Annotated in this window: 100 protein-coding genes, 2 tRNA genes, 1 pseudogene and 1 riboswitch (2 of these 104 running past the window's edge); of the genes and pseudogenes, 44 read left to right on the top strand and 59 right to left on the bottom strand. The window is 60.4% G+C overall.

Annotated elements, in window-relative coordinates; all coding sequences use genetic code 11:
* The 8 genes from urtE to BLU25_RS12125 form a co-directional block, all read left to right on the top strand.
* Positions 1-442: the 3' portion of an urea ABC transporter ATP-binding subunit UrtE gene (gene urtE, locus BLU25_RS12090; RefSeq protein ID WP_016783357.1), read on the top strand. The gene continues 257 nt to the left of window position 1, outside the view; only the last 442 of its 699 coding nucleotides appear in the window; the start codon falls outside the window, past its left edge; its stop codon occupies positions 440-442.
* A 32-nt stretch (positions 443-474) separates the two neighbouring features.
* Positions 475-1,314 (top strand): urease accessory protein UreD, encoded by an 840-nt coding sequence (locus tag BLU25_RS12095; protein WP_016783356.1) that lies wholly within the window; start codon positions 475-477, stop codon positions 1,312-1,314.
* 169 nt (positions 1,315-1,483) lie between these two features.
* Positions 1,484-1,786: an urease subunit gamma gene (gene ureA, locus BLU25_RS12100; protein ID WP_016783355.1), complete on the top strand. Its 303-nt coding sequence runs from the start codon at positions 1,484-1,486 to the stop codon at positions 1,784-1,786.
* 8 nt (positions 1,787-1,794) lie between these two features.
* Entirely contained in the window at positions 1,795-2,328 is a 534-nt protein-coding gene (locus BLU25_RS12105; RefSeq protein WP_016783354.1) for a GNAT family N-acetyltransferase, read from the top strand.
* Positions 2,325-2,858 carry a GNAT family N-acetyltransferase gene (locus BLU25_RS12110; RefSeq protein WP_016783353.1) on the top strand — a complete coding sequence of 178 codons (534 nt, stop codon included), beginning with the start codon at positions 2,325-2,327 and terminating at the stop codon, positions 2,856-2,858. The genes BLU25_RS12105 and BLU25_RS12110 overlap by 4 nt, the downstream gene beginning before the upstream one ends.
* Entirely contained in the window at positions 2,855-3,163 is a 309-nt protein-coding gene (locus BLU25_RS12115; protein WP_016783352.1) for an urease subunit beta, read from the top strand. The genes BLU25_RS12110 and BLU25_RS12115 overlap by 4 nt, the downstream gene beginning before the upstream one ends.
* A 136-nt stretch (positions 3,164-3,299) precedes the next feature.
* Positions 3,300-5,000 (top strand): urease subunit alpha, encoded by a 1,701-nt coding sequence (ureC, locus tag BLU25_RS12120; protein ID WP_016783351.1) that lies wholly within the window; start codon positions 3,300-3,302, stop codon positions 4,998-5,000.
* Between the two features lie 106 nt (positions 5,001-5,106).
* Positions 5,107-6,240 carry a sensor histidine kinase gene (locus BLU25_RS12125; RefSeq protein WP_016783350.1) on the top strand — a complete coding sequence of 378 codons (1,134 nt, stop codon included), beginning with the start codon at positions 5,107-5,109 and terminating at the stop codon, positions 6,238-6,240.
* 127 nt (positions 6,241-6,367) lie between these two features.
* Here the strand turns inward: BLU25_RS12125 and BLU25_RS12130 are convergent, their stop codons facing one another.
* Positions 6,368-6,673, bottom strand: a complete 306-nt coding sequence (locus tag BLU25_RS12130) for a chaperone modulator CbpM (protein WP_016783349.1) — start codon at positions 6,671-6,673, stop codon at positions 6,368-6,370.
* Between the two features lie 2 nt (positions 6,674-6,675).
* A complete protein-coding gene (cbpA, locus tag BLU25_RS12135) occupies positions 6,676-7,587 on the bottom strand; it encodes a curved DNA-binding protein (RefSeq protein WP_016783348.1) in 912 nt (303 codons plus the stop codon).
* A gap of 291 nt (positions 7,588-7,878) precedes the next feature.
* On the opposite strand from cbpA, the gene BLU25_RS12140 reads away from it, so the two are divergent.
* Positions 7,879-9,144, top strand: coding sequence for an Hsp70 family protein (locus BLU25_RS12140; protein ID WP_016783347.1), 1,266 nt, complete (start codon positions 7,879-7,881; stop codon positions 9,142-9,144).
* A 126-nt stretch (positions 9,145-9,270) separates the two neighbouring features.
* On the opposite strand, the gene BLU25_RS12145 is transcribed toward BLU25_RS12140, so the two are convergent.
* From BLU25_RS12145 to BLU25_RS12155, 3 genes are all read right to left on the bottom strand, one after another.
* Positions 9,271-10,281, bottom strand: coding sequence for an AI-2E family transporter (locus BLU25_RS12145; protein ID WP_016783346.1), 1,011 nt, complete (start codon positions 10,279-10,281; stop codon positions 9,271-9,273).
* Positions 10,282-10,469: 188 nt separating this feature from the next.
* Positions 10,470-10,751 (bottom strand): PsiF family protein, encoded by a 282-nt coding sequence (locus BLU25_RS12150; RefSeq protein WP_016783345.1) that lies wholly within the window; start codon positions 10,749-10,751, stop codon positions 10,470-10,472.
* A 63-nt stretch (positions 10,752-10,814) separates the two neighbouring features.
* Positions 10,815-11,600, bottom strand: coding sequence for an AraC family transcriptional regulator (locus tag BLU25_RS12155; protein WP_016783344.1), 786 nt, complete (start codon positions 11,598-11,600; stop codon positions 10,815-10,817).
* Positions 11,601-11,697: 97 nt separating this feature from the next.
* Here BLU25_RS12155 and BLU25_RS12160 point away from each other — a divergent pair, with 97 nt between their 5' ends.
* Positions 11,698-12,582 (top strand): DMT family transporter, encoded by an 885-nt coding sequence (locus BLU25_RS12160; protein WP_016783343.1) that lies wholly within the window; start codon positions 11,698-11,700, stop codon positions 12,580-12,582.
* Positions 12,583-12,736: 154 nt separating this feature from the next.
* On the opposite strand, the gene BLU25_RS12165 is transcribed toward BLU25_RS12160, so the two are convergent.
* Positions 12,737-14,803, bottom strand: coding sequence for an AsmA family protein (locus BLU25_RS12165; RefSeq protein WP_016783342.1), 2,067 nt, complete (start codon positions 14,801-14,803; stop codon positions 12,737-12,739).
* 252 nt (positions 14,804-15,055) lie between these two features.
* Here BLU25_RS12165 and BLU25_RS12170 point away from each other — a divergent pair, with 252 nt between their 5' ends.
* The 6 genes from BLU25_RS12170 (at position 15,056) to BLU25_RS12195 (ending at position 19,389) form a co-directional block, all read left to right on the top strand.
* Positions 15,056-15,328 carry a hypothetical protein gene (locus BLU25_RS12170; RefSeq protein ID WP_016783341.1) on the top strand — a complete coding sequence of 91 codons (273 nt, stop codon included), beginning with the start codon at positions 15,056-15,058 and terminating at the stop codon, positions 15,326-15,328.
* Between the two features lie 179 nt (positions 15,329-15,507).
* Complete coding sequence (locus tag BLU25_RS12175) at positions 15,508-16,140, top strand: TetR family transcriptional regulator (RefSeq protein ID WP_016783340.1); 633 nt, start codon at positions 15,508-15,510, stop codon at positions 16,138-16,140.
* 161 nt (positions 16,141-16,301) lie between these two features.
* Positions 16,302-16,802, top strand: a complete 501-nt coding sequence (gene ureE / locus BLU25_RS12180) for an urease accessory protein UreE (RefSeq protein WP_016783339.1) — start codon at positions 16,302-16,304, stop codon at positions 16,800-16,802.
* Complete coding sequence (locus BLU25_RS12185; RefSeq protein WP_016783338.1) at positions 16,799-17,473, top strand: urease accessory protein UreF; 675 nt, start codon at positions 16,799-16,801, stop codon at positions 17,471-17,473. The genes ureE and BLU25_RS12185 overlap by 4 nt, the downstream gene beginning before the upstream one ends.
* 9 nt (positions 17,474-17,482) lie before the next feature.
* Positions 17,483-18,091: an urease accessory protein UreG gene (ureG, locus tag BLU25_RS12190; RefSeq protein WP_016783337.1), complete on the top strand. Its 609-nt coding sequence runs from the start codon at positions 17,483-17,485 to the stop codon at positions 18,089-18,091.
* A gap of 164 nt (positions 18,092-18,255) precedes the next feature.
* Positions 18,256-19,389 (top strand): AGE family epimerase/isomerase, encoded by a 1,134-nt coding sequence (locus BLU25_RS12195; RefSeq protein ID WP_016783336.1) that lies wholly within the window; start codon positions 18,256-18,258, stop codon positions 19,387-19,389.
* 127 nt (positions 19,390-19,516) lie between these two features.
* On the opposite strand, the gene BLU25_RS12200 is transcribed toward BLU25_RS12195, so the two are convergent.
* From BLU25_RS12200 to amaB, 10 genes are all read right to left on the bottom strand, one after another.
* Positions 19,517-20,422: a cation diffusion facilitator family transporter gene (locus BLU25_RS12200; protein WP_016783335.1), complete on the bottom strand. Its 906-nt coding sequence runs from the start codon at positions 20,420-20,422 to the stop codon at positions 19,517-19,519.
* 69 nt (positions 20,423-20,491) lie between these two features.
* Positions 20,492-21,259, bottom strand: a complete 768-nt coding sequence (locus BLU25_RS12205; RefSeq protein ID WP_016783334.1) for an SDR family oxidoreductase — start codon at positions 21,257-21,259, stop codon at positions 20,492-20,494.
* Between the two features lie 826 nt (positions 21,260-22,085).
* Positions 22,086-22,802, bottom strand: coding sequence for an ABC transporter ATP-binding protein (locus tag BLU25_RS12215; RefSeq protein WP_016783333.1), 717 nt, complete (start codon positions 22,800-22,802; stop codon positions 22,086-22,088).
* Positions 22,799-23,686 carry an ABC transporter ATP-binding protein gene (locus tag BLU25_RS12220; RefSeq protein WP_016783332.1) on the bottom strand — a complete coding sequence of 296 codons (888 nt, stop codon included), beginning with the start codon at positions 23,684-23,686 and terminating at the stop codon, positions 22,799-22,801. Before BLU25_RS12220 ends, BLU25_RS12215 begins: the two co-directional genes overlap by 4 nt.
* Positions 23,683-24,966 (bottom strand): high-affinity branched-chain amino acid ABC transporter permease LivM, encoded by a 1,284-nt coding sequence (livM, locus tag BLU25_RS12225; RefSeq protein ID WP_016783331.1) that lies wholly within the window; start codon positions 24,964-24,966, stop codon positions 23,683-23,685. The genes BLU25_RS12220 and livM overlap by 4 nt, the downstream gene beginning before the upstream one ends.
* Positions 24,967-24,968: 2 nt before the next feature.
* Positions 24,969-25,883 (bottom strand): ABC transporter permease subunit, encoded by a 915-nt coding sequence (locus BLU25_RS12230; RefSeq protein ID WP_016783330.1) that lies wholly within the window; start codon positions 25,881-25,883, stop codon positions 24,969-24,971.
* Positions 25,884-25,892: 9 nt separating this feature from the next.
* The gene (locus BLU25_RS23425; RefSeq protein WP_156883333.1) at positions 25,893-26,048 is read right to left on the bottom strand and encodes a hypothetical protein; all 156 of its coding nucleotides are present in this window, start codon (positions 26,046-26,048) and stop codon (positions 25,893-25,895) included.
* Between the two features lies 1 nt (position 26,049).
* Positions 26,050-27,186 carry a branched-chain amino acid ABC transporter substrate-binding protein gene (locus tag BLU25_RS12235; protein WP_016783329.1) on the bottom strand — a complete coding sequence of 379 codons (1,137 nt, stop codon included), beginning with the start codon at positions 27,184-27,186 and terminating at the stop codon, positions 26,050-26,052.
* Between the two features lie 363 nt (positions 27,187-27,549).
* Positions 27,550-28,833 (bottom strand): L-pipecolate oxidase, encoded by a 1,284-nt coding sequence (gene amaA / locus BLU25_RS12240; RefSeq protein ID WP_016783328.1) that lies wholly within the window; start codon positions 28,831-28,833, stop codon positions 27,550-27,552.
* Between the two features lie 159 nt (positions 28,834-28,992).
* Entirely contained in the window at positions 28,993-30,483 is a 1,491-nt protein-coding gene (amaB, locus tag BLU25_RS12245; RefSeq protein WP_016783327.1) for an L-piperidine-6-carboxylate dehydrogenase, read from the bottom strand.
* A gap of 153 nt (positions 30,484-30,636) precedes the next feature.
* Between amaB and BLU25_RS12250 the strand changes: the two genes are divergently transcribed.
* From BLU25_RS12250 to BLU25_RS12265, 4 genes are all read left to right on the top strand, one after another.
* A complete protein-coding gene (locus BLU25_RS12250) occupies positions 30,637-31,533 on the top strand; it encodes a LysR family transcriptional regulator (protein ID WP_016783326.1) in 897 nt (298 codons plus the stop codon).
* A gap of 219 nt (positions 31,534-31,752) precedes the next feature.
* Positions 31,753-32,967 carry a nicotinate phosphoribosyltransferase gene (gene pncB / locus BLU25_RS12255; protein ID WP_016783325.1) on the top strand — a complete coding sequence of 405 codons (1,215 nt, stop codon included), beginning with the start codon at positions 31,753-31,755 and terminating at the stop codon, positions 32,965-32,967.
* A 3-nt stretch (positions 32,968-32,970) separates the two neighbouring features.
* Positions 32,971-33,798 (top strand): ammonia-dependent NAD(+) synthetase, encoded by an 828-nt coding sequence (nadE, locus tag BLU25_RS12260; protein ID WP_016783324.1) that lies wholly within the window; start codon positions 32,971-32,973, stop codon positions 33,796-33,798.
* A gap of 241 nt (positions 33,799-34,039) precedes the next feature.
* Positions 34,040-35,062 carry a DUF1338 domain-containing protein gene (locus tag BLU25_RS12265; protein WP_083369655.1) on the top strand — a complete coding sequence of 341 codons (1,023 nt, stop codon included), beginning with the start codon at positions 34,040-34,042 and terminating at the stop codon, positions 35,060-35,062.
* Positions 35,063-35,121: 59 nt separating this feature from the next.
* Here the strand turns inward: BLU25_RS12265 and azu are convergent, their stop codons facing one another.
* A complete protein-coding gene (azu, locus tag BLU25_RS12270) occupies positions 35,122-35,568 on the bottom strand; it encodes an azurin (RefSeq protein WP_016783322.1) in 447 nt (148 codons plus the stop codon).
* A gap of 333 nt (positions 35,569-35,901) precedes the next feature.
* On the opposite strand from azu, the gene BLU25_RS12275 reads away from it, so the two are divergent.
* Positions 35,902-36,102 carry a hypothetical protein gene (locus tag BLU25_RS12275; protein ID WP_016783321.1) on the top strand — a complete coding sequence of 67 codons (201 nt, stop codon included), beginning with the start codon at positions 35,902-35,904 and terminating at the stop codon, positions 36,100-36,102.
* 313 nt (positions 36,103-36,415) lie between these two features.
* Here the strand turns inward: BLU25_RS12275 and BLU25_RS12280 are convergent, their stop codons facing one another.
* The 8 genes from BLU25_RS12280 to rnr all read right to left on the bottom strand — a co-directional run bounded on the left by BLU25_RS12280 (position 36,416) and on the right by rnr (position 46,277).
* Positions 36,416-38,722 carry a YgiQ family radical SAM protein gene (locus BLU25_RS12280; RefSeq protein WP_029611709.1) on the bottom strand — a complete coding sequence of 769 codons (2,307 nt, stop codon included), beginning with the start codon at positions 38,720-38,722 and terminating at the stop codon, positions 36,416-36,418.
* A 225-nt stretch (positions 38,723-38,947) separates the two neighbouring features.
* Complete coding sequence (dnaB, locus tag BLU25_RS12285; protein WP_016783319.1) at positions 38,948-40,342, bottom strand: replicative DNA helicase; 1,395 nt, start codon at positions 40,340-40,342, stop codon at positions 38,948-38,950.
* A 120-nt stretch (positions 40,343-40,462) separates the two neighbouring features.
* A complete protein-coding gene (gene rplI, locus BLU25_RS12290) occupies positions 40,463-40,909 on the bottom strand; it encodes a 50S ribosomal protein L9 (RefSeq protein ID WP_003439047.1) in 447 nt (148 codons plus the stop codon).
* Between the two features lie 19 nt (positions 40,910-40,928).
* A complete protein-coding gene (locus BLU25_RS12295; protein WP_029611708.1) occupies positions 40,929-41,825 on the bottom strand; it encodes a YybS family protein in 897 nt (298 codons plus the stop codon).
* Between the two features lie 36 nt (positions 41,826-41,861).
* Complete coding sequence (gene rpsR / locus BLU25_RS12300; protein ID WP_003171373.1) at positions 41,862-42,092, bottom strand: 30S ribosomal protein S18; 231 nt, start codon at positions 42,090-42,092, stop codon at positions 41,862-41,864.
* A 28-nt stretch (positions 42,093-42,120) separates the two neighbouring features.
* Positions 42,121-42,546 (bottom strand): 30S ribosomal protein S6, encoded by a 426-nt coding sequence (rpsF, locus tag BLU25_RS12305; RefSeq protein WP_003439045.1) that lies wholly within the window; start codon positions 42,544-42,546, stop codon positions 42,121-42,123.
* 306 nt (positions 42,547-42,852) lie between these two features.
* Positions 42,853-43,617, bottom strand: coding sequence for a 23S rRNA (guanosine(2251)-2'-O)-methyltransferase RlmB (rlmB, locus tag BLU25_RS12310; protein ID WP_016783317.1), 765 nt, complete (start codon positions 43,615-43,617; stop codon positions 42,853-42,855).
* Positions 43,614-46,277: a ribonuclease R gene (gene rnr, locus BLU25_RS12315; protein WP_083369656.1), complete on the bottom strand. Its 2,664-nt coding sequence runs from the start codon at positions 46,275-46,277 to the stop codon at positions 43,614-43,616. Before rnr ends, rlmB begins: the two co-directional genes overlap by 4 nt.
* Positions 46,278-46,504: 227 nt before the next feature.
* Here rnr and BLU25_RS12320 point away from each other — a divergent pair.
* The 8 genes from BLU25_RS12320 (at position 46,505) to BLU25_RS12355 (ending at position 55,328) form a co-directional block, all read left to right on the top strand.
* A tRNA-Leu gene (locus tag BLU25_RS12320) sits at positions 46,505-46,591 on the top strand.
* Between the two features lie 175 nt (positions 46,592-46,766).
* Positions 46,767-46,853: transfer RNA gene (locus BLU25_RS12325), tRNA-Leu, on the top strand.
* Between the two features lie 192 nt (positions 46,854-47,045).
* Positions 47,046-47,552: a sigma-70 family RNA polymerase sigma factor gene (locus BLU25_RS12330; RefSeq protein ID WP_016783315.1), complete on the top strand. Its 507-nt coding sequence runs from the start codon at positions 47,046-47,048 to the stop codon at positions 47,550-47,552.
* A complete protein-coding gene (locus BLU25_RS12335; protein WP_016783314.1) occupies positions 47,545-48,519 on the top strand; it encodes a FecR family protein in 975 nt (324 codons plus the stop codon). Before BLU25_RS12330 ends, BLU25_RS12335 begins: the two co-directional genes overlap by 8 nt.
* Positions 48,520-48,650: 131 nt before the next feature.
* Positions 48,651-51,422: a TonB-dependent receptor gene (locus tag BLU25_RS12340; RefSeq protein ID WP_228795884.1), complete on the top strand. Its 2,772-nt coding sequence runs from the start codon at positions 48,651-48,653 to the stop codon at positions 51,420-51,422.
* Positions 51,419-52,516: a cytochrome-c peroxidase gene (locus BLU25_RS12345; RefSeq protein WP_016783312.1), complete on the top strand. Its 1,098-nt coding sequence runs from the start codon at positions 51,419-51,421 to the stop codon at positions 52,514-52,516. The genes BLU25_RS12340 and BLU25_RS12345 overlap by 4 nt, the downstream gene beginning before the upstream one ends.
* Before the next feature lie 233 nt (positions 52,517-52,749).
* Positions 52,750-53,775 carry an iron ABC transporter substrate-binding protein gene (locus BLU25_RS12350; RefSeq protein ID WP_016783311.1) on the top strand — a complete coding sequence of 342 codons (1,026 nt, stop codon included), beginning with the start codon at positions 52,750-52,752 and terminating at the stop codon, positions 53,773-53,775.
* Positions 53,775-55,328, top strand: coding sequence for an ABC transporter permease (locus tag BLU25_RS12355; RefSeq protein WP_016783310.1), 1,554 nt, complete (start codon positions 53,775-53,777; stop codon positions 55,326-55,328). The genes BLU25_RS12350 and BLU25_RS12355 overlap by 1 nt, the downstream gene beginning before the upstream one ends.
* 120 nt (positions 55,329-55,448) lie before the next feature.
* On the opposite strand, the gene BLU25_RS23965 is transcribed toward BLU25_RS12355, so the two are convergent.
* From BLU25_RS23965 to BLU25_RS12415, 13 genes and pseudogenes are all read right to left on the bottom strand, one after another.
* Positions 55,449-56,333 (bottom strand): methyl-accepting chemotaxis protein, encoded by an 885-nt coding sequence (locus BLU25_RS23965; protein WP_414860513.1) that lies wholly within the window; start codon positions 56,331-56,333, stop codon positions 55,449-55,451.
* Between the two features lie 21 nt (positions 56,334-56,354).
* Positions 56,355-57,047 (bottom strand): annotated as a pseudogene (locus BLU25_RS23970) (methyl-accepting chemotaxis protein); the annotation flags it as partial.
* A gap of 470 nt (positions 57,048-57,517) precedes the next feature.
* Positions 57,518-58,807: an adenylosuccinate synthase gene (locus BLU25_RS12365; protein WP_016783309.1), complete on the bottom strand. Its 1,290-nt coding sequence runs from the start codon at positions 58,805-58,807 to the stop codon at positions 57,518-57,520.
* A gap of 54 nt (positions 58,808-58,861) precedes the next feature.
* Entirely contained in the window at positions 58,862-60,049 is a 1,188-nt protein-coding gene (locus BLU25_RS12370) for an ATP phosphoribosyltransferase regulatory subunit (RefSeq protein ID WP_016783308.1), read from the bottom strand.
* Between the two features lie 407 nt (positions 60,050-60,456).
* Entirely contained in the window at positions 60,457-61,335 is an 879-nt protein-coding gene (gene hflC / locus BLU25_RS12375; RefSeq protein ID WP_016783307.1) for a protease modulator HflC, read from the bottom strand.
* Positions 61,335-62,516 (bottom strand): FtsH protease activity modulator HflK, encoded by a 1,182-nt coding sequence (gene hflK, locus BLU25_RS12380; RefSeq protein ID WP_083369658.1) that lies wholly within the window; start codon positions 62,514-62,516, stop codon positions 61,335-61,337. The genes hflC and hflK overlap by 1 nt, the downstream gene beginning before the upstream one ends.
* 96 nt (positions 62,517-62,612) lie before the next feature.
* The gene (gene hflX / locus BLU25_RS12385; RefSeq protein WP_029611707.1) at positions 62,613-63,914 is read right to left on the bottom strand and encodes a ribosome rescue GTPase HflX; all 1,302 of its coding nucleotides are present in this window, start codon (positions 63,912-63,914) and stop codon (positions 62,613-62,615) included.
* 14 nt (positions 63,915-63,928) lie between these two features.
* Positions 63,929-64,189: an RNA chaperone Hfq gene (gene hfq / locus BLU25_RS12390; RefSeq protein WP_016783304.1), complete on the bottom strand. Its 261-nt coding sequence runs from the start codon at positions 64,187-64,189 to the stop codon at positions 63,929-63,931.
* Positions 64,190-64,280: 91 nt separating this feature from the next.
* Positions 64,281-65,261 carry a tRNA (adenosine(37)-N6)-dimethylallyltransferase MiaA gene (gene miaA, locus BLU25_RS12395; protein ID WP_016783303.1) on the bottom strand — a complete coding sequence of 327 codons (981 nt, stop codon included), beginning with the start codon at positions 65,259-65,261 and terminating at the stop codon, positions 64,281-64,283.
* Positions 65,261-67,159, bottom strand: a complete 1,899-nt coding sequence (gene mutL, locus BLU25_RS12400) for a DNA mismatch repair endonuclease MutL (protein WP_162939399.1) — start codon at positions 67,157-67,159, stop codon at positions 65,261-65,263. Before mutL ends, miaA begins: the two co-directional genes overlap by 1 nt.
* Before the next feature lie 14 nt (positions 67,160-67,173).
* Positions 67,174-68,595 (bottom strand): N-acetylmuramoyl-L-alanine amidase, encoded by a 1,422-nt coding sequence (locus BLU25_RS12405; RefSeq protein WP_196884553.1) that lies wholly within the window; start codon positions 68,593-68,595, stop codon positions 67,174-67,176.
* 2 nt (positions 68,596-68,597) lie between these two features.
* A complete protein-coding gene (gene tsaE, locus BLU25_RS12410; RefSeq protein WP_016783300.1) occupies positions 68,598-69,068 on the bottom strand; it encodes a tRNA (adenosine(37)-N6)-threonylcarbamoyltransferase complex ATPase subunit type 1 TsaE in 471 nt (156 codons plus the stop codon).
* Entirely contained in the window at positions 69,056-69,916 is an 861-nt protein-coding gene (locus BLU25_RS12415; RefSeq protein ID WP_016783299.1) for an NAD(P)H-hydrate dehydratase, read from the bottom strand. The genes tsaE and BLU25_RS12415 overlap by 13 nt, the downstream gene beginning before the upstream one ends.
* A 62-nt stretch (positions 69,917-69,978) precedes the next feature.
* On the opposite strand from BLU25_RS12415, the gene queG reads away from it, so the two are divergent.
* Positions 69,979-71,061, top strand: coding sequence for a tRNA epoxyqueuosine(34) reductase QueG (queG, locus tag BLU25_RS12420; RefSeq protein WP_016783298.1), 1,083 nt, complete (start codon positions 69,979-69,981; stop codon positions 71,059-71,061).
* A gap of 83 nt (positions 71,062-71,144) precedes the next feature.
* Here queG and BLU25_RS12425 read toward each other — a convergent pair whose 3' ends face one another.
* Both BLU25_RS12425 and orn read right to left on the bottom strand, forming a co-directional pair.
* On the bottom strand, positions 71,145-71,756 hold the full coding sequence (locus tag BLU25_RS12425) for a trimeric intracellular cation channel family protein (protein ID WP_016783297.1): 612 nt from the start codon (positions 71,754-71,756) through the stop codon (positions 71,145-71,147).
* Positions 71,757-71,940: 184 nt separating this feature from the next.
* A complete protein-coding gene (orn, locus tag BLU25_RS12430; protein ID WP_016783296.1) occupies positions 71,941-72,483 on the bottom strand; it encodes an oligoribonuclease in 543 nt (180 codons plus the stop codon).
* A 106-nt stretch (positions 72,484-72,589) separates the two neighbouring features.
* Between orn and rsgA the strand changes: the two genes are divergently transcribed.
* Positions 72,590-73,621, top strand: a complete 1,032-nt coding sequence (rsgA, locus tag BLU25_RS12435) for a small ribosomal subunit biogenesis GTPase RsgA (RefSeq protein WP_016783295.1) — start codon at positions 72,590-72,592, stop codon at positions 73,619-73,621.
* Between the two features lie 107 nt (positions 73,622-73,728).
* Here rsgA and motB read toward each other — a convergent pair whose 3' ends face one another.
* Positions 73,729-74,706 (bottom strand): flagellar motor protein MotB, encoded by a 978-nt coding sequence (gene motB, locus BLU25_RS12440; RefSeq protein WP_016783294.1) that lies wholly within the window; start codon positions 74,704-74,706, stop codon positions 73,729-73,731.
* A gap of 3 nt (positions 74,707-74,709) precedes the next feature.
* Entirely contained in the window at positions 74,710-75,561 is an 852-nt protein-coding gene (gene motA, locus BLU25_RS12445; protein WP_016783293.1) for a flagellar motor stator protein MotA, read from the bottom strand.
* A 152-nt stretch (positions 75,562-75,713) separates the two neighbouring features.
* Between motA and BLU25_RS12450 the strand changes: the two genes are divergently transcribed.
* Genes BLU25_RS12450 through asd form a run of 3 tightly spaced genes read left to right on the top strand, consistent with a single transcriptional unit; the run spans position 75,714 to position 78,994 of the window.
* Entirely contained in the window at positions 75,714-77,252 is a 1,539-nt protein-coding gene (locus BLU25_RS12450) for an HDOD domain-containing protein (protein WP_016783292.1), read from the top strand.
* 38 nt (positions 77,253-77,290) lie between these two features.
* Positions 77,291-78,118: a rhodanese-like domain-containing protein gene (locus tag BLU25_RS12455; RefSeq protein ID WP_016783291.1), complete on the top strand. Its 828-nt coding sequence runs from the start codon at positions 77,291-77,293 to the stop codon at positions 78,116-78,118.
* Between the two features lie 9 nt (positions 78,119-78,127).
* The gene (asd, locus tag BLU25_RS12460) at positions 78,128-78,994 is read left to right on the top strand and encodes an archaetidylserine decarboxylase (protein ID WP_016783290.1); all 867 of its coding nucleotides are present in this window, start codon (positions 78,128-78,130) and stop codon (positions 78,992-78,994) included.
* A gap of 116 nt (positions 78,995-79,110) precedes the next feature.
* Here asd and serB read toward each other — a convergent pair whose 3' ends face one another.
* Positions 79,111-80,325: a phosphoserine phosphatase SerB gene (gene serB / locus BLU25_RS12465; RefSeq protein ID WP_016783289.1), complete on the bottom strand. Its 1,215-nt coding sequence runs from the start codon at positions 80,323-80,325 to the stop codon at positions 79,111-79,113.
* 132 nt (positions 80,326-80,457) lie between these two features.
* Here serB and BLU25_RS12470 point away from each other — a divergent pair, with 132 nt between their 5' ends.
* Positions 80,458-82,005: an AhpA/YtjB family protein gene (locus tag BLU25_RS12470; protein WP_016783288.1), complete on the top strand. Its 1,548-nt coding sequence runs from the start codon at positions 80,458-80,460 to the stop codon at positions 82,003-82,005.
* A gap of 176 nt (positions 82,006-82,181) precedes the next feature.
* Here the strand turns inward: BLU25_RS12470 and BLU25_RS12475 are convergent, their stop codons facing one another.
* The 9 genes from BLU25_RS12475 to BLU25_RS12515 form a co-directional block, all read right to left on the bottom strand.
* Positions 82,182-82,886 carry a PqiC family protein gene (locus BLU25_RS12475; protein WP_029611705.1) on the bottom strand — a complete coding sequence of 235 codons (705 nt, stop codon included), beginning with the start codon at positions 82,884-82,886 and terminating at the stop codon, positions 82,182-82,184.
* A 179-nt stretch (positions 82,887-83,065) separates the two neighbouring features.
* On the bottom strand, positions 83,066-85,330 hold the full coding sequence (gene parC, locus BLU25_RS12480; RefSeq protein ID WP_083369659.1) for a DNA topoisomerase IV subunit A: 2,265 nt from the start codon (positions 85,328-85,330) through the stop codon (positions 83,066-83,068).
* A gap of 11 nt (positions 85,331-85,341) precedes the next feature.
* Positions 85,342-85,863, bottom strand: a complete 522-nt coding sequence (locus tag BLU25_RS12485) for a retropepsin-like aspartic protease family protein (protein ID WP_016783285.1) — start codon at positions 85,861-85,863, stop codon at positions 85,342-85,344.
* Positions 85,860-86,840 carry an esterase-like activity of phytase family protein gene (locus BLU25_RS12490; RefSeq protein WP_016783284.1) on the bottom strand — a complete coding sequence of 327 codons (981 nt, stop codon included), beginning with the start codon at positions 86,838-86,840 and terminating at the stop codon, positions 85,860-85,862. The genes BLU25_RS12485 and BLU25_RS12490 overlap by 4 nt, the downstream gene beginning before the upstream one ends.
* On the bottom strand, positions 86,840-88,744 hold the full coding sequence (gene parE / locus BLU25_RS12495) for a DNA topoisomerase IV subunit B (protein ID WP_016783283.1): 1,905 nt from the start codon (positions 88,742-88,744) through the stop codon (positions 86,840-86,842). Before parE ends, BLU25_RS12490 begins: the two co-directional genes overlap by 1 nt.
* 51 nt (positions 88,745-88,795) lie before the next feature.
* A complete protein-coding gene (locus BLU25_RS12500) occupies positions 88,796-89,404 on the bottom strand; it encodes a YqiA/YcfP family alpha/beta fold hydrolase (RefSeq protein WP_016783282.1) in 609 nt (202 codons plus the stop codon).
* A 95-nt stretch (positions 89,405-89,499) separates the two neighbouring features.
* Positions 89,500-90,315 (bottom strand): 3',5'-cyclic-AMP phosphodiesterase, encoded by an 816-nt coding sequence (gene cpdA, locus BLU25_RS12505; protein ID WP_016783281.1) that lies wholly within the window; start codon positions 90,313-90,315, stop codon positions 89,500-89,502.
* Positions 90,316-90,347: 32 nt separating this feature from the next.
* The gene (locus BLU25_RS12510) at positions 90,348-90,800 is read right to left on the bottom strand and encodes a DUF1249 domain-containing protein (protein ID WP_016783280.1); all 453 of its coding nucleotides are present in this window, start codon (positions 90,798-90,800) and stop codon (positions 90,348-90,350) included.
* A complete protein-coding gene (locus BLU25_RS12515) occupies positions 90,791-91,408 on the bottom strand; it encodes an NUDIX domain-containing protein (protein WP_029611704.1) in 618 nt (205 codons plus the stop codon). Before BLU25_RS12515 ends, BLU25_RS12510 begins: the two co-directional genes overlap by 10 nt.
* Positions 91,409-91,631: 223 nt before the next feature.
* Here BLU25_RS12515 and BLU25_RS12520 point away from each other — a divergent pair, with 223 nt between their 5' ends.
* Positions 91,632-92,378, top strand: coding sequence for an RsiV family protein (locus BLU25_RS12520; RefSeq protein WP_020467805.1), 747 nt, complete (start codon positions 91,632-91,634; stop codon positions 92,376-92,378).
* Positions 92,379-92,440: 62 nt separating this feature from the next.
* Here BLU25_RS12520 and cytX read toward each other — a convergent pair whose 3' ends face one another.
* Entirely contained in the window at positions 92,441-93,760 is a 1,320-nt protein-coding gene (gene cytX / locus BLU25_RS12525; protein WP_016783277.1) for a putative hydroxymethylpyrimidine transporter CytX, read from the bottom strand.
* A gap of 141 nt (positions 93,761-93,901) precedes the next feature.
* The gene (gene thiC, locus BLU25_RS12530; protein WP_016783276.1) at positions 93,902-95,791 is read right to left on the bottom strand and encodes a phosphomethylpyrimidine synthase ThiC; all 1,890 of its coding nucleotides are present in this window, start codon (positions 95,789-95,791) and stop codon (positions 93,902-93,904) included.
* A gap of 154 nt (positions 95,792-95,945) precedes the next feature.
* A riboswitch (TPP riboswitch) is annotated at positions 95,946-96,051 on the bottom strand.
* A gap of 156 nt (positions 96,052-96,207) precedes the next feature.
* Between thiC and BLU25_RS12535 the strand changes: the two genes are divergently transcribed.
* Positions 96,208-97,644, top strand: coding sequence for a TolC family outer membrane protein (locus BLU25_RS12535; protein ID WP_016783275.1), 1,437 nt, complete (start codon positions 96,208-96,210; stop codon positions 97,642-97,644).
* 158 nt (positions 97,645-97,802) lie between these two features.
* On the top strand, positions 97,803-102,491 hold the full coding sequence (locus BLU25_RS12540) for a dermonecrotic toxin domain-containing protein (protein ID WP_083369660.1): 4,689 nt from the start codon (positions 97,803-97,805) through the stop codon (positions 102,489-102,491).
* On the opposite strand, the gene waaA is transcribed toward BLU25_RS12540, so the two are convergent.
* Complete coding sequence (gene waaA / locus BLU25_RS12545) at positions 102,488-103,765, bottom strand: lipid IV(A) 3-deoxy-D-manno-octulosonic acid transferase (protein ID WP_029611703.1); 1,278 nt, start codon at positions 103,763-103,765, stop codon at positions 102,488-102,490. The genes BLU25_RS12540 and waaA overlap by 4 nt on opposite strands.
* A gap of 145 nt (positions 103,766-103,910) precedes the next feature.
* Between waaA and BLU25_RS12550 the strand changes: the two genes are divergently transcribed.
* From BLU25_RS12550 to BLU25_RS12565, 4 genes are all read left to right on the top strand, one after another.
* Positions 103,911-104,243, top strand: a complete 333-nt coding sequence (locus BLU25_RS12550) for a DMT family transporter (RefSeq protein WP_016783272.1) — start codon at positions 103,911-103,913, stop codon at positions 104,241-104,243.
* A 187-nt stretch (positions 104,244-104,430) separates the two neighbouring features.
* Positions 104,431-105,606: an NAD(P)/FAD-dependent oxidoreductase gene (locus tag BLU25_RS12555; protein WP_016783271.1), complete on the top strand. Its 1,176-nt coding sequence runs from the start codon at positions 104,431-104,433 to the stop codon at positions 105,604-105,606.
* Positions 105,603-106,415: an aldo/keto reductase gene (locus BLU25_RS12560; RefSeq protein ID WP_016783270.1), complete on the top strand. Its 813-nt coding sequence runs from the start codon at positions 105,603-105,605 to the stop codon at positions 106,413-106,415. Before BLU25_RS12555 ends, BLU25_RS12560 begins: the two co-directional genes overlap by 4 nt.
* 42 nt (positions 106,416-106,457) lie before the next feature.
* Complete coding sequence (locus BLU25_RS12565) at positions 106,458-107,414, top strand: metal ABC transporter ATPase (RefSeq protein ID WP_083369661.1); 957 nt, start codon at positions 106,458-106,460, stop codon at positions 107,412-107,414.
* Positions 107,415-107,524: 110 nt separating this feature from the next.
* On the opposite strand, the gene hldE is transcribed toward BLU25_RS12565, so the two are convergent.
* Together hldE and msbA are read right to left on the bottom strand one after the other, a co-directional pair.
* Positions 107,525-108,946, bottom strand: coding sequence for a bifunctional D-glycero-beta-D-manno-heptose-7-phosphate kinase/D-glycero-beta-D-manno-heptose 1-phosphate adenylyltransferase HldE (gene hldE / locus BLU25_RS12570; RefSeq protein ID WP_029611702.1), 1,422 nt, complete (start codon positions 108,944-108,946; stop codon positions 107,525-107,527).
* A 237-nt stretch (positions 108,947-109,183) separates the two neighbouring features.
* Positions 109,184-110,989, bottom strand: coding sequence for a lipid A export permease/ATP-binding protein MsbA (gene msbA, locus BLU25_RS12575; protein WP_016783267.1), 1,806 nt, complete (start codon positions 110,987-110,989; stop codon positions 109,184-109,186).
* Between the two features lie 157 nt (positions 110,990-111,146).
* Here msbA and BLU25_RS12580 point away from each other — a divergent pair, with 157 nt between their 5' ends.
* Positions 111,147-113,012: a bifunctional O-antigen ligase/aminoglycoside phosphotransferase family protein gene (locus BLU25_RS12580; protein WP_016783266.1), complete on the top strand. Its 1,866-nt coding sequence runs from the start codon at positions 111,147-111,149 to the stop codon at positions 113,010-113,012.
* A gap of 2 nt (positions 113,013-113,014) precedes the next feature.
* Positions 113,015-114,223 carry an acyltransferase family protein gene (locus BLU25_RS12585; protein ID WP_228795897.1) on the top strand — a complete coding sequence of 403 codons (1,209 nt, stop codon included), beginning with the start codon at positions 113,015-113,017 and terminating at the stop codon, positions 114,221-114,223.
* 14 nt (positions 114,224-114,237) lie between these two features.
* On the opposite strand, the gene BLU25_RS12590 is transcribed toward BLU25_RS12585, so the two are convergent.
* Positions 114,238-115,122, bottom strand: a complete 885-nt coding sequence (locus BLU25_RS12590) for a glycosyltransferase (protein WP_016783264.1) — start codon at positions 115,120-115,122, stop codon at positions 114,238-114,240.
* Positions 115,119-115,343, bottom strand: partial view of a glycosyltransferase gene (locus BLU25_RS12595; protein ID WP_016783263.1) — the final stretch only. Its footprint extends 927 nt past the window's final position; 225 of the gene's 1,152 nt are visible here — the last part of the coding sequence; its start codon lies beyond the right edge, outside the window; the stop codon is at positions 115,119-115,121. The genes BLU25_RS12590 and BLU25_RS12595 overlap by 4 nt, the downstream gene beginning before the upstream one ends.

Here is a 115,343-nt window from a genome sequence, read left to right on the forward strand (position 1 = left end):
GATTTTCGGGCGCCTGACAGTGGAAGAAAACCTGCTGATGGGGCTGTCGCGCTTTCCCGGCGCCGAGGCCAAAGAGGTGCCGGCATTTATCTACGAGCTGTTCCCGGTGCTGCTGCAAATGAAGCATCGGCGCGGCGGCGACTTGTCCGGCGGCCAGCAGCAACAGCTGGCCATCGGTCGCGCCCTGGCCAGTCGCCCGCGCCTGCTGATCCTAGACGAACCCACCGAAGGCATCCAGCCCTCGGTGATCAAGGAGATCGGCGCGGTGATCAAAATGCTCGCCGCCCGCGGCGATATGGCGATTTTGCTGGTGGAGCAGTTTTATGACTTTGCCGAAGAACTGGCCGACCAGTATCTGGTGATGTCCCGTGGCGAAATCGTGCAGCAGGGCCGGGGTGAAAATATGCAAACAGAAGGTGTACGCGGGCTGGTAACGATTTAATCTGCGTCTCTACTTGGTGAAAAGTCCTACATATGAACCTGCCGGCCAACACCGCATTGTTCACCCCCAGCTGGCTCGCCGAGCTGGAGCTGGGCTATGGCCGTTTCGGCGACAGCACGCGGCCGACCCTGCGCCGCCACCTCGGACCGCTGCGGGTGCAAAAGCACCTGTATGCCGAAGGCCCCGAGGTGTGCCAGCACATCATTGTCCACCCGCCGGGGGGGATTGCCGGGGGCGACCAACTGAGCATCAGCGCCAGCGTCGGCCCCGGTGCCTGGGCGCAACTGACCAGTCCTGGCGCGGCCAAGTGGTATCGCGCGGCAGGCCCGGCTTACCAGACAGTCGAATTGATCGTGGCCGCCGGCGCGACCCTGGAATGGCTGCCGCAGGAGACCATCGTGTTCAGCGCGGCCCAGGCTGAACTCACCACCCGGATTGAACTTGAAGGCGATGCCCGGCTGTTTTACTGGGACATGGTGGCGCTGGGGCGCCTGGCCAGTGGCGAACGGTTTGAGCACGGGCACTTTCAGTCGCACCTGGATATCCGCCGCGACGGCCAGTTGCTCTGGCACGAGCGCCAGCGCATTGCTGGCGGCGACGGGCTGCTGGATTCACCCATTGGCCTGGACGGCAACCCGGTGTTCGCCACACTGCTGGTGACAGGTGAGATCAGTGCCGAGCTGCTGGAGCGCTGCCGCTCGCTGGCCAACCCGGTGCGCGGGGATTTGACTCAATTACCGGGTTTACTGGTTGCACGCTGCCTGGCCGGTGAAGCCTTGCAGGCGCGCAGCTGGCTGATTGATTTATGGCGCTTGCTGCGCCCAGCATTGCTGGGGCGCGAGGCATTGGCGCCACGCATCTGGAGTACCTGAAGAGCGCCCTCACCCTAGCCCTCTCCCAGAGGGAGAGGGGACTAAAGGCAAAAGCAGATTTGCGTAGCACCACAGATCAGCTCCCTCTCCCTCTGGGAGAGGGTTGGGGTGAGGGGCTTTTTATTTTGAGCACAAACACAATTTTTAACTGCCGAACACGGACCCGACCATGGACCTGACCCCACGCGAAAAAGACAAGATGCTGATCTTCACCGCAGGCCTGCTGGCCGAGCGTCGGTTGGCCCGCGGTGTAATTCTCAACTACCCGGAAACCATCGCCTATATCTCCGCCGCGCTGCTCGAAGGCGCCCGCGATGGCCGCACCGTCGCCGAGCTGATGCACTACGGCACCACCTTGCTGACCCGCGACCAAGTGATGGAAGGCATTCCGGAAATGATCCCCGACATCCAGGTCGAAGCCACCTTCCCGGATGGCACCAAACTGGTCACCGTCCACCAACCCATCGCCTGAGGCCGAGCATGTCTTATGTCATTCGTGATGCAGTCGCGGCGGACCTGCCGGCGATTCGCGATATCTACAACGATGCGGTGCTCAACACCCTGGCCATCTGGAACGAACAGACCGTCGACCTGGCCAACCGCCAACAATGGTTCGACGCCCGCCAGGCCCAGGGCTACCCGATCCTGGTGATCGTCGACGAAGCCAATATCGCCCTGGGCTATGCCTCGTTCGGCGACTGGCGTCCGTTCGAGGGCTTTCGCCATACCGTCGAGCACTCGGTGTATATCCACCCCGAGCAGCGCGGCAAAAAGCTTGGGCCACAATTGCTGGCCGAGTTGATCAAGCGCGCCCGGGCCTGCGACAAACACGTGATGGTCGCCGCCATCGAAGGCGGCAACGCGGCGTCGATCCATGTCCACAAACAACTGGGTTTCGTCACCAGCGGGCGCATGCCGCAGGTGGGGATCAAGTTCGGCCGCTGGCTCGACCTGACCTTTATGCAACTGATGCTCAACCCCGGCGCCCTGCCGCCCAAGGAGCCCGGACAATGAATGCCGAGCAGGTAGTACGCGTCACCGCGCAGAGCTTTGCCCAATACCGCGATGACTTGATCGTGTTGCTGCTCGATGCAGTCGGGCACGGCGCGTCGGTGGGGTTCATGAACGACCTGGACCAGCCCCAGGCCAGCCGCTACTTCAACGAAGTTCACGCGCAACTGGAGCAAGGCAACCTGCTGCTCTGGGTACTGGTGGAAGATCAGCGCGTCCTGGCCAGCGTGCAACTGGCGCTGTGCCAGAAGGCCAACGGCCTGAACCGTGCCGAGGTGCAAAAATTGCTGGTGCTCAATGAAGTGCGTCGCCGCGGGCTGGGCCAGGTGTTGATCCATGCCCTGGAACAGGGCGCTCGCGAACTCAAGCGCGGCTTGCTGCACCTGGACACTGAAGCCGGCTCCCCCGCCGAGAACTTCTACAGCGCCCTGGGCTATACCCGCGTGGGCGAACTGCCCAACTACTGCCAAAGCCCCGACGGCCATTACAGCCCGACTGCCATCTACTTCAAAACCTTGAGTGAGCCGCAATGATTCCGGGTGAATACCGTATTGAAGCAGGCGACATCGAGCTGAATGTGGGTCGCCGCACCCTCAGCCTGAGCGTATCGAACCGTGGTGACCGGCCGATTCAGGTCGGCTCGCACTATCACTTTTTCGAAACCAACGATGCCCTGATGTTTGACCGTGGCGACAGCCGCGGCATGCGCCTGAACATCCCGGCCGGCACCGCCGTGCGCTTCGAGCCGGGCCAAACCCGCGAAGTAGAGCTGGTGGAACTGGCCGGATTGCGCAGGGTGTTCGGCTTTGCCGGGCGAGTGATGGGCGAGCTGGATTGACCTGAAACACACCATCCCCCTGTGGGAGCGGGCTGGCTCGCGATGGCATCTACGCGGTCATGCAGGCAAACCGCGCCGCCCGCATCGCGAGCAAGCCCGCTCCCACAAAATCCGAATTAATGTTCAGGAACGCACCATGAAAATCTCCCGTCAGGCCTACGCCGACATGTTCGGCCCTACCGTCGGTGACAAGGTTCGCCTGGCCGACACCGAGTTGTGGATCGAAGTCGAACAGGACTTCACCACCTATGGCGAAGAAGTGAAGTTCGGCGGCGGCAAGGTGATCCGTGACGGCATGGGCCAGAGCCAGCTGCTTGCTGCCGAGGTGGTGGACACGCTGATCACCAACGCGCTGATCATCGATCACTGGGGCATCGTCAAGGCCGATGTGGGCCTCAAGAACGGGCGCATCCATGCCATCGGCAAGGCCGGCAACCCGGATATCCAGCCCAACGTCACCATCGCCATCGGCGCCAGCACCGAAGTGATCGCCGGTGAAGGCATGATCCTTACCGCCGGCGGCATCGACACCCATATCCACTTTATCTGCCCGCAGCAGATCGAAGAAGCGCTCAACAGCGGCGTAACCACCATGATCGGCGGCGGCACCGGGCCAGCCACCGGCACCAATGCCACCACCTGCACCTCCGGGCCGTGGCACATGGCGCGCATGCTCCAGGCCGCCGATTCGTTCCCGATGAACATGGGCTTTACCGGCAAGGGTAACGCCAGCCTGCCGCAGCCGCTGATCGAGCAGGTCGAAGCCGGGGCCATCGGCCTCAAGCTACACGAGGACTGGGGCACCACCCCGGCATCCATCGACAACTGCCTGACGGTCGCTGACCGGTATGACGTACAAGTGGCGATCCACAGCGACACCCTGAACGAGTCCGGCTTTGTCGAAACCACCCTCGCCGCCTTCAAGGGCCGCACCATCCACACCTATCACACCGAAGGTGCCGGTGGCGGGCATGCGCCGGACATCATCAAGGCCTGCGGCCTGACCAACGTGCTGCCCAGCTCCACCAACCCGACCCGTCCCTTTACCCGCAACACCATCGACGAACACCTCGACATGCTGATGGTCTGCCATCACCTCGACCCGAGCATCGCCGAGGACGTGGCCTTCGCCGAAAGCCGCATCCGCCGCGAGACCATCGCTGCCGAAGACATCCTCCATGACCTCGGTGCGTTCTCCATGATCAGCTCCGACAGCCAGGCCATGGGCCGCGTCGGCGAAGTAATCACACGCACCTGGCAAACTGCCGACAAAATGAAAAAACAGCGCGGCCCGCTGCCCGAAGATGCACCTGGCAACGACAACTTCCGCGCCAAGCGCTATATCGCCAAATACACCATCAACCCGGCGATCACCCACGGCGTAAGCCATGAAGTAGGGTCGGTGGAAGTGGGCAAGTGGGCTGACCTGGTGCTGTGGCGCCCGGCGTTCTTCGGCGTCAAACCGACGCTGATCATCAAGGGCGGGGCTATCGCGTCGAGCCTGATGGGCGATGCCAACGCCTCGATCCCCACGCCGCAACCGGTTCACTATCGCCCGATGTTCGCCAGCTACGGCGGCTCGCGCCATGCCACCTGCCTGACCTTTATCAGCCAGGCCGCCTTGGACGCAGGCGTGCCGGCAGCGCTGGGTTTGCAAAAGCAAATTGCGGTGGTCAAGGGCTGCCGGGATGTACAGAAAAAGGACCTGATCCACAACGGCTACCTGCCTGAAATCGAGGTCGACCCGCAGACCTATCAGGTCAAGGCCGATGGTGTATTGCTGTGGTGTGAACCGGCCGACGTGCTGCCGATGGCACAGCGCTACTTTCTGTTCTGACAGCCCGTATTTGCAGGGGATTGGCGGTTGTATTGAAAATACGGAATTGACGTTAAGATGCGTCACTTTTCATTACAACCGCTCTTGCAGCAAGGTATGTGGGGTCATGGGCCTATCTGAATTCATCGTGCTCAATGTTGACCGTATCGTCGATGAATGGGAGCAGTTTGCCGAGACCATCACCCCGGCTGCCGAGACCATGAACAGCGTGGCGCTGCGCGACCATGCCAGGGAAATCCTGCTGGCTGCCTCGCGGGACATGAACACCGCCCAAACCGCCAGCGAGCAGCAGGCCAAGGCTGAGGGCGAAGGCCCCGAAACCAGCCCGGCCCTGGACGAAGCCGCCGCCAGCCACGGCGAGTTGCGGCACACGGTGGGCTTTGACCTGGTGCAGATGACTTCGGAATTCCGCCATCTGCGCGCCTGCGTGATCCGCTTGTGGGTCGCCAGCATCGACGCGCCCGCCCTGTCGCATATGCAGGACATGATCCGCTTCAACGAAGCCATCGATCAGGCACTGGCCGAATCCACGGCGGCCTATGCCGAACAGGTCAACCGCTCGCGGGACATCTTCCTTGCCATCCTCGGCCACGACCTGCGTGCACCGTTGCAGGCGGTGAGCATGTCCAGCGAAATGCTTGAACGCAAAACCCGCCTCGATCCTGTGGCGCAGCCTTATCTGCTGGCGATCAAGAATGGCGCGCGGCACATGGGCGCGATGGTCAATGATTTGCTGGAGTTCGTGCGCAGCCGCCTGGGTACCAGCCTGCCGATCGAGCCGCGGGCGATGGACTTGGGCCAGGCCTGCCAGGCGGCGCTGGACGAAGCCTGCGCCGGGCAACCGGATTGCGCCCCGACGCTGCAGGTCGAGGGTGATGTGCAAGGGCACTGGGACCCGCGCCGGCTGGGGCAACTGCTGCAAAACCTGATCGGCAACGCCCTGCAGCACGGGGCGCGCCGGGGCAAGGTGACCTTGCACCTGAGCGGGGACAGCGAAGCCGTGACCTTGCGCGTGCACAACGTCGGCATGCCCATCGCCGAGGATGCCATCGGCACCCTGTTCGACCCGCTGGTGCGCAGCCCCAGCGAAGACCTGAGCCAGCCGGGTACGTCGACCAGCCTGGGCCTGGGGCTGTTTATCATCAAGGAAGTGGTGGACGCGCACGGGGGCCGCATCGACGTGACCTCGACCGAAGCCGAGGGCACGACGTTTACGGTGGTGTTGCCCAAAAACGCCTGAGCCATCTGCAAACGCTCTCTGTGGGAGTGGGCTTGCTCGCGATTCAGTCGCCGCGGTTCAACAGGAACACCGCGCCGATACCATCGCAGGCAAGCCAGCTCCCACAAAGCCTGTGGGCAGGCTTCAGCTATTGCGCCACAAACCGCCCCAGCTGCTGTTTCAATCGCTGATTTTCAGCACGCAATTGCTGCACTTCTTCGAGCAGATCCAGCGCCAGCGCCACGCCTTCCCATTCCATCTGCAGATCATCACGCAGCTTGGCCGCACGCCTGGCGATAACCAGTTCGTAGTCTTCAAAACGCCACACGTCAGGCGTGCGGCCCTGAGGTTCGATAATTCCGTGTTCGACAATCTCTATCACGTAAGTGGCCGGGATATTGGCCTCTTCGCAGAACCTTTCCATGTCCAGCTGAACGATCAGGGTGCTGCTCATGATCAGTTACTCCATTGGGCTCTCGGGTCAAATGCCGCTTTGTCGGCGAGTTCTTGCCACAGGGCTTTGGTGGCTTCGTCGCCATGGGTCGGCATGACCACTTTCAATTGGGCATACAAATCACCACGCTGGCCTTTCTTGTCGACCAGGCCGTGGCCCTTGATACGCATGCGCTGACCACTCTGGCTGTCAGGGCGAATGGTCATCATCACCTTGCTGGTCAAGGTCGGGATCGCCACCTTGGTACCCAACGCAGCTTCCCACGGTGCCAGCGGCACGGTGATGACCAGGTCGTGACCTTCCACGTCGAACTTCGGATGCGGCGCAAAGCGGATGATCAGGTACAGATCACCATTGGCCCCGCCACCCACGCCCGGACCACCCTGGCCCTTGAGGCGGATACGTTCGCCGTCGGTCACACCGGCCGGGATCTTCACATTCAGGGTCTTGCTGACGCCACCGATCTGGAAGCTGATCGGCTTCGACTCGCCCGACAGGGTTTCTTCAAGAAAAATCGGCAATTCCATTTCTACATCCTGCCCGCGACGGCCCGCACTGCGGCCTGATTGCCCACCAAAGCCACCACCGCGCGAACCGAAGATCGAGCTGAAGAAGTCCGAGAAATCGCCCGAATCCTCGAAGCCACCACTGGAATGACCCTGCCACCCCGGCGGGCCCTGGAACGGCTGGCCATGCTGGCCATATTTACGAATTTCATCGTATTCGGCGCGTTTATCGGCACTTTTCAGTGCTTCATACGCTTCGTTGACGTCCTTGAACTTAGCCTCGGCGTCCTTTTCCTTGCTTACATCCGGGTGATATTTGCGCGCCAGCTTGCGATAGGCGGTCTTGATCGCCTTGTCGTCAGCCGTGGGCTCGACACCCAGGATCTTGTAATAGTCTTTGAAGTCCATGTAAGGATCACCATCCGTTATCAATATGGCGCTGCTGCGACCAGCCAGAATGCTCCGGTTGGCCGGCCTGTCGTTTGACCGATCTCAAGAACAGCGCTGCAAAAGTTTATCGGCAGCCTACGGGCTTCACACAATCGCCTGCCAACTACCAAGCCAATGACTGGAAGTTTGGGGATCAAGGATAGTCTTTCAAGTGGATTAAAACCTGCGATTTAACGATTAGTCGTGCTTCGATTCTGTGGCGGTCTGGCATACACTGCGCGGCCGTTTTTTAACCGGAACACGAAAGACATGAAAAGCGCCTCTCCAGCACGTGCCTGCGGTATCGACTTCGGCACGTCCAACTCCACCGTCGGCTGGCTGCGTCCAGGCGTGGAAACCCTCATTGCGCTGGAGGACGACAAGATCACCCTGCCCTCGGTGGTGTTCTTCAATATGGAAGAACGCCGCCCGGTGTACGGCCGTCTGGCGCTGCATGAGTACCTGGAAGGCTACGAAGGCCGCCTGATGCGCTCGCTCAAGAGCCTGCTGGGCTCCAAGCTGATCAAACACGACACCAGCGTTCTGGGCACGGCGATGCCGTTCAAGGACTTGTTGGGGCTGTTTATCGCCCAGCTGAAAAAGCGCGCCGAAGCGACCGCCGGTCGTGAATTCGAAGAAGTGGTACTGGGCCGCCCGGTGTTTTTCGTCGACGACGATCCCCTGGCCGACCAGGAAGCCGAAAACACCCTGACCGACGTGGCCCGCGCCATCGGCTTCAAGGAAGTGTCCTTCCAGTACGAACCGATCGCAGCGGCATTCGACTACGAGTCCACCATCGAGCGCGAAGAACTGGTGCTGATTGTCGATATCGGGGGTGGTACTTCCGACTTCTCGCTGGTACGCCTGTCGCCCGAGCGCCGTGGCCTGGACAACCGCCAGGACGACATCCTCGCTACCGGCGGCGTGCATGTGGGCGGTACCGATTTCGACAAACAGTTAAGCCTGCAAGGCGTAATGCCATTGTTCGGCTACGGCAGCCGCATGAAAAGCGGTGCCTACATGCCCACCAGCCATCACATGAACCTGGCGACCTGGCACACCATCAACTCGGTGTACTCGCAAAAATCCCAGCTGTCGCTGGGCAGCATGCGCTACGACATCGAAGACACCGGCGGTATCGACCGTCTGTTCAAGTTGATCGAACAGCGCGCAGGGCATTGGCTGGCGATGGAAATCGAGCAGACCAAAATCGAACTGACCCACAACGACAGCCGCCATGTGCCGCTGGACCGGGTGGAAGCGGGCCTGAGCGTAGACCTGAGCCGGGCAATGTTTGAAGAGTCCATCGACAACCAGCTGGAACGCATCCGCAACAGCGTGACGCAATTGCTGGGCAATGCCGGCGTGGGTGTCGAGCAGGTGGACACGGTGTTCTTCACCGGTGGTTCGAGCGGGATTCCGGCCTTGCGCCAGAGCGTCGCGGCCATGCTGCCCAATGCCCAGCATGTCGAAGGCAATATCTTCGGCAGCATCGGCAGCGGTTTGGCGATTGAGGCTAAAAAGCGTTACGGCTGACACCTAACCCCTGTAGCCGCTGCCGCTGCCGCAGGCTGCGATGGGCTGCGTAGCAGCCCCGCTGTCAAAAGGGCCTGTGGCCCTTATCGCAGCCTTCGGCAGCGGCTACAAGGTCATGCGTTAAAGCTAAACCAACCCCACCTGCTTCAGCTCACTCTTCAAATACGCATAGTAGATCGGCCCCGCCACCACGCCCGGCAGGCCGAAGGCTGCCTCGAATACCAGCATCGCCAGCAGCAACTCCCACGACTTGGCACTGATTTGCCCGCCGACGATCTTGGCGTTGAGAAAGTATTCCAGCTTGTGGATAACAATCAGGTAACCCAGCGCCCCTATCGCCACCCAGATCGACAGCGACAAACCGACGATGGTGATCAGGGTGTTGGAAATCAGGTTGCCGATCACGGGCAGCAAGCCCAACAAAAAGGTCAGCACGATCAGGGTCTTGGTCAGCGGCAGATGCACCCCCAGCAGCGGCAGGACCACGGCCAGGAATACCGCGGTAAACGCGGTGTTGAGCAGGGCGATCTTGATTTGCGCAAACACGATATTGCGAAAAGCCTGCACCAGCAGGTGCAGACGTTCGAATAGCGCGGCCGACAACGGCTTGCGCCGGCTGATATCGGGGATGCGCTGCAGGGCGATGATCGCGCCCAACACCATGCCGATCAGCAGGGTGACGAACATGTGCGCGGCGTCTTTGCCCACCAATTGCAGATCGCTGAGGTGCTTGTTCATCCATTCGCCGATGGCGATCCGAAACTCGGCGGCACTGGCTGGCAGGTAGCTGTCCAGAAACGGCGGTAACTGCCCACGCGCCCGGTCTACGACCACCATGAACTTGTTCAGGGATGCGCCGGGGTTTTCGGCTTCATGCAGCAAAAAGCTGATGGCTCCGGCAAAGATCAGCGCCAGCACGCTGACGATCAAGGTGCCCAGCAGCGCCACCGCCAGCCAGCGCGCACGACGCCCGGCGATCAGGCGCTGCAACTGCGGGGTAAGCATATTGACCAGCTCGAACACCAACAACCCGGCCAGCAGGCTGGGCAACAAACGCAACGGAAAGACCAATAACAGGCCGCCAGCCATGATGATGTAGCTGGCCAGGACGATGTGACGCTGAGAAAACGATGGCATACAGCCTCAAAACTGACAGCGTAGAAGGACAGGCAGTCTGCCAGCCTTCAGCTGCGAGCACTAGAATTTGTGACTTGCGGACGGGCATACACCCTGTGGGAGCGGGCTTGCTCGCGATCCAGGCGCTGCGATCTGTCAGGTAAACCGCAGTGAGGCCATCGCGAGCAAGCCCGCTCCCACAGTGCCGATCATTTTTTCTTCAGGCAATCACTCATAAAGGCTTTGCGTGCATCGCCCTTGAGGGCCTGGGTGCCAGCGGTGGCATTGCAGGTTTTCATTTTGTCTTGCTGGGTAGCCGGTTTGGCCTTGAGGCAGGTACTCATAAAGGCTTTGCGCTCATCGCCCTTGAGGGTCTTGGCACTGGCGTCGGCGTTGCAGGTGGTCATTTTGTTTTGTTGGGCCGTGGCGGCAAAACCCTGGGAACACAGGAGCAGGCCGATCATCAGCAGAGGAACACGCAGCATCTTCATGGAGTTTTCTCCTTGTTGGCGCGCCATGTGCAGCGCGATCCAGTGAAGTGTAGACAAACTTTGTTACAACACCCGTGCCTGACGCCGGTACTGTTCCGGGGTGCAACCCGCCTGACGCGCAAACATCGCAATAAACGCCGAAGAGGTGCTGTACCCCAGGTCGAAGCCCACGTCCTGCACGCTGCGCCCCGACTCCAGCGCCTCGATCGCGGCCAGAAACCGCAGGCGCTGGCGCCACTCGCCAAAGCTCATGCCCAGCTCCCGTACAAATAGCCGCGCCAGCGTGCGCTCACTGACATGTACCTGTTGCGCCCACTGGCCCAACGGGCGGTTATCACCCGGCGCCTGTTGCAGCGCTTCCAGCACCAGCAGCAGGCCCGGATGGCTGGCATAAGGCAAGAAGCACTGATGCACCGGCGCCTGGCGCAACTGATCGACCAGCACCTGGGCCAGCCTGATATCGGCATCGCTGCGCGGGATATTGATATCGCGGCGGGCAAAGTCGCTGAGGATGGCCTTCAAAATATCGCTGATGGCCAAGGTGACCGGAGTGCTCGGCAAATGCTGGCAGTGCACGGCATCCAGATACACCGAACGGTAAACAATCGCCTGGGCGTTGTAGGCACTGTGCTCGGTGTTGGGCGGCACCCAGACGGCGTATTGCGGTGGCGACATAAAGCGCTGGCCATCGACTTCAAAGCGCATCACCCCGTGGGCCACATAGTCCAGCGAGCCCCAGGAATGGGCGTGGGGCACGGCATGGCTGTGGGCTTCGATCTCAGCATAGCGAAAGTAAACCGGCGCCGGCAGGCCGTCGAACTCGGGGACGTTGATCAGATTCTTGCGCATGCTGTCTGGATTCGGGGTGAGGTTGGCTGGATCGCAGTATAGGCTTGCAGACAGACAGGCGGATAATCGCGGCTCATTAACCCTGTGGTTGTCACCGATGCAATACGCTTACCCGCTACTGGCCATTTTTATCTGGGCCGGCAATACCGTTATCAACAAACTGGCGGTAGGAGCGATCTTCCCGTCCGAGATCGGCTTTTATCGCTGGCTGCTGGCAGGCCTGCTGTTTACGCCCTTTATGCTCAAATCGGTGATAGCCAACTGGTCAGTTATCCGCCCCAACCTGGGCAAGATTTTCATCCTTGGGGTGCTGGGCATGGCGGTGTACCAGAGCCTGGCCTACTACGCCGCAGCGCGTACATCGGCGACCAATATGGGCATTATCCTGTCATTGATGCCACTGATGGTGCTGAGCATGTCGATCATCAGCCTGGGCCAACGCCTGACAGCCGGGGCCCTGGTGGGCGCCATCGTGTCATTTGTCGGGGTGCTGGTGGTGGTCTCCAGCGGTAGCCTGGCGGCCTTGCTCGATCACGGCCTGAACCTGGGCGACGCGATGATGCTGGTCGCGACCCTGGCCTATGCGATTTACAGCACCTTGCTGAAAAAATGGCAGCTGCGCCTGCCACCGCTGCAGATGCTGTATCTGCAAGTGCTGGTGGCGATTGTGGTGTTGTTTCCGCTGTATCTGGCCTCACCGAAAGTCGGGCCAACGGTGCATAACATCGGGCTGGTGCTTTACGCCTGCGTGCTGGCGTCGATGATCGCACCGCTGGCCTGGATGAAAGCCGTGGCCACGCTTGGCCCGAGCCGTACCACGCTGTTTTTCAACCTGCTGCCGCTGATTACTGCGCTGATCGCGGCTGTGGTGCTCAAGGAGCAGTTACATGCCTATCACCTGATTGGCGGGGCGCTGACCCTGGGCGGGGTGATTCTGTCGGAGCGCTGGACTACGCCGTTGCGCAAAACCTGCACGACATAACCCCGTGGGAGCGGGCTTGCTCGCGATGGAGTCAGCGCGGCGCACCTGCCACACCGCAGCGCCTGCATCGCAGGCAAGCCTGCTCCCACAAAAGCAGCCCCAGTTGCCCGCCCCACAAAAGCAGCTGCCACCTATAAGGTCAGGGGCTTTTGATCTACTTCACCGTCTTCGGCACCTTGCCCTGCTGCATTTGTTGCAGTAGCGGTGCGCACTGGTTGGGTTCGCCACCGCTCGGCGCAACCAACGCCAGCAGCCCCGCCGCCGGCCCTGCAATCACACCCAACGCCACCATGCCGGCACCGCGCAACAGCAACGGCACGGCCTGCACCCCCGCTGACGGGTTGGCAAAGGTACCGCGCACATACAGCGGCGAACGCAGCGAAAACAGGCGCAGCCCTTTGGATTCCGGGGTGATTTTCAAGTCCAGCTGCTCGGTGGCCAGGTTGACCGTACCGTCAATGTAGATAATCGCGTTCTCGGTATCGAACACAAACAAGCGGGTACTGGCCAGCCCGCTCTTGATCCCCAGATCTGCCGCCGCACAGTTGATCTTGACGTCTTCGTCGCCAAAGATTTTGCCTACAACGTAGTTGCCTACGTTAAGACCGGCAATTTCCATCAAGCTGCGGCTGATAGCGCCGTCGTTGATGATCATTTTCAGATCACCGTTGGCGGTGCCCAGCAACTTGGCCACCGAATTGCCAGTGCCGGCAAGCGTGGCATCGCCATTGAGTTCGCCGAAACTGGTTTTCATCGGTTCAAAGGTCGGGAACAGTTGCTTGAGCTTGAAGTTGCGCGCGGTCAGCCTGGCGCTGCCTTTCAAGGGCGTGGCACGACCGTTGAGGCGGATTTGCGCGTCCAGCTTGCCGCCCGCCACGCCAAAGCGCAGCGGCTCCAGGCTCAGCTCGCCATCATTGAGCACCACATGGGTGTAGAGGTCGGTAAAGGGCAGTTCGGCGCTTTGCACGATGCGTTTGCCGGTGAGTTCGACGTCGGCGTCCATGTCGCGCCAGCGCTCGGTGCGGAATTCTTCGACCGGCAGCACCTTGCCCGCAGGCTGCTTGCTCTCGCCGCCGCGAGCCTTTTGCTTGGCATTGGAGTCGGCACCGATCAACGGCCCCAGGTCAGCCATCAGCAACTGGTTGGACACCAGCTTGCCGCTCAGCTTGGGCCGTGGCTGGCTGGCCACGTATTTGAGGTCGCCGTGGATATCACTGCTGCCGATCTTGCCGTTGAAGTTTTCATAGCTGAAGGTCGCGCCACTGGCTTCACGCAGTTTGGCGGTCAGATGGCCATCAGTGGAGTACGGCGGCGAATCCGGCAGTGTTACCCCGGTCAACGGATACAGGTTGCTCAGGCTGGTGCCAGCCAGTTTCAGGCGCAGGTCCAGCGCGCCCAGGTTGAGCGGGTCGGTCAAGGTACCAGCCAGCTCGACATGGCTGTCGGCAATGCTGACCTGCGCTTGCAACGGGAAAGGCTGGGTAGCGTCCTGCAATGCCAGCAGGCCGCCAATTTTGCCGCTGCCGTTGAGCTTCTGGCCGTGGTACTGGCCTTTGACCTTGAGGGCGAAGGCATAGTCCTGTGGCTTGCTGCCCTTCTCCTGAGCCTTTTTCGCGTCTGTTTCGCCGACGATCTCGCTGAACGGGATGGGCTTGCCCAATGAATCGATCAGCACGTCCAGTTGGGTTTTCAGGGTCTGGTCATTGAGGGTTACATGGCCCTTGTCGAAACCGATGGCACCGATGTCCACCGTCCAGGCCGAAGGCTCGGCGTTCGGGTCCTTGGGGTCGAAGGTAAAGGTCCAGTTCGCCCGGCCATCGGCCAGGCGCTCAAGGCTGGCGCTGGGTTCGGTCAGGTTGATGCGCGGGATATCCACGGTTTGGCTCAGCAAGGCCAGCGGCGACAGGCGCAGCTCGACCTTTTTCAGGCTGGCCATTTGCGGGGTCTTGGACCACTCGGGATTACCCAGGGTCAGGTCCTGGGCAATCACATGGGGCCACGGCACCCAGGCGCGCCAGCCACCCTCGTCCTCTTCACGCTGCCAGCGCACAGCCAGGTCGCCATTAATGGCAAACGGCCGATGGAGGATCTCGGAGACCTTGCTGTTGATGGTCGGCTTGATGCGGTTCCAGTCGAAGGTAGCGAGGATCACCACCAGCACGGCCACCAGCAGAACGAAAATACCGCCTGCCCAGGCAAGGGTCTTACGGGTGCGCGTCATGTCACGGCTCCTTGAATTCGACTGAACGTCCCAGTTACGACGCCATAAATGTACGACTGGCAAAGACGCCGGAAGGTTTAACCCCGGTACGGCTTTCGTATAAAAAATCTCAAGAGCCTCAGCCTAGAGCCTCCCGAACTGAACAATCAATTCTGTCGATTATCACCATTGGCCGTATGAACTTTGATATCCGGCAGCCAAGCGTAGCATTGCCCTCACCCCTACTTAGTTGCATTGCTACGGAGCACAACCATGAAACGCCCAGTACTTTTCGGTCTTTCCCTTTCACTGATGGCCTTCAACGCCTTCGCCATGCCGGCCGATGAAGAGCCGACCCCAATGGTGCAACCGGCATCGAGCACCCTGAGCCAACCCCTCGACCCGGTTGCCGAAGACGGCGCCCAACGCACCCTGGACCAACAAAACCGCTATGCCGAAGATGGCTACGATCGCACCCCAAGCAGCCAGTTTGTCGCTGAAGGTGGCGCTGATCGCCTGGCCGAGCGCAACAAGCATGCGAGCTAAGCCATTCGTTTGTGTGGGAGCGGGCTTGCTCGCGAAAGCATCCCCGCCGACAACCCGCTAGACCGCGTCGCCTGTATCGCGAGCAAGCCCGCTCCCACATTTGTGCAGTACACCGTTCGACGTCATCAAAGCCGATTTGCTAGAGTGCGCCGCTGTACTTGTCTGGAATACCAGCCCCGATGCTGCCTCGCGCCGAACAGAAACAACAAACCCGCCTTGCGCTGATGGATGCTGCCCGCCACTTGATGGAATCGGGTCGCGGCTTTGGCAGCCTGAGCCTGCGCGAAGTCGCAAAGACCGCTGGCATCGTGCCAACCGGGTTTTATCGCCACTTCAGCGACATGGACCAACTGGGCCTGGCCCTGGTCAGTGAGGTCGGTCAAACCTTTCGCGAAACCATTCGCCTGGTGCGTCACAACGAACTGTTTATGGGCGGTGTGATCAACGCTTCGGTGCGGATCTTTCTCGATGTGGTCGAGGCCAACCGCTCGCAGTTTCTGTTCCTCGCCCGCGAGCAATATGGCGGCTCGCAGCCGGTGCGCCAGGCCATTGGCGCGCTGCGCGAAGACATCACCTCGGATCTGGCGGCCGACCTGGGTTCCAAGCCCAAGTTGCAGCACCTGGACCACGCCGGCCTGACCGTGATTGCCGATCTGGTGGTCAAAAGCGTGTTTGCCGCCCTGCCCGATGTTATCGACCCACCGGCAGAATCCCTGCCCGACCATCTGCAGCCCCAGGCCAAGATCAGCCAGCAACTGCGCTTTATCTTTATCGGGCTCAAGCACTGGAAAGGCCTGGGCAGCACCGAATAAGCGCTGACGCACTTGATTGGTGCGTCACAGCAAGCACTGCGCACTTATTTAGAACATCTTCATCTTTCTGCACCCTTTTTGGGCCTACATTTGCGGCCCCGGCCCGGGTTGGCAAGCCCCTTGCTCTGGCTGGGGTAACGTCAATTGCAGGAAGCCTTCCGATGTTGGTGATTCATCGCAGAGTCCAGCCCCACCCCGTGTGGAGCGCCGAGTTACACCTGAACTTCGAAGCACGGAGCAAAAGCCGCCTGCGCTGTTTCAGCAGCAGCGGCGAAGACGTCGGCCTGTTCCTTGAACGCGGCCAGCCGCCGCTGGTCGATGGCGAGTTTCTGCAGGCCCAGGACGGACGCATCGTGCGCGTCTGCGCCAGCCCCGAACAATTGCTGCACGTCACCTGCAGCAATGCCTTTGAATTGACCCGCGCCGCCTATCACCTGGGCAACCGCCACGTTGCCCTGCAAGTGGGCGATGGCTGGCTGCGCCTGCTCGATGACTACGTGCTCAAGGCCATGCTGGAGCAACTGGGCGCCTGCACCGAAGCCATTGAAGCGCCGTTTCAGCCCGAGCACGGCGCCTATGGCGGCGGTCACCATCACTCTCGTGCCGGCGAAGAAGACTTCAACTACGCGCCGAAGCTGCATCAATTTGGTGTGCGCCTGTGAATCCGGCCTGGGCGCTGTTGCGCCTGGCCAGCCCGCAGTTGCCTATCGGCGGCTACAGCTATTCCCAAGGGCTGGAAATGGCCGTCGACAATGGCCGCGTGGCTGACCCGGCCACTGCAGCGCGCTGGATTCGCGATCAATTGCTGCTCAACCTGGCGCGATTTGAAGCGCCCCTGTTGCTCGCCCACTGCCAGGCTGCGGCGGATCAGGACTGGGGCGCCTTGCAACGTTTGTGTGACGAACATCGCGCCAGCCGTGAAACCCGCGAGCTGCATCAGGAAAGCCGGCAAATGGGCTATTCCCTGCAGCAGTTGCTCACCGGCTTGCCGGAACTGGACGAGCCCGCCCGGCTGTTTCTCGCCCAACAAAGCGAGCCGCATCTGGCGCTGGGCTGGGCATTGGCTGCCCGCGCATGGGCCATCGACCCACAGGACGCACTGGCCGCCTGGCTGTGGAGCTGGCTGGAAAACCAATTGGCAGTGCTGATGAAAACCCTGCCGTTGGGCCAGCAAGCGGCCCAGCGCATGACCAGCGAGTTGTCGCCTGCATTACAGCAGGCCCAGCAACACGCCAGCACTCTCGACTTATCCCACTTGGGCAGTGCCGCTTTCGGCCTGTCTTTGGCGAGCATGGCCCACGAGCGCCAGTACAGCCGCCTGTTTCGTTCCTAGGAGAAAGCAATGAACACACAGCCTCTGCGTGTCGGCATCGGTGGCCCGGTGGGCTCCGGCAAAACGGCGCTGACCCTGGCCCTGTGCCTGGCCCTGCGGGAAAAGTACAACCTGGCCGTCGTCACCAACGATATCTACACCCGTGAAGATGCCGATTTTTTGGTGCGTAACGAGGCGTTGGCACCCGAGCGGATCATCGGCGTCGAAACCGGCGGCTGCCCGCACACGGCGATTCGCGAAGATGCCTCGATCAACCTGGAGGCTGTGGACCAACTGAACCGGCGTTTTCCCGGGCTTGATCTGATTCTGGTGGAATCGGGTGGGGATAACTTGTCGGCTACCTTCAGCCCGGAATTGTCCGACCTGACGATCTATGTGATCGACGTCTCCGCCGGGGACAAGCTGCCGCGCAAGGGCGGCCCGGGGATTTGCAAATCCGACTTGCTGGTGATCAACAAAATCGACCTTGCGCCACTGGTGGGTGCATCGCTGGAACTAATGGACAGCGACACCAAACGCATGCGCGGCGACAAGCCATTTGTGTTCAGCAACCAGAAGACCGGGCATGGCCTGGACACCATCGTGGCGTTTATCGAGCGTCAGGGCTTATTGATTTGACCTGTGGGAGCGGGCTTGCTCGCGAAAGGGGCGACTCGGTTTGTCAGGCAAAACCCGTCGCCCCTTTCGCGAGCAAGCCCGCTCCCACATTCAGAGTTGAGATCATCCCGGGATTGACGGTGTATCATGTGGCGCAAACGCCCCAGCCGTGACGACGCCCACCGATGCCTGATGTAGCCAGCTCCGACTTCCCGCTTGAACTGACCGCCACCTTTGCGGCAGTACAGCAGCATTTTCGCCAGGTCATTGTGCCGCTCTGGCTAGGCCCCGGCTGGAATGCCGAACTGGCGCTGCCCTATGAGGCCTTGAGCCCCGCGCATCAGCCGCTGCCACCCCAGCGCTACCGGGCAATGGCCTGCGCGCGTCAGCTTTACCTGTTTGCCAGCCTGATCGACGACCCGGCGTTCCCCGGCGCCGCCGAGCGCGCCGCTGAACTGTTCCGCTCGCTGCACCAGCACTTTCATGACGCCGAACATGGGGGCTGGTTCTACAGCATCGGCCCCGATGGCGCGCCGCTGGATCAACGTAAAGACCTCTACACCCACGCCTTCATCATCTTTGCCTGCGCCCATTACTGGGCCAAAGTGCGCGAGCCACTGGTGGCCTCGGCGCTCAATGGCGCGCTGGAAGTGGTGGCTGAGCGTTTCAGTGATGGCAACGGCCTGTATGAAGCCAGCCTGGAGCGAGACTGGTCGTCCCTGGGCAGCGGCCCGCTGCAGAACCCATTGATGCACCTTGCCGAGGCCTTTTTGGCCACTCTGTCGGTGCGTGACGATGCGCCGGTGCAGGCGGCCTTGCTGGCATTGGCCGCGGGTATGCAACAGCGTTTTATCGAGCCTGTGCATAACGTCATGCTGGAAAAGCCGCGCGGGGCTGTGGATAACTGGTTTGAGCCGGGCCATCAGTTCGAGTGGTTCTTTTTGCTGGAGTCTTCGCCACTGCTGCGCCAGACCCCATTGCACGGGTCGCTGGAGCGGGCGTTCGGGTTTGCCGAGCAGGTGGGCGTAGACCCGCAGAGCGGCGCGGTGTGCGGCATGCTGGCCCCGGACGGCAGCCTGCGTGATGGCACCCAGCGCATCTGGGCGCAAGCCGAGTACCTGCGCGCCCTGACCTTGCGCCCTGACAGCCAGCCGCGTCTGCTGCGCCAATTACTGGCGCTGCAGCAGCGTTTTTTGCATGCCGGTGGCTGGTATGAATGCCGCGATGGCGCGGGCAAGGTTAGCCGCGAAGATATGCCGTCGACCACGCCTTATCATCTGGCGACGTGCTATAGCGGGTTGGCGCAGTATTTCAGCTGACACAAGCCCCTGTGGCAGCACGCTTGTTGTGGGAGCGGGCTTGCTCGCGATGGTATCAGCGCGGTTCACCTGTAGAGCCGCGGTGCCTGAATCGCGAGCAAGCCCGCTCCCACATCTCAAGGCTGGCTCAGGAGATCCACTTGCGATCCCCGGTGAAGCTGATGGTCAGCCAGCGCGCGCTGTCTGCTGCGCCCAACAGCCCGGAGATTTCTTCGCGCAGTGCATCAAGCGTCTTCACGCTGGTCAGTGGATAACCCGCCGGCAACACAATGTGAATCTCGATAAAACGTGCCCGCCCGTGCTTTTGCACATAGGTTTTGTACCCTTCAAAACCATGCCGCGCCGACATTTCTTCCAGCACATCACGCACCTTGTCATCCAGCGCATCCGGGACAATCCCGAGCACATCACGCAGGGCCGGCTTGAGGATCTTGAACGCCGGGGCCAGCATGCTTAGCGCCAGCAAAATCAGGATCGCCGGGTCCACATACGCTGCCCACTGTGCATAACCCTGATGTTTCAGCACCAGGGCCGTAACGAAACTTATCAACAGCCCCACCGACAGCATCGCGTCAACCAGCCAACTGACGTTGTCGAACTGGATCAGGGTTGATTTGAGCTTGCGATTTTTGCGTTTCACCCAGAAGTAATAGGCAAATTCGACAACGGTAAACACCGCTGCGTAGACGATCACCAGCCCCAGCTCGATATCGCGCCCACCATTGATAATGCCGAACACGCCATTGAGAAAGGCATAGATCGCAATCAACAACAGGAAGCTGCCTTCAATCAGCAACACCATCGGCTCAAGGTGCCAGAAACCAAACTGGAAGCGCTGGTTGCTTTCCTTGGCGATCAACTGGGCCGTGATCAGCATCAGAACTTTGATAAAAGTGGCGATCAAAGAGAAAAACCCATCGAACATGATGGATTCGGAACCCGAAATAAAACCCGTCACGATGCCGGCAATGGCCACCGCGAACATTAGAACAGTCGATTGTTTGAGCAGTTGCTGCTCACCACGGTTACTCACAAAAACTCCTTTTCAGCCCCATTGAAGCGACCCCCTCAGGAGGTCGCAGGTGGGCTGCCAGGCGCAAGTTTACTCTTTGGCGTGACGTTCGATGGCAAAACCGCTCCAGGACTGCGTGACGGGCATCAGTTCAAGACGGTTGATGTTGACGTGAGCCGGGGTGTTGAGCACCCAGAAAATGGTCTCGGCGATGTCTTGCGGCTGGATCGGTTCAGCGCCCTGATAGGTCGCGTCGTAACGCGCCTTGTCGCCGCCGAAGCGCACCATCGAGAACTCGCTCTCGCACAGGCCCGGCTCAATGTTGCTGACGCGCACACCAGTGCCCTGCAAGTCGCAGCGCAGGTTCAGGGAGAACTGTTTTACAAACGCCTTGGTGCCGCCATACACATGACTGCCCGGGTACGGATAGCTGCCGGCGATGGAACCCAGGTTGACGATCCCTGCCCCTCGGCCGTAGGCAATCAGCCGTGGCAACAGCAGACGGGTGGTATAGAGCAGGCCTTTGATATTGGTGTCGACCATGGTTTCCCAGTCGTCGAGGTCGCACTTGGGCGCTGGATCAGTGCCAAGCGCCAGGCCAGCATTGTTGATCAGGCCACGCAGCTTGCTGAACGAAGGCGGCAAACCGGCAATCGCCGCTTCCATCGCGGCACGGTCACGCACGTCCACCACCAGGCCGTGTACTTCGGTCTGCTTGGACAACTCTTCGCACAATGCTTTCAAGCGCTCTTCGCGTCGGCCCGTCAGCACCAGCTTCCAGCCTGCCTGTGCAAACTTGCGCGCACACGCCTCACCAAATCCGGAAGTCGCGCCCGTAATAAACAGGGTGGAAGTCATCATGTTCTCCTTGGCTGGCGGGCATCGGCCGCCGTTGAATTGGACATTGAGCAGAATGCCCGGGCTTAACTTCAGCGGCAACCTGCGGTATTTTAAAAACCAACCTGTACAAAAAACAACCAACTAGCTGCAAGCCATGCAGTATAAGGGCTGGAGCCATATGCGCTCACCTTATCCACAGGCCCGTCCACAGTCTTTGGGGGCAACTCTAAAAAGCGCAAAGCCCCGGGCCACAAGGGATAGAGCACATCTGTAAGAGTTTTTTACTTGACCCGGACACACCCCCCATGCAGGCGCCCCAAAAAGGTGCAACTTTGGGAAACCCGGCAGATAGCCAGAGGCCAGTAATTACGCCGCCTGGGGCATTCTTTCCAGAGTTTAACCACAGACTTATCCACAGGTTGGTCATTGTTTCCAGGCGCTCTTTATAGGCGCACAAACCTGTTGACAAATCAGCGCGGAAGCTCGGCAAAAGCCGCTGGTCGAAAAATAACCACATGGCTGGACACCCTGTAAATAAAGGGCTACAGCCAACTACTCCCACGTTACCCACAGCCACCTCCACAGCAAACGGGGACAAGTCAAAATGATGACAAAACAGGGAATTACAGCGGCTTTATGTCGCGCTTTGGCAGGGTTGGAATATTGTTTTCCACAATTTGCAGGCGGGGGTGTGCGGGGGATGGATTGTCGAACAAAAGGACGGTGATGACTCCATGTGGGAGCGGGCTTGCTCGCGATACTGGCGCCACGGTCATCCATTAACACCGCGTTGATACCATCGCGAGCAAGCCCGCTCCCACAAAAGAGCCGTGGAAGGGGTCGGTCAGTGCCCTCCCAGATACGCATTGCGCACTTCTTCGTTGCTCAGCAGCTCCTTGCCGGTGCCGGTCAGGCGAATTTCACCGTTGACCATCACATAGGCCCGGTCTGACAAGCGCAGGGCGTGGTTGGCGTTCTGCTCCACCAGAAAGATGGTCATACCCGTGCCAGCCAGTTCGCGCAGGGTGGCAAAAATCTGCTTCACCACAATCGGTGCCAGCCCCAGGCTGGGCTCATCCAGCAACAGCAGCTTGGGCCGGCTCATCAGCGCACGGGCAATGGCGAGCATCTGCTGCTCACCGCCTGACATGGTCATGGCCCGCTGATTGCGCCGCTCCAGAAGCCTGGGGAACAACTCGAACATGCGCTGCATGTCTTCATCGGCATGCTTGTCGCCAATGGGAATGGTGCCCATCAGCAGGTTTTCTTCCACTGACATGTCCGGAAACACGCGGCGGCCTTCAGGCGACTGGGCTATGCCGTTAGAGGCGATGTAGTGGGAGGACTTATGAGTAATGTCCACGCCCTGGTAGATGATTTGCCCGCCACTGGCACGGGGCTGGCCAAAAATCGACATCAGCAACGTAGATTTGCCCGCACCGTTGGAGCCAATCAGGCTCACGGTTTCACCCTCTTCGATATGCATCGAGACTTTTTTCAGGGCCTGAATCGGCCCGTAGTGAACATCCAGTTCCTTGAGTTCGAGGATCGTGCCCGTCATATCAGCTCCTCTTCGTCGGCGCCAAGGTAGGCCGCGATCACTTTGGGGTCGTTGCGGATGGCCTCTGGCCCGCCTTCGGCGATCACGTTGCCGTGGTCAAGCACCACGATGTGATCGGAAATACTCATGACCATGCCCATGTCATGCTCGATCAGCACCACGGTAAGGTCGTGCTCGTCACGCAGCAGGCGGATCATGCCGCTCAACGCTTCGGTTTCCTGCGGGTTGAGGCCCGCCGCCGGCTCGTCGAGACAGATGATTTGCGGGCGCGTACACATGGCCCGCGCAATCTCCAGGCGACGCTGTTGGCCGTAGGACAATTCACCAGCCAGACGATTGGCACAGTCCACCAGATCGACCACCTCCAGCCAGTAGAAGGCATGGTCCAGCGCATCGCTTTCAGCCTTGCGATAGCCCTTGGTATTGAGGATGCCAGCGAGCATGTTGCGGTTGACCCACATATGCTGGGCCACCAGCAGGTTTTCCAGTACCGACATCTCCTTGAACAGGCGGATGTTCTGGAACGTGCGCGCCAGCCCCGAGCGGTTGACCAGGTGGGTGCCGCCGAACATCTTGTAATACAGCCGGCTGGCGAATGCCTTGGGCGATACGAAATCGGTCAGCTTGAACGGCTCGCCCAGCAGCTTGATCACGTTGGTGCGCGTGCCCCGGGCATTGAGTTCGATCTTGCCGCCACTGGCCTTGTAAAAGCCGGTCAGGCAGTTGAACACGGTAGTTTTGCCAGCGCCGTTGGGGCCGATCAGGGCAAAGATCGAGTTACGCTTGACCTTGAGGCTGACATCGCTCAGGGCCTTGATCCCGCCAAAGTGCATCATCAGCTTGTCGACCGAGAGCACCACGTCGTCTTTTGACAAATCGTTCATGGCGCAACCCCCTTGCGTGGTGTAACCCCGACACGACTGATACGGATCAGGCCTCGCGGTCGCCAGATCATCATCAACACCATCAACACACCAAACAGCAGCACCCGGTACTCGGCAAAGCTGCGCAGCAGTTCCGGGGCCACGGTCAGCACGAACGCGGCAATCACCACGCCCACTGTCGAGCCCATACCGCCGAGCACCACAATGGCAAGGATCAAGGCCGACTCGAAGAAGGTAAACGAAGACGGGTTCACAAAGCCCTGATAACTGGCAAAGAACACCCCGGCCAGACCTGCAGTGGAAGCACCGATGGTGAACGCAGATAGCTTGACCAGAACGTGATTGAGCCCCATTGAGCGACAGGCGATTTCATCTTCGCGCAGCGCTTCCCAGGCACGCCCGATCGGCATGCGGGTCAGGCGGTGCTTGATGTACAGCACCAGCAGCACCACCAGGAACAGCACGATGTAGATAAACAGGAATTTGATATTGGGGTTGTAGTCCAGCCCGAAGAACTGGTGGAACGGCACCCCGCCCTCTTTGGCAACGCGGCCAAATTCCAGCCCGAAAAACGTCGGTGAAGGCACCGGCATGCCGTTGGGCCCACCGGTAAACGACAGCCAGTTATTGAGGATCAGACGAATGATTTCACCAAAGCCCAGGGTCACGATGGCCAGGTAATCCCCATGCATTCGCAATACCGGAAACCCGAGAATGCACCCCGCCATCGCCGCCGCAATGGCCGCCAGCGGCAGCACCGACCAGAAGCCCAGTCCCAGGTACTGATAACCCAGCGCCAGGCCATAAGCACCAATGGCGTAGAAGGCCACGTACCCCAGATCAAGCAAGCCCGCCAACCCGACCACGATGTTCAGCCCAAGGCCGAGCAGCACGTAGATCAGGCCGAGGATGACCACGGTCAGGATGTACTTGTTGGCAAAAAACGGGAACACAATGGCAATCACGATCAGCAGTGGCACAATCCAGCGCAGCCGCGATTTGTAATCGGGTGGCAGCACGTGCACACCAGAACCGCTGGACTCAAAGCTCTGAAGGATCCTCAAACCTTTGGACGTTTGCAGAAACAGGCTCAAGACAAACCGCCCCACCATCACAATCGCCACCAGCCAGCCAACACGCGCTGGCTGCAGGTTAAAGCTATAGCCGTCGAGCACAACCCCCACGATCGGCCCGAACACAATCAATGAAATCAACCCGGCCAGGATCGAATCGACCACGCTTTTTTTGATATCAATCGGTTTATTAATGGCTGCAGACATACTTACACCTTCGCCACGAGAGGACGACCCAGCAGGCCTTGGGGACGGAAAATCAGAATCAGCACCAGCAGTGAGAAACTGAACACGTCCTTGTAATCCGAGTTAACCAACCCGGCAAAAAGTGACTCGGAAATACCCAGGATGATCCCGCCGAGCATGGCGCCAGGCAATGATCCAATCCCGCCGAGCACGGCAGCGGTGAACGCCTTGATGCCGATAATGAAGCCGGCATAAAAGTCGAACGTGCCGTAATTCATGGTGATCAGCACACCGGCCAGCGCGGCCATGGCAGCACCTATCACAAACACGTAGGAAATCACCCGGTCGGTGTTAATCCCCAGGATCGAGGCCATCTTGCGGTCTTGCTGGGTGGCGCGGCACATACGGCCCAGCTTGGTGTACTTGATGATGTAGGTCAGCAGGCCCATCCCCACAAAGGCCGCGATCAGAATGAAGACTTTGGTGTAGGTGAGTTGCACAAAACCGGTGCCAAAATCCACGCGCCAGGAACCGCTCAGCAGGGTTGGAACCCCTTGTTGGCGTGAGCCCTGGGCAATTTGCACGTAGTTTTGCAGGATCAGGGAAATACCGATGGCGCTGATCAGCGGCGCCAGCCGTGTGGAGTTTCGCAAAGGTTTGTAAGCCACGCGCTCGATGACCCAGCCATACACGCCAGTCACCACAACGGTGAAAATCAAGGTACCCAACATCAGTAGCGGGAAGGATTCAATACCGAAGTATGCCAACAGAGCCAGACTGATCGCCGCGAGGTAAGCAGAGATCATGTACACCTCGCCGTGGGCGAAGTTGATCATGCCGATGATGCCGTAGACCATTGTGTAGCCGATGGCGATCAGGCCGTACACAGACCCAAGGGTCAGGCCGTTCAGCAGTTGCTGTAGGAAAATACCATCCATAACGCAATCTCACGCACTGGAGCCTTTGCGCAGACGCAAGCCATCCACGCCGTCAGAGGACAGCTTGGATGGCAGGGTGTGTGCGGCTCCTGGAAAAGAAGACAGGTGATGCAGATACATTCCCACCTGATGCCCGCCGAAGCTGACATCAGGTGAGTGATTCATCTCACTTCTGTTTTTCCAGCTGGTGATATTTGCCGTCTTTGTCCCACTGATAAACCACGTAATCAGAGACTTTCAGGTCGCCTTTACCGTCCCAGTTTTTTTCACCCATTACGGTTTTAACCGGGTTGGCCTTGAGCCACTTGGCGGCGTCTTCGCCTTTGTTGGATTTGGCGCCATTGAAAGCGTCAGCCAGGGCCTGGATCGAAGCGTAGGCATACAGGGTGTAGCCTTCAGGCTCGGTGCCCGCTTTGCGGAACTCTTCAACTACCGCCTTGCTGTCCGGTAGCAGGCGCGGGTCGGCGCCAAAGGTCATGTACACGCCATCGACATACTGCGGGCCACCGGCAGTGGCCACCAGTTCGTCGGTTACGATGCCATCGTCCGACATGAATTTCACATCCTTGAGACCCGCTTCACGCAGTTGGCGGACCAGAGGACCGGCCTCTGGGTGCAGACCGCCGAAGTACACGACATCGGCACCGGCGCCGCGGATTTTTGTAACCAGCGCGCTGAAGTCTTTTTCACCCCGAGTCAGGCCTTCTTCCAGGATGGGTTTCACGCCGCGCTTGGTCAGTTGTGCACTGGTGGCATCGGCCAGACCTTTACCGTAGGTGTCCTTATCGTTGATGACCGCTACTTTCTTGCCCTTGAGCACGTCGACAATGTAGTCGCCTGCAACGATGCCTTGCTGGTCATCTCGTCCGCACATACGGAACACCGCATCCAGCCCGCGCTCAGTGACCTGCGGGTTGGTCGAGCCCGGCGTAATCATGATCACACCCGCATCGGCATACACCTCGGAGGCAGGAATCGTATTCGAGGAGCAGAAGTGACCGACCACACCGATTACTTTGTCCTGATCGACCAAGCGGTTGGCCACGGCTACGGCCTGCTTGGGTTCGCAGGCATCGTCGCCAGCAACCAGCTTGATCTTCTCGCCGTTGATCCCGCCCGCCTTGTTGATTGCATCCGCAGCCGCCTGCGCCCCCTTCATGTACTGCTCGCCAAATGCCGCGTTGGCACCCGTCATCGGGCCCGCTACACCGATTTTCAGATCAGCCTGAACAAACGTAGAAACGCCCAACGCAGTTGCCACGGCGAGGGCCAGAAAACCTTTCTTGTAGAACGTCTGCGACATGAGGTGGTGCTCCTGAGGTTTTGTTAGATGGCACTTCGACTTCACCTAAAGCGCTGAGCAAGCCGCGTGCCATTGGCTTTTTATTCTTAAAAAAGTCGTTCTATTGTTGTTTTATCGACTGTTTCGAGCCCATTTTCATTGGGCGTGCAACCGTCTAAACCGAGGAAGGTAAAACCGTTTATTTTTTGCTGGCGCCACCGACTGCAACAAGGGTTGCAACCGGGTTGCCCTGCACCGTGCAACCATCCTGTAACCGGCTGCGTCACCGAACTGCACACTCTCGGTGCGTGACTGCTACAGGCCGCACCACTAAAGGCTAGCCGCTGCGTGGCCAAACGCAGCGCTGCTTGAGAAAAAACCGCGTCAGATCACAATTCTTAAACATTGACCGGCGTGATACAGCGAAAACCCCGCTTCGTATAAACAGCTGCGCAACCCTGTGCCAGACAGCGGCCGCATCGGTGCAAAAGGAATCGGCAGGGCCTTGGCATCACCACTGCACAAATAATCGGCAAAGGCCTTGCCCACTACGCTGCCCGTGGTCACGCCGCGGCCGTTATAACCGGTGACTGCCACCAAACCGGGCGCTGGTTCGAATAAACGCATCAGGTGGTCGGGGGTAAACGCGATGCAACCGGTCCAGGTGCATTCCCACTCCACGCCCTTGAGGTAGGGAAAGTAGTGCTGTTGCACGCGGTCGGCCCAGGCCTTGAGAAACCACGCAGGCTTTTGATTGCCGTTGCCCAGGCTGCCAAGCAATAAACGGCCGTCGGCATCGCGACGGATACTGCTCAATACCTGGCGGGTATCCCACGAGCCCTGGCCGCCGGGCAGGATCCGCGCAGCGCTGGCATCGGTCAGAGGTTTGGACGCGACCTGATAGTAGTAACCGGGGAAAAAGTTACGTCGCAAGTCAGTCCATTCGCCTTCGGTGTAGGCATTGGACGCCAGCACCACCTGCTCGGCACTGACCGCGCCGTGGGCGGTTTGCACTGACCAGCGTGGGCCCTGGCGCTCAAGCCCGGTCACCGGGGAATGGTCAAATAACTGCCCGCCCAGATCACTGGCAGCCCTGGCCAGCCCCGAGGTATAGGCCATCGGGTTGAGGGTGCCGGCGCGACGGTCGAGCAAGGCCGCGGCGATTTTTGTAGTGCCGGTGGCGGCTTCGCAAGCAGCGCCGGTGAGCAGCTCCACAGGTGCTCCACGGCGCTTCCATTGGGCTTCACGACTGCGCAGATCGGCTTCGCCACGCGCGTTGTGGGCCATGTGCAGGGTGCCTTCGCGACGCAACTGGCAGTCGATGCGGTATTTGTCGATCAGGCTGAATACCAGGGCCGGGGCGGCGCCGAGCATGCGATTGAGCTGGCTGCCGACCGCCTCGCCGAAACCGGCTTCAATGTCGTCGGGCGGTATCCACATCCCGGCATTGACCAATCCTACGTTACGCCCGGAGCCACCATGCCCGGTGCGGTGGGCTTCGAGCACGCAGACGCTTTTGCCCTGTTCGAGCAAATGGATAGCCGCAGACAAACCGGTGATGCCGGCACCGATCACACACACGTCAACGCTCAATTCGCCTTTGAAGGTTGGCGCTTGGGGGCGTTGAGGGGTAAGGGTTTCCCACAGACATTGTTCTTGTAAAGGCATTGCCAAGCTCCAGAAATGAAACCCAACCAGAATCAAAAGCCCCTCACCCTAGCCCTCTCCCGGAGGGAGAGGGGACTGATTTGTGGCGTTACACAGAACTGCTTTTGCCTTTAGCTCCCTCTCCCCCTGGGAGAGGGTTGGGGTGAGGGGGGCATTGCCTCAATCGAACGTAATCCCCTGCGCCAGCGGCAATTCCAGCGAGTAATTGACGGTATTGGTCTGACGGCGCATATAGCCGCGCCACGCATCCGAGCCCGACTCGCGGCCACCGCCCGTTTCCTTCTCACCACCAAATGCACCGCCGATTTCCGCACCGCTGGGGCCGATATTGACGTTGGCAATGCCACAGTCACTGCCGGTGGCAGACATAAATTGCTCGGCCTCGCGCACATCGGTGGTGAAGATGCACGACGACAGGCCCTGGGGCACGGCGTTGTTCAGGCGCAAGGCCTCGGCAAAGTCGCTGTAGCCAACCACATATAAAATCGGCGCGAAGGTCTCGCTGCACACCACGTCGCTCTGCTCGGGCATCTCAACAATGGCCGGGGCCACGTAGTAAGCGCCGGGGTACTGGCCGGCCAATTGGCGCTCGCCACCAAACACCCGCCCGCCTTCGCTCAGGGCCTGCTCCAGTGCATCGCGCATATTTTCAAAGCTGTTCCTGTCAATCAGCGGCCCCACCAGATTGCCTTCCAGCGGATGGCCAATGCGCACTTTGGAATAAGCCGCCTTGAGCCGGGTGACGATTTCTTCTTTCACCGACTCATGGGCAATCAGGCGGCGCAGGCTGGTGCAGCGCTGGCCGGCAGTACCCACGGCACTGAACAGGATGGCGCGCACGGCCATGTCCATATCGGCGCTCGGGGCGAGGATCATCGCATTGTTGCCGCCCAGCTCCAGAATGCTGCGGGCAAAACGCGCGGCGATTTTGGGCGCCACTTCGCGGCCCATGCGCGTGCTGCCGGTGGCGCTGACCAGCGCGACACGCGGGTCATCCACCAGCGCTTCGCCCGCTTCACGACCACCAATCACCACTTGGGCCAGGTACTGGGGCGCGTCGGCAAATGATTTCAGCACCCGATCAAACAAGGCCTGGCATGCCAGGGCGGTCAGCGGGGTTTTTTCGGACGGCTTCCAGATCACTGCGTTGCCGCACACCAGCGCCAGGGCGGTGTTCCATGCCCAGACCGCTACCGGGAAGTTAAAGGCACTGATCACGCCCACCACCCCCAGCGGGTGCCAGGTTTCCCGCATATGGTGACCCGGACGCTCCGAGGCGATGGTCAAGCCGTAAAGCTGACGCGACAGACCGACGGCAAAGTCGCAAATGTCGATCATCTCCTGCACTTCGCCCAGCCCTTCCTGGGTGATCTTGCCCGCCTCCCAGGACACCAGTTCGCCCAGGTCGGCCTTGTACTCGCGCAGCAAATCGCCGAACTGGCGCACCAGCTCGCCACGGCGCGGGGCCGGCACCTTGCGCCAGGCTTCAAAGGCGTGCTCGGCGCGGGTCACATGCTGCTCGGTCTCGGCGGCGCCTTCCCAGTGCACGGCGCCAATCTGGCTGCCGTCAATCGGCGTGTACACCGGCTGATTGCCCTGCTGGTACAGAGCGGGGTTCACACCTAGACGATCCAGTAATGCAGCCACCATTGAAGGCACTCCTTGAGCTTTAAAAAATGATTCACAGACCTTTAGTTGTAGCTGGCTGGCATCGCGGCAACAAACGACCTTTAAGCGAGATATCATTCCGAAAATTCATGCTGCACTGGTAACGTTGCCTGACAACAACAATCAGAGGCCTTTATGCTCAACAAGCGCCATCTCCCCTCCATCACGGCGCTGCAGTGTTTTGAGGCGGTGACCCGTCACCTGAGCTTCACCCGCGCCGCCGAAGAGCTGAACCTGACCCAGAGCGCAGTCAGCAAACAGGTCGCGCAGCTCGAGGAGCTGTTGCAGCACTTGCTGTTTCGCCGGGTTCGCCGTCGGTTGCAGCTCACGCCTGCCGGTGATTTATACCTGCTGGAAGTCCGAAAAATCCTGACCCAAGTCGAGATGTCGACCCACACCCTGCGCTCCTACGGTGGCGAAACCGAGGTGCTGCGGGTCTCCACCCCTTCCACCTTTGGCGCTCGCTGGCTGGTGCCGCGACTCAAGGGTTGGGGCATACGCCATCCGCATATTCATCTGGACCTGTGCAATGAGCAGCAAGGCGACGATTTGTTGCAAGGGCGCAGTGATCTGGCGTTTTACTTCGGCCAGGGCTCACGGCCCGGCAGCGAAAGCCTGAAGCTGTTTGGCGAGGAGCTGGTTGCCGTATGCGCGCCGTCGAGCCTGCCTGACGCGCCATTGACCGACCCGACCCAACTCACAGGCATGGTGTTGCTGCAGAACGCCTCGCGACCACAGGCCTGGCACGAGTGGTTTGAGCATCAGGGCTTTCGCACCGACCACAGCTACCACGGGCCGCGCTTCGACACCTTTTACATGTGCATCCGCGCAGCCCAGGTTGGCTGTGGTGTGGCCCTGCTGCCCAGGTTCCTGGTGGAAGAGGAATTGGCCGACGGCAAGCTGGTCATCGCCTGGCAGCACTTGATGCCAAGTCGCGATGCCTATTACCTGGCCTATCCTGAACACACGGCAGGCGTGCCCAAGGTGAAAGCATTCGTGAGCTGGTTCATGGAGCAGCTGGATGGGCGATAACCCTTGTGGGAGCGGGCTTGCTCGCGATGCGGACGGCGCGGTCTTTGCGTTAAATCGCGTAGATGCCATCGCGGGCAAGCCCGCTCCCACAGGGCAGAAACAGGCTACAACCACAAAAACCGCTGGCAAAACCGCCTGCGGATATGCGCCACTAGCGCCATTCATTGAAAAAGCTGAACGCCGTGGCTTTCCGGCACGGGCAGCATGGAGATTGCCGCTATGAGCGAGAGTGTGTTTGCCGATCGCATCGTGCAGAACCTGCTCGACACCGACTTCTACAAATTGACCATGATGCAGGCGGTGCTGCACAACTACCCCAACGTCGAAGTCGAGTGGGAATTCCGCTGCCGCAACAGTGAGGATTTACGCCCGTACCTGAACGAAATTCGCCACCAGATCGAACGCCTGTGCGAACTGAGCATGACTCAGGACCAGCTGGGGTTTCTGGAACGCATTACCTTTATGAAGCCCGATTTCATACGCTTTTTGGGGCTGTTTCGCTTCAATATGCGCTATGTACACACCGGTATCGAAAATGGCGAGCTGGTTATCCGCCTGCGCGGGCCGTGGCTGCATGTGATCCTGTTTGAAGTGCCATTGCTGGCGATTGTCAGCGAAGTGCGCAACCGTTCGCGCTATGCCGATACCGTGCTGTCCCAGGCCCGCGAACAGCTGTATCGCAAGTTCGACTGGCTGCAGGCCAATGCCAGCGCCGAGGAGTTGTCTGAACTGCAAGTCGCCGATTTTGGCACCCGTCGACGGTTTTCGTACCGCGTGCAAGAAGAAGTCGTGACCGTGCTCAAGCATGACTTCCCCGGGCGTTTTGTCGGCACCAGTAACGTGCATCTGTCCCGTGAGCTGGACATGAAGCCGCTGGGCACCATGGCCCACGAATGGATCATGGCGCACCAGCAACTGGGCCCGCGGCTGATCGACAGCCAGAGCGCGGCGCTAGACTGCTGGGTACGGGAATACCGTGGCCTGCTGGGCATCGCGCTGACGGACTGCATCACCACCGATGCCTTCCTGAAAGACTTCGATCTGTACTTTGCCAAGCTCTTCGACGGCCTGCGCCACGACTCCGGCGACCCGGTAGTGTGGGCCGAAAAATGCATAGCCCATTACCACAAGCTGGGCATCGACCCGATGAGCAAGACCCTGGTGTTCTCCGACAGCCTGACGTTACCGCGGGCGCTGGAGATTTTCCGGGCGCTGCGCGGCCGGATCAACGTCAGCTTCGGTATCGGGACTAACCTGACCTGCGACATTCCGGGGGTTGAGCCGATGAGCATCGTGCTTAAAATGAACGCCTGCAATGGCTCGCCGGTGGCCAAGATTTCCGATGAGCCGGGCAAGACCCATTGCTCCGACCCCAACTTCGCCGCCTATTTGCGTCACGTTTTCCAAGTTCCTGAACATTCTCCCAAGGAGTGAATCATGCAGGCCGTACAGCGTCAGATTGCTGCAGACCTCAAGGTCCAGCCGCCCTTCAAAGACATTGCCGCCCTTGAGGCCGAGGTCGCCCGGCGTATCACGTTCATTCAGTGCTGCCTGCACAACGCCAGGCTCAAGACCCTGGTACTGGGCATCAGCGGCGGGGTCGACTCCCTGACCGCGGGCCTGATGGCACAACGTGCGGTGCAGCAATTGCGCGAACAGACCGGTGACCAGGCCTATCGCTTTATTGCCGTGCGCCTGCCTTATGGCGTGCAGCATGACGAAGCGGACGCCACGGCTGCGGTCGACTTTATCAACCCGGACGAGCGCCAGACCGTAAACATCGGCCCGGCGGTCAAGGCCCTGGCAGCCGAAGTGAGCGCGTTTGAAGGCAAACCTGCCGCCACCGTGGACTTTGTATTGGGCAACACCAAGGCGCGGATGCGCATGGTGGCGCAATACACCATCGCCGGGGCTACTGGCGGGCTGGTGATCGGCACTGACCATGCCGCCGAGGCGGTGATGGGCTTCTTCACCAAGTTCGGCGACGGCTCCTGCGACCTGGCACCTCTCAGCGGGCTGGTGAAAAATCAGGTACGGGCCATTGCGCGGCATTTTGGAGCGCCAGAATCGCTGGTGGAGAAAGTCCCGACTGCCGACCTTGAAGACCTGGAACCGGGCAAGCCAGACGAAGCGTCCCACGGCGTGACCTATGCCGAGATCGATGCCTTCCTGCATGGCGAGCCGGTGAGCGAAGAAGCCTTCAACATCATCCGCAGCACCTACGAAAAGACCCATCACAAGCGTGAGATGCCGTTCGCGCCTTGAGCCGCGCGGCTGCACTTCTTGTGGGAGCGGGCTTGCTCGCGATGGCATCACCGCGAAATGCCTGACAGACCGCGTGGGATGCATCGCAGGCAAGCCTGCTCCCACAGGTCATGCGGTGCTCCCACCTGCCATCAGGGGTTCAGTACGAAAAAACGGAATGAACCCCGCATTTTTTTTCGCTTGTGGCCGCAACGGCCAAAGGCTTTGATAGACACCTGTTTCGTCGCCAGAGCCCTGCCCCATGTCTGCTTTCGATGGTTTGTTTTCTCTAGTCGATTCCTTGCTCGGCCAACCGGCAACCACCTGGTTGCGCGAACATGTCGAGGTGCCCGAAGGGCTGCTGCGCTTCAGCTGGCATGAGCAGGCGGTGCATCGGGCGTGGCTCGCCGAAGCCCTGAACCTGTGCCTGCTGCACAAGCTGGTAGAAGCCGTACCTGAAGGTCGACGCTATGTTGAAGAACAGGCACAACATGGGCGCAAGGTGGTGTTTGACCACGGCGCCCTCCGCACGGTTGACTGGCCCGATAACGGCGACCTGCCCCGTGGCCGTCAGGCATTTGCCCGATTGCTGGAGCCCCTGGGCTTTACCGATGTACGAACCTACCCCCTGACCAAACTGAACATGACCGGCTGGGGCTACCGGCAAATGGACTTGCCCGAAGACATTGCCCAGTTCTTTGTCTCGGAACTGCATCCCGGCCGTTTCAGCGAAGCCTTTCAACAGGCTGTCAGCCGCGTGGTCGGCTCCAGCCTTGACCCGCTGCAGGCCCAACACCACAGCATCCTCCAGCGCCTGAGCCTGACCCGCCATTGCAGCCTGAGTGAAGCGCACAGCCTGTTACCCGCGCTCTATCAGGCGTTTGGCCGTCAGCACGGAGTGGTACAGGAAACGGACTACCACTGCCTGCTCGCGGAAAGCGCCGAAATGGCCTGGATCGCCACTGAGGGCAACAGCTTCAACCATCTGACCGACCGCGTGCCGGACCTCGAAGCCTGCGTGGCGCAACAGCGCGACTTGCAACGGCCGATGAAAGACAGCATCGAGGTCTCGGCCTCAGGCCGGGTGATGCAGACCGCCTATCGCGCCTGCACGGTCAGTCGCGGCCTGGTCGATAGCGCCGGCGTGTACCGTGAACACGCGGTGCCGGGTTCATTTGTGGAGTTTATCCAGCGCAAGGTCGACCCCGACACCGGCCGCATCGATCTGAACTTCGACAGCAGCAACGCCCAGGGCATTTTCAAGATGACCGACTCCAGGGCCTGAACGCAAACAGCCCTGACGGCGCAAGGCACGTCAGGGCTGTTTTAGGGGCTAGCGCGGTCTTATTTAAGAACCACAGCGCCTTTCATCATCGAGTTGTGGCCCGGGAAGGTGCAGAAGAATTCATATTCTTCGCCCGCTTTCAGTTTGGCCACGTCGAAGGTCACCGAGTCTTTCTCGCCGGCGCCGATCACTTTGGTGTGGGCGATAACGCGCTCGTCACCGTCCTTCAGGTAGTTTTTATCCAGGCCGGCAGCAATACCGTCGGTGGAAACTGCCTGCATGTCTGCCTTTTTGCTCAACACCCAGTTATGGCCCATGACGTTTTTCGGCAGGTTGCCGGAGTGAGTCAGGTTAACGGTGAAGGTCTTGCAGGATTTGTCGATGACGATCTCTTTGGTGTTGTAAGACATTTGGTCAGTCGAATCGACAGTGACAGCGCACTCAGCCGCCAGCAAATGGCCGCTGGCCAGGGTCAAAAGGGATACCGCAACAACTTTGGCAAACATGGTGTATCTCCAAGGCAGGGTATGGGGAAGCAAAAATCTGTATACAGATTGCCTGAAAATTGTATCGATTCATATGATCTGCGTCATGGTCTATCGCCACGATCGACACAAACCAGCCACAAAAGGGGCTTAAGGCTTATAACCATAGGCCATCATTTTGAATTTTGGCGGAATAAGTAACCCGATTTAATCCACAACCGGCTTTTGCGTGGGTGTAGAGTCGTGTTTTTAACGCAAAGTGCAACCTTGCAAAAACCCAGCTAACGGCTAAGCACTAATACAGGGCAGAATACGCGCCGCTTAACCTCACCTTCGACCCCAAGAGGATCGCCCATGGCCAAACCAAACTATAACTTCGCTAAGCGTCAAAGAGACTTGGCTAAAGAGCAGAAGAAAGAGGAAAAGGCTGCCCGCAAAAAAGCGGCTGCTGAAGGTGGCATCGTAGACACCGAACTGGAACACGAAGTCGACAGCGAAAATGAAGGCGCCGCAGAAGAAACCGGCGCACCGGAAGACAAAGCACCAACCGCTTGAGCCCCTTGGCCCGGTTATCCACAACCCGGCCCACAGGATCTGTGATCAGGATCAGCAGCGCGCCTGCTGATCCTCGCAGTTAGCCTGAACGCCCTCAGACGCAGCAAACCTCATTCCCTTACCCGTGCGACAGCAAACAGCCTACAAGCCCGTGGCAGGCTTCTCAGCGCCCGGAAAGCACAACGCCAGCCCTAAGGCTGGCGTTCGTATCTTGTGGGAGCGGGCTTGCTCGCGATGCAAACAGCGCGGTGTATCAGATTGACCGCGGTGATCCCATCGCGAGCAAGCCCGCTCCCACAATGCCGTGATTTATTTAGCGCGGCACTACCGGCTTGCGGGCCGGGCGCTGGCTCTTGCCGCCCTTGGCAGCTTCCTGGCGTTCCTTGGCAGCCTGCTTGTTGCGGGCAAACGCCGCGGCCTTGGCCTGTTCACGCTTGTCCCACGGGTTGCCACCATCACTGGCACGCGGCGGCAGGCCGGTGTGCTGGGTAAGGATCTTGGTGGTCTTCTCCCCTGCTACCTTGTGGCTGCCAGCCGGAGTCGAGTTTTTGCGACGGGCACTCTGATAGCTGTCGGTCGCCGGCTGATGCAACGGAATCAGCTGATCCTTGCCCGAACCGATCAGGTCGGCACGGCCCATACGGGTCAGCGCCTCACGCAGCATTGGCCAGCCCTTCGGGTCGTGGTAGCGCAGGAACGCCTTGTGCAGGCGGCGCTGCTCTTCGCTCTTGACGATGGTCACCGAGTCGCTCTTGTACGTGACCTTGCGCAGCGGGTTCTTGCCCGAGTGGTACATCGCGGTGGCGGTGGCCATCGGCGACGGGTAGAACGCCTGCACCTGGTCGGCACGGAAACCGTTGGTCTTGAGCCAGATCGCCAGGTTCATCATGTCTTCATCTTTGGTGCCCGGGTGGGCCGCAATGAAGTACGGGATCAAGTACTGCTCTTTGCCTGCTTCCTTGGTGTACTTCTCGAACATGCGCTTGAACTTGTCATAGCTGCCAATGCCCGGTTTCATCATCTGGTTGAGCGGACCTTCCTCGGTGTGTTCCGGGGCGATCTTCAGGTAACCACCAACGTGGTGGGTAACCAGCTCCTTCACGTATTCCGGCGATTCGACCGCAAGGTCGTAGCGCAGACCGGAAGCGATCAGGATCTTTTTCACGCCCGGCAAGGCACGCGCACTGCGGTACAGCTGAATCAGCGACGAGTGGTCGGTATTCAGGTTCGGGCAGATGCCCGGGAATACGCAGGACGGCTTACGGCACGCGGATTCGATTTCCGGGGTTTTGCAGGCAATGCGATACATGTTCGCGGTCGGGCCGCCGAGGTCGGAAATAACACCGGTGAAACCCGGAACCTTGTCGCGGATCTCTTCGATTTCGCGAATGATCGACTCTTCGGAACGGTTCTGGATGATCCGACCTTCGTGCTCGGTGATGGAGCAGAAGGTGCAGCCACCAAAGCAGCCACGCATGATATTCACCGAGAAACGGATCATGTCGTAGGCCGGGATCTTTTCCTTGCCGTACGCAGGGTGTGGAATACGTGCGTAAGGCATGCCAAACACGTAGTCCATCTCTTCGGTGGTCATCGGGATCGGTGGCGGGTTGAACCACACGTCCACTTCGCCATGCTTTTGCACCAGCGCACGGGCGTTGCCCGGGTTGGTTTCAAGGTGCAGCACGCGGTTGGCGTGAGCATAGAGCACCGCATCGCCACGCACTTTCTCCACCGACGGCAAGCGGATAACCGTCTTGTCACGGGTCATGCGCGGGCTGGCCAGGATCTGTACGACCTTGGCTTCGTTCGGGTCTTCAACCGGGCCCTTTTCCTGCTCGATGGCGCAGGCCTGGGTGTCCTGGGTGTTGACGTACGGGTTGATGATCTTGTCGATCTTGCCCGGACGGTCGATACGCGTAGAGTCGACTTCGTACCAGTCTTTAGGCGTATCGCGACGGATGAACGCGGTACCGCGCACGTCAGTGATGTCTTCAATCTTGTGGCCGTAGGACAAACGCTGGGCCACTTCGACAATGGCGCGCTCGGCGTTGCCGTACAACAGGATGTCAGCGCAGGCGTCGATCAGGATCGAGTTGCGGACACGGTCCTGCCAGTAGTCGTAGTGCGCGATACGGCGCAGGGACGCTTCAATGCCGCCGAGGACAATCGGCACATTCTTGTAGGCTTCTTTACAACGCTGGCTGTACACCAGGCTGGCGCGATCGGGACGTTTGCCTGCCATGCCACCTGGGGTGTAGGCGTCATCGGAACGGATTTTCTTGTCCGCGGTGTAGCGGTTGATCATCGAGTCCATGTTGCCGGCGGCAACGCCGAAAAACAGGTTCGGCTCACCGAGCTTCATGAAGTCGTCTTTGGACTGCCAGTTCGGCTGGGCAATGATACCCACTCGGAAGCCCTGGGACTCCAGCAAGCGGCCAATAATGGCCATGCCAAATGACGGGTGATCGACATAGGCATCACCGGTCACGATGATGATGTCGCATGAATCCCAGCCAAGCTGATCCATCTCCTCCCTGCTCATGGGCAGGAATGGTGCTGGGCCGAAACATTCGGCCCAGTACTTCGGATAGTCAAATAGAGGCTTGGCTGATTGCATGTCGATGACCGGTGTTGAGTGCAAAAAAGGGGGCGCGGCATTTACTAAGAAATTCGCGGGCGCGGAATATAGCACAAAAATTGATCAATTCCGACGGCAATGGTCGGAATTGATGACTCACCTGTGGGAGCGGGCTTGCTCGCGAAGGTATCGCTGCGGTTCGGCAGATATACCGAGTCGCCTGAATCGCGGGCAAGCCCGCTCCCACAGAAAAGCGCGGGGCGATTAATCGTCGTCGAAGTTGTAGCTGCCCGGCGCCAGGTTTTCAAAGCGGGTGTATTTGCCGATAAACGCCAGGCGCGTCGTCCCGATAGGGCCGTTACGCTGCTTGCCGATGATGATCTCGGCAATGCCCTTGTGCTCGGTCTCGGGGTGGTACACCTCGTCCCGGTACACAAACATGATGACGTCGGCATCCTGCTCGATGGCTCCGGATTCACGCAAGTCGGAGTTGATCGGGCGCTTGTTGGGCCGCTGCTCAAGGGAACGGTTGAGCTGCGACAGCGCCACTACCGGGCAGTTGAACTCTTTGGCCAGAGCCTTGAGGGATCGCGAAATCTCGGAAATTTCGTTGGTACGGTTGTCACCGCCCGAACCCGGGATCTGCATCAATTGCAGGTAGTCGATCATGATCAGGCCGATATCACCGTGCTCACGTACCAGTCGTCGGGTACGGGCGCGCATTTCCGACGGGCTGATACCGGCCGTATCGTCAATAAACAGCTTGCGGTCGTTGAGCAGGTTAACCGCCGACGTCAGGCGCGGCCAATCGTCGTCTTCGAGGCGACCGGCCCGGACCTTGGTCTGGTCGATACGGCCCAGGGACGACAGCATACGCATGATCAGCGATTCGCCTGGCATCTCGAGGGAGTAAACCAGTACCGCTTTTTCACTGCGCAAAACGGCGTTTTCAACCAGGTTCATCGCAAAGGTGGTTTTACCCATCGATGGACGGCCGGCGACGATGATCAAATCCGCAGGCTGCAGGCCGCTGGTCATCCCATCGAGGTCGGTATAACCGGTGGACAGGCCAGTGATGGCGTTGTCGGTGTTGAACAGCGTGTCGATGCGGTCGATGGCCTTGGTCAGCAGGTCGTTGACGCTGACCGGGCCACCGGTTTTTGGCCGGGCCTCGGCAATCGCAAAAATCTGGCGCTCAGCTTCGTCGAGAATCTCTTCAGCGCTGCGCCCTTCCGGGTTGAAGGCACTGTCGGCGATCTCGGTACTGATGCCGATCAACTGACGCAAGGTCGCGCGCTGGCGCACGATCTGGGCGTAGGCCTTGATGTTGGCGACCGACGGCGTGTTTTTCGCCAGCTCACCGAGGTAGCCCAGGCCACCGACTTGCGAGGTCTGACCTTCCTTGTCCAGTTGCTCGGCAAGGGTCACGACATCGATCGGGGAGTTCTGGTCTGCCAGCTTGGCGATGGCGCGGAAGATCAGGCGGTGGTCATGTCGATAGAAATCACCGTCCGAAACCTGATCCAGCACGCGTTCCCAGGCGTTGTTGTCCAGCATCAAACCACCGAGCACAGCCTGTTCGGCCTCGATGGAATGCGGAGGCACCTTCAGGGCTGCGGTTTGTAGATCGTATTGCTCAGGAGCGGAGATATCGTTCATGGCCACTTGGAATAGGTATGAAAATCAGAAACAGCAGAAAGACAAAGGGCACGACCTGTAAACAGGATCGTGCCCGATGTTAACCGTCCGGCACACAAGGTGCCAGTCAGTTAAGACTGCTTAAGCAGCTACCACAACAACGCGTACGGTTGCTTCAACTTCGGCGTGCAGGTGCACAGCCACGTCGAATTCGCCAACGTTGCGGATAGTGCCGTTCGGCAGACGAACTTCGCTTTTAGCAACTTCAACGCCCGAGGCGGTCAGTGCATCAGCGATGTCGTGAGTGCCGATCGAGCCGAACAGCTTGCCTTCGTCGCCAGCGGTGGCAGTGATAGTCACTTCCAGCTCAGCCAGTTGGGCAGCGCGTGTTTCAGCCGAAGCTTTTTTGTCTGCAGCAGCTTGTTCCAGCTCAGCACGACGCTCTTCAAACGCAGCCAGGTTGGCAGCGGTTGCAGCGGTTGCTTTGCCGTACGGCAGCAGGTAGTTACGACCGTAACCGGCCTTAACATTTACTTTGTCGCCCAGGTTGCCCAGGTTCGCGACTTTTTCCAGAAGGATCAGTTGCATGTGAAAATCCTCTTAACTTTTAACCTTCACCGTCCGCAGAGTCTTTATCGGTGCCTTTGGGCGCCAGACGTCCGCGAAAATCAATCAGGCTGTCGACAATGGCCAAAACCACGAGCAACGGATAGATCAGCTGCATAAACAGCAACAGCGTGACGTACAACCCCACCAGCCAGAACTTGGCCAGTCGCTTTTGCGCCACCAGCCCATGAATCAGGGCCAGCCCGGCGAAGAACAACGCTACGCTGCACAACGGCGTAAGCATGGCCATTTCGGGACCGAAGTTCGGCCCTACAAGCATGCACGCCAGCAATACGAGCGCTGGTCCCAGCGGTAGGCGGATGCTGCGAAATTCGCTGGCAAAACCGCCCGGGTTATACAACAACGCCTGCCAATAACGCCCAAGCATCAGGCTAAGCACGCTGACGACCTGCATCAAAGCTGCAATCAAACCGGTGAGGACGGGTGCAATCAGTGCTCCAAGGCGCGCTCGCTCTACGTCAGATAACTTGTCGTAGAGACCATTGAGGACCTGCGGCAGAAGTTTTTCCAACTCCTGCGCCATCGCACCAATGGGTTCGCGGAAAACCGTACCCAGGACCACGCCATACACCACACCCAACGCTACGCTGACCAGCAGCACGCGATTCCAGGACTGGCCGGCGCGCAACATCAACGCCAACCCCAGAGTTCCCAGCAGCACCATAAGGGTGCGAGGTTCTCCGATAAACCACCAGGCCAAGGCCGGCAGTAACGCCCATGAGAGGATGCTCAACGCATCTCTCGGACCGCGCCGCAGAAGCACAAGGCTACCTGCAGCAGCACTCAACCAGAACAAGAACGGCAATGCCGCACATCCGGCCACGATTAACGTGGCCTGCACACGGCCTCGCATGATGAACTCAGCTAAGGCGCGCATGCTTTCAATCCTTTACTACTTGTCGACTGCCCGGTCTCAGCGGCCGTGGCTGTCGGTGTAGGCCAGCAGGGCCAGGAAGCGGGCGCGCTTGATAGCGGTGGCCAGCTGACGCTGATAACGAGCTTTGGTACCGGTGATGCGGCTTGGAACAATTTTGCCGGTCTCGGATACGTAAGCTTTCAGAGTGTTGAGATCCTTGTAATCGATCTCTTTCACTTCTTCTGCGGTGAAGCGGCAGAATTTACGACGACGGAAGAAACGTGCCATGTAATTGGCTCCTCAAAAGGTCCGTGGATTACTCGTCAGCGTTATCGCTGGCGTCGCTGTTATCGCTGTCATCGCCATCGGCGCTGTCAGAATGCTCAGGACGGTCACGACGCTCACGGCGCTCACTGCGGTTCTCTTCAGCCTTGAGCATCTCGGACTGGCCAGTTACGGCTTCGTCGCGACGGATGACCAGGTTACGGATCACAGCATCGTTGTAACGGAAGTTGTCTTCCAGCTCAGCCAGGGCTTTGCCAGTGCACTCAACGTTCAGCATCACGTAGTGAGCCTTGTGAACATTGTTGATTGCGTAGGCCAGTTGACGACGGCCCCAATCTTCCAGACGGTGGATTTTGCCGCCGTCTTCTTCGATCAGCTTGGTGTAACGCTCTACCATGCCGCCGACTTGTTCGCTTTGATCCGGGTGGACCAAAAAGATGATTTCGTAATGACGCATGAATGCTCCTTACGGGTTGTAGCCTGCCGCTAACTAAAAAGCGGTCAGACAAGGAGTGAATGACACTTGTGTGTCTTGCCTAGAGAGGCACATATGCGCCCGCCATGACGGCAAGGGGCGCAATTGTAGAGAAGGGACAACGGAGGCGCAAGGCAATTGGTGATTATTTGAACAATCTTTGCCTGCAAACACCACAAACCAATGTGGGAGCGGGCTTGCTCGCGATGGCATCGCTGCGGTCATCCTGAGACACCGTGTGATACGCATCGCGAGCAAGCCCGCTCCCACATTTAACAGCCAGCCAGCTTACTTCTTCTTCGAAGAAGCCTTGGCCTTGGCGCCGCGCTGACGCTGGGCTTCGAACAGGCAAACGCCTGTCGCTACCGAAACGTTCAGGCTGCTGACGCTACCCGCCATCGGCAGCTTGACCAGGTAGTCGCAATGCTCACGGGTCAGGCGACGCATGCCCTTGCCTTCGGCCCCCATGATCAGGATGGTCGGACCGGTCAGGTCCTGGTCATAGATGCTGACCTCAGCCTCACCGGCCGTACCGACAACCCACAGGCCGCGCTGCTGGAGTTTTTCCAGGGTGCGCGCCAGGTTGGTTACGGCCACCAACGGAATAACTTCCGCTGCACCGCAGGCTACTTTTCGTACAGTCGGAGTCAATGTTGCAGACTTGTCCTTCGGCACGATCACAGCCAGTGCGCCGGCAGCATCTGCCGAGCGCAGGCAGGCACCCAGGTTGTGGGGGTCGGTCACGCCGTCCAGCACCAACAACAACGGGGCACCTTCGGTGCGATCGAGCAGCTCGTCGAGCATGGCTTCGCCCCAGACCTGGCTCGGGCTAACGTCCGCCACCACGCCCTGGTGCACGCCTTCAACCCAGACGTCCATTTCACGACGCTCGGCCTGGCCGACAGCCACACGGTTTTCGTTGGCCAGTTCGATCAGGGTTTGTACCCGCGGGTCACTGCGACCCTCTGCCAGCCATACCTGCTTGACGCGCTTGGGATGGTGACGCAGCAATGCTTCTACGGCATGCACGCCGTAGATTTTTTCCAGACTCATGACTTGGCCTTAGGTTTGCGCGCCCCGCCGCTTTTGGCGGCTGGAGCGGTGCCCGATTTCGGCGGGCCTTTACGATGTTTGCTCGGCTTGGAAGGCTTGCCTGCATCTTTTGCAGGCGCCCCCCTACTCGACTTTCCCGGCTCCGATGTCCGACCGCCGCTTTTCGATTCGGCCAGCAGCGCCTGTTTCAGTTCACGGCTTTTACGCAGTTCGGCGTTTTTGGCCGCCGCGTCGCCAGGACGGTAAGCATCATCGGACGATTTCTTCACCGCCTTGGCTGGCGCACTGCGGCGCGCTGCCGGGGCAGGCTCAACCGGCTTTTCAGTCGCCTTGGTGCCCGACTTGCCAGCGTTTTTCGCTTTAGGCGCATCAGCAGTGCGATTTTTACGACCAATCGGCGCGCTGAGGGTTTTTTCCGCCATTTCGAAGTCGATCTTGCGCTCGTCGAGATCGACGCGCATGACCCGCACTTCAACGGTATCGCCCAAGCGGAAGCTGCGACCGGTGCGTTCGCCCGCCAGGCGGTGATGCACAGGATCGAAGTGGTAGTAGTCACCCGGCAAGGCGGTTACGTGAACCAGACCTTCGACATAAATGTCGGTTAGCTCCACAAACAGGCCAAAACCGGTCACTGCCGTCACCACACCCGGGAACGACTCGCCTACGCGATCCTTCATGAACTCGCACTTGAGCCAGTTGGTCACGTCGCGGGTGGCTTCGTCGGCACGGCGCTCGCTCATCGAGCACTGCTCGCCGAGCTGCTCGAGGATCGCTTCGTCGTACGGATAAATCCGCGCTTTCGGGATGGTCATCGCGCCAGCACGGCGAACGTGCGGGGTGTCCATCTTGGAATGGATCACACTGCGGATCGCACGGTGCGTCAACAAGTCAGGGTAGCGACGAATCGGCGAGGTGAAGTGGGTGTAGGCTTCATAATTCAGGCCGAAGTGGCCCTGGTTATCAGAGCTGTACACCGCCTGGCTCAACGAACGCAGCATCACGGTCTGGATCAGGTGGAAGTCCGGACGATCCTTGATGCTGGCCAGCAATGCCTGGTAATCCTTCGGCGACGGACCGTCTTTACCCTTGTGCAGGCTCAGACCCAGCTCACCGAGGAAGGCACGGAGTTTTTCCAGACGCTCCGGCGGCGGACCATCGTGAACACGATACAGCGCAGGAATCTCGTGCTTCTTGAGGAACTCGGCAGTGGCCACGTTGGCCGCCAGCATGCATTCTTCGATCAGCTTGTGCGCATCGTTACGGGTGGTCGGGCGAATGTCGGCGATCTTGCGATCGGAACCGAAGATGATTCGGGTTTCCTGGGTCTCAAAATCAATCGCGCCACGGGTATGACGAGCCGCCAGCAGCACCTTGTACAGCGAGTAAAGCTGCTTGAGGTGCGGCACTACATCAGCGTATTCGCTGCGCAGTTGCTTGGCTTCGCTGGTTTTTGGCTGTTCCAGGATAGTGCTGACCTTGTTGTAGGTCAGACGGGCCTGGGAGTGGATCACCGCCTCGTAGAACTGGTAGTCGGTCATTTCGCCGGTTTTGGAGATGGTCATCTCGCACACCATGGCCAAACGGTCGACTTTCGGGTTCAGGGAGCACAGGCCGTTGGACAGCTGCTCAGGCAGCATCGGGATCACGCGCTCAGGGAAGTACACCGAGTTGCCGCGAACCTGGGCTTCGGCATCCAGGGCCGAACCGATTTTCACGTAGCTGGAGACGTCGGCAATCGCCACGTACAACTTCCAGCCGCCGGAGAACAGGCGCAGCTTGCCAGGCTTGGCTTCGCAGAATACGGCGTCATCGAAGTCGCGGGCATCTTCGCCGTCAATGGTGACGAACGGCAGATGACGCAGGTCGATGCGCTTCTCTTTGTCTTTTTCTTCGACTTCCGGTTTCAACCGGCCCGCTTCCTTAAGGACAGCTTCAGGCCAGACGTGAGGAATGTCGTAGGAGCGCAGGGCAATATCGATTTCCATGCCCGGAGCCATGTAGTTGCCTACAACCTCAAGCACATCGCCTTGCGGCTGGAAACGCGGGGTCGGCCAGTGAGTGATCTTCACTTCGACGAACTGACCGATCTTGGCGCCAGCGTTGCGACCCGGGGTCACCAGCACTTCCTGCTGGATCTTCGGGTTGTCGGCAACGACAAAACCAATGCCGCCTTCTTCAAAGTAGCGACCGACGATGGTTTCGTGAGCACGGGAGACCACTTCAACGATCACGCCTTCGCGACGACCACGGCGGTCCAGCCCCGAAACACGGGCCAGCGCGCGATCGCCATCGAACACCAGGCGCATTTGCGCCGGGCTCATAAACAGATCGTCGCTGCCGTCATCCGGCACCAGGAAGCCGAAGCCATCGCGGTGGCCACTGATGCGACCGAGAATCAGGTCAAGCTTGTCCACCGGCGCGTAAGTGCCACGGCGGGTGTAAATCAGTTGGGCATCACGCTCCATCGCACGCAGGCGACGGCGCAAGGCCTCGATTTGGTCTTCTGTAGTCAGACCGAACTCTTCCACCAACTGTTCACGAGCAGCAGGCGAGCCACGCTCGGCCAGGTGCTGAAGGATCAGTTCGCGGCTAGGGATAGGGTTTTCGTATTTTTCCGCTTCACGTGCGGCCTCGGGATCGAGGGTCTGCCAATCGGCCATTAGATAGTTTTCACCTTGTCTATATGCGGGTTAGTTTGGCATACGCGTATTGAAACGGGAAATTTCAGGCACTCACCGGGCCTTAATAGTCCTTTCTGACGCGCTTTGCTGCTGTCGACCAACCGTTCGCGAAATATTTTCACTATTTTTAAACACAACGCTTTACAGGTCAAAGGTTCGTCCGTAAGATGCGCGCCATCAACAACGGCAACAGCGTTGAAGATACTGCCCAGATGGTGAAATTGGTAGACACGCCAGCTTCAGGTGCTGGTGATCGCAAGGTCGTGGAAGTTCGAGTCTTCTTCTGGGCACCAATTCGAGATTGCAGAGTAGTACACTCTTCAGCCTCACACAAAAACCCGCGAAAGCGGGTTTTTGCATTTCAGGATCTTATAAGCCTCTGATTTAATAAAATTAAAACAGGGGTTTACAGATCGAAAAGCTATCCGTATTATGCGCCACATCAACAGCGGCAACGTTGCTGATACTGCCCAGATGGTGAAATTGGTAGACACGCCAGCTTCAGGTGCTGGTGACCGCAAGGTCGTGGAAGTTCGAGTCTTCTTCTGGGCACCAATTCAGGTTTACAGGTTCATCCTGTATAACCACTCAAAAAGCCCGCGAAAGCGGGCTTTTTAGTTTCCGGGATTCCTTCCTGCCCTCCCCGATACCTTTTATCTGCGGCCCAAAGGTCGTATTTGATAATCCATCTCATCCGCATTAATATCCGGTCAACTTCAGCTCCCTGGCTCATCCTCCTGGATACCCGTGCCCGACACCAATGACAGGCTCCAGCTTTACCTGACGCATCGCATCGCTTTGGTCGACTATGCCGCCCCCATCGTGGGTTGCCGGGCCAAGGCAGAAGATGTGGTGCAAGACGCCTGGCTGCGTTTCAGCCAGGGCGCGGACAGTCTCATCCCGTTGACGCAGCCGGTGGGCTACCTTTATCGCATCGTGCGCAACCTGGCCTTTGACCTCAATCGCCGGGCCACCCTGGAAAACCGCCACACCACCCACAGCGAATCATTGGACGAACACATTTCCAACGCCCCTTCGCCCGAACAGCAAGCCTTGCATGTGGACGAACTGCGCAAATTGCAACATGCTTTGTCGCGCTTGCCGGAACGCACGCGTCAGGCATTTGTGTTGCATCGCCTGCAAGGCCTGACGTTCCAGCAAATCGGCACGCAACTTGGCATATCCGTGAGCCTGGCCCACCAATTGGTCCGCGACGCCCTGACCTACTGCGCGGAACAACTGAGTGATGACTGAAAAACCGCCCCCGAACCCGATCTGGGAAACTGCACTGGACTGGCTGCTGCTGATCCAGGAGAACCCCCACGACCCCGAGCTGGCCGCGCGCCTGAACCACTGGCGGGCCAGCGCCCCCGAGCATGACGCGGCCTATCGCAAGGCGCTCAAGGTCTGGAGCTTGAGCGGCGAAGCCTTGAGCCTGCCGGTTGCTAAAGAGCCAGTGCCAGTGCCGACGGCCTTACGTCCTCCCGCGCGCCTGAGCCGGCGCAAGCGCGCACTGGTTGGTGCCGCCGTGGCCGCCAGCGCCCTGCTGATGTGGGGCCCCGACTGGCAAGCGATGCAAGCCGACTACCGCAGCCCCACCGCCGAACACCGCACCATCACACTGAGCGATGGCAGCCAGATGCTTCTGGACAGCAACACCCTTGCCGATGTGCAGTTCAACCCCGAACAGCGAGAAGTCACGCTATTGCGCGGCCAGGCATTTTTTTCGGTGACTCACGATACCAACCGCGCCTTCTATGTGAACGCCGGCGACGTACGTGTTCGGGTGACCGGAACCGCGTTTGCAGTCAATCTGGATGACAACGGTGTCGATGTCAGTGTCGAAAGCGGCACGGTTGCCGTGCAAACACCGCAAGCATCGGCCTCGGCCACACACCTGCTGGGCCACGGCGACCAACTGCATTTCGCCGCAAACGAGCGGCAGACCCGCATCGTGCAACTGCCTCTGGAACAAATCGCGCCGTGGCGGCGCTGGCAACTGGTGGCGATCGATCAGTCTATCGATGACGTGATCATGCAATTGCGCCGCTACCAGCCAGGCCTGATCGTGTTGACCGACAAAGCGCTGGGCCAGCGCCGCATCACCGCCGCCCTGAACCTGCGCGACCCCAAGCGCGCACTGCAAACTGCCATTGCCCCATTGGGCGGGCGCCTGCAGGACGGCGTGCCCTACACCCTGATCGTCTCAACCAAGCCCTGAGCCTCCCTGTGGGAGCGAAACTATTTTCATTTATTTCTGGAAATCCTGAAGGCCCGGGAGTCTTTACCTACGAACGTCACTGATAAAGATTCGCATTAGTGACTATGGCGTTTCATTTCGTAGGTCACCTCATGCCTTCTTCGCGTTTGCGTTGTGTCAGTGTTGCTCGTTATCGATCGTTATCCCTGGCCCTGCTGCTCGGCCTGCCCACTCTGGCTATCGGCGCCAGCCAGGTGGCTGACGCGCAAATCCAGCAACAACTGCACTTCCAGATCCCGGCCCAGCCTTTGGCCAGCGCCCTGATTGCGTTTTCCCAACAGTCGGGCTGGCAGGTCAGTGCGGAAAGCACCTTGCTCAACGGCCTGAACAGCTCGCCGGTCGATGCCCGCACCAGCCCCGAAAAAGCCTTGGCCCACCTGTTGCGCGGCACGGGCATGCAATGGGAAGTGACCTCCACTGACAGCGCCTCGATCCTGCCGCCCGCCCAAAGCGATGTGCTGCAAATCAAAAGCACACCCATCACCGCCATGGAGCCGGTATTTCAAGGCGAACAGGTGATCGACCACCAGATGATCGAAAACCTGCCCTCGGGCAACGGGGACATCACCAGCCTGCTGCGCACCAACCCCAATGTGCAGTTCGACAACAGCCAGTTGAGCAGCAAAAACCCGGGTGAAATAGCCCCCGCCGATATCAGCATCAACGGCGCACGACCCTGGCAGAACCTGTTTATCGTTGACGGCATGAGCATGAACAACGACCTGGACCCGGGTAACAGCAACGACGACTTCGATGAGATCCCGGGACGCAGCCAGGGCCTGGCGCTGGACACCGACCTGCTGGAAAACATCAAGGTCTACGACAGCAACGTACCGGTGGAATTTGGCGGCTTCAATGGCGGTGTAGTCGAGGCCAATACCCGCGATCCCAGCAAGGAACTGCACGGCAAGGTGTCGGTACAAATGACCCGCTCCGAGTGGACGCGCTATCACCTGAACAAAGACGACCCGGACCTGGAAAACTTCAAGGCCGGCTTTGGCAACAACTACCAGCCCGACTTCGAAAAAATCATCACCCGCGCCACCCTCGAAGGCCACCTGACCGACAACTTCGGCTTGCTGGGCACCTTTTCGCGCAAAGAATCCACCATGCCGACCCGCCTGTTTTCCGTAGCCAACCAGACCGAAACGGCAATGGAGACGGAAGAACAATCGCGGCGCATCGACAACTATTTCCTCAAGGCCACCTGGCAAATCAACGAGGACTGGAAGCTCGATACCACCCTGACCCACGCACCGGAAACCGCCCGCACTTACGGCCCCAACTCACTGGTGTCCGGCCGCGATATGGATGCCGGTGGCGACAGTATCAGTACGCGCCTGGTATGGAACGCCCCCTTGGCCCGGGTAGAGCAGAACCTGAGCTGGAGCGAGCTGAACACCTCACGCTATTCCGACCGCGACTACATGATCCTGTGGCGTACCTCGGCCAGCCGCGACTGGAGCACCTCGGCATTCGCCACCGAAGGCGGTTTTGGTGATATTGAAGAAACCCAGAAAACCCTGGCCTATAAACTCAAGGCCGACTGGAACAGCTTCAAATGGCTGGGGGTGGATCACTCGCTGCAGACCGGCCTTGAGCTGTCGCAGAACTCGGCCAGCTATGAACGTGGCACGCCCTACAGCAGCTACTCGGTGGACAAGGCCACGTCATGCACCGGCAATGACCCACTGTGCTCAATGGCGCCCACGATCAATGGCTGGCCTGGCCAGTATGCGAACAAGATGACCGTCACCCAGGGCAAAATTGCCTTCGATACGCGTTCATGGGCGCTGTACCTGCAAGACGAAATGCACTACAAGCGCCTCACCGTCAGGCCCGGCATCCGCGTGGACGGCGACAACTACATGAATCAGGTCACCTTCGCCCCGCGCCTGGCCACCGAACTGGACGTGTTTGGCGATGGCAAGACCCGCCTCACCGCCGGCGCCAACCGTTACTACGGACGCAACCTTTACGCCTATCGCCTGCGTGACGGCATTGCCTCGATGAGCACGGAGTACACCCGCAAGACGCAAACGTCCGCCTGGGAGCTGAGCAAGCACACCCCCAACGACAGCAAGTTCAACCAGCTCAAGGTGCCTTACGATGACGAACTGACCCTGGGCCTGAGCCATGTGCAATGGAACACCGAGTTCGCCGTCAAATACGTCAACCGCAAGGGCCGCGACCAGATCAGCCGCGCTTGGGGCGCACAAATCGGTGAGCCCTCCGAAGACACCTCCACCCTGGCCGCCAACTACTACACCTACTACAACGGCGGCAAAAGCGATGCCGATATCTACACCCTGAGCATCACCCCCCTGCAACCCTTCAACCTGGGCAGCACCCGCACCACTGCGCAGTTTGCGATGGACTGGAGCAAGATCAACAACACCGGTCTGTCCAGCTACAGTGCCAGCATCGGCGCTATCTACGTAGAAGACCCGACGATCCAGTACGACGGCAAGTTCATGAAGTATTCCGACATGCCCGCCAGCAACTACAACCGCCCCTGGACCGCGCGCCTGACCACCGTGACCGAAGTCGAGCCCCTGCACCTGACCTGGACCAACTTTCTGCGTTATCGCGACGGCTACCGGCGCATTGCCTCCACCAACAAAACGGTCGAGCACGAAGGCAGCAGTGTCCATGTCTGGGAAGAAACTCCGTTCTCCGGGGCACTGACATGGGACACCCGTGTGGCCTGGGAGATGCCCACCGCCAAGGATCAGGCCGTATTCGTCAATCTCGACGTCAGCAACCTGCTGGACAAGACCATTGTCAGCTCCACCGACACCAACGGCGTACTCAATTATGAAGTCGGCCGCCAGTTCATGCTGGAAGTGGGGTACAAGTTTTGAAGCCCGCCGCGCTCCTACTCGGCCTGACCCTGGGCAATCTGACCTTGAACGCAGCCGCCTGCGACGAACAGGCCGCCGACTACAAAACGTGCATCGCCCAACAATACCGCCAGCCCGTCGCTCAATGGCCAGCCCCCCAGGTGGACGCCGATGTGCAATGGCAGGAAATGGCCGCCCTGCCCGCCCACGCCCCCGCACCACCGGAAAACCCGTTCAGCGAGGCCAAGGCGGCGCTGGGCAAACAACTGTTCAACGACCCGAAACTGTCGCGCTCCGGGCAGATTGCCTGCGCCTCGTGCCATGAAGCCGACATGGCCTTTGCCGATGGCCGCCGCGTCTCGTTCGGCCATGACCGCCAAAGCGGCCGGCGCAATGCCCCCAGCCTGGTGATGAGCGGCTACAGCCCGGCGCTGTTCTGGGATGGTCGCGGCGGCACTCTGGAACAGCAGGCCATGCACCCCATCATTGACCCGGTGGAAATGGCCTTCGATATCCCGCAACTGCTTGAGCGGCTCAATGCCGACGCGGCCTACCGCGAGCAGTTCGGGCAGGTGTTCGGCCCCGGCCCGATCACCACCGAACATACCGCCCAGGCCCTCGCCACCTTCCAGCGCACGCTGGTCAGCGCCACGCGCAATACCGCCTTCGAGCAACTGCTGCGCGGGCGCCCGCAACGCATGAGCGATGAGCAGCTCTACGGCCTGCATCTGTTTCGCACCAAGGCGCGCTGCATGAACTGCCACTTCGGCCCGGCGCTGAGCGACGAGCAGTTTCATAACGTCGGCCTGAGTTACTACGGGCGTAAATACGAAGACCTCGGGCGCTACGAAGTAACGCGCAAACCAGAAGATGTGGGGGCATTTCGCACGCCGTCATTACGCCTGGTGATGAAAACCGCGCCGTGGATGCACAACGGCCTGTTCGTCAACATGGAAGGCACGCTGGCGTTCTACAACATGGGCATGCCGCGCCCGCGCCCCAACGCGCAGCAGACCGACGATCCGCTGTTCCCGCGCACCAGCGACCGGCTCAAGGCGCTGAACATGGACAGGGACGAACTGCGCGCCCTACGCAGTTTTCTCGACACGCTGTAGGCAGCACCTTGCTGTGTGGGAGCGGGCTTGCTCGCGATGCAGACGACGCGACCTACCAGTAAAACGGCAGCGCTCCCATCGCAGGCAAGCCCGCTCCCACAAAAGCAGAGCCGGTCGCCAACATCACAGTTCGTCGCACTTGCGCAATTGGACGCTGGGTCAAGCGCACTTGAGAAACGATATCGTTTATTATTGTTACAAGTTTTGTAGTACCCAAGCGAGGAAACCAGCGAATGATGCTCCGAAATACCCAGCTTGCGACATTTCTACTGCGCAGTTTGTCCATCGCAACTCTTGGCCTGACCCTGCTTGCTCCCACCGCCTACGCTGCCGATCCGGTAACGCTGACCCTGTACAACGGCCAGCACAAGGAAGTCGGCGACAACCTCGCCAAGGCCTTTGAGGCCAAGACCGGCATCCACGTCAACGTGCGCAAGGGCAGCAGCAACCAGCTGGCCAGCCAGATCATGGAAGAAGGCGAGCGTTCGCCTGCCGACGTGTTCTACGCCGAAGAGTCGCCGCCCCTCAACAGCCTGGGCGAACAGGGCTTTCTGGCCAAGGCCGACGACAGCACCCTGCAAGCGCTGCCCAAAGAGTACGTGGCCGCCAATGGCACCTGGATCGGTGTGACGGCGCGTACCCGCGTTGTTGCCTTCAACCCGAAAAAGATCAGCGAAGACCAGTTGCCCAAGTCGGTACTGGATTTCGCCGACCCGCAATGGCAAGGCAAGATCGGTTTTGTGCCCACCAGCGGTGCATTCCAGGAACAGGCCGTGGCCATCATCAAGCTGCACGGGCGTGATGCCGCTGAAGAGTGGCTGACCGGCCTGCGCGCCTTCGGCAAGACCTACACCAACAACATGGTGGCGCTCAAGGCGGTAGAAAACGGTGAAGTGGCCGCCGTACTGGTCAACAACTACTACTGGTTTGCCCTGCAGCGTGAAAAAGGCCAGCTGGACTCCAAACTGCATTACTTCACCGATGGCGATGCGGGCGGTTTGATTACCGTATCCAGCGCCGGCGTGATCAAGGCCAGCAAGCACCCCAAGGAAGCCCAGCAACTGCTGGCCTACATGGCCAGTGAAGAAGGCCAGCGCGTGATTACCAACACCACGGCTGAATACCCGATGCGCAAAGGCATGGTGTCGGAACGTGGCCTGAAGCCATTTGAAGAACTGCAACCGCCTAAAGTGACCCCGGCTGACCTGGGCAACGCCGAAGAAGCGCTGGACCTTGAACGTGATGTAGGCCTGCTCTGATGCTGTCAGCCGCTCAACCTGCACGCTTTACCCCCACCCGCAAAAAGCCGTCGATCTGGCTGCTGCTGCCCGTTCTGCTACTGGTGGGCCTGAGCCTGCTGCCGCTGCTGTATGTCGGCACCAAGGCCTGGCAGGCCGGGTGGTCTGAAGCGCTGCACCTGTTGTGGCGGCCCTATGTCTTTGGCCTGATGCGCAACACCCTGTTGCTGATGGTCGGTGTTACCGTGACCTGCGCCCTGGTGGGGCTGAGCCTGGCCTGGCTGCTGGAACGCAGCAACCTGCCAGGACGGCGCCTGTGGGGGGTGATCCTGTGCCTGCCATTTGCCGTGCCGGCGTTTGTCAGCAGCTTTACCTGGGTCTCGCTCAGCGCCAGCTTTGAAGGCCTGGGCGGGGCGATCCTGGTGATGAGCCTGTCCAAATACCCGCTGATTTTTTTGCCGGTTGCCGCCACCCTGCGCAACCTCGACCCGGCCCTGGAAGAGTCCGCCCGCACGCTGGGGCAGAACCGCTGGGGGGTGTTTTTCAACATCACCCTGCCACTGCTCTGGCCTTCGCTGCTGGCCGGTTCGCTGCTGATCGCCCTGCATATGCTGGTGGAGTTCGGGGCGCTATCGATCATCGGCCTGCAAACCTTCACCACGGCCATTTACCAACAGTTCGAGCTGGAGTTCAGCAATGCCAATGCGGCAATGCTGTCTGCGGTGCTGCTGGTGATGTGCCTGAGCCTGTTGTGGCTGGAACTCAAGGTACGCGGCAAAGGCCGGCATATTCGTATTGGCCAGGGTGCTGCGCGCCACGCCGAACAAGTGCGACTGGGCAAGTGGTCGGTAGCAGGGCAGTTGTATTGCCTGGCGCTGGCCGTGATTGGCAGCGGCATCCCGCTGGGCATGCTGGTGTACTGGCTGATCAAGGGCAGCTCGGCAGCCTTCCCGCTGGCCGAGATTGGCGAAGCTCTGTTCTCGTCTCTGTCACTGGCGCTGGGCGGTGCAGCGCTGTGCCTGGTGCTGGCGGTGCCGGTCGGATTGCTGGTGGTGCGCTACAAAGGCCCGCTGGCCATCTGGGCGGAGCGCTTGCCGTACCTGCTGCACGCCCTGCCGGGGCTGGTAATTGCCCTGGCGCTGGTGTATTTCGCCCTGCACTTCGTGCCAGCGCTGTACCAGACGTCCGCGCTGTTGCTGATTGCTTATGCGCTGCTGTTTTTGCCACTGGCGCAGGCGCCCATCCGCACCGCACTGAACAAGGCTGCTCCACAACTGGAAGAAGCGGCGCGGACCCTGGGCGCCACCTCGTTCTCGGCCTTTTGCCGGGTGACGCTGCCGATCATCTTTCCGGCGTTGGGGGCGGCATTTGCCCTGGTGTTTCTGGATGCGATGAAAGAACTGACCGCCACCTTGCTGCTCAGCCCCACCGGGCTTAACACCTTGGCGACGCAGGTTTGGTCGCACACTTCGAATATCGAGTTTGCAGCAGCGGCGCCTTATGCGGCGTTGCTGATTCTGGTGTCGGGGCTGCCGGTGTACTTGCTCACCACCAGGATGTATCTGAGCCGTTGAGCCCCAGGCCTTCCCTTGTGGGAGCTGGCTTGCCTGCGATGGCATCGACGCGGTCATGCAGATGAACCGCGTTGCCCGCATCGCGAGCAAGCCCGCTCCCACAGGGGCAGCCCCGCTTCTTTACGCCCGGAACTGCCCCAGACTCGCCTTGAGCTGCGCCGCCAACCCGTCCAGCACCTTGCCGCTGGCCGTGGTCTGGGTCACCGCCTCGGCCGCACGTTCGGCCTGGGCATGGATCACTTCCACCCGCCCACGCACCGCATAAGCCCCCTGGGCCTGATGCTCGGCGGCCCTGGTCGCATCACCAATCGCGCTATGCACCTGCTCGACCGATGCCTGCACAGTCTTCTGCAACTGGACGCTGCCGCGCAGCACTGCCAGCCCCTCGTCGGCCTGACGCCCCGCCAGGCCAATGGCCGCCACAGCTTCCTTGGCCCCCTGCTGCAACGCCACGATATGCGCCTGAATATCACCGGTGGAGCTTTGGGTTTTGCTGGCCAGTGCCCGCACCTCATCAGCCACCACGGCAAAACCGCGCCCCGTCTCGCCCGCGCGCGCGGCCTCAATCGCCGCGTTCAGTGCCAGCAGATTGGTTTGCTCGGCGATGCCGTGAATCACCGTCAGGACCACTTCGATCTGTTCGCTTTGCTGCGCCAGGCGCTCGATCACCTTGGCCCCCTCGCCCACCTGCCCGGCCAGCGCCTCGATCAGCCCCCCGACCTTGGCCGAGGTACGGGTGTTCTCATCGGTGGCCTGGCGGATATCGACCACCTGCCTGAGCGCCGCCTGCATCGCCTGGCTTTCCGACTGGGCATCATCCGCCATCGTCGACAGTGCATGCAGGCTCTGGGCAACTTCATCACGCTGCAATTGCGCGGCAGCATCAGCCCCGGCATTGCGCAGGGTCATCACGCCGATCTCCACGCCAGTACGCTGGGCCACATCCCCCGCCTCACGCACGATGGGCTGCAACTTGTCGACAAAACGATTGACCGCCGCCGCCATGTCACCGATCTCATCCTTGCTGTTAAGGCCCACGCGCTTGGTCAAATCGCCCTCGCCGGCGGCCAGATCATCCAGGGCAGCAATCAGCAACAGCAACTTGTTCACCACCCGTCGCCCCAGCACCATGGCCAGCAACAGCAACACGCCCAGGCCGACAATCGCCAGCCCCATGCCTATGCGCCAGCGCAAGGTGTCTGCCGCCTCGCGCACGGTTTGCGCGGTATTGGCCTGCATCTGCGCAGCGGCTGCCTGTGCCGACTCCAGCCGCGCGCCCAATGCCGCCGAGCTGTCGCTCGCAGCGCCTTGCAGGCTTTCACCGACCAGTTGCCCGCTGTTGGCTATCAAGGCCGAGAAACGCTGATCGAGGGCCGCCAGGTCCTGTTCAACCGAAGCCGTGGAAACCCCCATCAACACTTTGCCGATCTCGACCCCATTGGGGTTGATAGAGGCTTCGAGGTAGTACACCGACGGATCATGACGGGCCGCATCGAGGACTTTATCCAGCGCCCGCTCGCCATTGCCCTTGGCCAAAAGGGCCTGGTTGATCGGGTTGTCACGATTGAGATAGCGGGTCAGATGTTGCCCCGTGGCATCGTCATACACCACAAACAACACATTGGGATTACGCTGAGCGCGACGGGCGAAATCGGACAGCGTGGGCACATCATTGTCCCAGATAGCCCGCGGAGCCACAGCGGCCAGCAGTTGCGCCATATCATTGGCCGAATCCTGCAGGTTTTTCTCCAGCGCGTGCTTGAGCTGCACTTGCTCGTCTTTCAACCGCGGTTCCAGGCCCGCAGTGAGACGCTGGCGCGTACTGGCAGACAACGATTCAAGGCTGCTTTTAACGTCACGCCCAGCCTGTTCTAGCTGCGCCGTGAGCTTTTGGCTGTCGGCCCCCAGACGCGCATCCAGATCAGACTCCAACGCCGTCACCGTGCTCCGTGTCAGTGCAACCGCCACCAGCACCTGCACCAAAAGAGCGATACCTAGAGTAACGAATACAGGCCGCAGCAGACGGCTTTGTAACAGTGAGAGAACGGCAGACACGGAAAACCCTCCACTTAGGTGCCATTATTTTGATAGCACGCTTATTGACGGTTTTCACAGCAAGGGCCGTGCCGCTGCGCAGCCAGAAACGACAAAAGGCCCCGAAGGGCCTTTTGCTTTACATCAACAGCGACTTAAGCGAACGGGTGACGCAGAACGATGGTCTCGTTGCGGTCCGGGCCAGTCGAAATGATGTCGATCGGTGCACCGATCAGCTCTTCTACGCGCGTAATGTAAGCGCGAGCGTTGGCTGGCAGCTCTTCCAGGGTTTTGGCACCCACGGTCGATTCAGTCCAGCCCGGCACTTCTTCGTACACAGGCTGCAGGCCTACATAGCTGTCAGCGTCGGTCGGAGCAACGTCAACACCGTTTGCGTCTTTGTAGCCTACGCAGATGTTGATGGTTTCCAGGCCGTCGAGTACGTCCAGCTTGGTCAGGCAGATGCCCGAGATGCTGTTCACATCGATAGCGCGACGCAGGATAACGGCGTCGAACCAGCCGCAACGACGGGCACGGCCGGTGGTAGCACCGAACTCGTGACCTTGCTTGGCCAGGTGAGCGCCGACGTCGTCGAACAGCTCAGTCGGGAACGGACCCGAACCTACGCGAGTGGTGTAGGCCTTGGTGATGCCCAGGATGTAGTCCAGGAACATAGGACCAACGCCCGAACCGGTAGCAACGCCGCCAGCCGTAGTGTTGGAGCTGGTCACGTACGGGTAGGTACCGTGGTCGATGTCCAGCAACGAGCCCTGGGCGCCTTCGAACATGATGTCCTTGCCAGCGCGACGCAGGTCGTGCAGCTCGGCAGTCACGTCCAGCATCAGCGGCTTGAGCAGCTCGGCGTATTCCTTGCACTCGGCCAGGGTCTTGTCGAAGTCGATGGCTGGCTCTTTGTAGTAACCGACCAGCATGAAGTTGTGGTAATCCACCAATTCACGCAGTTTGGCTTCAAAGCGCGGCATGTTCAGCAGGTCGCCAACACGCAGGCCACGACGGGCAACCTTGTCTTCGTAAGCCGGGCCGATGCCGCGACCGGTCGTACCGATCTTCAGCTCGCCACGGGCTTTTTCACGCGCCTGATCCAGGGCAACGTGGAACGACAGGATCAGCGGGCAGGACGGGCTGATACGCAGGCGCTCGCGCACCGGTACGCCTTTCTCTTCCAGCTTGATGATTTCACGCAGCAGGGCGTCGGGAGCAACCACGACACCGTTGCCGATCAGGCATTGCACGCCTTCGCGCAACACGCCCGACGGAATCAGGTGCAATACGGTTTTTTCGCCGTCGATTACCAGCGTGTGGCCAGCGTTGTGGCCACCTTGGTAACGCACTACAGCGGCAGCATGTTCGGTCAGCAGATCAACGATCTTGCCTTTGCCCTCATCACCCCATTGGGTGCCCAGGACTACGACATTCTTACCCATAACACTTGTCCTCATTCGCGCAAACTTGGTGCCGGCAGCCGCCGGCAGGAAAACTCAAGAAACCAGTGGCACTACTTGCCACAAGCCGTTCTGCTGAATCAATTGGCGGTCGCAGTCTGCCTCCAGGGCACCAGCCTGCTGTTGCCCAGGCAACGCCTGAACCACACGCTGACCTTCACTGCGAAGCTGGCAAACCTGCTGCCAGAGTGCCGCATCAGTGCTGTCTGGCATCCAGATACCACCCGACGGCAACTCGACTTCCGCACGCCCCAGGGTCACCAGGGTTTTCAAATCGGTCGAAAAGCCGGTTGCCGGCCGGGCACGCCCGAAAACAGCACCAATGTCGTCATAACGACCGCCTTGGGCGATGGAGTCCCCAACGCCCGGTACAAATACCGCAAACACTACACCTGTGTGGTAGTGATACCCACGCAACTCGCCCAGGTCAAAGTACAACGGCAACTGCGGGAAACGCACAGACAACCCTTCGGCAATCGCCACCAGGTCGTCCAGCGCCGCCAGCACTTGAGCCGGAGCCTTGGCCAGACGCTCGCGCGCAGCAGCCAGAACCTCGTGACCGCCACACAAACCAACCAATGCCTGCAGCATGTCCGCCAAATCGGCCGACAAGCCTTGGGTCAAGGCCGTTACTTCGTCGATCGCCTTGCGTTGCAGGGCGTCGAACAATTGTTGTTCCACTTCAACCGACAGGTTGGCCGCACGGGCCAGACCACGGTAAATACCAACATGCCCCAGGTCCATGTGCACATCCGGCACATCGGCCAGTTGCAGCATGGCCAGCATCAGGCTGATCACTTCAACATCGCTGCTCGGGCTTGCGTCGCCATACAACTCGGCACCCAGCTGGATCGGGCTGCGCGAGGATGACAGTGCACGCGGCTGAGCATGCAGCACGCTGCCGGCGTAGCACAGGCGGCTCGGGCCTTCACGACGCAGGGTATGCGCATCGATGCGCGCCACTTGCGGCGTGATGTCGGCACGAAAGCCCATCTGGCGACCCGTTTGCGGGTCAATCACCTTGAAGGTACGCAAGTCGAGGTCCTGGCCGGCCCCTGTCAGCAGGGACTCCAGGTATTCGATATGCGGGGTGACGACGAACTCATAGCCCCAGCTCTGGAACAGATCCAACACCTGACGGCGCGCCACTTCAATGCGGGCAGCTTCAGGTGGAAGTACTTCTTCGATGCCATCTGGCAAAAGCCAGCGGTCTACCGTTGCCATTACGCCATTCCCCTGTGATCCGGGCGGCCAGCCAGCAGGCGAGCCTTGAGTAAAGCAGAACGTGGCTGCGTCTTGAACGCGCACAGCAAAAAAGCCTGAACGACAGGCTCGCACATTCCTCGAAAATTCTGCCGATGCTGTAACAGCATTCAGCCAATCAAACATGCAGACGCAAAAAAGCCGGGAATTTCCCGGCTGCCGCATCATACACCCGTTTTCTAAAAGGATCACCCCGCGAGGCAATTTGCCCGCCCGGCGGAGTGAAAGCAGGGTCTGTGATGAACATGCCAACCCTTCTGAAAACAGTGTGGGAGCGGGCTTGCTCGCGATAGCATCGACTCGGCTGGTCAAACAGACCGAGTTGGCTGCATCGCTGGCAAGCCAGCTCCCACAGGTTTCAAGCGGTTTTACTGCTGCGAAGGCTTGGATTTTTCCAGGTAGCGGAAGAAATCGCTGCTTGGATCCAGCACCAGTACGTCGCTCTTGTTCGCAAAGCTTTCGCGGTAAGCGCGCAGGCTGCGATAGAACTTGTAGAACTCCTGGTCCTGGCCGTAAGCCTTGGAGTAAATCGAAGCTGCCTGGGCATCGCCATCACCGCGTGCTTCTTCAGACTGACGATATGCTTCAGCCAGCAGAACACGACGTTGACGGTCGGCGTCGGCACGAATGCCTTCTGCCAGTTCGTTACCCTTGGCCCGATGCTCGCGTGCTTCACGCTCACGCTCGGTGCTCATACGTTCGAAAACGCTGCGGTTTACTTCTTTTGGCAGGTCGATGGCCTTGACGCGAACGTCGACCACTTCAATGCCCAGCTCTTTTTCAGCCATTTTGTTCAGCGATGCAGTGATGTCAGCCATCAACGCATCACGCTCACCCGACACCACTTCGTGCAGGGTGCGCTTGCCGAACTGGTCACGCAGACCGGATTCCAGACGACGCGACAGACGTTCGTCAGCAATCTGTTTCATGCCCGACGTTGCGGTGTAGAAGCGCTCGGCATCTTTCACGCGCCACTTGGCGAAGGCATCAACCATGACCGCTTTCTTTTCCAGCGTCAGGAAACGCTGAGTCGGTGCGTCCAGCGTCATCAGGCGGGCGTCGAACTTGCGCACCTGGTTGACGTAAGGAATCTTCACATGCAGGCCCGGCTGAACGTCAGCCTGAACCACACGGCCGAAGCGCAACAGTACCGCACGCTCTGTTTGCGAGACGATATAGAAGCTGTTCCAGGCAACGATCCCCACGACAACGGCAACAATAAGGGCGACCAGCGATTTATTGCTCATCAGCGGCTCTCCCTGGTGCGCGGTTGTGGCGGCAGGTCAGTGCTGACGTGCGAGCCGGAATCATTGTTGCTCGCTGCGGCTGCCGAACCCGTTGCCGGGGTGCTGCCATTACGGCCTTCGATCATTTTGTCCAGCGGCAAGTAAAGCAGGTTGCTCTGGCCGTTCTTGTTACCGGTCACGAGTACCTTGCTGGTGTTGCTGAAGACTTCCTGCATGGTGTCCAGGTACAGACGGTCGCGGGTGACTTCAGGATTCTTGCGGTACTCGGCAACCAGTTTGGTAAAGCGGTCAGCCTCACCCTTGGCGCGGGAAACCACTTCATCACGGTAGCCGTTGGCATCTTCGATGATGCGCTGGGCCTGACCACGTGCTTCCGGTACCACGCCGTTGGCATAGCTTTCGGCCTGGTTGCGGGCACGCTGCTCGTCTTCACGGGCACGGATCACGTCATCGAAGGCTTCCTGTACTTCACGCGGCGCAGCGGCGTTCTGTACGTTGACCTGGGTTACGGTGATACCGGTCTTGTAGGTATCGAGGAAACGCTGCAGGCGCTCCTTGATTTCCACGGCCATCTGCTCACGGCCTTCGGTCAGCACCTGATCCATCGACGTGGAACCCACGACGTGGCGCAAGGCACTGTCGGTCGCCTGCTGCAAGCTGACTTCCGGTTGATCAACGTTCAACACGAAGTCGCGCAGGTTGCTGATCTTGTACTGCACGGTCAGCGGCACTTCGACGATGTTTTCGTCTTCAGTCAGCATTTGACCCTGCTTGGTGTACGCACGCTCACGCGTCACGTTCTCCATGTACTTTTTGTCGAACGGCGGGAAGTAGATATTCAGGCCCGGCCCAACGGTGTCGTAGTACTTGCCCAGGCGCAGCACCACGGCTTGCTCCTGCTCATCGACTACATACACGGCGCTGTACAGCCAGGCAGCCGCCAGCACGACGAGGCCGATGCCGAGCAGGCCGTAGCCGGCGCCCTTGCCATTCGAACCACCATCACTGCCGCTGCCGCCAGTACGTTTTTTCCCACCACCGAACAACCCATTCAGGCTTTCCTGCAGCTTTCGGAAGGCCTCGTCGAGATCTGGTGGTCCCTTGCGGTCGCCATTTTTAGGGCGTTTGCCACCCCAAGGATCTTGATTGTTCGAGTTGCCACCCGGCTCATTCCAAGCCATAGCGCTCTCCATCTGATAAAGCAAAGACGCGCCCACGGCGCGCCGACCAATGCTACAGAATGCCTATCACAGCGGCACGGCCGCTTTGCGAGGCTTTTATTGCAAAGTGTGTTCTTCGATGAATTCCAGCGGCTGCATCCCTTCGCGGCTGACCAAGCGATTGAGCTCGGATCGCGGCAGGCGTACGTCCAGCAGACTGGAGCCCTCATCGTCATGCTCTTCTTTTTGCACAACCCCCAGTTCGAAGAACTGTGCACGCAGTCGAGCAAAACGTTGCGGCAAGCGCAAGGTGCCCACGAACAAATCATTGCCCAGCAACTCGGCGATGGCCTGCTCAAGCAACTCCAACCCTTGACCATCACGGGCCGACAACCAGACCCGCTGCGGCTTGCCATCGGCATCACGCTGGATCTGCGGCTCGACACCTTCAAGCAAATCGATTTTGTTGTAGACCTCGAGGATCGGCAAGTCCTGGGCACCAATTTCGCCCAGCACCACCATCACCTGCTCGATCTGCGCCATGCGCTCGGGTTCGTGTGCATCGATTACATGCAGTAGCAAATCGGAATTGCTCGACTCTTCGAGCGTAGACCGGAATGCTTCAACTAGCTTGTGCGGAAGATGACGAATAAAGCCCACGGTATCGGCCAGCACGATCGGCCCCAGGTCGCCCAGATCGAGGCGGCGCAAGGTCGGGTCGAGCGTGGCGAACAACTGGTCGGCGGCAAACACGTCTGAGCCGGTGACCTTGTTGAACAACGTGGATTTACCGGCGTTGGTATAGCCCACCAGCGACACTGTAGGAATATCGGCGCGTTGGCGCCCTCTACGGGACTGCTCGCGTTGACTGCGGACTTTTTTCAGGCGGGATTTGATCTGGCTGATGCGCACACGCAACAGACGGCGGTCGGTTTCGAGCTGGGTTTCACCCGGCCCGCGCATGCCAATGCCGCCACCTTGACGCTCAAGGTGAGTCCAGCCGCGTACAAGACGCGTGCTCATATGGTCAAGCTGGGCCAGTTCGACCTGCAGCTTGCCCTCATGGGTACGGGCGCGTTGAGCGAAGATATCGAGAATCAGCCCGGTACGGTCAAGCACGCGACACTCGAAAACACGTTCGAGGTTACGTTCCTGACTGGGCGTGAGTACGTGATTGAAAATCACGATGTCGACCTTCTCGGCCTTGACCAGGTCGCGCAACTCCTCGACCTTGCCACTGCCAATCAGGTATTTGGCCGATGGCCGATGACGCGGCACGTTAAAAAACGCGACGGTATCGGCGCCAGCCGACACAGCTAACTCCTGGAACTCCTGCGGATCTTCGCGCGCCTCAGGGTCCTGTCCTTCCAAATGAACGAGGATCGCTCGCTCACCACCACCGTGGCGCTCAAAGAACAAAGGATGCTCCTATTTTAGGCGTTACCTGGTTCAGCGTCTGCCAGATCCGATTCAGTTGCGCTAGGCAGACGAATTGGACGTACTGGTACGACTGTCGAAATTGCGTGTTTGTAAACCATTTGGCTGACGGTGTTTTTCAACAGAATCACGAACTGGTCGAAAGACTCGATAGTCCCCTGCAGCTTGATCCCGTTAACCAGGTAGATGGAAACGCCAACCTTCTCTTTACGCAAAGTATTCAAGTAAGGGTCTTGTAGCGAATGCCCTTTTGACATATGCCGCACTCCTGTAAGGATAAAAAAATAGAATCAAAAATTAGATGACCGCTGTCGCCACATCCATAGGATAGACGGCATTTGCCAAGACTCAGCTCAATATGGAGACCGATTCCAGGTATTTCAAGGCTCGTGGCAGATTGTCGCAGTCCAGACTGTCAAGCCAATGCAAATCATTCCAGCTGCGCAACCAGGTGAACTGACGCTTGGCCAACTGGCGCGTGGCGATGATGCCGCGCTCCTGCATTTCGGCCGCTGTCAGCTTGCCGTCGAGGTAGTCCCAGACTTGGCGGTAACCCACAGCACGTATAGACGGCAGCCCTGCATGCAGGTCACTTCTATTGCGCAGGCTTATGACCTCGTCGATGAACCCCTGTTCCAGCATCTGCCCGAATCTTAATGCAATTCGCTCATGCAGCACCTGACGGTTCGCCGGAGCGATGGCCAGATGCGCGACAGTATAGGGCAATTGGCTGTAGCCAGAAGCCGCTGCTTTAGTCGTTTGTTCAGATTGTTTTTGCCGATGGGCCGTCACGCTCATGCCGCTGACCCTATAAACCTCCAGCGCCCGGGTCAGACGCTGCGGATCATTGGGGTGAATGCGTGCCGCAGACTCCGGGTCGATGGCCGCCAACTGGTCATGCAAGGCTTGCCAGCCAAGGCGTTGCGCCTCTTCTTCAAGCTCGGCACGCACCTGGGGATCGGCAGGCGGCATGTCGGCAAGGCCGTCGATGAGCGCCTTGTAATAAAGCATGGTGCCACCTACCAGCAGCGGGATATTGCCCCGCGCGGTGATCTCGGCCATCGCCTTGAGGGCATCACGGCGAAAATCCGCCGCCGAATAGCTCTCGGCGGGGTCGAGAATATCGATCAACTGGTGCGGGTGAGCCGCCAGGATGTCTTTCGACGGCTTGGCAGTACCGATGTCCATGCCGCGATAGACCAGCGCCGAATCGACACTGATCAGCTCGCACGGCAGCACCTTGCTCAGCTCGATGGCCAGGTCGGTCTTGCCGGCAGCAGTCGGCCCCATCAGGAAAATGGCCGGGGGTAGAGCGTTGGAACCTGTCATCAGCGACCGCGCAAAAAGAGTTTGTCCAAGTCGTCCAGGCCCATTTGGGTCCAGGTGGGACGACCATGATTGCACTGACCACTGCGCTCGGTGTTTTCCATGTCACGCAACAGGCCGTTCATTTCCGGGATCGCCAAGCGGCGATTGGCCCGGATCGCCCCGTGGCAGGCCATGGTGCCGAGCAGCTCGTTGAGGTGCGCCTGAATCCGGTCACTGGTGCCGTATTCCATCAAATCAGCCAGCACGTCATGCACCAGGCGCTGCGCTTCAGCCTGCTTGAGCAAGGCCGGGATCTGGCGGATGGCCAGGGTTTCCGGACCAAGGCGTTGCAGTTCAAAGCCCAGGCGCTGGAACCATTCGGCGTGTTCTTCGGCGCAATCGGCTTCACGCTGGCTGACCGCAATCGACTCCGGCACCAACAGCGGCTGGCCGCTCAGGCCTTCGCTGGCCATGGCGATTTTCAGGCGCTCGTACATGATCCGCTCATGGGCCGCGTGCATGTCCACCAGCACCAGCCCCTGGGCGTTTTCCGCGAGGATATAAATGCCCTTGAGTTGCGCCAGGGCGAAGCCCAACGGCGGGATATCACCCTGCCCGTCCGGCAACGGTGCAGCGTTGGCTTCGGGCAACGGAGCAAAAAATTCACGATAGGCGTTGCGCGCTTCTTCGGCGGGCACTGCCGGTGCGGAAGACTGCGGGCGGTATTGATACTGATAGCCTGCACCAGCGCCCGAACCGGCCACATGAGGCGTCGGCGCAGATTGCGGTTGCTCCAGCACATTGGCCGCCAGACGCATTTCACCCTGCGGGCCGAATTCACCGGCATCCAGCCCCGTCGGGCGCTCGGCCCCGGGTACCGGCGCAGGGGCGGCCAGTTGATCTTCCGGGCGAACGTCACCCAGGGCACGGTGCAAGGTGCCATAGAGGAAGTCATGCACCATGCGCCCGTCACGGAAGCGCACTTCGTGTTTGGTCGGGTGCACGTTGACGTCGACCACCGAGGGGTCCACTTCAAAAAACAGCACAAAGGTCGGATGCCGGCCATTGAACAGCACATCGCGATAGGCTTGGCGCACCGCATGAGCCACCAGTTTGTCGCGTACTGCGCGGCCATTTACATAGAAGTACTGCAGGTCAGCCTGGCTGCGCGAGAAGGTCGGCAACCCGACCCAGCCCCAAAGGTGCAAGCCATTACGCTCGACCTCGATGGGCATTGCCTGTTCCAGGAACGCCGAACCGCACACCGCCGCCACACGCCGGGCCCGGGCAGTGTCGTCGCGGGCTTCGTGCAGATTGAGAATGGATTTGCCGTTGTGGCGCAGATTGAACGCTACATCAAAGCGAGCCAGCGCCAGGCGCTTGATCACTTCCTGCAGGTGATCGAACTCGGTTTTTTCGGTCTTGAGAAACTTGCGCCGCGCCGGGGTGTTGAAAAACAGGTCGCGCACTTCAACCGAGGTACCCACCGGGTGGGCCGCCGGTTGCACCCGCGGGGCCATGTCGCGGCCTTCGGTTTCAACCTGCCAGGCCTGGTCGGCGCCACGGGTGCGCGACGTCAGGGTCAGGCGGGCCACGGAGCTGATGGAAGCCAGTGCCTCACCGCGAAAGCCCAGGCTCATCACCCGCTCAAGGTCTTCAAGGTCACGAATCTTGCTGGTGGCGTGACGCGCCAGGGCCAGCGGCAAGTCGTCGCTGGAAATCCCGCTGCCGTCGTCGCGCACCCGCAGCAGCTTGATCCCGGCCTGCTCTACGTCCACATCAATGCGCTTGGCACCCGAGTCGAGGCTGTTTTCCAGCAGTTCCTTGATCACCGACGCCGGGCGCTCAACCACCTCACCTGCCGCAATCTGGTTGGCCAGGCGCGGGCTGAGCAGTTCGATCCGCGCACTGCTACTCAATACATCGTCACTCATTATTGAGCCGCCAGGGCAGTAGCCGGGATATTCAGGTTTTGCCCGATTTTCAGCTCATCGCTTTTCAGGCTGTTGTTCGCCCGCAGCGCCGCCACGCCCACTTGATAGCGCACGGCAATCATCGCCAGGGTTTCGCCGGGGCGAACCGTGTGCTCACGGGCGCCCTGGGCAATCTTGCCGGTGTCACGCAACCAGGCGATATAAGTGCCCGGCGGTGGATTTTGCTGGAAGAACTGACGCACGCCGCTGCTGATCGAGCGGGCCAGCGCTTGCTGGTGGCTGCTCGAGGCCAGTTTGGACGCTTCGTTGGAGTTCGAGATAAACCCGGTTTCGACGAGGATCGACGGAATATCTGGCGACTTGAGCACCATAAACCCGGCCTGCTCCACACGTTGCTTGTGCAGCGGGGTGACCCGGCCGATGTTGCTCAGTACTTTTTGCCCGACATTGAGGCTGGAAGTCAGCGACGCGGTCATCGACAGGTCGAGCAACACGCCCGCCAGCATGCGGTCCTTGTCATCGAGGCTGACGTTGCCGGCACCACCGATCAGGTCGGAACGGTTTTCACTGTCGGCCAGCCAGCGCGCCGTCTCGGACGTCGCACCGCGCTCGGACAGGGCAAACACCGAGGCACCGAAGGCAGCCTTGGACGGTGCCGCGTCAGCGTGGATCGATACAAACAGGTCGGCGCCCTTCTTGCGGGCGATTTCGGTACGGCCACGCAGCGGGATAAAGTAGTCGCCGGTACGCGTCAGCTCGGCCCTGAAGCCTTTCATGCCGTTGATCTGGCGTTGCAGTTCCTTGGCAATGGCCAATACCACGTCTTTTTCACGCTGGCCTGCAGAGCCTGAAGCACCCGGGTCTTCACCGCCGTGGCCGGCATCGATTACCACCACCACGCTGCGCTTGCCACTCGGGATCGGTGGCAGTTTCACGTCAGGCTGGGCAGGTGTCACCGGCACCACTGGCACCGTTGCCACATTGGTGGCCGGCAGGCTTGGCGCCAGATCGGCGCCCTGGTCATAGAGGTCGACCACCAGGCGGTTGCCGTACTGGGCATTGGGCGCCAGCACGAAGCTTTTCGGGGTGACGGCCTTTTTCAGGTCGATCACCACGCGCAAGTCTGTGGGGGTACGCTGCGCCGAGCGCATGCTGGTGATTGGCGTATTGGCCGTTTGCACATTCAGCGGCCCGCCAAGGGTCGCGCCATTGATATCAATCACCAGCCGGTCAGGTGCGGTCAGCGTAAACACGCTGTGCTGCACCGGGCCGGTGAGGTCAAACACCAGCCGTGTGTTGTCCGGCGCCCGCCACAGACGCACGCTCTTGACCTGGGTTGCGGCCACAGCATTGATAGCCATGACACTGAGCAACACACCCACCACACTTACTAACGCGCGAAAGCGCATACCAAACCCCATCATTATTTGTATTCCGGCGCCAATGCGGCACACCAAGACTCGCCACGAGAACCTTGGGGCGTCAGCGTCAGCAAACGCCCGGTGTTATGCGGCCTAATGGTAATGGTCAGGTCAGGCTTTGGCAAAAAGCCTGCACCTTTATCGGGCCACTCGATCAAGCATAGGGCGTCTTCGTCGAAATAATCGCGAATCCCCATATATTCCAGCTCTTCGGGGTCAACCAGCCGGTACAGGTCAAAGTGAAAGGCCCGAATATCGCCAATCTCGTAGGGTTCAACCAATGTGAAGGTCGGGCTTTTCACCGAGCCTGTATGGCCAAGGCCGCGAATCAGGCCGCGTGACAGGGTGGTTTTACCCATGCCCAGGTCGCCGTCCAGAAAGATCAGGCCGTGGCCTTGGGTGACAGTGGCCAGACGTGCGCCAAATGCGGTCATGGCCTCTTCGTCGGCCAGTTGCAGTGTTATTTCGTGCACGGTGCGTGTTCCTCCAACAACTGACGAATGGCTGGAATCAAATCACTGGCCGCCAGCCCACGGCCCAATTGTCCTTGTTGTTCGCCGGCGCGGGCATGCAGCCACACCGCCAGGCACGCCGCATCAAAAGCGCTCATGCCCTGAGCCAGCAGCGCGCCAATCACGCCTGCCAGCACATCCCCCAGACCGGCCGTGGCCATTGCCGGGTGACCGTGATTGCAGATGGCCAACTTGCCATCCAGCCCTGCGATCAGCGTACCCGCCCCTTTAAGGACGCACACCACTGAGTATTTTTTAACCAACGCCCTGGCCGCAGCCGGGCGATCGGCCTGCACTTGCGCAGTCGTAATACCCAATAACCGCGCAGCTTCCCCCGGATGCGGGGTGATCACCGAGCCTGTCGCCAGCGCGATGACTGCGTTGGACAACAGATTAAGCGCATCGGCGTCCCACACCTGCGGGATTTTTGCCTGGGCCGCCGCCGACAACAGGCTGCGCCCCCAGGGGGCCTGCCCCAAACCCGGCCCGACCACCACCACCGAAGCCTGCGCCAGCACGCCCATCAACTGATTGGCCGACGACACGCCGAGGGTCATCACCTCGGGCACACGTACCAGGGCGGCGGGCACATGCTCGGGGCGCGTGGCCAGTGAAACCAGGCCCGCGCCGCAGCGCAGTGCCGCCTGAGCGCTCAGGGTAATCGAGCCGCCAAAACCGCGGTCGCCACCCACCAGCAGCACATGGCCGAACTGGCCTTTATGGGCGGCCGGGTCACGCGCGGGCAGTCGCGCCAGGTGGTCTGCGCGAAGGGCCTGGGGTTCGGTTAACAGGTGTTTGGTCTGCGGCATGCGTCTTGGGCTCCGATGTCTGGCAGAATTATACGCATCTCAGCTCCGGTTTCTCTTGTCCCATGCCTGCTATTACTGCCGACCTCCCCGCTCTCGCCCAGTCCATCAAGGAATGGGGCCGCGAGCTGGGCTTTCAACAAGTCGCCATCGCCGGCCTTGACCTGGGAGAACACGAACACCATCTGCAACGCTGGCTCGATGCTGGCTATCACGGCGACATGGACTACATGGCTGCCCACGGCAGCAAACGCTCGCACCCCGACGAACTGGTGCCCGGCACCTTGCGCGTGGTTTCGCTGCGCATGGACTACCTGCCCGGCGACACCCATATGGCGCAATTGCTGGCCCAACCGGAAAAAGCCTATGTATCGCGCTACGCCCTGGGCCGTGATTACCACAAGCTGATCCGCAAGCGCGTGCAGCAACTGGCCGACCGCATTCAGGCGGATATCGGCCCGTTTGGCTTCCGCGCCTTTGTCGACAGCGCCCCGGTACTGGAAAAGGCCATCGCCCAGCAGGCCGGCCTGGGCTGGATCGGCAAAAACACCCTGGTGCTCAATCGCAAGGCGGGCAGCTACTTTTTCCTGAGCGAGCTGTTTGTCGACTTGCCGCTACCGGTCGACGCCCCCCACGAGACCGAACACTGCGGGCGCTGCACTGCCTGCCTGGACATCTGCCCCACCAATGCTTTTGTCGGGCCTTATGTGCTGGATGCGCGCAAATGCATCTCGTACCTGACCATCGAATTGAAAACCGCGATCCCTGAAGAACTGCGCTCAATGATCGGCAACCGGGTGTTCGGCTGCGATGACTGCCAGATCGTCTGCCCGTGGAACCGCTTTGCCCGCACCACCGGCGAAGGTGACTTCAAGCCACGGCATAACCTGGACAACGCCGGGCTGGCCGAGCTGTTTATGTGGGATGAAGACAAGTTTTTGAGCAGCACCGAAGGTTCGCCGCTGCGCCGGGCGGGGTATGAGCGCTGGTTGCGCAATTTGGCCGTGGGCCTGGGCAATGCGCCGTCGACGATCCCGGTGCTCGAAGCCCTGAATGCGCGGCGCGATTACCCGTCTGAACTGGTACGCGAGCATGTGGAGTGGGCGCTCAGGCAGCATGCAAACCGTTTGCCCTCATCCCAGAGCTGATTTGTGGCGTTACACATATCTGCTTTCGCCTTTAGTCCCCTCTCCCTCCGGGAGAGGGTTAGGGTGAGGGGCTTCGGGGGCTGTCAGTGTTCGTCGTTATAAACGAACTTGGGCATTTCCCAGTTAAAGCGTATCGCCAGCAAGCGCAGCAGCAACCCGCCGAACAAGGTGACGAAAATCGCCTGTTCGTTGGGCATCTCCATATAAGTACACAGCAAGAAACACCACGCCGCAGCAAACGACACGCTGGCATACAGCTCGCGACGGAAGATCAGCGGGATGTCGTTGCAGAAGATGTCGCGCAGGATGCCGCCAAACACCCCGGTAATCACCCCGCTCACCGAAGCCACCAGCATGCCCTGGCCCATTTCCAGGGCGGTCATGCAACCGATCAGGGTAAATGCCACCAGCCCCAGGGCATCGAGCACCAGAAACAGCGAGCGCAGGTGGCGCATCAAGGGCGCGATAAAGATCGTCACCAGCGCGGCAAACGTGGTCAGCACCAGGTATTCCGGGTGCTTGACCCAGGTCAGCGGGTAATGCCCCAGCAGCACGTCGCGCACTGAGCCACCGCCCAGGGCAGTGACGCAGGCGATCAGCACCACCCCGAACCAGTCCATGCCCCGACGCCCGGCAGACAGCGCGCCGGTCATGGCTTCGGCAGTAATGGCAACTAAGTAAAGCATCAGCAACATGGCAGCGATCCTTGCAAGAAGGCGCGCAGTCTACTCTCAGTTGGCATTGGCACCAAAAGGGGGCGGCAAATACAGCTCTTTGTGGGAGCGGGCTTGCTCGCGATGGCTTCGCTGCGGTTGGGCAGATGTACCGAGTCGTTTGCATCGCGAGCAAGCCCGCTCCTACAGGGGAATCAAGGGCAGCTTAGAATTTGATGAAATGCTTGCGATAGTGCTGCAGCTCGGCAATCGACTCGCGAATGTCGTCCAGTGCCAGGTGCGTGCCCTTTTTCACCAGGCTGTCGCGTACTTCAGGGGCCCAGCGTGCTACCAGCTCCTTGAGTGTCGACACATCCAGGTTGCGGTAATGGAAGTAGCTTTCCAGGGCCTTCATGTGGGTGTACAGGAAACGACGATCCTGGCAGATGCTGTTGCCGCAGATCGGCGATTTGCCTTTGGGCACCCACTGCTCCAGAAACGCGAGGGTCTGCGCTTCGGCTTCGGCCATCGTGGTGGTGCTGTCCTTGACCCGCTGGGTCAGGCCGCTGCCGCCGTGGGTGCGGGTGTTCCACTCGTCCATGCGCGCCAGCACGGCATCGCTGTGGTGGATGGCGATCACCGGGCCTTCAGCCAGGGTGTTGAGGTTGCTGTCGGTGACGATGGTGGCCATTTCGATAATGACGTCGTTGTCAGGGTCCAGACCGGTCATTTCCAGGTCGATCCAGATCAGGTTCTGCGCGTTTTGCATAATGGCCTCCAGTGCTTAGGTGCGCAGTTTAGCTTAGGCACGCAGCCCTCGTGCTAAACTCCCCGGCGTTTTACCCTTCTTATCGTTTTATCAACACGGAACACCCATGGCCAAACGCCAGCTCAACCGTCGTCAGAATTGGCGCATCGAAAAGATCCAGGGCGAGCGCGCTGCCCGCGCCGCCAAACGCGAATCCAGTGCCGTCGAAGCGCTTGAAGGCGGCGATTTAGGCCCCGAGCAACTCGGCCTGGTGATCGCGCACTTTGGTGTGCAGGTCGAAGTCGAAGCCCAGGAAGGTGAGCTCAAAGGCCAGATGTTCCGTTGCCACCTGCGCGCCAACCTGCCCGCGCTGGTAACCGGTGACACCGTGGTGTGGCGTGCCGGCAACCAGGGCATCGGCGTGATCGTCGCCCAGTTGCCGCGCAAGACCGAGCTGTGCCGCCCCGACAGCCGTGGCCAGCTCAAGCCGGTTGCGGCCAACGTCGACATGATCGTGATTGTGTTCGCGCCCATGCCCGAGCCGCACGCCAACCTGATCGACCGTTATCTGGTGGCCGCCGAGCATGCCGGGATTCGCCCGCTGCTGCTGCTCAACAAGGCTGACCTGATCGACGAGCAAAACGCACCGGCGCTGAATGCGTTGCTGGGGGTTTATCGTCAACTGGGTTATCCGGTGCTGGAAGTGTCGGCGCATCACGGCGATGGCATGCAGCAGTTGCAGGCGCAACTGGACAGCCATATCAGTGTGTTTGTGGGTCAGTCGGGCGTGGGCAAGTCGTCCCTGGTCAACAGCCTGCTGCCTGAGGTCAACCTGCGGGTCGGGCCGCTGTCCGAGATTTCCGGCCAGGGCACGCACACCACGACCACGGCGCGCCTGTTCCACTTCCCGGGCGGCGGCGATCTGATCGACTCCCCGGGTATTCGTGAGTTCGGCCTGGGCCACGTCAGCCGTGCCGATGTCGAGGCGGGCTTTATCGAGTTCAACGACCTGATCGGCCGTTGCCGCTTCCGCGACTGCAAACACGACCGCGAGCCGGGCTGTGCATTGCTGATGGCCCTGGAAGATGGCCGCGTGCAGCAACAGCGCATGAACAGCTATCGCTCGATCATTGCCAGCTTGCCTGAAAGCAGCTACTAAAGCCCGGATCGGCTTCTGTGGGAGCGGGCTTGCCCGCGATGCAAACGACGCGGTTGTTCAGTAGAACCGCGCCGAAGCTATCGCGAGCAAGCCCGCTCCCACAGTGTTTATGGTGCCTTGTCGTCAAACAGATTCAGCTTCTGGCGCTCTTCATGCATCGGCAGCGGCTGTTTGTCGGCGGGCAACTTGATCGGGTCGACCGCCTTGGGCAGTTCCTGCGGCTTGACCACCTCCGCGCCCTGCTCACCTTCAATTGCCTGCTGGGCCTTTTTGGTCAGCACCACAATGTCGATACGACGGTTGACCGGGTTGTAAGGGTTGGCCTTGTCGAACAGCACTGAAGACGCATACCCCACCACCCGCGCAATCTGCCCATCCGGGTAGCTGCCTGCCACCAGCGCACGCCGCGCCGCATTGGCACGGTTGGCCGACAATTCCCAGTTGCCGTAATCACCGCCGCCCGCGTAAGGCATGGCATCGGTGTGGCCGCTGATGCTGACCTTGTTCGGTACCGCCTTGATGGTGTCCGCCATTGCCAGCAAAATATCTTCGAAGTACGGCTTGAGCCGCGCACTGCCCACATCGAACATCGGCCGGTTTTCGGCATCCATAATCTGGATACGCAGGCCGTCCGGGGTAATTTCAAACAGCAGCTGGTCCTTGAACTTGCGCAACTGCGGGTTTTCTTCAACCTTGTTCTGCAACTCTTGCAGCAACAGTTCGAGGCGCTCTTTCTCAACCTGCTCGGCCATGCTTTCAGCCTGCTCGGCATCGACCTTGATTTTGTCGGGCTGGGGCTGCAGTTTTTCTTCGGGGTTGAGGGTTTTTTCCGGCGCCAGCGCAGGGGTGCCGCCCAGGTCGATAACGTAGGGCGTGCCGCTTTCGCTGAAACCGATCGGGTCCTTGAAATAACCGCCAATGGCGATCTTTTGCTCAGGCGTGGCGGCTGTCATCAGCCACATCACCAGAAAGAACGCCATCATCGCCGTGGCGAAGTCGGCAAAGGCGATTTTCCAGGCGCCACCGTGATGGCCTGCGGCGTAGCGCTTTACGCGCTTGATGATGATGGGCTGGTTGTTTTCCATAGATCAGCGACCGCGAACCACTTGTTCCAGCTCGGAAAAACTGGGCCGGTGCTTGGGGTACAGCACCTTGCGACCAAACTCGACTGCCAGCGACGGCGGCATGCCCGAGGCCGAAGCCACCAGTGAGGCCTTGATCGCTTCGTACACGTTGAGTTCTTCCTTGGCATCGTGAGCCAAAGACGTTGCCAAAGGCCCGAAGAAACCATAAGCAGCCAGAATACCGAAGAAGGTACCTACCAGCGCGGCACCAACGTGCATGCCGATGGCCGCCTGGTCGCCTTCGCCCAGCGAGGCCATGGTCACCACAATACCCAGTACCGCGGCCACGATACCGAAGCCCGGCATGCCGTCGGCAATCCCGGTAACGGCGTGGGAAGGATGCTCCAGCTCTTCCTTGAGGTTATACAGCTCCATGTCGAACAGCCCCTCAAGCTCGTGGGGGGCCATGTTGCCCGATGACATGATGCGCAGGTAATCGCAGATAAACGCGGTCATGCGCTCATCTTTAAGCACGGTGGGGTATTTGGCGAAGATCGGGCTGGCGGCCGCGTCTTCAATGTCGCTCTCGATGGCCATCATGCCTTCGCGACGACTCTTGTTAAGAATCTCGTAAACCAGGCCCAGCACTTCCAGATAAAAAGCGTGGGAAAAACGCGAACCGAACATGCCCAGTGATTTTTTGATCACATGCATGGTCATGTAACCGGGGTTGGCCTGCAGGAATGCGCCAAAGGCCGCGCCGCCGATGATCAAGACCTCGAACGGCTGGATCAGTGCGCCGATCTTGCCGTGGGAAAGCACGTATCCGCCGAGCACGCTCGCGAACACGACGATGATGCCGATAATTTTAGCCATAGATATAAAAGTACTTCTTGGGTCGGTTCAAGGTCATATTCCAGCGTAGCTAAAACTCTTCTTCTCCTTATCGGCGAATCTGCGCCAGACTATAGCCGGTAGAGCCGAAAAGCCATTCGACCCCCACATTGGATGATCATCGCGTCCCCATTATGGCCAACGAAACCAGCGCACCGACATCAACACCCACCACCCTGGATGCCTGGGCGGCCCACCTGGACGCAGTCGACCTGCCGATCCCGCAAGCCAGCCATGCTCGGGTCTTCAAGACAATCAATGACAGTCGCCGCTCGTTGCGCGAAATTGCCGAAGTCATGCAGGACAGCCCGGCGCTGGCGCTGAGGCTGATACGCGAGGCCAACCAGCAAGCGCAAAGCAGCTTGAGCGAGCCTGCCGAAAGCCTTGAAGTGGCCATCAACCGCCTGGGCCTCAAGCGCACCCAGGCGTTGCTCGAACGCGTACCCGCGCTGGCGATAGAAGATATCCCGCTGGCCTACCGGCAAATCCAGCTGATCAGCCAACACGCGGCGCAACAGGCCATAGGCTTGTTCGGCAACCGCCTGGCGCGGCTCTGGCAGGAAATCTACTGGGGCAGTTTGCTGTTTCTGTCGCCGCTGTGGGCCCTGGCACTCACCCACCCACAGCTGCTCGAAGCCTGGGAACGGCGGGTGGTCGAGCACAATGAATGCGCCAAAAAAGTCGAGCTGCAGCTGTTTGGCGTACCGCTGTTTGATATCTGCCGTACCCTGGCCGAGCTGTGGCGCCTGCCCGCCTGGGTGATGCACGGCTACACCGTGATCACCGAAGAGCGCCGCACCCTGGTCAACGTGCTGCATATTGCCCGCGACAGCCATCACCCGCTGCGCCAGCAACAACACCTGGACGCCGACCCCGCGCTGCGGCGCTGGCTCAATCAGCCCGCCAACAGCGTATTGCTGGCCAACTGCCTTGCACTGTCGGCCCAACAGGCCTGGGACAGCCCGCACAACCTGCGCTGGCAGTACGTCACCAGCCTGTACCTGCAAATGCCACTGGACGAAGTCCAGCAGCAAGCGCATCAACAGGCCGCTAGCAGCGCGCGCTATCACTCCACCCCCGACCTTTGGCACCCGGCCCAGGCATTGCTCTGGCCGTGGGATGCGCGCCGCAGCGGGCACAGTTCGCTGGCTGCCCCGCCGCCCTCGGCCGAATCACTGGTTGCCTGGCGCAGGCATTGCGGGCAACTGCTGGCACAACCCAGCGCATTCACCAACCCCATGCACCTGACCACCTGTGCCCGCGACGCCTTGGTGGCCTGCGGCATGCGCCGGGTCATGCTGCTGATGGCTGACAAAACCTCGACCAGCCTGAGTGTTAACCAGATTGCCGGGCTGGCAAAAACGGCCTTCGACCTGAGTGTGAACATCAGCGACAGCACCGCACTGCAACGCTTGATGACACAACCTGCGCAAGTGCGCCTGACGCCCGAAAACAACGCGGTGATCTCCGCCGTCTTGCCCTACGCCCTGCGCAGCCTGTTCCCCGGCGAGCATCTGCTGCTACGCTCGCTGAGCAACAACGGCCGCGTAGTCATGCTGATCCTCGCGGACCAGGGCGGCGGGCCGTTTTCCGAAACCAGCGTGCAGGCATTTGGCAAAACCGCCCAATGCATCGAGAAAGCCCTGAATAGCTTTAGTAGTCGCGGGCGCTAGCGCTACAATCCCCCCCTTTTTTGCTCTGGAGGCTTCACATGCCTGGCTTCTCTGGCTTGCCGTTAGTGATTGAACCGCGCGACCTGCTTGCCCGGCTCGACGCTCCCGAACTGATCCTGGTCGACCTGACCAGCGTTGCGCGTTACGAAGCCGGGCATATTCCGGGGGCTCGCTTCGTCGACCCGAAACGTACGCAACTGGGCTTGCCACCGGCGCCCGGCCTGCTGCCGACGCAGGCGGCGCTGGAAGCGCTGTTCAGTGAGCTGGGCCACAGGCCAGACGCGGTCTATGTGGTGTATGACGACGAAGGCGGTGGTTGGGCCGGGCGGTTTATCTGGTTGCTGGATGTCATCGGCCACAAGGCTTATCACTATCTGGATGGCGGCATTCACAGCTGGATTGCTGAAGGTCTGGCCCTGAGCCATTACCTCCCGGACGCAGCCACGGCTCAGCTTTCGCTGACCCTGCATGACGAACCCACCGCAACCCGCGAGTACCTGCAAAGCCGCCTGGGCGCTGCTGACCTGGCGATCTGGGATGCGCGCAGCGAAGCCGAATACACCGGTGAAAAAGTGCTGGCAGCCAAGGGCGGGCACATCCCCGGGGCGAAGCATCTGGAATGGACCGCCGGCATGGATAAAACCCGCAGCCTGCGTATCCGCACAGACATGGCCCAGATCCTCAAGGACCTGGGCATCACGCCAGACAAAGAAGTGATTACCCACTGCCAGACCCACCACCGTTCTGGCTTTACTTATCTCGTCGCCAAAGCGCTCGGCTATCCGCGCGTCAAAGGCTACGCCGGCTCCTGGGGCGAATGGGGCAACCACCCCGACACCCCCGTCGAGCTACCTGTAAAAAATTAAGGATCTTGAATGAAAAAGCGTTTGTTCCTCCTCAGCCAGTACCTGCTGCCGCATCACCTGCTGTCACGCCTGGCAGGCTGCATTGCCGAATGCCGCGTACGCTGGTTCAAAAATGCGTTCACCAGCTGGTTCGCCAAGCGTTATCAAGTGGACATGTCCCAGGCCCTGGTTGAAGACGTAACCGCCTACGAGCACTTCAACGCCTTCTTCACCCGCGCCCTGAAAGACGGCGCGCGCCCGCTGGATCAAACCCCGGGTGCGGTGTTGAGCCCTGCCGATGGCGCCGTCAGCCAATTGGGCCCGATCGAACACGGCCGTGTATTCCAGGCAAAAGGCCACAGCTACAGCGTGCTGGAACTGGTCGGCGGCGACCCGGCCGTTGCGGCGCAGTTCATGGGCGGTGAGTTCGCCACCATTTACCTGTCGCCCAAGGACTACCACCGCGTTCACATGCCTCTGGCCGGCACCCTGCGCGAGATGATCTACGTGCCGGGCCGCCTGTTCTCGGTCAACCAGACTACCGCCGAAAACGTGCCGGAACTGTTTGCCCGCAACGAACGCGCCGTGTGCATTTTTGACACCGAGCGCGGCCCGATGGCCGTGGTATTGGTCGGTGCCATGATTGTGGCATCGATTGAAACCGTGTTTGCCGGCCTGGTCACCCCGCCGAAACGCGAGCTGAAAACCTTCCGTTACGACGAAGCTGCGCGTGCGCCGATCCACCTGGAGAAAGGTGCCGAGCTGGGTCGCTTCAAACTGGGTTCGACGGCAATCGTGCTGTTTGGCGCGGATCAGGTGAAATGGGCCGAAGGCCTGGCGGCAGGAACGCCGGTGATGATGGGTCAGAAAATGGGCGCACCGGCGCACGCCGAATAACCCAAAACCGTGTGGGAGCGGGCTTGCCCGCGATTGCATCACCTCGGTGAATCAGATGCACCGAGGTGTCAGCATCGCGAGCAAGCCCGCTCCCACAGGTCATTTACAGGGCTGTTTTAGCCCTGGCTGTTACGATCACGCTGGCCCAGCAGGTACAGCACGCCATCCAGACCCAGGGTCGAAATCGCGTGTTTGGCCGACTTCTTCACCAGCGGCTTGGCACGGAATGCCACACCCAGCCCGGCAATCGCCAGCATCGGTAAGTCGTTGGCGCCATCACCGACCGCAATGGTCTGCTCCAGGCTCAAGCCTTCCTTTTGCGTCAGTTCGCGCAGCAAGTCAGCCTTGCGCTGTGCATCCACAATCGGCTCGACTGCAACCCCGGTCACCTTGCCGTCCACCACTTCCAGCTCGTTGGCAAACACATAGTCGATGCCCAGCTTGGCCTGCACCTGCTTGGCGAAGTAGGTGAAACCACCGGACAGGATCGCGGTTTTGTACCCCAGCCGCTTAAGTTCGGCGAACAACACCTCGGCGCCCTCGGTCAGGCGCAGTGAAGCACCGATGGCATCCAGCACGCCCACGTCCAGCCCTTTGAGCAGCGCCATGCGCTCCTTGAAACTGGCCTTGAAGTCCAGCTCACCGGCCATCGCGCGCTCGGTGATGGCCGCTACCTGCTCACCCACGCCGGCGGCCTTGGCCAACTCGTCGATCACTTCGGCTTCAATCAGTGTCGAGTCCATGTCGAACACCGCCAGGCGGCGGTTGCGACGGAACAGGGTGTCTTCCTGCAGGGCAATATCCACACCCAGCTCCTGGGCCAGGTTGAAGAACTCGGCGCGCAGGGCGTCAATGTCCGCAGGCTCGCCGCATACACGCAGCTCGATGCAGCTTTTGCTCGCTTCGGTCGGTGCATCCAGCGGTACACGGCCGGACAGGCGATCGGTCTGCTCGATGTTCAAACCGTGCTGGCTGATCACCGATGTCACACGCTGCAGCTCATGGGCCGTAACCTGGCGGCTCATCAGGGTCACCACATGACGGGTCTGGCTTTGCTCGTTGACCCAGCGCTGGTAATGCTCTTCGCTGATCGGGTCAAAACGCAGTTGCAGGCCCTCTTGGGCGATCAGGGGTTGCAGGTCCTTGAGCACTGCCGAGACTTGCTCGGCGTGTGGAATTTCCACCAGAAAACCCAACGACAAAACGCCATGGATGGCGGCCTGACCGATGTCGAGAATATTCACACCATTGCTGGCCAGTACACCGGTAATGGCCGCAGTGAGACCCGGACGGTCCTCACCGGTGATGTTTATCAGGACGATTTCGCGCAAGGCACACCCCCATTCGCTAAAAAAAACGCATTCTACCCACTTTCAGTGACCATCGGGCACCGCCAAGGCTTTGCCGCCTCTAGGCTGCTCGCTATACTGCGCACCAACTTAACGGACTAAGAGCCGCGCTCAGTGAACCGGCCATCGCCTGTCAAAACCGATAATTTCTTCCTGCTGATCTTCCGGGCCCTGCGTGATCGCCGCGTTCCGCTTGCTCTGCGTATCGCCAGCCATAACGTGATTCTGGTCGCCCTGGCGCTGGTCATCTATGCCGTGGTCATGGGCCTGCAATTCAAGCAGGCCATGCACGAGCAGGCCGACGCCCTGGGCCAGAGCCTGACCACGCAAACCGCCACTTCGGCGACCGAGCTGCTGGTGTCCAACGACATCCTCAGCCTCAACGTGCTGCTCAACAACCTGACCAAAAACCCGCTGGTAGCCCACGCAGCTATCTATAGCGTGGATAACCGCATCCTCGCCGAAGCCGGGCAGCGCCCCAAAAACGGCCTGTTGGGCGAAACCCAGGGGTTGTACCAGACCAAGATCACCTTTCAGGATGTGACCGCCGGGCACCTGCGCATCAGCCTGGACATGAACCAGTTCGAACAGCCGATGACCATCAGCCTGCAGAGCATGGGCATTTTGGCGGCCATCCTGCTGGCCCTGGCATTGGCCCTGAGCTTGCGCCTGGGCCGTCATATCACCACGCCCCTGCTGCAACTGCGGGTCTGGTTGCGCGAACCCGATCCTTATACCCCGGCCATTCAGCGCCAGGACGAGATCGGTGATCTGGCCCGTCAGCTTCACTCGCGCCTTGCCCCACCGGCACCAGAGCCAGAACCCGAGCCAGAACCGGAAGAAGACTACGACGACAGCGACTACGAAGAAGCTGAAGACAACGAGCCGACCTTCGAAGTACGCAACCTGAGCGATCCGTCGTTCGACCAGACCCCGGCTGTACCTGCACCCAAAGCGGTGCCGCGCCAGGTGATCAGCACCGCTGAAGACGACAACGACGACGAAGACCCGTTTGCCGACCTGCGCGATACCGGCACGAGTGCCGCCCCGGCCGCACTGGTCAAGCCGAAACCGGTTAGCCCGGCAACGCCACAGCCCTGCGCCGTACTGGCCGTGCAACTTGGCGCGCAAGAACAACTGCGCCGCCTGCCCCGCGCCCGCCTGATGGAACTGCTGGAGCGCTACCGCGACTGCCTGAACCAGGCGGCCTCGCTGTACCAGAGCGAACTGCACACACTTAACGATGGCAGTACGCTGATGCTGTTCCACAGTGAAGACAGCGGCGACGACTACCTGACCAACGCCATTTGCTGCGGCGAGCTGCTGCGGGCCCTGGGCCATGCCTTGCAGATCGAAGTGGCAGACAGCGGCATCACCCTGCAATTGCAGCTGGGCCTGGTACTGGGCGAAGGTTTGAGCGGCATCAGCCAGATCGACCTGCTGCTGACTGAAACGGCACAAGATGCGCTGGCACTGTCGCAACACAGCCGCAATCTGCTGCTGGTGGAACGCAAGATCAGCGACGATCCGTTGATCCGCCAGCGTGCGCGCATCCGCCCGATTGCCAGCCCTGAAGGCGCCTGCTGTGTCGAGCGCCTGATGGAGCCCTACCCTTCGATGCTGGAGCGCCAGCTGGCGCGGATGCATGAGAGTCGTGGGTAGCCAAGAGCTCCCTCACCACGCCTCTCCCGGAGGGAGAGGGGACTGACCGCACACGGCCTTAGTATCTCCACATATCAGCTCCCTCTCCCTCCGGGAGAGGGTTGGGGTGAGGGGCTTTTTGACCCTCCATAAAAAATCCCGCACATGTGCGGGATTTTTTATGGCCGGTGACGGCCTCAGAAGCGAAACACTTCCATGTCCGTGCGTATCGGCGAAGCCATCGGGATACGAGGTTTATCCGCACCCTGCTTGGGCGCCGCCTTGGTCGGCGCCTTGGGCGCTTCCACCAACGGTGGCTGATTGGCCAACGGCTTGAGTGCCACCGCCAATTGTTCACTCAGTTGCTGCAACAGCTTGCCCTGGGCCTTGACCTGATCCGCCGTGCTGCCCGCGTGCGGCTGCTCCAGGTGGACGATGCGGTTGTCACGCACTTGCCCGCGACGGTCAATCAAGCGCCATTGTGCGTCCAGCACAGCTGGCAGGTCCTTGCCCGAGTCCAGGCGAGTGATCGACAACAGCACCTGCACATCCGGGCTGAAGCCCGCAGGCGCGGGGGCCTGGACCACACGTTGGCTATCGAGGCGCCACGCCAGTTGGCGCACCAGCAACTGATCGATGTCGGCCGACAGGCTGCCAGCCCATCGCCCATCAGTCGCGGCGCTCAAGCTGCCATCGGGCTGGCGCTGCAGCAGGGTTTCACGTTGCAGGTAGTCGGCCACGCTGATCGGGCCAAGTACCACAGCCATGCCGGCGCTTTGCGCGGGCTGGCCGGGGGTGCCGCTGTCCAGCTGGTAAAGGGCCGCCGGCTGGTGCGTGCTGCACCCCGCCAAGCCCAGTACACCGGTCAGCAACGCAATTAAAGGAAGGCGTAGAACGTTCATCATTCCATCCAGGTGGCCGCCATGTGGCGAACCGCAGTGTAATTCTCGAAAGGCTCGCAACGCACATTGCTCTAAGCCGTGCCGCAAACGCGGCATATCATCCGCGAATATCGGGCCTGACTCCAGCGCTGTCGCGCCGATCTGCGCGTAAAAACGCAGATCGGGCACGCTAAACAGGCTTAATTGAGCGTTTCTACCAGCAAAGCGTCTACACGCTGGAAACCACGCGGCAGTTTGTTGCCACGCCGGCCACGCTCACCCTTGTAGTGCTCCAGGTCGTCTGCCTTAAGCGTCAAGGTACGCTTGCCCGCCTGCAATACCAATGCGGCATTGTCTGGAAGCACCGCGATATCGGTGACGTATTCCTCGCGACTGGCCACCCGATCGCCGGGAATGCCGATGATCTTGTTGCCCTTGCCCTTGCCCAGCTGCGGCAAGTCGCTGACCTTGAAAATCAGCAGGCGGCCTTCGGTCGTCACCGCTGCCAGCCAGTTGTGCTCGCGATCGGCCACCGGCCGTGGCTGCATCACCTGCGCACCTTTAGGCAGGCTGAGCAACGCTTTACCCGCCTTGTTCTTGGCCTGCAGGTCTTCACCCTTGACCACAAAACCATAACCGGCATCGGAGGCGATCACATACAACGCGTCGTCTTCCGGCAACAGCACGCACTCGAACGTCGCGCCCGGCGGCGGTGTCAGACGACCGGTCAGCGGTTCGCCCTGGCCACGGGCCGACGGCAAGGTATGCGCGGCCACCGAATAGCTGCGCCCCGTGGAGTCGATAAACACCGCAAACTGATTGGAACGCCCCGCCGCAGCGGTCTTGTACCCGTCCCCCGCTTTATAGGACAGACCGGTCGCGTCAAGGTCATGACCTTTACCGCAACGCACCCAGCCTTTTTCAGACAGAACAACCGTAACCGCTTCAGTCGGCACCAGCTCGTTTTCCGACAGGGCCTTGGCTTCTGCGCGGGCCACGATTGGCGAACGACGGTCATCGCCGTAAGTCTTGGCGTCTTCCAGCAGTTCAGTACGCACCAGCTTTTTCAGCTTGGCTTCGCTGCCCAGCAAGGTTTGCAGCTTGGCTTGCTCTTTACGCAACGCATCCTGCTCGTCGCGCAGCTTCATCTCTTCCAGACGGGCCAATTGGCGCAGGCGCGTATCAAGGATGTAGTCGGCCTGGGTTTCACTCAGGGCAAAACGCGCAATCAGCTCGGCCTTGGGGTGTTCCTCGGTGCGGATGATGTGGATAACTTCATCGAGGTTCAGGTAGGCGGTGAGCAAACCGTCCAACAGGTGCAGGCGCCGCTCGACTTTATCGAGGCGGAACTGCAGGCGGCGGCGCACGGTGTTGACGCGGAACTCCAGCCATTCCACCAGCAGCGCACGCAGGTTTTTCAGCTGCGGCTTGCCGTCCAGGCCGATGATATTGATGTTGACCCGGAACGTGGACTCAAGCTCGGTGACGGCGAACAAGTGCTGCATCAGTTCGTCGAGATCGACTTTATTGTTGCGCGGAATGATCACGATACGGCACGGGTTTTCGTGGTCGGACTCATCGCGCAGGTCGGTGACCATCGCCAACTTGGTCGGCTTGGCCTGCATCAGCGCGGCAATCTGCTCCAGTACCTTGGCACCGGAAACCTGATGCGGCAGCGCGGTAACCACGATGTCACCGTCTTCGACGTGGTACACGGCGCGCATGCGCACCGAACCACGGCCGGTCTGGTAGATCTTCAGCAGGTCGGCGCGCGGGGTGATGATCTCGGCTTCGGTCGGGTAGTCCGGGCCTTGAATATGCTCACACAGTTGCTCGACCGTGGCCTTGGGCTCGTCGAGCAAACGCACGCAGGCCGCCGCCACTTCACGCAGGTTGTGCGGCGGCACGTCGGTGGCCATGCCCACGGCGATACCGGTGGTGCCATTGAGCAGGATATTGGGCAAACGTGCCGGCAACACCGCCGGTTCGTCGAGGGTGCCGTCGAAGTTTGGCACCCAGTCCGCCGTGCCCTGGCCCAGTTCGCTGAGCAGCACTTCGGAGTAACGCGACAAACGCGCCTCGGTGTAACGCATGGCCGCGAACGACTTGGGATCGTCCGGCGCACCCCAGTTGCCCTGGCCGTCGACCAGGGTGTAGCGGTAGCTGAACGGCTGCGCCATCAGCACCATTGCCTCATAGCACGCCGAGTCGCCGTGGGGGTGGAACTTGCCGAGTACGTCACCGACGGTACGCGCCGACTTCTTGTGCTTGGAGTCTGCGTCCAGGCCCAACTCGCTCATGGCGTAGACAATACGCCGCTGTACCGGCTTGAGGCCGTCGCCGATATGCGGCAAGGCCCGGTCCATGATGACGTACATGGAGTAGTTGAGGTAGGCCTGTTCGGTGAAGTCGGCCAGTGACCGGCGTTCTACGCCGTCCAGGCTGAGATCAAGGGAGTCGCTCATGCGGACCTCATTCAGTTCGTTGTCTGGCGCAGCAGCATGGTGCCGCCGCGCTGGGTAAATTCAAGTTTGTTCAGTGCACTCATGCCCAGCAGTACTTGCTCGCCTTCAAGCCCAGGGGCCGCCACTGCACGCACGTCGCGCAATACAATGGCCCCCAGTTGCAGGCGGTCGATGCGGGTCTGGTAACCCTGGGCGCGGCCGTTGGCGGTGTTCAGCGTCACCGGGACGCCTTTGGGCAGGGCCAGTTGCCTGGCCAGGTCCATCGGCACCGCCACATCGGTGGCACCGGTATCGAGTAAAAATTCCACCGGCACGTTGTTGATCCGGCCACTGGCGACAAAATGGCCCTGGGCGTTGCCGAGCAGTTTGACTTCGATATAACCCTCGCCTTGCTGCGAGGTGACTTCAGTATTGGGGTTTTCCTGACGCTGCTCCCAACGCCCGAAAAATTGCGTGGCCAGGTACAGGCCCGCGCACCAGGCCACGATCATGAAGACCCGCCCCACGCCTTTACCCGGTGCTTGCTGGCTCATGGTTTGGCACTCCAGCCACCTTGCGGGGCAGCAAAACGCCAGACGACGGGACGTTTTTCGCCATCGGCGCGGGCATGGTTACCATTGTCGACGCCAACCCAGGCGCCCTTGGCATCCAGGCTCAGGGCCTCGCTGTTGCCGTAGCCGGTGTTGTAGCGCCGAGCATCGGTCAGGGCGTCATTGGCAAATGACCAGCAACGTTCGATGGCGCCCGTGTCCTGGGTGCGCCGGCAAATGCGATAGGCCATGCGCTCAAGGGTAAACAGCTTGCCCTCGAACAGCGCCAGGTCGGCAAAGTCCTTTTGCTGAGCCTTGGCCTTGAGTTGCGCCGGTGGCTGCTCAAGGCCGCCTTCGCTCATCAGCACGCAGCCGTTTTCGCAGTCCCACACACTCTGTTTTTTGCGAATAGTCAGCAAGCCACGGCGCTCACGCTCGGCCGCCAGCCATATCTGATTGCCCTGCGGGTTAACGGCAATACCCTCGAACAGCGCATTGAAATGCAGCAACATGCCGCTGGCACGGGCCTGACGCACCAGCGCCGGGTCGATTTTAAGCCATGAAGGCGCGCCCGCCTGGGGGATTTGCAGCACCGCGGCATGGGCCTCACTGACCACGAAACGGTTGCCCGCCTCATCGCAACTGATCCCTTCAAAATCCAGCTCGCCGCCACGCAGCGGGCTGATGGCCTTGCCCATCATGCGTACGCCCCACGGCAAGCCGCTTTCAGGCGCTGGCGGCACATCAACAGGCAAGACTTCGGCGTGCCACAGTGGCTCGCGTGTATCGAGGCGATAAATCTGATCGTCATCGCGATCAGACACCGCCCACAGCTCACCTGCACACACTGCCAGCCCGGACAGATTGCCACCGCGCATGCCTTCAACCGGATGCTCTGACTGCAACGCCAGCTCTGGCCAGGTATCGGCCATTACCGGCGCAGCACCCAGGCAGAGCAAGCCCAGCAAGGCACTGCGCATCAGGCCAGCACCTGCGCCAGGTTGCCTTTGGATTCGAGCCAGGACTTGCGGTCACCGGCGCGCTTTTTGGCCAGCAGCATATCCATCATTTCCGAAGTGGCGGCGAAGTCTTCCAGGGTCAGTTGCACCAGACGCCGGGTGTTGGGATCCATCGTGGTTTCGCGCAACTGCGGCGGGTTCATCTCACCCAGGCCCTTGAATCGCGTGACCTGCGGCTTGCCGCGTTTTTTCTCGGCTACCAGGCGATCGAGGATGCCGTCGCGCTCGGCTTCGTCCAGGGCGTAGAAAATCTCCTTGCCCAGGTCGATGCGGTACAGCGGCGGCATTGCTACATAAACGTGGCCGGCATCCACCAGCGGGCGGAAGTGCTGCACAAACAAGGCGCAGAGCAAGGTTGCGATGTGCAGGCCGTCGGAGTCGGCGTCGGCCAGGATGCAGATCTTGCCGTAGCGCAACTGGCTCATGTCGGCCGCGCCCGGATCGACACCGATGGCCACAGCGATGTTGTGCACTTCCTGGCTGGCCAGCACTTCGCTGCCGTCGACTTCCCAGGTATTGAGGATCTTGCCGCGCAACGGCAGGATCGCCTGGAATTCCTTGTCCCGCGCCTGCTTGGCCGAGCCGCCTGCAGAATCACCTTCCACCAGGAACAGCTCGGAGCGCATCGGGTCCTGCCCGGCGCAGTCGGCCAGCTTGCCCGGCAAGGCCGGCCCCTGGGTGATGCGCTTGCGCTCAACCTTTTTACTGGCCTTGAGCCTGCGCCCGGCGTTGTTAATCGCCAGTTCCGCCAGTTGCATGCCCAACTCGGGGTTGGCATTGAGCCACAGGCTGAAGGAGTCCTTGATCACGCCCGAGACAAATGCCGCCGCCTCACGGGATGACAAACGCTCCTTGGTCTGACCGGAGAACTGGGGTTCCTGCATTTTCATCGACAGCACGAACGCAATGCGCTCCCACACGTCTTCAGGCGCCAGCTTCACGCCGCGCGGCAGCAGGCTGCGGAACTCGCAAAACTCGCGCATGGCATCGAGCAAACCCTGGCGCAGACCGTTGACGTGAGTGCCGCCCTGGGCAGTGGGGATCAGGTTGACGTAGCTTTCCTGAACGCTGTCACCGCCCTCGGGCAGCCACAGCAAGGCCCAGTCGATGGCTTCCTTGTTACCGGCCAGGCTGCCGCAGAATGGCTCATCGGGCAGGCGTTCAAATTCGCTGACGGCATCGACCAGATACGAACGCAGGCCGTCTTCGTAATGCCACTCGACCTTTTCGTTGGTGTTTTTGTCTTCGAATGTGACCAGCAACCCCGGGCACAGCACAGCCTTGGCCTTGAGCACGTGCTTGAGGCGGCTGACGGAAAACTTGGGTGAATCGAAGTATTTCGGATCCGGCGCGAAGTACACGCTGGTGCCGGTGTTGCGTTTGCCCACGGTGCCGATGATTTCCAGATCGGTGGCTTTATAGCCATCGGCAAAGGTCATCTGGTACTCGTTGCCGTCACGCTTGACCTTGACCCGTACCAGCGTCGACAGCGCGTTGACCACCGAGATGCCCACGCCGTGCAGGCCGCCGGAGAACTGGTAGTTCTTGTTGGAGAACTTGCCGCCAGCGTGGAGCTTGGTGAGGATCAGCTCGACGCCCGGCACACCCTCTTCCGGGTGGATATCCACCGGCATGCCGCGCCCGTCATCGCTGACTTCCAGCGAGTGATCGGCGTGCAGAATGACGTGCACCGCCTTGGCGTGGCCTGCCAGGGCTTCGTCGACACTGTTGTCGATGACTTCCTGGGCCAGGTGGTTGGGCCGACTGGTGTCGGTGTACATGCCGGGGCGTTTGCGCACCGGGTCGAGGCCCGAGAGGACTTCGATGGCGTCGGCGTTATAAGAGCTAGCGCTGGGAGTGGCCATAGGGTCTCGTCGTTAGTCGTAAGTGAAAAAAAGGGCCATTCGACGGGCGCCTTAAAGGGCCGCGAAGTCGATGGTTTGAAACTGTTCGGCGCCGATCCCTGCAAAGTTCAGCAGATCGGGCAATTGCCGGGCAAAGCCCTGATAACTGTGATCACCGCCCGCTTCGATACGCAACGTACACGCCGCGTAGTACTGTTCAGCGTAGCGGTAGTCCAGGGTTTCATCGCCGGTCTGCAACCACACCTGACAGCGCTGCGCGTCCTGGGGGGCTGGCACTTCGAGTTCGGCCAGCGCCTGAACGTGATCGTGGGTCAATTCCCAGGTTTCGCCGCTGTAATGATTGGTTTGCGTACCCAGATAACCGTCGAACATCCGGTGCGGGCTGACGGCCGGGTTGACCAGCAAGGCCTTGAGCCCATGTTGGCGGGCCAACCATGTCGCATAGTAGCCGCCGAGCGAGCTGCCTACCAGCAATGGGCTGCCCAGCTCACGGATTGCGGCCTGCAACTGGGCGATGGCCTGACGCGGGTGATGATGCAGGGCGGGCACGCGCAGTTGCTCGCCAAGGCCCATGCGTTGCATCACCGTAATCAGTTGCGAGGCCTTCTTCGACTCGGGGGCGCTGTTGAAACCGTGGATATACAAGATGGAACCCGACATGCGATGACCCCCGAAGACCCGTTAAGCTGAACACAGCATCAAGAAAGACGCGCAGTTTAGCCTGACTCAGGGGCAATGACTCGCTTCAAGATATTTCAGTAATTGTTGGCGCTGTAATCCGGCTCGAAGGCGAAATCCGCCAGGCGCGACACACCGGTTTGCAAGGTGCCATCCGGTTGCAGGCGCAACCAGCGATAGCCCGGCGCCTCACCACTGACCTTGAAGTCCGGGCTGCCGACAGCGAACTGGATGCAAGTTGAAGGCGACGCCAGCAACCGCACATTGTTGCGCTGCTGGTCAAACGGCTGATGGACATGCCCCCACAGCACCGCACGGGCCTGTGGATAACGGTCCATGACCGACCAGAACTCCTTGGCATTGCGCAGGCCGATAGGCTCCAGCCACTGGCAGCCCACCGACACAGGGTGGTGATGCAGGCACACCAGGTGATGACGATCTGGGGCTTCGCTCAAGGACTGAGCCAGCAGTTGCAACTGGTCGTCCTCCAGGTAACCGGGGGTGGAATGGGGCACCGCCGAATTGAGCATCGTGATGCGCCAGTTGCCAATATCGACCACGGGCTCCAGCAGACGGCTTTGCACGGCCGCTTCGCGCATTGGCGCCAACTGGTCGTGATTGCCGGGGATCCAGCGACCAAAGGGCGCCAGTGGCGCGGTCAGTGTGCGAAAGCGCTGGTAGGCCTCGACACTGCCGTCCTGGGTCAAATCGCCCGTGGCCAGCAGGCCGTCAATCTGCGGCTGCTCGGCACGCACCAGGTCGATCACCTGTTGCAGGCTTTGTGCGGTCTTGAGGCCCAGCAGCGAGCCATCGGCATCGGCAAACAGGTGGCTGTCAGAGAGCTGCACCAGCAGCACCGGATCTTCGGTGGTCAGCGTGGATACATTCGGCAAGGCGGCTCTCCCGGGGAGGTTTTTCTTCAAGGCTAGCGCACTTCTGCGTATTCATGGCCACAGGCCAGGCAATGGCTGAGCCACTCACCCAAAAACACATTGAGCTGGGCTTTTTCGTCAGGCTGGTGCATGGCCAGGTTGGGGTACGGGTAGATACTGCGAAAACGCCGTGCATGCTCGGCCGCGACCACTTCGGCCATGCGTGCATCGTGGTACACCTGCACCTGCAACTGCGGCACCGGCAACCACGGCAGGCTGTGCTGCTGGCTGACACGCAGGGTGCTGGTGTACGGGCAATCGAGGATCACCTCCAGCGTCAGCACGCCCAGCATCTGGTCGCCCTGGGTCACGGCAATCTGGCGCGGGCCGGGTTGCTCACGCATTTCGGGCAGCAAACGCATCAGGCGCGCATAGTTGGCCTCGCAAGCGGCCTGCAGCCCGACCAGATCGACCCGATAACGATCGCGAACCCCATTTACGACCATAACCCCCTCACTTCAGCGCGATTAAGCGCCAACCATTGCAGGGCAATAATGCTCGCTGCATTGGAAATACGCCCATCACGTACTGCTTGCAGCGCATCTTCGTACGCCCATACCGTTACACGAATATCTTCTGCCTCTTCCTCCAGACCATGCAAGCCCCCCACACCTTCAGAGCTGCAACGGCCCAGATAGAGATGGACAAACTCGGTGCTGCCACCGGGTGACGGAAAATAGCGGGTGATGGGCCACAGGGACGAAAACGTCAGCCCGGCTTCTTCTTCACCTTCGCGGTGGGCGACCTCTTCCGGCACTTCAGCCTTGTCGATCAGCCCGGCAACCAGTTCGATCAGCCACGGTGTTTCGGTCTTGCCCAGCGCGCCGACGCGGAACTGCTCGATCAGCACCACTTCATCACGCTGCGGGTCGTAGGGCAGCACACACACGGCGTCATGGCGCACAAACACTTCACGACTGATCTCGCGGCTCATGCCACCGGCAAAGAGTTCGTGACGCAGGTGCACGCGATCAAGTTTGTAAAAGCCCTGATAGCCGTTCTCACGCTTTACGATCTCAACGGCGCGTGGCGTGGCCTTGGTGATGTCAGTCATTGCAAACCCCTTGCTGGCGAATTTCACCGTGGGCGGGCCCTCGGCATCGCGCATCCTAACGCGCCTGAGACTCGCGATGCAGCCTCTTTTATAACGCGGGGATAGACGGATCGCCTGCAAAACAACTCTAATTGGCTCTACATAAGCTTAGTGGCGAACCGATGCCCATGCTGGCAGTCGAACCACCATCATTCCCTTACTCTTTCGACGATGAAGGACGACCATGTCGCTTTTAAAGTTTGCTTCCATGACTTGCATCGCCCTGACCCTGGGTGCGTGCCAAAGCGTGTTCCAGCCTGCGGTGCAAAAGCCGCTGGCGTTTGCCAATGACGCTTCCGAGCAAGTCAAGGCAGGCTGCACCGGCCAGGATTGCCCGCTGGTGAATATCGACACGCTGCATTTCCCCGACGCCCCCAAGCTCGATGCGATGATCGAAAATCGCCTGCTGCGAATGACCGTCAACTCGCCTGACGACAAACTGGCACCCTCGCTCAACGCCTACCGCGAGCACTTCCTGCGCACGGCCGACAGCCGTAACAGCACTTATTTGCAGGCCAAGGTACGCGAGCAGCATGACGGTCTGGTGATTGTCGAGCTGTCCAGCTATCTGGATACAGGTGGCGCCCATGGCATGCCGGGCCGCGGGTTTATCAACTACTCGCGTTCACAGCAAAAGGACGTGACCTTGCAGGACATGTTACTGCCGGGTCAGGAGCAGGCTTTTTGGGGCGCCGCCAAAGTGGCCCACAACAACTGGCTGATCAGCAGTCATTACGGCAGCGATCCGGAGTTCGTGAAAAACTGGCCATTCCAGAAAACCCCGCATGTGGCGTTGCTCAAGGACAACGTGGTGCTCAAGTACGACGTGTACAGCATTGCGCCGTACTCTGAAGGGCATGTTGAACTGAAGATCCCGTACTCGCGCTTGAACGGGATTTTGAAGCCGGAGTGGTTTCCGGGTAAAGGCTGAGCCAGAGCCGCCCTCACCCCAACCCTCTCCCGGAGGGAGAGGGAGTTGATTTGATGCTGAATTCAAGCCCGCGTGCGGTCAGTCCCCTCTCCCTCCGGGAGAGGGCCAGGGTGAGCGGATTTTAACGTTTGCCCTAACACCCACTGCAACCCACCCGCCAGCAACAACGCTGGCAAAGTCGCGCCCACATCCGGCAGCAAGTTCGCCAGCAGGTGATAAGTCACCACCCCACCCACCCAGGCCAGCAAACTCGACCAGCGCAGCAGCGTCGGCGTAACCCGGGCACTGCGCTTGCGCAGGATAAAGTGATCCACCAGCACCACACCGAACAAGGGCGCGAACACTGAGCCAATCAGCAGCAGGAAGTTCTGGTATTGCGCCAGCGGCGCAAAGCAGGCGATCAAGGTGCAGACCACGCCAATGGCCAAGGCCAGGTGTTCGACCTTCAAGCGCAACAAAATCCCGCCAGACACCGCCGCCGAGTGAATATCGGCAAATGCGTTTTCCGATTCGTCGAGCAAGATCAGCAGCAATGGGATACCCAACCCCGCACCCGCCAGCGCCAACAGCAGCGCATTGACTTCACCACTCGGAGCGAATGCCAGGGTGTAGGCCACGCCCAGGCTCATCAGCCAGAAGTTACCAATAAAGAAGCCCACAGCCGTGCCGCCGAACACGCTTTTGGCCCGCTTGCCGAAGCGCGAGTAATCCGCAATCAGCGGCAACCAGGACAGCGGCATGGCGATGGCAATGTCAAAACCGACGGCAAACGGCAGCGAGCCATCGCCTTTTTGCGCCCACAGCGCTGGCAGATCAGCCTTGGCAAACAAGTTCCAGGTCAGCCAGAGGCAGGCCCCCAGCAGCAGCCAGATACCCCACTTGCGCAGGATCTTGCGCACAAAGGTCAATGGCCCGCTGACCGCGAGCAAGGTGGCCAGGGCGCCAAACAGCAGCGTCAGCAACAGCGGGTTGCTCAGCGCGCTGCCTTCGCCAAATGCCCGGGCGCCCAGCAGGCTGGCGGCATCGCGCATCACGATGATTTCAAACGAGCCCCAGCCGATCAGTTGCAGCACGTTGAGCATGGCCGGGAGCATGGCACCGCGACTGCCCAGGCTGAGCTTGAGCGCAGCCATCGACGACAGGCCAGTGTCGCTGCCAATCACGCCGACCGAAGCCAGTAGCGACACGCCCACCAGCGTGCCGAAAAAAATTGCCAGCAAAGCACCCGACAGCCCCAGCCCCGGCGCAAGCAACGCACCGGTCTGCAACACCATCAGGCCAATGCCGAGGGAGAACCACAGGGAAAACAGATCGCGACCGCCGAATGCACGCCGGTCCAGAGGGACAGCAAGGTCGGGGGAATAGGTGCCGGGTGTGTTCAAGGAATGAATCCCACAAAGAGAAAACCGCCTAAAAAACCCTGTGGGAGCGGGCTTGCTCGCGAATGCAGCACCTCGGTGACTCAGACATACCGAGTTGATTGCATCGCGAGCAAGCCCGCTCCCACAAGGGGACTGCTTACATCACACTTTTTTATACAACTGGCTGCCTTCCTGCTTGAAGCGCTCGGCCTGCTCAGCAAGGCCCTTGGCTACATCCACATCAATGGCATCAATGCGCTGGTTGGCGGCGTAGATGCGCACTTCCTGGGTGATTTTCATCGAGCAGAATTTCGGCCCGCACATGGAGCAGAAATGCGCGACCTTGGCCGAATCCTTGGGCAGGGTTTCGTCGTGGTACGAACGTGCGGTGTCCGGGTCCAGGCCCAGGTTGAACTGGTCTTCCCAGCGGAATTCAAAACGCGCCTTGCTCAATGCATTGTCACGAATCTGTGCACCAGGGTGGCCCTTGGCCAGGTCCGCAGCATGGGCTGCGATCTTGTAGGTAATGATCCCGGTCTTGACGTCATCCTTGTTCGGCAGGCCCAGGTGTTCCTTGGGCGTGACGTAACAAAGCATGGCGCAGCCAAACCAGCCGATCATCGCGGCACCAATGCCCGAGGTGATGTGGTCGTAACCCGGCGCAATATCGGTGGTCAGCGGGCCGAGGGTGTAGAACGGCGCCTCGTCGCAGCATTCCAGCTGCTTGTCCATGTTCTCCTTGATCAACTGCATCGGCACATGGCCCGGGCCTTCGATCATGCACTGCACATCGTGCTTCCAGGCGATCTTGGTCAGCTCGCCGAGGGTTTCCAGCTCGCCGAACTGCGCGGCGTCGTTGGCGTCGGCAATCGACCCCGGACGCAAGCCATCGCCCAGCGAGAAGCTGACGTCGTAGGCCTTCATGATTTCGCAGATTTCGTCGAAATGGGTGTAGAGGAAGTTCTCTTTGTGGTGCGCCAGGCACCACTTGGCCATGATCGAACCACCGCGCGACACAATGCCGGTCACCCGCTTGGCGGTCAGCGGCACATAGCGCAGCAACACGCCGGCGTGGATGGTGAAGTAGTCCACGCCCTGCTCGGCCTGTTCAATCAGGGTGTCGCGGAACAACTCCCAGGTCAGGTCTTCGGCCACGCCGTTGACCTTCTCCAGCGCCTGGTAAATCGGCACGGTACCAATCGGCACCGGCGAGTTGCGGATGATCCACTCGCGGGTTTCGTGGATGTGCTTGCCGGTGGACAGGTCCATGACCGTGTCCGAACCCCAGCGGATGCCCCAGGTCAGCTTGGCCACTTCTTCTTCGATCGAAGAACCCAGCGCACTGTTGCCGATATTGCCGTTGATCTTCACCAGGAAGTTACGGCCGATGATCATCGGCTCCAGCTCAACGTGGTTGATGTTGGCCGGGATAATGGCGCGGCCACGGGCGATTTCTTCGCGCACGAACTCGGCGGTGATTTCTTTCGGGATGCTGGCGCCGAAACTGTGGCCCGGGTGCTGCTGGTCCAGCAGGCCGGCGGCGCGGGCTTCCTGCAGTTTCATGTTCTCGCGGATGGCGACGTATTCCATCTCGGCGGTGATGATGCCCTGACGCGCATAGTGCATCTGGGTAACGTTGGCGCCGGCCTTGGCCCGACGCGGGTTTTTGACGTGGGCGAAGCGCAGTTTGGTCAACTCTGCATCTTCCAGACGCATCTGGCCAAAGTTCGAACTCAGGCCCGCCAGACGCTCGGTATCATCACGGTCGTCGATCCAGGCCGAACGCACATCGCCCAGGCCTTTACGCACGTCAATCTGCACGGACGGGTCGGTATACGGGCCGGAGGTGTCGTAGATCAATACCGGGGCGTTCACTTCGCCGCCAAAATCGGTAGGTGTGATATCCAGGCTGACTTCACGCATCGGCACCAGAATGTCCGGGCGCGAACCCTGTACATAGACTTTTTGCGAGCGGGTAAACGGCTTGACCGACTGCTCATCGACCTTGGCCGAATCACTGAGATTGATCGCGTTTTTTGGTTTTGTACTCATCACGGCTCTCCAGACTGCATCCAGGCGGATTGTCGGAGGGAGAACCTGAAAAATGTACGGATGCACCCAAGGACTGGGTGCTGAGTGACGACCTCGAACGACTGGTTGTTTTTTAACCAATCGATCCCGGACGGCACTCAAGAGGACTCGCCGGGAGACGAGAAATCTTGTTCCCTACGCAGGCGTTAACCTGATCAGGTTCAACGGGATCCGAAATTATTCGATCTCAGCCTCATAGCAAGGCACCCCGACAAGAACGGGCACAGTCTAGGACAGCGGCAAATTTTTAGCTACAAGTGCCAAGCCGCAACTTGCAGATGCTCTATCGCGCCCAAAACTACTACACTCGCTACTTCCTGAAACCGCGAGTCGGACTCGGGCTTTCATTTTTCGCATTCTTGAACTAGGGATCGCTCATGCTGCGCAAACTATCACTGGCTATTGCCGTGTCTTGGGCGACCAGCGCAATGGCGCTGGACACCCCCGCTCCATTGTCCAGCCAAAACGGTCTGGTCAGCGTTTACCACGAAGCGGTCGACAACAACGCCGACCTGGCCGCAGCCCGCGCCGGTTACGAAGCGCAAAAGGAAGTGGTACCCCAGGCCCGTGCCGGTTTGCTGCCCAACCTGTCCGGCGGCGCCGAGTCGAGCAATGTGCGTACCGCCATCGACCAGCCGTCGCTGACCACCACTCGCAGCGCGATGGTGTACCAGGCCACGCTGGCACAACCGATTTTCCGCATCGACCGCTGGTTCCAGCTTAAAGCCGCCGAGTCGATCAACGAGCAGGCTGCGCTGCAACTGTCGGCCACCGAGCAAAATCTGATTCTGCAAAGCGCCAATGCCTACTTCTCGGTACTGCGTGCCCAGGACACCCTGGCGGCGACCAAAGCCGAAGAAGCCGCGTTCAAGCGCCAGCTGGACCAGTCCCGCGAGCGCTTTGACGTAGGCCTGTCGGACAAGACCGACGTGCTGCAATCCCAGGCCAGCTACGACACCGCGCGGGCCAACCGGATGCTGGCGCAGCGTCAGGTCGAAGATGCATTTGAATCGCTGGTGACCCTGACCAACCGTCAGTACAACGCGATTGAAGGTATGCGCCACACCCTGCCGATCCTGCCGCCGATGCCCAATGACGCCAAGTCGTGGGTCGATACCGCCGCCCAGCAGAACCTCAACCTGCTGGCCAGCAACTACGCGGTCAGCGCCGCCGAAGAAACCCTCAAGCAGCGCAAGGCTGGCCACGCGCCAACCCTCGATGCCGTGGCGCAGTACAAGACCGGCGACAACGACGCCTTCGGCCTGAGCAACCCCAACGCCCTCAACCAGCGTTATGGCGGCGACGTATCGCAGCGCAGCATTGGCGTGCAGTTGAATATCCCGATCTACAGCGGTGGCCTGACCAGCTCGCAAGTGCGTGAATCCTACTCGCGCCTGGACCAGACCGAGCAACAGCGCGAGGCCCTGCGCCGCCAGGTGGTGGAAAACACCCGCAACCTGCACCGTGCCGTGAACACCGACGTTGAACAGGTATCGGCACGCAAACAGTCGATCATCTCCAACCAGAGCGCGCTGGAAGCCACGGAAATCGGCTACCAGGTGGGTACCCGCAATATCGTCGACGTGCTCGACGCCCAGCGCCAGCTGTATAACTCGGTGCGCGACTACAACAACAGCCGCTATGACTACATCCTCGACAACCTGCGCCTCAAGCAGGCGGCGGGCACCCTGAACCCCGGGGACCTGGAAGCCCTGTCGCACTACCTCAAGGCCGACTACAACCCGGACAAGGACTTCCTGCCGCCGGACCTGGCCAAGGCTGCCGAAGCCAATTTGCGCTCGCCGGGCAACTGACGCCTCCTGTGGGAGCGAGCCTGCTCGCGAATAAAGCGCCGCCGCTCCCACAGCGATTGGCTTGACTGATATACCCGGATACCACCGTTCCCTGAGAGCTACAGACGTTAATACGGCATCAGTCGTATGACCCTCTGCCAGTCTCTACAGGAACGCTTATGCCTACAGCCCCCGCAACCGCCCTGAACCCACCCGAAAATGCCGTGCGAGCCCAGTTTGCCAATGGCCCCGTGCTTGAAACGGTCGCCCGGCAAATGCTCACCGCAGCGCTGGTGCAACACTACCCGTCACTGCGCATCGATCTGCAGCGCACCCGCCTGGCTGTCCCCAGGCCTGAAGGCGGCTGGGCGCTGGAGCCCTTCATGCCACGGGTTCTGGATTACCTGGGCAGAGGCGCCGGGCTGGACTTGCGCCCGGTCAATACACAACCCTGCTACCTGACCGATAACCCGCCTGACTGGCTCGGCCCCGCAGAGGGCGAGCTGGACATGGCGATTGTCGAGGCCCTGGCCAAGGAACTCTCCTGGCGCCTGCCCATCGGCCTGCAAGGTGCACTCAACGAATTCTGGGCGGGCAACGCCGACACCGGCGCCAGCCGCTGGCAATGGCTCAGCGATGTGCTCAAGGACACCCTGCGAATTGGCGCCCTCCAGCAGACCGACCTGCACCCGAACGCATTGCTCGCCATCAATCAGGTGATCACGACCCCGGACTCTGCGCAGCGGATCCGCCTGTACGGCGACACTGCCGTGCGCGCCTACTGGCTCAAGGCATCATTACTCGGCCCGCACACGCTGCACTCATCCCTGAGCTCAAGGATCGTGCTGGCCACCCGGGAGCAGGTACTGCTGTGCAAACCCGACGGCAGCATCCTCACTTACAAGACCCTCGACTCCCTGAGCCGGGCCTGGGCCAGGCAGATCAGCCGGACCTATACCGTCCGGGAAATCCGCATCAGCCACTACGAGCTTGAGGGCAACGTATTCGACGCCTGCGCAGCGGCCATCCTCAACCGCCAGCTGGAACACATCGGTGCGCTCAAGCTGCCGGCCAGCATCGGCTGGCCGGCATTGCAAAAGGTCTACAACTCCATCACCAGCACCGCGCAGTTCCTGGCCGGTGGGCCGCAGGCCAGCCTGTACAACCTTGAAACCATCAACAGGCACTTGCCCCACTGGCTGCGCAACGCCAGTGCCGCCGACAAGGCCCGCTACCGCCAATACAGCCTGGCCCTGGCCTCGGCCAAAAAAATCGCCAAGGGCAAGACCTACCTGCACGGCATCAGCGACATCCGCGCCTATGCCGCCGATGTGCTGCACCAGCAAATGCGCAGCGACCAGGGCCACTTTGAGCAGACCACCCCGATTGCCGAGCGCCAGGACCACTTTGACCCCGAAGACATTGAACTGACCTTCCTCACGGCCACCGGCTTGCCGGATACCGTCGGCGCTGTCGAAACCACCACCATGAGCCTGACCGATCTGGCCCTGAAGAATCTGCTCGGGCGCCCCAAAGGCACGCTCAGCCTGCGCCATCGCCGGGACCTGGCACTGCCCCCGTGGTTGACTGCGGACTACATCACCCAACGCGGCGGGCTGATTGAAACGGTCAATATCGGCAAGATGTACCCCGAACGCCTTGAAGACCTGCTGCTGGGCGCCACTGCAGACGCCCGCCCCCGGGAACAACTGTTCGCCGCCCACCTCAGCGTACAGTTACCGCTCGAAGCGCTGGAACTGAGCCTGAAACACGAACAGGGCCTTACGCCGCTCGGTGCCCGCTATGTGGCCGCCGTGGTGCAGACCAGCACCGACGAGCAGCAGGTCGAAGGCACGGCGGTGGTCATGCGCCATCTGGCCCTGATGCGCCACCCGCAAGCCTCGCCGGACATCGCGAGCAACATGTTTATCATCGAACCGGCCAATACCGGGCAAGGCCCGCATGTGCTGTACCGTCCTTTCTATACCCCTTCGCTGCTGGAGTTCAGCACCCGCACGGCCCTGCTGGAGGCCATCACCGAGCCCTCCCCCCTGCAGACCAGCGTGCTGACCTGGCTGAGCGATATCGCCCGGCCGATCTACGACAACGGCGGTTTCAGGGAGCCCCATTACGTGCGCTTTGGCCTGGGCAGCGAGTATGCCCCCCTCGAACGGCCCGCCCCGGCGCAACTGGCAACCAATGGCAGCAGCGACGAATTGCTGCAATACCTGCACAACGGCCGGCTGATGGAGTATCTGTTCGGTTGCAATGCCAGGGCATTGGTGGCGCAGGCCGACAGCGATTCGGTGTCCAACGCCGAAAGCCGCTGGGGGGTGCTGATGGAAGGGGCCGGCCTGATCTTCAACAGCCTGTTGCTGCTGCCCGGCTTGCCCCCGCCCCTGATGCTGACCGGTGGTTTGCTGAGCCTGGCCAGCGTGGCCAGCCAGGACATCCCCGCGCTCACCAGCAGCGACGCCATCACCCGCGAGCTGGCAGCGGCTGATGTACTGCTCAACCTTGGCATGCTCCTGCTCCACCAGTCCCTGGCCGCGGCACAGCGACCTGGCCCCCTGCCCGCCGACCTGCTGGCCCAGGCCTTGCGCCCCCGGGCCCCAGTGCGCATCGGGGAAATATGGCCCGAACCCGAACCGCCCATAGTGGTCACCGGGCTGGTGGCACTGCCCGGGGAAATGCCGGCGGCCGACAGCACGGTGCTCGATTTCAGCTTCGCCAGCGCCCACAACCGCCTCACCCCTACGCAGCGCGAACGGCTTGCAGGCTTTAAAGTGGCGCCCCCGCAACCACTGCCCGCGCCCCACCCCGACGGCCCGCACAGAGGCCTGTACCGCATTGGCCAGGCCTGGCATGCCCGGGTCGGCCAGGACCTGTACCCCGTTGATATCGACTCCGAGGGGGTGGCGATGATCGTGTCGGCTACTGATCCCGGCCAGCGCGGCCCGGCGCTAAAGGCCGACAGCCACGGCAACTGGTCGCTGGACCTGCGCCTGCGCCTGCTCGGTGGCATGCCGCCCAAACGCATCGCCGCCCTGCAGCAGCACAAGGCCCAGCGCATCCGCGAACTGCAAACGCAGATGACGGATTTTTTCCCTCATGAAGTGCCACTGCAGAAGGCCGTTGAAATCAACCACACCGCGCTGAAAAGAGCGATGCAGGATCCACGCTTCAACGAGCAGCAAATCGCCACGTTCCGCAACCGCCTCAGCGTCGCCCTGCACGCCGAACTCAGCGCCTATCAGGCACTGCTGGCCACAGTCCGGGAGCGTACCGAGCTGAAAATCCCGTTTCATGAAACGATCCTGATCTCCTTGCTGGAGAAGTCCTTCGACAACCGGACCATCTCCCTGTCCATCTCGGCCAGCGAACAGAAAAGCCAGATCGCCAAATGGCCACAATTCACCACCCCCGGCCCGGCGCTGGAAGCCGCCGCGCTACAAGACCCGCAAGGGTTCATGCAGTCGATCCGCGAGCAGGTGGCACTCAACGACAGCACCATCGAGCGCATCGAGCAAAGGGACGGTTACCTGGAGCAACTGTTCAACCTCGGCGAAACCGCTGCGGCCACGGCCACCGAGCTGCTCCAGATGCTGCCCGCCGCAGGCCATACCGGCCTGACCCTCAAGGGCTTCCAGCTCGACTGCCTGAAGCTGGCCAGCTCCAGGCTATCGGCAGGCACCATCATCGAAGAGAGCCTTGATAGCGCTATCGACCCGCTCAAGGAACATGCCCACACCCACAACCAGCTCAACACCCTGGAATTCGACGCCAGCAAGCGCCTGGAGATCCTGGACAGCCTTGTGGACAACTACGGCCAGGCGCTGGATGCATTGCAGGGTATCGGGGGGATCTATGCCGATGAGCTGGAGCCCGAGTACTTCAACAAACTGCGCCTGCTGCTCACCGATCTCTACCAGGATGTAACCAGGCAACTGGCCAGCGAGATCCGGCCAACACCACAACCAACGGTGAAAAGGCCGCGCAAGCGCACCCCATCAGGCGCGGGCAGCCGCCCGAAAAAAGTCATCAACGTGCGCGGCAAGGGCAAGCTGATCGGCGAACTGAGGCCCGCCGACAGCGAATGGCAAAATGACGTTATCGAAGTGCGTTCAGACTATGACGAGCAACTGCTCTCGACCTATTTGCAACACGGCGACGAATGGGTCGAAATCAAGACCGTGCGCCCGCCATCTCCCCTGCGGGTGCGGGCCCTGAATATCATCAAGGGCGATGCGCGCAAGTTGTTCGCCATGTTCGCAGATCACCTGCACAAGACCCGTCAGTACAAGAACCTGTCGCGCCACCCCCAGGAAGTCGAAGAGCTGCTCGCCCACGAAGCGCAAAAGCTCGACCGGCTGGCCACCGAGCTGCACACAGCCCTTCAGGCCCAGGCTGAAGCCGCCCGCATGCCGGACGATCAGGCCCTGGTCGACAACATGCGCAGCGCAGCACAGCAGATGCTCAGGGAGGGCCGGGAAATGCGCATTCAGCTAAGCCTCGAACTGCCGCCGACCCACGGCAACCTGCAATACCTGATTGACCAGGAGCTGGTGCAGATGGCCGGGCTGGGCAACCGCATCCAGCTCGCGGGCGAGCGGCGCGACTTTATCGAGGAGTATGCCGTCAACGACCGTCAGGGCCGGCCACTGTGGTATGCCCACTTCCATTACCCCGAGGCCACGACGCCGAAACAGGACTACAGCGTTGCCCACTTGAAGACCAAGGCTCAACGCAAGCTCAGTTACTGGTCACAACTGGCCGATGCAAAAAGCGGCCAGGCTGTGGTCATCGTGCACCGCGGCCAGATTGGCAGGGTTCTGGCAGAACGCTGGTTTCTGCCACTGGCCAACTAGCGTGACAACAATCGCCCGAGCCCGTCGAGCAACCGCTGCAAGGCACCCTGATTGAGCTGCATGACTTTCAGGCCCGCCTGGCCCATGCGCCGGGCGTCTTGCGGCAACTCGAACAGGCGCTGTACCGCCAGCGCCAGGCCCTGGGCGTCATCCACCTCTTCCAGCGCACCGGCGTCGCGCAGCAGCGCGCTGATTTCCAGAAAGTTGAACAGATGCGGCCCGCTCAACACCGGCTTGGCCAGCGCCGCTGGCTCCAGCAGGTTATGCCCGCCGTTGGGCACCAGGCTGCCGCCGACAAAAGCGGTGTCGGCCAGTGCGTACAAAAACAGCAGCTCGCCCATTGTGTCGCCCAGCATGACCTGGGTTGCGGCATTGACCGCCTCGCCACTGGAACGGCGCACGGTGGCAAAACCTTCACGGCGGCACAGTTCAAACACCGCGTTGAACCGCTCCGGGTGGCGCGGCACCAGTATCAGTAACGCATTGGGGTATTGGTTGAGTAATCGGCGATGGGCGGCGAGCACAATCTCGTCTTCCCCCTCGTGGGTGCTGGCGGCAATCCACACTGGACGTGCCTGGGCCTGCCACTGCTCACGCAACTCCCGGGCATCGACCAACAGTTGCGGGTTGATGCTCAGGTCAAACTTGATCGAGCCGGTCACTTCAACGCATTCAGGTCGTGCACCCAACTGACGAAAGCGCTCGGCCTCGGTTTCGGTCTGCACGGCGATCAGGCTCATTTCTTCCAGCATGGGCCGGGTCAGGCGGGCAAAGCGGCCATAGCCCTTGGCCGAGCGGGCCGACAACCGGGCATTGGCCAGCGCCACCGGGATGCCACGCTTGGCGCACTGGTGGATATGGTTGGGCCACAACTCGGTTTCCATGATCACCGCGAGCTTGGGTTGCACACGATTCAAAAACCGCGCTGCCGCCCACGGCAAATCGTAGGGCAAGTAACAATGCTGGATACGCGGCTCACCCGCGAACAGCGCCTGGATCCGCTCGGACCCGGTGGGCGTCATGCAGGTCACGGTGATTGGCAGCTGTGGATAACGCTCCAGCAGCGCTCGAATCATCGGCGCGGCGGCGATACTCTCGCCCACCGATACGGCATGCACCCAGATGCCGCCCGGTTGCATGGCCGGCAGATTTATGGCGAAACGCTCACCAATGCGCCGGGCATAAGCGGGTGCCTTGCGCGCCCGCAGCCACAAGCGAATCGCCACCAGCGGCAGCCCCAGATGAAACAGCAAGGTGTAGAGAGTTCTATTCATGGGTGCGGAGTTTACTTGAAAAACTATTCACGATGATGGCACCGAATCCGCCTTACCCTGTCGCAACCAGAACGCACTACACACTTTCACAACTACTAGAATGCCTTGCTGTTAAATTGCCCCGCACCAAACTCAGGACTCCACGATGAACGCCTACTACTACCTGGCCATTGCCATTTGTGCCGAAGTGATTGCCACCGTCTCCATGAAAGCGATCAAGGGCTTCAGCACACCGCTGCCGCTGGTCCTGGTGATTGCCGGCTACGCCACGGCATTCTGGATGCTGACCCTGGTGGTACGCACCATCCCCGTGGGCGTGGCTTACGCTGTATGGGCGGGCATGGGCATCGTGATGGTGAGCATCGCGGCACTGTTTATCTACGGGCAAAAGCTCGATGTGCCAGCCATGCTCGGCATGGGCCTGATTGTGCTGGGGGTGGTGGTGATCCAGCTGTTTTCCAAAACTGCAGGGCACTAAACCTTCCACCTGTGGGAGCGGGCTTGCTCGCGATAAAATCAACACGGCCTATCAGGTAAACCGCGTCGCCCGCATCGCGAGCAAGCCCGCTCCCACAGTGCACACCCAAGTTAGTGGCCTCTACAAGGCCAGGTTGAAGATCAGGCTGTATACTTGCGGTCTTTGTCTTTAAACACTGAGGTCGCCCATGCCATCTGTTATTTCCACCGACGTGCTGATTGTCGGCGCTGGTGTTGCCGGCCTCTGGCTCAATGCCCGCCTGCGTCGCCAGGGCTTCTCCACGCTTGTGGTCGAGCGCGAAAGCCTGGGTGGCGGGCAAAGTGTGAAATCCCAGGGCATCATTCACGGCGGCGCCAAGTACGCGCTGCACGGTGCCCTGACCGGCGCGTCCGAAGCCATTGCCGATATGCCACGCCGCTGGCGCGAAGCCCTGGCCGGTGACGGCGAGCTGGATCTGCGCGGCGTACGCCTGCTCTCCGAAGCCCACTACCTGTGGTCGCCAGGCACCCTGGCAGGCAACCTCACCAGCTTTTTCGCCAGCAAGGCCGTGCGCGGCCGGGTCGACCAGGTCAAGGGCGACCAGTTGCCCCCGGCCCTGCAAGACCCGCGCTTCAAGGGCAAGGTCTATCGCCTGGCGGAGCTGGTCGTCGATGTCCCGAGCCTGATCGAACGCCTGGCCGACCTCGCTGGCGACGGCCTGCTGAGCGGTCAAGTCATTGAACCGCTGTTCGAGAACGACGAGCTGATCGGCCTGCGGGTCGACGGTCTCGATATTCACGCCCAGCGCATCGTGTTCAGTGCAGGTTCCGGCAATGCCGACCTGCTGGCCAGTGTCGGCATCAGCGTTCCGGCCCAGCAACTGCGCCCGCTGCATATGGTGCTGGTCAAGGGGCCTACCCTCAAGCCGCTGTACGCCCACTGCCTGGGCGGTGGCCCCAAGCCACGCATCACCGTCACCACGCACCCCGCAGCCAACGGCGAGTGGGTGTGGTATCTGGGCGGTGATATCGCCGAAGCCGATGGTGTGGCCCGTGAACCTGCCGAGCAGATCGCCGTGGCCAAAAAAGAGCTGGGCAACCTGCTGCCGTGGGTCGACCTGAGTCAGGCGCAATGGGCCACGTTGCGGGTCAACCGTGCCGAGCCTGCGCAGTCGGGGCTGGTGCGCCCGGACAACGCCTTCCTTGCGGATCAAGGCCGCCTGCTGGTCGGCTGGCCGACCAAGCTGGCACTGGCGCCAGACTTCTCCGACCGCGTGCTGCAAGCGCTGGAACAAGACGGTATCAAACCAGGTGATACCCCCGCCCTGCCACCGCTACCCCGTCCACCTCTGGGCAAAACCGCCTGGGAGCAACTGTTGCCATGAGCCAGCCAACCCTGCACGACTTCCATCGCCCGCTGGGCAGCACCGGCCTGCGGGTTTCGCCACTGGGTCTGGGCACCGTCAAGCTGGGCCGCGACCAAGGGGTCAAATACCCCAGCGGCTTTCAGATCCCCGATGATGACGAAGCACGCATGCTGCTCAAGCTCAGCCGCGACCTGGGCATCAACCTGATCGACACCGCCCCCGCCTATGGCCGCAGTGAAGAGCGCCTGGGCCCGCTATTGCGTGGTCAGCGCCAGGACTGGGTGATTGTCAGCAAAGTCGGCGAAGAGTTTGTCGACGGCCAGTCGAGTCACGATTTCAGCGCCGCACATACCCGGCGCTCGGTGGAACGCAGCCTGAAACGTCTGGAAACGGATTTTATCGATCTGGTACTGGTTCACTCCGACGGCAATGACCTTGCCATTCTCAACGGCTGCGAAGTCTACGAAACCCTGGCCGAGCTTAAGCGCGAGGGCAAGATTCGCGGTTTCGGCCTGTCGGGCAAAACCGTTGAAGGTGGGCTCAAGGCCCTGGAAACCGGTGATTGCGCGATGGTGACCTATAACCTCAATGAGCAGGCCGAGCTACCCGTGATCGATTACGCCGCGGCCCACGGCAAGGCCATTCTGGTTAAAAAAGCCCTGGCCAGCGGCCATGTTTGCCTGAGCCCCGGGGTTGATCCGGTGCGCGCCAGTTTCGAACTGGTGTTTGGCCATCACGGGGTTGCCAGTGCTATTGTCGGCACCATCAATCCGCTGCATCTGGCCCATAACGTGGCGACTGTTGCGCAGGTTCTGCGCAAAACCTGAAGCCGCCGACGCGGCCGACCCCGACGCAAGGAGGAGCCGACCATGCCGCGCATGTTGATCCGCAAGAACCCCAGCGACTTCAAGACCCTGCCGTTGTATGTCGAGGCCACGCCCGAGGGCTTGAGCTATCAAAGCATCGGCATGCCGCTGAACTTCGCGCAAACCCTGCAAAAACGCCGCCCGGTGACGGTTACCGACAATGAGCGTTTTTCGCTGGAGCTGGCCAACCTCGGGGTATCCGTGCGCCTGACCCTGCATTGGCAAGGTCGCGATTACTGGGTGCTGGTGCGCCAGCGCCGCCAGGATCGTGGTGATGTGGTGCTCAAGCTGATCTCTGGTTATGTACCCGCCCACGAGGTCAATCTGCCCCTGCATACAGCCATTCAGGAAATTGCCGAAGAGTGCCTGCTGGAAACCCCCGAAGGCTGGCTTGGTGGCCGTTTCAATGAAACCTGGCTACCGGCGCCCTACGCTGCCGCGCTGCATTACCGCGAAGCCCTGCCCTTTCGTCTCACACCCCTGTCCGGTGCGACCCGGCCTGTAAGTTGTGGCAGCCAGCCCCTGCTGGAGCGGCCACGAACCTATGTGCACCTGCCGACCGCCTCACTGCAGCTGATTTACGATCTGCGCCTGGAAGTGCCCAGGGAAGCCAAGTCCCTGAGCCTGTTCCATGTTGAAGAGCGGCTGGAAGGGGATCAACTGGTGGCGCGCCTGGATCGCAAGCGTCCTGACCTGTACCTGATCCCGCTGACGGAGGGCCAGCCGTGCGCCGAGCTGTACACCCTGAGCAAAGATCGCCTGCAGCCTGCCAGCACTCGCGGCGTGCGGTTGGCCGAGAGTTTTGCGCCACAGGAGGGCTGGGTGGTGCGTGATGAGCGGATTCGCTGGAAGGATTGGCTCAGGCAGCAGGGCTTGACGCCGCCCAAACCCGAGTCAAGGCTCAAGCGCCTGACGGGCAAGGCGCGACAGATATTCAGGAAGGTGGTGAAAAAGTCTTAGTTACTCATGTGGGAGCGGGCTTGCCCGCGATTCAGACAACTCGGTTTTTTAGCTGGACCGAGTCGAGCTTATCGCGGGCAAGCCCGCTCCCACAGTGAGTATGCGATCCATCACTGACCGCGAATCTTCTCGACAATGGCCGTGGTAGAGCTGTTTTCAACCAGCCCCAACACCTTCACCGTACCGCCATAGGCGGTGACGATATCGGCGCCCACCACCTGATCGATCCCGTAGTCACCGCCCTTGACCAGCACATCAGGCTTGACCTGGGCCAGCAGGTTTTCCGGGGTAGCTTCAGGAAAGCTGATTACCCAGTCCACCGCCCCCAGACCAGCCAGTACCGCCATGCGCCGGTCCACGCTGTTGATCGGCCGGCCCGGGCCTTTCAGGCGGCTTACCGAAGCATCATCGTTGACTGCGACGATCAAGCGATCACCCTGAGCCCGCGCTTGCTCCAGATAGGTCACATGCCCGGCATGCAGAATGTCGAAACAACCATTGGTGAAAACGATCTTCTCGTTGTGCGCCCGCGCATCTTCGATGGCCAGCAGCAACTGATCGAGGCTCAGCACGCCGCGCTCCGACCCTTCGGAGCGCTGGATCGCACGGCGCAGTTCCGGCGCGCTGATGGCCGCCGTACCCAGCTTGCCGACCACAATACCCGCCGCCAGATTGGCCAGGGCCACGGCGTGGGGCAGCTCTTCACCGGCAGCAATGGCGGCGGCCAGGGTCGAGATAACGGTATCGCCCGCCCCTGTCACGTCAAACACTTCACGCGCACGCGCTGGCAGGTGCATGGCGGCAAAGCCCGGGCGCAACAGGGTCATGCCGTGCTCGCCACGGGTCACCAGCAAGGCGCCCAGGTCCAGGTCGGCCATCAGTTTGGCGCCTTTGGCCACCAGATCGGCCTCGTCAGTGCAACCACCGACGATGGTTTCGAACTCGCTCAGATTGGGCGTAATCAGGCTGGCGCCACGGTAGATCGAGAAATCCTTGCCCTTGGGGTCGGCCAGCACCGGAATGCCCCTGGCACGCGCAGCCTGGATCAACACCTGATGGTTTTTCAGGGCACCCTTGCCGTAGTCGGACAGCACCAGCACCTTGATGCCTTCGAGCAGGTTTTCAACTTCGGCACCCAACGCCAGTGCGTCGGTGGCGAACGGTTCTTCAAAATCGATACGCAGCAGTTGCTGGTGACGGCTCATGACCCGCAGCTTGACGATGGTCGGCTGGTGCGCGATGCGCTGGAACAGTGCACGAACGCCCGCACCCTCAAGCCGGTTGGCCAGGCTGTCGGCGGCTTCATCGTCGCCGGTCACGCCCACCAGCGAGGCAGGCGCGCCCAGTGCAGCAATGTTGAGCGCAACGTTGGCAGCGCCGCCCGGGCGGTCTTCGATTTGCTCGACCTTGACCACCGGCACCGGCGCCTCAGGGGAAATCCGTGAGGTCCCGCCATGCCAATAACGGTCGAGCATGACATCGCCTACCACCAAGACAGGGGCTTGATCGAATCGCGGCATGGACAACTTCATGGAGAACCCACATACAAAATGAACAGGGGCGCGATATTAACACAGGGTGAACGCAGGTCAGTTCACGGTATTAATCGCAGCGAATGAGAATCAGGCAAAGCGAAAGTGTTGTGTAGCCGCTGCCGCAGGCTGCGACAAGGGCCGCAGGCCCTTCATGGCAAATACTGATCCGGATCGCCGCGCAATCCATCGCAGCCTTCGGCAGCGGCTACAAATGGATTGCGACAGCGGCATTTACTAGGCGATATCGCCCGTTTCCGGGGCATCAAGCCCCATCGAATGCAGACGCGCGTAGTAACCATTTTGCGCCATCAGCTCAGCATGGGTGCCGCGCTCGACGATCTGGCCCTGGTCCATCACCAGGATCAGATCGGCTTTTTCGATGGTGGTCAGGCGGTGAGCGATCACCAGCGTGGTACGACCTTTCATGACGTGGTCAAGTGCCGCCTGGATATGACGCTCGGACTCGGTATCCAGCGCCGAGGTCGCCTCATCCAGAATCAGCAGCGGAGCGTTCTTGAGCAACGCCCGGGCAATTGCCAGGCGCTGGCGCTGGCCACCGGAAAGCAACACGCCGTTTTCACCGACCTGAGTGTCCAGGCCTTGTGGCAATTGCTCGATAAAATCCATCGCGTAGGCATCACGCGCGGCTTTCTCGATGTCGGCACGCGGTGCTCCGGCAAGATCGCCGTAGGCAATGTTATTGGCCACGGTGTCGCTGAACAGGGTCACATGCTGGGTTACCTGGGCGATATGCTTGCGCAGGTTAAGCAGGCGGTAATCTTCTATCTCGACGCCATCGAGCAATATCTCGCCCGCCGTGTGGTGATAGAAACGCGGGATCAGGTTCGCCAGTGTCGACTTGCCACTCCCGGAACGCCCCACCAATGCCACCATTTGTCCCGGTTCGGCCGAGAAGGTCACATCCTTGAGCACCTGCCGGTCGGTGTCCGGGTAGGTGAAGCTCAGGTTGCGCACATCCAGGCGGCCAGTGACGTGGTCGCGCTCAACAGTGCCGGTGTCGACTTCCGGTTTCTCATCCAGCTGTTCAAAGATGCTTTCGGCACCCGCCACACCCTTCTGGATCGTCGAGCTGACTTCAGACAACTGGCGAATCGGCTTGGGCAGCAGGCCGGCCAAGGTGATGTAGGCGATCATGTCGCCCGGCGACGAGTCGCCACGCAGGTAAAGCACCAGGAACATCAGGATGCCCATCGCCACATAGATGACCAGTTGCAGCATCGGGGTATAGATAGCCCCCGTGCGGGTCATGCGCAGTTGCTTGTCGGTGTTGCTCTGGCTGGCTTGCAGGAAGCGCTTGCGCTCATAAGCCTCACCGCCAAAGCTGCGCACAACGCGGTAGCCCTGGATGGTTTCTGAGGCAACGTGGGTAACGTCGCCCATCGCCACTTGAATCTTCTTGCTTTGCTTGCGGAATTTCTTGCTGGCCGTACTCACCATGACCGCAATCAGCGGCAGGATCGCGACCATCACCAGCGTCAGGCGCCAGTTCATCCACAGTAACGAGCCGAACAGGAACACTACCGTCATGCCTTCACGGATAACCACCTTGATCGCATCGGTAGCAGCACCGGTCACCATGGTCACGTTGAAGGTAATACGGGAGATCAGATGCCCCGAGTTGTGCTTGTCGAAGTAACGGTTGGGCAGTACCAGCAGGTTGTTGAACAACTGCACCCGCAGGTCGTGCACCAGGCCCAGGGACACCTTGGCCAGGAAGTAGTTGCCCAGGAAGGAGCCCAGGCCCTGCCATGCAGCAATCAGTACAATCAGGATCGGTACAACCTGCAACAGGCGCAGATCACGCAAATAGGGAACGGAAGGAAACAGCACTGCGTCCGGGTTGGACAGGCCATCGACGAAATACTTGAGGATGTAACCAAGCATTGGCTGGGTCGAAGCGAAAATAAGAAACCCGACGATACTCAGCAGGAACAGGCCGACATAAGGCCGGACATAGCTGAGCAGGCGCAGATATATCTTCAAGCTCGATTCGCTTGTGCTGGGGCTGGATTCGGTCATATCACGCGGCGGTTAGTCAAAAAGGATGCTGACTTTATCACAGCTTCTCTGGTGTACTGACTGCCGCTTGTAGCCCGGCCGCACGGGCCAGTAAAAACGACACTACAGGGCCAGTGCGCTAGTATGGCCGTCCAAAATCTGGAACGAACCTTTCAGCATGCAATTGAGCTACTTAAATTATTCAAAACAACGGGTGTTTGATTTCATTTGCCTATGGCTGCTGCCTGTCGGCCTTTTATTACTGTTATCCGACCTTTATTTTCTGCCTGGACGAAGCCTGCATCACAAACTGTATTACGCACTGTTCAGCATTCCGACCCTGATTGCCCTTGTCTTGCGGCCCAGGGAGTTCAGGGACATCTTGCGCGAACCGTTGATCGCAGGTTTTCTGCTGTTTGCCGCCTGGGCCATGATCAGCCTGATCTGGAGCAATACCGAGGACCACTTTCTCGGCCTGCTCAAACCCCCGCTGCACCTGTTCATGCTGTTCGCGGGCTGTACCCTGCTGGTCAAGTACCGTAGCGACAGCCTGCAACCGCTCATCTTTGGTGCCGCCGTCATTGCCCTGGTCGCCACCCTGTACAACCTGTACATGTTCTTCCCCATCCAGGACCCGCAATTGCGGATGATCGGTGCCGGTGCTTTCGACAATCCGCTGCTCAGCTCCCATGCATTCGGGTTTTTCTGTATCTATTGGCTGACTTTGGGCATGACCTGCAAACGCCCGCCGGTCCTGCTGGTCGCCATTCCCGGCTTTGTCATCATGTTTGCGGCGGTGATCGCCACCGGCTCCCGAACCCCACTGGTGGCCATCGTCATGGCCATGGTCTGGCTCAGCTTTATCTGCTGGAACCGTCGCTCACTGGCCCTGATCAGCATGCTCGCCGCAGGAGGCATTGTGGTGGCCACGCTGTTCTGGGACATGCTCGTCAGCCGCGGCAGCTCGTTCCGCTTTGAACTGTGGCAGATGGCGCTGGATCTGATCGCACAACGGCCGTGGATCGGTCATGGCTATGACGCGCACTTGTCTCTGGCGCTGTCGGAGTATCCCGACTACCCCCTGAGCGAGCCCCATAATTTTTTCCTCGGGGTACTGTTCTACGTCGGTTTGCTCGGCCTGCTGCCCTGGTTGTTCATGCAGGCCTGGGGCCTGTACAGCAGCTGGCGTCACCGCGTGCAGCCATTGTTCATTCTCGCCTCCGCCTGGCTGATGTACGGCATTGGCGCCGGCCTGACCGAAGGCGGCGGGATCATCTCGCGCCCCAAGGAACACTGGTATCTGCTGTGGATCCCACTGGCGCTGATCGCCGCGCTGAACATCGGCCTGCGCCTCAAGACCCTGCGTGACAGACCGGTTCACCGCCTGTCCGATGCGGCCTTCAACGCCCTTGCCAGCCATGCCCAGGTGATTGAAGAAGATGGCCTGGGGCCCAAGGTGTTGCGCCTGCAAAATGGCAACTTCCTCAAGTTGTTCCGCGCACGCCGCTGCTACACCTCAGGCAGCTTCAATCCCTATTCGGAACGTTTTGCCGTCAACAGCGAGCGCTTGCAGGCGATGGGTATTCCCGCGCCGAAAATCCTCGACCTGTTTCAGTTACGCAATGGCAGCACTGCCGTGCTGTACCAACCACTGCCCGGCCAGACCCTGCGCCAGGTGATGCAGTCGATGGGTTCGCCGGCCATGCGCCAGGCCCTGGTCGAGCGCTTCGGCAAGTTCCTGGCGGTCCTGCATGACAAGGGCGTTTACTTCCGCTCCCTGCACCTGGGTAATGTGTTGTTGATGGACGATGGCGAGTTCGCCCTGATCGATATTGCCGACCTGCATCTCTATCCATCAGCACTGCGCATTGCCTTGCGCCAGCGCAACTTGCGGCATATGCAACGCTACCCCGAGGACCGTCGCTGGTTGTTCGAAGAGCAACTTCCAGAACTGCTGCAAGGTTACGCCACCCTGGCCCCCGCCCCTGCCGTTACCAGCCTGCGCACCCAGGTTATGGCACTTGCGCAAACCAACGCGCCTTGAGTCTGGACAGCAGTAACCCCTTGTGGGCGGTGCTGGCCTATGGCCTGGCGATCATGACGTCAGCCTTGCTGCTGCGCTGCTCGCCGACCATCCAGCGCAACCTGGAGCATTCAGCTCAAGGCCGCTACAGCAGTGTTGATGGTTTGCGCGGCTATTTGGCCTTTGGTGTATTTATTCACCACACCGCCATTACCTGGGTGTTTCTGCATACCGGGGCCTTTGAAATGCCCTCAACCCGGTTCTACGCCCAGATCGGTCTGGCCAGCGTGGCCTTGTTCTTCATGATCACGGCCTTTCTGTTCTGGGGCCGCCTGCTTGAAAAAGGCCGTCAGTACGATTGGCTGGCCTTCGCTGTGTCCCGGGTTTTCCGCCTGTATCCGCTGTATTTGCCACTGATGCTGCTGGTGATTGTCAGCGTGTTCTACATCCAGGGCTGGACACTCAAGGACAGCCCGCTTGAAGTCGCGGGCCAGATACTGGCCTGGTTGATCTTCGACCGCCCGGATATCAATCAATACCCGCAAACCGGCGGGCTGATTGCCAACGTCACCTGGACCCTGAGCTACGAAGTGTTCTTCTACATGGCGTTGCCACTGTTCGGGATGGTGTTTCTGTACCGTAGCGACTGGCGCCAGACTGCACTGTGCCTGGTTGCCATCTACGCGCTGTATCAGGTGGTGGGTTGGGAGCACTCATTGAAAAAGCACATCCTGATGAGCTTTCTCGGTGGCGTGGCGGCGGCATACTGGGTGCGCACGCCCAGGCTCCTGGCCTGGAGCCGGACACCCGTTGCGGGGGTCATTGCCCTGGTTGTGCTGATAGCCGTACTGACTTTGTTTCGCAAAAGCTTTGCGTTCTTGCCGCTACTGCTGCTGACCCTGGTGTTCTCGATCATCGCCTCGGGGCATACGCTGTTTGGCGCATTGGCACTGCGCAGCATTCGCTGGATGGGGGAAATCAGCTACAGCACTTACCTGCTGCACGGGTTCCTGATCTGGTTGATGTTGCAGCGCCTGCCTTTGGCGCTGCCACTGGACACCAAGGAGCCCCTGGTATTCCTGCTGTTGGCGGCCCTGAGCAGCGGCCTGTTGATTGCCATCAGCAGCCTGAGCTTTCTCTACATCGAAAAACCCGGCATGGCCGCAGGCAAAAGGCTTGTGCGCCGACTGCGCCAGCGCACCCGGACGACCTCACAGGTCGAGCCGGAATAACCCCTTACAAACTATCAGTCTTTTTCCAGCGGTGAGAAATACAGCCGCCCCAGGCCACGCCAGGTCTTGCCCGTCCAGTGCTTGAACGGAATCTGCGCCAAGAGCTCACGGGCCAGGGCACGATTGCGGTTGGCCGTTTTCAGGAACATGGAATTGAGAAATTTGTAGCGCACCTCGTCGTACAGCGGGTGATCACTGAACTGGGCATAAATGCGCAGGATGCTGTCGATCATGAACCGGTGGTTCTTGTACGAGTTGGTCGCGTGCTTGCGATAGCGCGCCATCACCACATTCAGGCCGTCGATAAAGTACCCGGCATGGGTGATCTTCAGCTCGATATACAAGTCTTCCAGGCGAATGCTCGGGTCAAAGCCCCCTACCTTGTCCAGCGCTTCACGGCGGATCATCAGGGTGGGCGCAGGCGGATACGGCTTGCGCTCGAGGAACATGTCATCGAAGTCCAGGCGCCGGAACGGCACATCGCGGCGCTGGCGCTTCTCCGGGAACAGGTTGCCGTCAGCATCGATCAGCTCGATATTGCCCGCGCAAATACCCACTTCAGGCTTGCCGTCCATATAGGCGACCTGCACCGCAATACGGTCCGGCATCATGATGTCATCGGAGCCGAAAGGCACTATCAGGCTGCCCTTGGCCCGGGCAATCGCGCCATTCAGGGTGTTGGTCAGCCCCTGGTTTTGTTGCACCCGAAAGTCGAAACCATGCACCGCCTGCAAGCGCTGGATGCGCTCAACGCTGTCATCAGGCGAACCGTCATCGATCACCAGCAACTCGATATTGGGATAAGTCTGATCCAGAACGCTCTGGATGCTTTGTTCGATATAGGGCCCGTGGTTGTAGGAGGCGATGATCACCGTTACCAGTGGTTGCGAGTCAGTCATGGGTGTTCCTTGCGAGCCTGGCGCAGGCCCGAGTCGATCAGATCCAGGTACTCCTGACGGAATACCTCAATGTCGTGGTTTTGCTGCAAGTAGCGGAACGCCTGCTCGCCCTTGGCTCGCAAAGCGTCGTCCGGCAGAGCCAGGTACTCGTCCAGCGCGGCGGTCAGGGTTGCCACATCGCTTGGTTTCACGGCCAGACCGCCCGCCCCTTCAATCAGCGG

It is taken from the genome of Pseudomonas fragi (assembly GCF_900105835.1).
In the GTDB taxonomy this organism is placed as follows: Bacteria; Pseudomonadota; Gammaproteobacteria; order Pseudomonadales; family Pseudomonadaceae; genus Aquipseudomonas; species Aquipseudomonas fragi.

Coding starts and splice junctions, on each gene's coding strand:
- BLU25_RS12095 (WP_016783356.1), top strand. CDS start 475: ATGAACCTGCCGGCCAACACCGCATTGTTCACCCCCAGCTGGCTCGCC.
- ureA (WP_016783355.1), top strand. CDS start 1,484: ATGGACCTGACCCCACGCGAAAAAGACAAGATGCTGATCTTCACCGCA.
- BLU25_RS12105 (WP_016783354.1), top strand. CDS start 1,795: ATGTCTTATGTCATTCGTGATGCAGTCGCGGCGGACCTGCCGGCGATT.
- BLU25_RS12110 (WP_016783353.1), top strand. CDS start 2,325: ATGAATGCCGAGCAGGTAGTACGCGTCACCGCGCAGAGCTTTGCCCAA.
- BLU25_RS12115 (WP_016783352.1), top strand. CDS start 2,855: ATGATTCCGGGTGAATACCGTATTGAAGCAGGCGACATCGAGCTGAAT.
- ureC (WP_016783351.1), top strand. CDS start 3,300: ATGAAAATCTCCCGTCAGGCCTACGCCGACATGTTCGGCCCTACCGTC.
- BLU25_RS12125 (WP_016783350.1), top strand. CDS start 5,107: ATGGGCCTATCTGAATTCATCGTGCTCAATGTTGACCGTATCGTCGAT.
- BLU25_RS12130 (WP_016783349.1), bottom strand. CDS start 6,673: ATGAGCAGCACCCTGATCGTTCAGCTGGACATGGAAAGGTTCTGCGAA.
- cbpA (WP_016783348.1), bottom strand. CDS start 7,587: ATGGACTTCAAAGACTATTACAAGATCCTGGGTGTCGAGCCCACGGCT.
- BLU25_RS12140 (WP_016783347.1), top strand. CDS start 7,879: ATGAAAAGCGCCTCTCCAGCACGTGCCTGCGGTATCGACTTCGGCACG.
- BLU25_RS12145 (WP_016783346.1), bottom strand. CDS start 10,281: ATGCCATCGTTTTCTCAGCGTCACATCGTCCTGGCCAGCTACATCATC.
- BLU25_RS12150 (WP_016783345.1), bottom strand. CDS start 10,751: ATGAAGATGCTGCGTGTTCCTCTGCTGATGATCGGCCTGCTCCTGTGT.
- BLU25_RS12155 (WP_016783344.1), bottom strand. CDS start 11,600: ATGCGCAAGAATCTGATCAACGTCCCCGAGTTCGACGGCCTGCCGGCG.
- BLU25_RS12160 (WP_016783343.1), top strand. CDS start 11,698: ATGCAATACGCTTACCCGCTACTGGCCATTTTTATCTGGGCCGGCAAT.
- BLU25_RS12165 (WP_016783342.1), bottom strand. CDS start 14,803: ATGACGCGCACCCGTAAGACCCTTGCCTGGGCAGGCGGTATTTTCGTT.
- BLU25_RS12170 (WP_016783341.1), top strand. CDS start 15,056: ATGAAACGCCCAGTACTTTTCGGTCTTTCCCTTTCACTGATGGCCTTC.
- BLU25_RS12175 (WP_016783340.1), top strand. CDS start 15,508: ATGCTGCCTCGCGCCGAACAGAAACAACAAACCCGCCTTGCGCTGATG.
- ureE (WP_016783339.1), top strand. CDS start 16,302: ATGTTGGTGATTCATCGCAGAGTCCAGCCCCACCCCGTGTGGAGCGCC.
- ureG (WP_016783337.1), top strand. CDS start 17,483: ATGAACACACAGCCTCTGCGTGTCGGCATCGGTGGCCCGGTGGGCTCC.
- BLU25_RS12195 (WP_016783336.1), top strand. CDS start 18,256: ATGCCTGATGTAGCCAGCTCCGACTTCCCGCTTGAACTGACCGCCACC.
- BLU25_RS12205 (WP_016783334.1), bottom strand. CDS start 21,259: ATGACTTCCACCCTGTTTATTACGGGCGCGACTTCCGGATTTGGTGAG.
- BLU25_RS12215 (WP_016783333.1), bottom strand. CDS start 22,802: ATGACGGGCACGATCCTCGAACTCAAGGAACTGGATGTTCACTACGGG.
- BLU25_RS12220 (WP_016783332.1), bottom strand. CDS start 23,686: ATGAACGATTTGTCAAAAGACGACGTGGTGCTCTCGGTCGACAAGCTG.
- livM (WP_016783331.1), bottom strand. CDS start 24,966: ATGTCTGCAGCCATTAATAAACCGATTGATATCAAAAAAAGCGTGGTC.
- BLU25_RS12230 (WP_016783330.1), bottom strand. CDS start 25,883: ATGGATGGTATTTTCCTACAGCAACTGCTGAACGGCCTGACCCTTGGG.
- BLU25_RS23425 (WP_156883333.1), bottom strand. CDS start 26,048: ATGAATCACTCACCTGATGTCAGCTTCGGCGGGCATCAGGTGGGAATG.
- BLU25_RS12235 (WP_016783329.1), bottom strand. CDS start 27,186: ATGTCGCAGACGTTCTACAAGAAAGGTTTTCTGGCCCTCGCCGTGGCA.
- amaA (WP_016783328.1), bottom strand. CDS start 28,833: ATGCCTTTACAAGAACAATGTCTGTGGGAAACCCTTACCCCTCAACGC.
- amaB (WP_016783327.1), bottom strand. CDS start 30,483: ATGGTGGCTGCATTACTGGATCGTCTAGGTGTGAACCCCGCTCTGTAC.
- BLU25_RS12250 (WP_016783326.1), top strand. CDS start 30,637: ATGCTCAACAAGCGCCATCTCCCCTCCATCACGGCGCTGCAGTGTTTT.
- pncB (WP_016783325.1), top strand. CDS start 31,753: ATGAGCGAGAGTGTGTTTGCCGATCGCATCGTGCAGAACCTGCTCGAC.
- nadE (WP_016783324.1), top strand. CDS start 32,971: ATGCAGGCCGTACAGCGTCAGATTGCTGCAGACCTCAAGGTCCAGCCG.
- BLU25_RS12265 (WP_083369655.1), top strand. CDS start 34,040: ATGTCTGCTTTCGATGGTTTGTTTTCTCTAGTCGATTCCTTGCTCGGC.
- azu (WP_016783322.1), bottom strand. CDS start 35,568: ATGTTTGCCAAAGTTGTTGCGGTATCCCTTTTGACCCTGGCCAGCGGC.
- BLU25_RS12275 (WP_016783321.1), top strand. CDS start 35,902: ATGGCCAAACCAAACTATAACTTCGCTAAGCGTCAAAGAGACTTGGCT.
- BLU25_RS12280 (WP_029611709.1), bottom strand. CDS start 38,722: ATGCAATCAGCCAAGCCTCTATTTGACTATCCGAAGTACTGGGCCGAA.
- dnaB (WP_016783319.1), bottom strand. CDS start 40,342: ATGAACGATATCTCCGCTCCTGAGCAATACGATCTACAAACCGCAGCC.
- rplI (WP_003439047.1), bottom strand. CDS start 40,909: ATGCAACTGATCCTTCTGGAAAAAGTCGCGAACCTGGGCAACCTGGGC.
- BLU25_RS12295 (WP_029611708.1), bottom strand. CDS start 41,825: ATGCGCGCCTTAGCTGAGTTCATCATGCGAGGCCGTGTGCAGGCCACG.
- rpsR (WP_003171373.1), bottom strand. CDS start 42,092: ATGGCACGTTTCTTCCGTCGTCGTAAATTCTGCCGCTTCACCGCAGAA.
- rpsF (WP_003439045.1), bottom strand. CDS start 42,546: ATGCGTCATTACGAAATCATCTTTTTGGTCCACCCGGATCAAAGCGAA.
- rlmB (WP_016783317.1), bottom strand. CDS start 43,617: ATGAGTCTGGAAAAAATCTACGGCGTGCATGCCGTAGAAGCATTGCTG.
- rnr (WP_083369656.1), bottom strand. CDS start 46,277: ATGGCCGATTGGCAGACCCTCGATCCCGAGGCCGCACGTGAAGCGGAA.
- BLU25_RS12335 (WP_016783314.1), top strand. CDS start 47,545: ATGACTGAAAAACCGCCCCCGAACCCGATCTGGGAAACTGCACTGGAC.
- BLU25_RS12340 (WP_228795884.1), top strand. CDS start 48,651: ATGCCTTCTTCGCGTTTGCGTTGTGTCAGTGTTGCTCGTTATCGATCG.
- BLU25_RS12350 (WP_016783311.1), top strand. CDS start 52,750: ATGATGCTCCGAAATACCCAGCTTGCGACATTTCTACTGCGCAGTTTG.
- BLU25_RS12355 (WP_016783310.1), top strand. CDS start 53,775: ATGCTGTCAGCCGCTCAACCTGCACGCTTTACCCCCACCCGCAAAAAG.
- BLU25_RS23965 (WP_414860513.1), bottom strand. CDS start 56,333: ATGGCGGCGGCGGTCAATCGTTTTGTCGACAAGTTGCAGCCCATCGTG.
- BLU25_RS12365 (WP_016783309.1), bottom strand. CDS start 58,807: ATGGGTAAGAATGTCGTAGTCCTGGGCACCCAATGGGGTGATGAGGGC.
- BLU25_RS12370 (WP_016783308.1), bottom strand. CDS start 60,049: ATGGCAACGGTAGACCGCTGGCTTTTGCCAGATGGCATCGAAGAAGTA.
- hflC (WP_016783307.1), bottom strand. CDS start 61,335: ATGAGCAATAAATCGCTGGTCGCCCTTATTGTTGCCGTTGTCGTGGGG.
- hflK (WP_083369658.1), bottom strand. CDS start 62,516: ATGGCTTGGAATGAGCCGGGTGGCAACTCGAACAATCAAGATCCTTGG.
- hfq (WP_016783304.1), bottom strand. CDS start 64,189: ATGTCAAAAGGGCATTCGCTACAAGACCCTTACTTGAATACTTTGCGT.
- miaA (WP_016783303.1), bottom strand. CDS start 65,261: ATGACAGGTTCCAACGCTCTACCCCCGGCCATTTTCCTGATGGGGCCG.
- BLU25_RS12405 (WP_196884553.1), bottom strand. CDS start 68,595: ATGGGGTTTGGTATGCGCTTTCGCGCGTTAGTAAGTGTGGTGGGTGTG.
- BLU25_RS12415 (WP_016783299.1), bottom strand. CDS start 69,916: ATGCCGCAGACCAAACACCTGTTAACCGAACCCCAGGCCCTTCGCGCA.
- queG (WP_016783298.1), top strand. CDS start 69,979: ATGCCTGCTATTACTGCCGACCTCCCCGCTCTCGCCCAGTCCATCAAG.
- BLU25_RS12425 (WP_016783297.1), bottom strand. CDS start 71,756: ATGTTGCTGATGCTTTACTTAGTTGCCATTACTGCCGAAGCCATGACC.
- orn (WP_016783296.1), bottom strand. CDS start 72,483: ATGCAAAACGCGCAGAACCTGATCTGGATCGACCTGGAAATGACCGGT.
- rsgA (WP_016783295.1), top strand. CDS start 72,590: ATGGCCAAACGCCAGCTCAACCGTCGTCAGAATTGGCGCATCGAAAAG.
- motB (WP_016783294.1), bottom strand. CDS start 74,706: ATGGAAAACAACCAGCCCATCATCATCAAGCGCGTAAAGCGCTACGCC.
- motA (WP_016783293.1), bottom strand. CDS start 75,561: ATGGCTAAAATTATCGGCATCATCGTCGTGTTCGCGAGCGTGCTCGGC.
- BLU25_RS12450 (WP_016783292.1), top strand. CDS start 75,714: ATGGCCAACGAAACCAGCGCACCGACATCAACACCCACCACCCTGGAT.
- BLU25_RS12455 (WP_016783291.1), top strand. CDS start 77,291: ATGCCTGGCTTCTCTGGCTTGCCGTTAGTGATTGAACCGCGCGACCTG.
- asd (WP_016783290.1), top strand. CDS start 78,128: ATGAAAAAGCGTTTGTTCCTCCTCAGCCAGTACCTGCTGCCGCATCAC.
- BLU25_RS12475 (WP_029611705.1), bottom strand. CDS start 82,886: ATGAACGTTCTACGCCTTCCTTTAATTGCGTTGCTGACCGGTGTACTG.
- parC (WP_083369659.1), bottom strand. CDS start 85,330: ATGAGCGACTCCCTTGATCTCAGCCTGGACGGCGTAGAACGCCGGTCA.
- BLU25_RS12485 (WP_016783285.1), bottom strand. CDS start 85,863: ATGAGCCAGCAAGCACCGGGTAAAGGCGTGGGGCGGGTCTTCATGATC.
- BLU25_RS12490 (WP_016783284.1), bottom strand. CDS start 86,840: ATGCGCAGTGCCTTGCTGGGCTTGCTCTGCCTGGGTGCTGCGCCGGTA.
- parE (WP_016783283.1), bottom strand. CDS start 88,744: ATGGCCACTCCCAGCGCTAGCTCTTATAACGCCGACGCCATCGAAGTC.
- BLU25_RS12500 (WP_016783282.1), bottom strand. CDS start 89,404: ATGTCGGGTTCCATCTTGTATATCCACGGTTTCAACAGCGCCCCCGAG.
- BLU25_RS12510 (WP_016783280.1), bottom strand. CDS start 90,800: ATGGTCGTAAATGGGGTTCGCGATCGTTATCGGGTCGATCTGGTCGGG.
- BLU25_RS12515 (WP_029611704.1), bottom strand. CDS start 91,408: ATGACTGACATCACCAAGGCCACGCCACGCGCCGTTGAGATCGTAAAG.
- BLU25_RS12520 (WP_020467805.1), top strand. CDS start 91,632: ATGTCGCTTTTAAAGTTTGCTTCCATGACTTGCATCGCCCTGACCCTG.
- thiC (WP_016783276.1), bottom strand. CDS start 95,791: ATGAGTACAAAACCAAAAAACGCGATCAATCTCAGTGATTCGGCCAAG.
- BLU25_RS12535 (WP_016783275.1), top strand. CDS start 96,208: ATGCTGCGCAAACTATCACTGGCTATTGCCGTGTCTTGGGCGACCAGC.
- BLU25_RS12540 (WP_083369660.1), top strand. CDS start 97,803: ATGCCTACAGCCCCCGCAACCGCCCTGAACCCACCCGAAAATGCCGTG.
- waaA (WP_029611703.1), bottom strand. CDS start 103,765: ATGAATAGAACTCTCTACACCTTGCTGTTTCATCTGGGGCTGCCGCTG.
- BLU25_RS12550 (WP_016783272.1), top strand. CDS start 103,911: ATGAACGCCTACTACTACCTGGCCATTGCCATTTGTGCCGAAGTGATT.
- BLU25_RS12555 (WP_016783271.1), top strand. CDS start 104,431: ATGCCATCTGTTATTTCCACCGACGTGCTGATTGTCGGCGCTGGTGTT.
- BLU25_RS12560 (WP_016783270.1), top strand. CDS start 105,603: ATGAGCCAGCCAACCCTGCACGACTTCCATCGCCCGCTGGGCAGCACC.
- BLU25_RS12565 (WP_083369661.1), top strand. CDS start 106,458: ATGCCGCGCATGTTGATCCGCAAGAACCCCAGCGACTTCAAGACCCTG.
- hldE (WP_029611702.1), bottom strand. CDS start 108,946: ATGAAGTTGTCCATGCCGCGATTCGATCAAGCCCCTGTCTTGGTGGTA.
- msbA (WP_016783267.1), bottom strand. CDS start 110,989: ATGACCGAATCCAGCCCCAGCACAAGCGAATCGAGCTTGAAGATATAT.
- BLU25_RS12580 (WP_016783266.1), top strand. CDS start 111,147: ATGCAATTGAGCTACTTAAATTATTCAAAACAACGGGTGTTTGATTTC.
- BLU25_RS12590 (WP_016783264.1), bottom strand. CDS start 115,122: ATGACTGACTCGCAACCACTGGTAACGGTGATCATCGCCTCCTACAAC.